A 112,901-nucleotide genomic window follows, 5' to 3' on the forward strand; every position below is an offset into this window, starting at 1 on the left:
GGGAAGAACTGCTGCTGGACGTGGCCGAAGGCGACGATCGATGCCGCGAACACGCCGACCGTCGCGGCGACGGTGGTGATGCGGTGATCGACGCACCAGCGCACGATGGCGCGCAGGCCGCGATACATGCGCGTGTCGTAGACCGCGTGCTCGTCATGGCCGTGATGGGCCTTCATGTCCGGCAGCAGCTTGACGCCGATATAGGGCGTGAAGATCACCGCGACGAACCACGACGCGACCAGCGCGATGGCGACGATCCAGAAGATGCTGCCGGCATATTCGCCGACCGCGGAATTGGCGAAGCCGATCGGCAGGAAGCCGGCGGCCGTGACCAGGGTGCCGGTCAGCATCGGGAACGCGGTGGACTCCCACGCGAACGACGCCGCGCGCATCCGGTCCCAGCCCTGCTCCATCTTCACCACCATCATCTCGACCGCGATGATGGCATCGTCGACCAGAAGGCCGAGCGCAATGATGAGGGCACCAAGCGAAATGCGGTGCAGGTTCAGCCCCATGATGTTCATGACGATGAAGACGAGCCCCAGCACCAGCGGCACCGACAGCGCCACGACGATGCCGGTGCGCCACCCCAGCGCCAGGAACGACACGAACAGCACGATCACCAGCGCCTCGACGAACGAATGCACGAACTCGCTGACGGCGTGCTCGACCACCTTGGGCTGGTCGGCAATCTGCTCGATCTCGATGCCCTGCGGCACGGCCTTCATGAAGTCGTCGGCCGCGGCGTGGACCTCCTTGCCGAGCTCCAGGATGTTGGCCTCCTTGGCCGTGACGACGCCGATGCCGAGCGCAGGCTTGCCCTCCTGCCGGACCTTGAAGCTCGGCGGATCGACGTAGCCGTGAGTGACGGTGGCGATATCGCCGAGCCGGAACACCCGGCCGTTGCTTTCGACCGGCGTCTCCGCCACCGCCTTGGCGCCATCGAGCGCGCCGGTGACGCGCAGTGGCACGCGCTGCGACGAGGTCTCGACCGTGCCGGCCGGTGTCACATTGTTCTGCTTGGCAAGCGAATCGAACAGCGCCTGCGGCGTGATGCCGAGCGTGGCGAGCTTGGCATGGCTGAACTCGACATAGATGCGCTCGTCCTGGGTGCCGTAGAGATTGACCTTGGTGACGCCGGCGACCTTCAGCAGGCGCTGGCGCAGACCTTCGGCGGTCTTCTTCAATTGCGCATAGTCGGCGCCGTCGCCGGTCATCATGAACAGGATCGAATCGACGTCGGAGAACTCGTCATTGACGAACGGACCGACGATGCCCGACGGCAGCGAGGACTGCACGTCGTCGAGCTTCTTGCGGATCAGGTAGAACAGATGCGGCACCTCCTTCGGCGGCGTCGAATCGCGGAAGGTCACCTGCATCGCGGTGAAGGCCGGCTTCGAATAGGTCTGCACCTTCTCGAAATAAGGCAGCTCCTGCAGCTTCTTCTCGATGGGGTCGGCGACCTGGCTCTGCATCTCCACGGCCGTCGCGCCCGGCCACATCACCGAGACGTTGACGACCTTGACGGTGAAGAACGGATCTTCGGCGCGGCCGAGCTTCTGATAGGAGAAGAAGCCGGCGACGCCGAGCGCAATGATCAGGAACAGCACCAGCGGCGGATGATTGACCGCCCAGGCCGACAGGTTGAACCGCTTCATGGGTGCTCTCCGATGATCCGATGCCGTATGCGAGATCGATTTGCTAGAGATCGTCATTCCGGGGCGATGCGCAGCATCGAACCCGGAATCTCGAGGTTCCGGGTTCGCACTGCGTGCGCCCCGGAACGACAGCAGAGCTAGAACGTCAGCGCCGAGACCACCCGCACCTTCTGCGCGGGATCGATCTTCTGCACGCCGAGCGCCACGACCTTCTCGCCTTCGTCGACGCCTGACGTGACCAGCACGTCCTTGCTGTCGTAGGATTTCACCTTCACCGGCTTGAGCGACACCTCGCCTTTGTCGTTCACCACGTAGAGCGAGGGCTCGCGGCCCTCGCTGAACAGCGCCGACAGCGGCAGCCGCGCGACGCGCGTGGTGGCGGGATCGGCGAGCGTCAAGGTCGCGGTCATGCCGAGCGAGACGGCTTCGCCGGCGTCCGGCAGCGAGAACTTGGCAAGATAGGTGCGCGTGGCGGGATCGGCGGCCGGCGCGATCTCGCGCAGCTTCGCCGCATATTTCTTGTCGGCGTCCGACCACAGCGTGACGTAGGCGCTGCCGGTCTTGGCGCGTTCGAGCAGCGTCTCCGGGATCGCGACCACCGCCTCCTTCTCGGCGAAGCGCGCGACACGGATCGCGGCCTGGCCGGCGGCAACCACCACGCCCGGCTCGATCATGCTCGCGGTGACCACGCCGCGCGCATCCGCAACCAGCGTCGCGTAGGACAGCGAGTTGCGGGTCAGTTCGACCGAGCGTTCGGCACGGTTGAGCCGTGCCCTCGCCTCGTCGGCGGACGCCCTGGCCTGATCCATCTGGGCATCCGTGGTCCAGCCCTTGGCCCGCAGCTCCTTGGCGCGGGTCTCGGCGGCGGACGCCTGCGCCAGCACGCCGGTGGCAGCGCGGAATTCGGCTTCAGCCTGCTCGGCCTGGAGCTTCAGGTCGACCTCGTCGAGCGTGGCCAGCGGCTGGCCGACATCGACAGTCTGGCCGACCTCGACCAGGCGCTTGGCGACCTTGCCGGCGACGCGGAAGCCGATATCGGCCTCGATGCGCGGCCGGATGGTGCCGACGAAGCTGCGCTCCGGCGTCTCGGCCTCGTAATGCACGGGCGCGACCAGCACCGGCCTGACAGGCTCGGCCTTCTGGGCGGCGGTTTCATTGCACCCGGCCAGGGCGACGGCCATGGTGGCCAGCGCAAGACCGGTCAACAGCTTGGAATAGCTCGCGAAAATCAGGCGGATCAACATGGGGCACCCTCGCTGCAGTTGCGAGCAAGTGTCGAATGTCGAGTGACGATTGTCAATATTCGTCAGTGATCATGACTTCGTGAACATCTGGACACGTTGCCGCGGGTGCTCAGGCGGTCGGCAGGCAGCCTGTCGGGGACTCCCGTCATTCCGGGGCGACCGCGCGAGCGGTCGAACCCGGAATCCGAGGTGGTTGGCACGATCCTCATCATCTCGAGATTCCGAGTTCGGTCGCTGCGCAACCGCCTCGGAATGACGTGGCTGATGCAGCACCTCAACGAACGTCTGCACGGCCGCCGCGGATCGCACCCGCCTCACCCCGCGGAGCGCGCGTGCCCTTGCTGGGGCAACGACAACAAAGAGCCCGGTCGAGACCGGGACCTTCGTCGCACTCAGCCGATGGGCGGTTTCAGGTCTGCAATCGTCAGCCGATTGTGCGGTCGCTATTCCGCCGGCGCCTGGCCTGCGAATTCGACCTTGCTCTCATGGCCGCCGAAGAACACCAGCAGCCCGGCGATCAGCGGCAGCACCGACAATGCGAGCAGGCCGTGGGTGGTGGAGCCGGTGGTGTCCTTGATCCAGCCGACCAGATAGGGGCCGCCGAAGCCCGCGAGATTGCCGATCGAGTTGATCAGCGCGATGGCGCCGGCCGCGGCCGTGCCCGACAGCCACGCCGTCGGCAAGGTCCAGAACACGCCAAACACGCAGAACACGCCGATCGCCGCAACCGTCAGCGCGACCATGGTGAGCGTGGGATCGCCGATCACGCTCGAGGCGGCCAGCGCCACCGCGATCAGGATCAGTGGCGCGCCGACATGCACGACGCGCTCGCGCGTCGCATCAGAATGCCGCGCCCACAGAATCATCGCCACGGTGCCGAACGCATAGGGGATCGCGGTGACGAAGCCGGTCTGGACATTGGTCAATCCGAATGCCTTGACGATCTGCGGCAGCCAGAACTGCATGCCATAGAGCGCGCCGACGAAACCGAAATAGATCAGGCTGAGCACGATCACCTTGGGCGACGACAGCGCCTCACCGAGCGTCATGTGTCCGGCGGCCTGCTTCGCCGCGGTCTCGGCCTCGAGCTTTGCCGCGAGCCAGGCCTTCTGCTCCGCCGACAGCCAGGTCGCGTGCTCCGGCCGGTCGGTCAGGTAGAACCAGGTGACCACGCCGAGGATGACCGAGGGGATGCCCTCGATGATGAACAGCCACTGCCAGCCCTGCAGTCCCATCAGGCCGTGCAGGCCGAGCAATAGGCCCGACACGGGCGCGCCGATCACGGTCGAGATCGGCACGGCGACCGCAAAGGCGGCGAGGAAACGCGCGCGATACTGCGCGGGGTACCAGTAAGTGAGATAGAGGATGATGCCGGGGAAGAAGCCGGCCTCGGCGACGCCGAGCAGGAAGCGCAGCGTGTAGAAGCTCCAGGGGCCCGAGACCAGCGCCATCAGCGCCGAGATGATACCCCAGGTCACCATGATGCGGGCGATCCAGCGGCTCGCGCCGAACTTCTCCAACGCCAGATTGCTCGGCACCTCGAAGATGAAATAGCCGATGAAGAAGATGCCGGCGCCCCAGGCGAACACCAGCGGCGAGAACTTCAGCTCCGCATTCATGGTCAGCGCGGCGAAGCCGAGATTGACCCGGTCGAGATAGGAGAAGAAATAGGCCAGCACCAGGAACGGAATCAGCCGCCAGGAGATCGCGCGGATGGTCGCGGCCTCGATATCGGAGCGGCCACGCGCGGCCGGGGTGGTGGCGGACGGACTCATCGATCTCCTCCCGGGAGTTCTGGACATTGATAGTTGAAGGCGGTGTTGAGCATCGGTCGTGGCAAGTCAATCGGAAAGCCTGACATCCCACAGCCCGTCGGCGCATCGCGGGGGCGCGGCACGCGCATGACGCCCTCCTCCCCCGAGGTGCTCACCCGCACTGACAGGCGCCGCCGCGCAGCACGAGCGCTCGCGATGGCGCTGATCGTGATCGTGGTCGGGCTCGAGCTCCGCTTCCACGGTCTCGGTCTCGGCCTTCCCGCCTTCATCGTCAAGTATGGCGGCTCCGTGCTCTGGGCGACGATGCTCTATATGCTGCTCGTCGCGCTGCTGCCGCGGATGTCGCCGTGGCAGATCGGCGGGCTCGCGCTCGCCGTCACCGTGATCGTCGAGGGCAGCCGTCTGGTCCACACGCCGTGGCTCGACAGCTTCCGCCTGACGCTGACGGGCGCGCTGCTGCTCGGCCGCATCTTCTCGCTGTGGAACATTGCGGCCTATGTGGTCGGCATCCTCATCGGCGTCTGGATCGACCGGATGGCGATGCGGCCGGCTTCGACATAGGCTTGCCCCGGGCAAGCTACGACATCGCGCGAGAGCTCAGCCCGACGCGGTACCGACGCGGCTGAAAAAGGCGTTCAGCTCCTCGGCCAGAACGGCAGGCTGCTCTTCCGGGATGTAGTGGCCGCACGAAGATATGGTGATGCCCTCGACGTGATCAGCGACCTCCCTGAGCGGCGCGGCCATGTCCACGATCGATCCCTGGTCGGCGTCGACGGCCAGCACCGGCGGCTTCAGCTTGCCCCGGGCTTTCAGCTCGCGATTCTGGAGCGCGGACAGTGCGGCGGCACGATAATAGGCGAGCCCGGCGCGCAAGCCGCCGGCCTTGGTCAGCACCCGGGCGTATTCGTCGAGATCGCTTTCGGAGAAGGCTTGGGGATTGGCACCTTTCCGCCGCAGGAACCAGGCGAGATAGTCGCGTTCGCGACCGTGGATCAGCATCTCCGGGAGATCCGCGACGGCGTGGAACGCGAAGTGCCAGGTGCGCCACGCGCGGTCGGGCGTGAACGGCAGCGCCTCCGGCAAGGTGACGCCGGGAATTCCCGCGTCGAGCAGGGCCAGGCTGCGCACCTCGGCTTCGAACAAGGCCGCATAGGGATAGGCCACCCACGCGCCGATATCGTGCCCCACCAGATGATAACTGGTGAGGCCGAGTTGCTGCAGCAGGCGATGCACCGCCGTCGCCAGGGCCTGCGTGTCGTAGCCGTCGGCCGGCCGGTCCGAGTCACCCTGCCCTGGGACATCGACGGCAATGACCCGATACCGCGACCCGAGCAGCGGCATGACCTTGCGCCAGGCAAACCAGCTTTCGGGAAAGCCGGCGAGCAGCACCACGACATCGCCAGCCGGCGGGCCACCGCTGACATAGTGCAGCCGGACGCCGTCGACGGTTTCGAAGCGATGGGTGAATCCCGGCAGCGACGGCTCGGCGCGACTGAACGGCTCCGCCGCGACCAGCCGCGGTGGAGTTTTGGCAGGGATGGCGTTCATCAACTCGGGCATTGATCACTCTCCTATTTTAGAACAAACGTTTCCTATTTCGGCACGACATCATGCGAGCAACGCCGCGGCCTGATTTGCGACGCTCATCATCTCGCTCCTTGCACGCCCCGTCTTGCCAACCACCCGCAGCCCTTGGATCACGCAGAAGAGCGCGCCCGCGACGGCTTCCGGGTCGAGCGCCGGCCGGATCGATCCGTCGGCCTGTCCCAACTTGATCAGGTCGCGCAACAAGGTCTCAACCCGGCGCAACGCCCCCCGGACCTTGGCGGCAGCCTCCGCATCCAAGGTAGCGAGTTCGGTCGCGCTGGTGACGACGAGGCAGCCGCGCCGGCCTTCGCTGTCGCTGGCGGATTCCGCGTAGAACTGCAGCAAGGCCTTGAGCTTGTCGCATCCGCTGTGGTGTGGATCGAGGCAGTCGCGAACCTGCCGGTCGCGGCGCGCGATGTAGTGATCGAGCGTCGCCAGAAAGATCGCGTGCTTGTCCACGAAGGCCTTGTAGAGGCTTCCGGTGGTGAGCTTCATGGCAGCGCGCAATTCGGCCAGCGACGCGCCGTGGTAGCCGCGCTCGCTGAAGACCACCAGGGCCCTGTTCAGGGCAGTGTCCATATCGAACTCGCGCGGCCGACCGGGCCCGCGGCGCTCGGATGAATTCGTTTGTGACCGCGTCATTCCTCCTTTTAGGAAACATTCGTTTCCAAATCAAGAGCACGAAGGAACTCGCCGGCGGAAAGGTCAGTCTCCAAGTTGAAAGCGCTGGAACCGGTGCAATTCGTCCTCGATCTGCCGCTTCAGCGCCTTGCGCAGCTCGCCACGCGCGGCCTTGCCCGGGCCGACCCAGCTCCATTTCTGCATCAGGAGCTTGCCGTTCTGGCGGTCGGTCTTGAGGTCGAGCGCGGCGACGATCTCGTCGCCGACCAGGACGGGCAGCGCGAAATAGCCGAACAGGCGCTTGTCCTTCGGGACATAGGCCTCGAAGCGATGATCGTAGTCGAAGATCGCCTGCGTCCGCTTGCGCTGGATGATCAGCGGATCGAACGGCGACAGGATGTGCACGCGCGCCGGATCGATTTCAACCGGCTCGTCCAACGCTGCTGGCGTCGCCCAGTGCTCCTGCTTGCCGGCGCCCTCCACCGTCACCGGCAGCAGTTCGCCGCGCTGGACCCTGGCATCGATGACCCGGCGCACCGCGGCCTTGCTTGGCGCATTGAGATGGCAGAGCGAATCGAGGCTGACGACGCCTTGCGCGCGCAAGCCGCGGTCGAGCAGATAGGCTGCGATCTCGCGATCGTTGGCGCCCTTCGGCAGCCGTTCCCAGCCGAAATGCCGGGTGGTGAGGTCGTAGGTCTTGAGCATGCCGTCGCGGCCCGACACCGTCAGCACGCCCTCGTAGAAGCCGAGCTGCAGCGCGCGCTTCGACGGCTTGCGGCTGGCCCAGGCGTGGTCCTTCTCGCGCAGCACGTCGTCGTCGATGTCGCGGATCGTCAGCGCGCCACCTTGGCGGATCAGCCGCATGACCTTGCGCGTATCCTCCGGCTTCACGGTCGTGAGCCAGCGATGGCCCTCGCGGCGGTGGCGGCGCATCGCCGGCACGAAGTAGCGGAAATCCTGCACCGGAATATAGGACAGCGCGTGGGTCCAATATTCGAACACGGTCTTGTCCGCGCTCTGCGCCTGCCTGAGATCGGCGCGGCGATAGGCGGGAATGCGGCTGAACAGGATGTGGTGGTGGCAGCGCTCGATGACGTTGATGGTGTCGATCTGCACATAGCCGAGATGGGCGATGGCGGCGGCAACGGCCTCGGGGCCCGCGCCGAAAGGCGCCTCGGCATCGAGCCGCTGCGCGCGCAGCCAGATGCGGCGCGCCTGCGGCTTGGAGAGCGGGATGGGCGTGGAAACGGCGGGCATGCCGCGCAATGGTGCGAGATTCGCCCCCGCTCCCGCAACGGCGAATCAGGCCGACGGGAACCCCTTGCGGAACCTCAAGGCTTGGACTTGTCCGGAATGCTGCCGGTGGCGATCTCGGCCTTGCAGCTGGCGCGGCCGGGATCGGGCGCACGGCATTTGTAGATGCGGCCGGTCAGGCGGTCGACCAGCCAGGCCGTATCCTCGGAGGGACTTTCCAGGCCGACATAGCGGTTGCCGACGGCCGTGAACAGCGTCGACAGCAGGATCGATGCGGCAATGATCCCTGCTCCAATCAGCGTCGACATGGAACCGGATGATCCCGCCTGATCCTGGCTGCTCGCCCGATGGGACTGATAGTCGCGCCTGTGCGATGGGTTGAACACGGCTCTGCTTTTCTGTTCGCGTTTCTTGACTACGAATCCACTCGCCGTTCGCGTCCCTTAGGTTTGCGATTTTTTCCTGGCGAGCGCTATCCGGTAGAACCGCATCTGGCCGATTTGTTGTTCGCGGACCGGCCAGCTGCCGATCGCTTTGCGGCAGCGCGCGGCGCGTCCCGCAGACCACTCGCTTCGCCCCTCGAGGGCCGCCCGGCCCGACAACGTGACGTCGATCACATTGGACGCTTTGAACCCGTTCTATCGTTCACGCATCCAATGGCCATAGGGCATGACGACCCGAGGATAACGACGATGACCCCATATTTTGGACGTTTTGCAGTTCAGGCGGCGGCGTTCTCCGCGATGCTGGCGATCGGCGCAGGCACCGCTCTCGCCGGCGAGGCCGTGTCGGCCGACAAGATCCTCAACGCGCTGAAGCCGAAGGCCGTGACGCGCGGCATCTCGATCGGACCGCAGGTGAACCCGCAGGCCGACACGGCGACGCAGGCGGCCTTCATCGACAGCATGCGCAACCGCAAGACCCGCTCGCTGTCGCTCGGCGAGCGCGAGCAGATCGCCGAGATCGCGGCGACCAAGCCCAAGATCGATCTCGAGATCCAGTTCGACTACAATTCGGCCGACATCAGCAAGGCCTCGATGCCGGCCGTGCAGGAGCTCGGCAAGGCGCTGTCCGATCCGAACCTGAAGGGCTCGACCTTCGTGGTCGCCGGCCATACCGACGGCATCGGTAGCGACGGCTTCAACCAGGATCTCTCCGAGCGCCGCGCCGACACCATCAAGCGCTATCTGGTCGAGAAGTTCGCCCTCCCCGGCCAGGACCTCGTCACGGTCGGCTACGGCAAGACCAAGCTCAAGGACGCGGCCAACCCGGCCGATCCGCTCAACCGGCGGGTCCAGGTCGTCAACATGGACACCAAAACCGCGGCGAAGTGAGCGCTCCGCCGCGCATCGCCCCGCCTGCTTACGGTCCCTGGCGGGCGGGGCGCTTTTTGTCCGCGTTCAGATCCAGCTCTGGAACAGCATCAGCCGGGTGAAGGTCTGCATCGTCGTGCCGATGAAGGCGGCGCTGATCGGCAGCATCGCGACGAAGCCCAGGATCGAGACGGCGACATAGCTCACCAGCACCCAGCGCGGCCAGCGTCGCAGCGCATGGACGAGCGCGAGGCTCGCCAGCGTCGCCGACGGCAGGTAGTAGTAGATGAAGCTTAGCGCGCGCGGCAGCAGCGCCCAGGGCAGATAGCAGCCGAGATAGAACGCCAGGATCAGGAACGCCGTCGCGCTGCGCGTCGCGATGAAATCCCGGGCGCAGATCGCGAGCGCGGCCAGCGCCGGCCACAGCACCAGCGGATTGCCGAGCAGCACCACCGCGGCGATGTCGGTGTCACCATTCTTGTCGAACAGGAACCAGACCGGACGGACCAGCAGCGGCCAGGTCGGCCACGCGCTCATATAGGTGTGGCCGGCGATCGCCGTGGTGACGCTGTCGGCGAAGATGCGCCGCTGCGCCTCGAAGATGCCCATGACGGACAGGCCGTGCAGCGGGACGAAGGTCGCGAGATAGCAGACAGTAGGCATCGCGACGAGGCACAGCACGATCTGCAGCCAGCTCAGTTGCGGCCATTGCTCGGGCCGATACCAGTCGGTCGGCTCGCCATCGCCGAACGAGGTCTGCCAATGCTGCAACAGCTTGATGAGACCGACGATGAGAAGCGCCGTCAAGAGCGGAAACAGCCCGCTCCATTTGCAGGCGATCGCAAGGCCGAACAGCGCCCCCGCCAGCGCGAACACGACCTGCGGCCGGCGCTGCCTGAACGAAAACAGGAACGCCGCGATCCCGAGCAGGCTGAAGGCGAGCGCGCCGATGTCGAGCATCGCGATGCGCGCCTGGACGAACAGCATCTGGTTGAAGGCCGCGAGCAGCGCCGCCGCGATGGCGGGCCATTGCGCCGCGAACAGCGCCAGGCCGCACAGATAGATCGCGGCGACGGCGAGCCCGCCGAGCACGGTACCGGGATAGCGCCATGCGAAGGCATTGTCGCCGAACGTCCTGATCGACAGCGCGATCAGCTCCTTGGCGAGCGGCGGATGCATCGGGTTGAGCTGCGGCGTCGCCGGCCCCAGTCCCAGCATCTGCCGCGCCGCCGGCACGTAATGCACCTCGTCGAAGACGAATTTCGGCGGCGAGGCGAGCCCGATCATCAGCACGACGTGCGCGATCGCGAAGATCAGCAACGCCGTCATCACGCCGCGGCGGACCGACGGAGCGCCATCCTGCGCAACCTCGCCGTCATCTTCGTCGTCATCCCGGCGAGCAGCAGATACCTTCATGGGCCTCCGCGTTGAACTGATCCCACGGTGACGGCAACTAACCACCGAACGGTCATCGAGGCAAACTTGTGCCCATTTTACAACAACCCCGCGCGCCGTCTTCGGCTAGATTGAGCAGGGAACGACCTTCGGTGTGGATATGAGCCTGCGTCGCCGAACCTGTGTTGCTGCGATCTCGGCCGCCGCCCTGCTGGGCGTCGCGGGCGGCGCGAGCGCCGACGGCCGCATCGGCGAAGCCGTGCTGGTGCAGAAGGACGTGCTGCGCGTTGCAGGCGCGTCGAGCAGCCCGATCAATGTCGGCGACGGCGTCGTACGCAACGAGACCGTGCGCACCGGCAATGACAGCGCCGCGCGGCTCGTCATGATCGACAGCACCAATCTCTCGCTCGGCGCCAACGCCACCCTGACGCTCGACCGCACCGTGTTCAACGACGAGACCAGCTATCGCGACATCGCGATCCGGCTCGGCACCGGCGCGTTCCGCTTCGTCACCGGCCATTCCGAGAAGACCGCCTACAAGATCAACACGCCGCTCGCGACCATCGGCGTGCGCGGCACCATCCTCGACATCCGCTCGCAGCGCGGCCAGACCATGGTCGTGCTGCAGGAAGGCGCGTCGCGGGTCTGCACCCTCACCTTCCAATGCCTCGAGCTGACCCAGCCCGGCGACACGGCCATCATCACCGCAACCGGCAACGGCAGGAGCACGATCAAGAAGACCAGCAATCCGTCCTGGAGCTTTGCGGCGAGCTGCGCGTCGACATCGGGCCTCTGCACGGTCACCGATCTCGCCAGCAATGCGCCGCCGCAGGACTTCACCGGCATCCTGTGCGGGCGATGACGATGAGGACGCGACGCGGTCAGCTTGCTCTCCTGATGACGGCCATCGCCGGCGGGCTGCTCGCGCTCGCCCTGCAAGCCGCGCCGGCCGCCGCGCAGAGCAATTGCGGGGTGGACAACTTCGCGGCGGCGCCGTGCCCGACCCCGTCGCCGTCTCCGACCTCCTCGCCCACCGCGACGCCGACGCCGTCGGCCACGCCGACATCGACCGCCAGTCCGACGCCGACGCCGACGCCCTCGCCCTCGAGCACGCCGACCCCGTCGCCGTCGCCCACCGGCGCGGGAAACAGCGCCAACGCGATCAACAGCCTCGCCGACCAGCGCTTCAACCAGATGATCACCAACCGCGTGCTCGGGCTGGTGCTGCTCGGCGTCAATGAGCAGGTCAACTGCAGCGACTGCGTCAGCGCGTTCGGCTCGGCCGGCTCGTTCTCGGCGGGCATCCATGGCCGCAAGCAGCTCACCAGCAATCTGGCGCTGCTCGCCGGCCTCGCCTACACGCACTACGACGAGAACGGCTATCACGTGACGTCTGCGCCGATCGGCGCCTTTGCGCTGCGCTACGACTTCGCCGACTGGGGCTCGTCGCGGCCGTTCTTCGACGTCGGCACGATCCTGACGCCCTATGAGCGCGTGCGCTACGGCCGGAGCTATGCGACGAGCCTCGGCAACGTCACCGTGGACGGCACCACCACGGCATCGAACTACGCGGTCTATGGCCGCGCCGGCTGGATCAGCCGGTTCTCGCCGCGCGACGAGCTCGCGGCCTCGGTCGAGCTGTGGCAATTGTGGCAGCACGTCGCCGGCTATCGCGATCCCACGGTAGCCTTCAACCCGTTCGACGCGACGATCGCCGGCGGCACCGACCGCACCAGCCTGGTCAAGGTCGGCGGCCAGTGGACCCACCTGTTCGGCACGAGCATCGAGGCCAACATCAATGGCGGCTACGTCCAGTCGTTCGCGACCAGCTCCGGCATCGTCGCCACCGTCACCGGCAACGGCACGGTGACGCCGACCATGGGCAACCAGGGCTGGTTCGAATATGGCGGCCGGCTCGGCTTCCGCCTGCCGCAGGGCTGGATCGCCGACCTGTTCGTCAACGGCACGCTCGGCCCGCAGCCGGTCGGCAACACCATCCACGGCGGCATCGGCCTGCGCGTCCATTACTAGCGGGCCGCCCCGGCGCAGCGGATCACCCTGCTCCGCCAAATTTTCATGATCGGCCTGCGCCCGCGTCGCCTTGACCCGCGCCCGGCGGCGGACCTATTGAATGATGATCGTCATTTCAATGCAACGGCTCGCCAGGCGCGCGGAGATCCGATGGACGTTTCCACCCAGGCGACCAGCGAGGCCCGGCGTAGCGGCACGGCAGCTCCGGAGGCGCCAACGCCGCTTGCCACGCCGGCCCCGGCTCCGTCGCGCGCCAAGGCCGAATCGGTCCGCACGGCATTGCTCTCCGGCCCGGTGCTGCCGACGCTGTTCCGGCTGGCGCTGCCGACCATGACGGTGCTGGTGGCGCAGACCGCGGTCAACGTCGCCGAGGCCTACTACGTCGGCTTCCTCGGCACCGATGCGCTGGCCGGCGTCGCGCTGGTGTTCCCGATCTTCATGCTGATGACGATGATGTCCAATGGCGGCATCGGCAGCGGCGTCTCCTCGGCGGTGGCGCGCGCCGTCGGCGCCGGGCACAACGCCGATGCCGATGCCATCGCGTTCCATGCGATCGTGCTGGCGGTGATCGCCGGCGGCCTGTTCACGCTCGCGACCGCCCTGCTCGGCCCGGCCCTGTACCATGCGCTCGGCGGACGCGCAGGCGCGCTGGAGGCGGCGCTGCGCTACTCCAACTATCTGTTCGCCGGCGCCATCCCGGTGTGGATCGTCAACCTGCAGGCGGCGGCGCTGCGCGGCGCCGGCAATGTACGCGTGCCGGCGCTGGTCACCCTGGTCGGCGCGCTGGTCATGATCCCCGCCTCGCCGCTGCTGATCTTCGGCCTCGGTCCGCTGCCGGGGCTCGGCATCGCCGGCGCCGGCATCGCCTTCGGCCTGTATTACTGCGGCGCCATGCTGGTGCTGGTGCGCTATATGGCCTCCGGCCGCTCGAGCCTGCATGTGCGCGTGGCGCGGCTGCAGGCCCGGCTGTTCGCCGACATCCTGAGGGTCGGGCTGCCGACCGCGCTGAACGCGGTCATGGTCAATCTCACCGTCATCCTGGTGACCGCGCTCGCCGGCCGCTTCGGCACCTCCGAGCTCGCCGCCTATGGCATCGCCTCGCGGCTCGACTACATCATGATCCCGATCCTGTTCGGACTGTGCACGGCCACCCTGACCATGGTCGGCATCAACGTCGGCGCCGGCCAGCGCGGCCGCGCGCGCCGCATCGCCTGGATCAGCGCCCTGGCGGGCGCGGCGCTGGTCGGGACCATTGGCGTGATCGTGGCGCTGCATCCGCCGCTCTGGCTCGGCCTGTTCAGCCGCGACGCCGAGGTTGTGCGCGAGGGCGCGACCTATCTGCGCACCGTAGCGCCGGCCTACGCCGCGCTCGGCTTCGGCTTCGTGCTGGCTTTTGCCGGCCAAGGCGCGGGGCACGTGCTGTGGCCGTTCGTCGGCTCCGCCCTGCGCGTGCTGATCGCGGCGGGCGGCGGCTATGTCGCCATCGTCATGCTCGGCGGCGGCATGGCCTCGCTCGCCGCGATGGTCACGCTGTCGCTCGTCGCCTACGCACTCGTTTGCTGCCTCGTTCTCTCGCGCCGGATCTGGCGCTCGCGCGCTTAGCGGACACTAACCGGCAAGAGCAATTCAAACGACCTGCAACTCACAAGCGGCCACCGCCGAATACAAGCAATTCGCGCGGCTACTACCAGTGAGTGGTGCGAACGAGCACCTCTCGATGATCCGGCAAATACACTGATAACCTTCGGCTTCCGCAACGACGTCGCAGGGTTCCTTTACGGAACCGGATTCAGCATGCGGTAATGTCTGGCCGCCACTTCCTTGCAGCACGGGCTCGCATCCGCCGGCGTCGAGCCTCGGACAGCCATCAGCAGGAAGCGTTGCACATGACCGTATCGATTTCGTCGAAGACACTTCGCGATCTGGCATGGAGATTTGGCCGCGCGAAGGACGGCCAGATCAGCATGATCTTCGCCATCACCATCATCCCCATCCTGGTGTCGGTCGGCGCCGCCGTCGATTTCGCCAAGTCCAGCGACACCAAGGCGCAGCTCCAGAAGTCGGTCGATGCCGCGGTCCTCGCCGGCGTGACCCAGGCCAGCGCGCAGCAGGTCTCGACCGCGAGCGCGGTGTTCTCGGGCAGCTTCAAGGGCCGGTTCGGCACCGGCACGTCGGCGACCTTCACACCCAACGGCGACGGCTCGCTGTCGGGCACCGCGACGACCACGGTGAAGACCTCGTTCCTCAATGTCATGGGCACGACGTCGCTCGGCGTGACGGCGTCCGCTACGGCGAAAGCCGGTGCGCAGGCCAGGTCGCCGGTCTGCATCCTGCTGGTCAGCACCATCAACGCGCAATCGTTGCTGGTGAATTCCGGCGCCCAGCTCAATGCGCCGAGCTGCGAGGTTCACGTGCTGTCGACGCAGAGCCCGGCGGCGATGTTCAACGCCACGCTCAACGTCAAGCGCATCTGCATCAAGGGCACCAACATCACCAAGAACGGCGGCGTCACCCCGCCGGCCGAGACCGGCTGCGCCGCGATCGCCGATCCCTTCGCCGGCAAGCTGCCCGTCGTCACGGTGGGCGCGTGCACCACCAACAACAAGGTCTACGATCCCGGCTCGGTCACGCTCAGCCCCGGCGTGTATTGCGGCGCGACCAATTTCAACGGCTCCGGCACGCTGACGCTCAATCCCGGCCTCTACATCATCAAGGGCGGCGCGATGACCTTCAACTCGGGGTGGACGGTGACGGGCAGCGGCGTCACCTTCTACCTCGTCGACCAGAACGCGACGCTCACCTTCAACGGCAACGTCAATGCGACGCTGTCGGCGCCGACCAGCGGCACCTACGCCAACATCCTGATGTACGAGCCGTCAGGCCTGTCGACGACGAACCTGCCGATCAACGGCACCAGCAGCTCGTCCTACACCGGCCTGATGTACCTGCCGAGCCGCAACGTCACCATCAACTCGGTCTCGACCATGAGCAGCAACAGCGTCACGATGGTGTTCAACACGCTGATCCTCAACCAGACCAACTGGGCGATCGCGCCCGGCGCGCTGTCGATGTCGGCGACCAGCGGCCCGGCCGGCACGGCGTTTTTGTCGAAGTAGCTTGCTGCATATGAGGCACGCTCCAGCCGCAATGACGGTGCGCCCCCTCTCCCCGTTCTTCACGGGGAGAGGGGTGGGGTGAGTGGCAGCCGCACGAGCGGTTTGAGTCGATAGCCTCCACCCGTCTCACCTGAATCACAGAGGTTCGGATCACATCACGAACGTCCTCACGCCAAGAAAGAACGGACCTAACAACTAAGACTTCTTGTGTGGCTGCCCCTCACCCCGACCCTCTCCCCGTAAGAACGGGGAGAGGGAGCGCACCAGTCGTTGTTCTTGCAGCGTTGTTCTTGCAGCGTCGCTCCTGCAACATCGCTCAAGCGGATCGGTGTCCCGACGGTTCTAAAGCACACCGCTGAACCTGCTCTGCTCCTTGAGGCCGACGCCTGCCCCGCGCGTCCACAGCCCGCGGCAAGACCCCACGTCATCACGCCTCTCACACCTTTGTCACACACTCTCCCTTGACACCCAGCGCGACTTGAGATGATGTTATGTTATAACATAACGATTGAGGCCGCATGCCCGTTCGCCGGCACCGACCCCTTCCCCTGAAGAGGCTGTTCGATCTCGATGCGCAAACTCCCCGTCACGGTCTTGTCCGGCTTCCTCGGGGCTGGGAAGACCACTTTGCTGAACCACGTCCTGAACAACCGCCAGGGTCTGAAGGTGGCGGTGATCGTCAACGACATGAGCGAGGTGAACATCGATGCGGACCTCGTTCGCGATGGCGGTGCCAATCTGTCACGGACGGATGAGCAACTGGTCGAGATGACCAATGGCTGCATCTGCTGCACCCTGCGCGACGACCTGCTGAAGGAAGTCCGCACGCTGGCCGAGAGCGGTCGTTTCGACTATCTCGTGATCGAGGCCACCGGCATTTCAGAGCCGCTGCCGGTGGCGGCGACCTTCGACTTCCACGACGAGCATGGCATGAGCCTGTCGGATGTCGCGCGCCTCGACACGATGGTGACGGTGGTCGACGCGGTCAACCTGCTCAAGGACTATTCGTCGTCCGACTTCCTGACTGACCGCGGCGACCAGTTCGACGGCGACCGGCGCGCGCTGGTCGATCTGCTGGTCGAGCAGATCGAGTTCGCCGACGTGATCGTGCTCAACAAGGTCGACGATGCCAGCGGCGATCAGCGCGACGCCGCGCGCAAGATCATTCGCGCGCTCAATCCGGACGCCGACATCATCGAGACCAGCCAGGGCCGTGTGCCACTGGAGCGCGTGCTTGCGACCGGGCGCTTCGACTTCGACCGCGCCCAGCAGCACCCGCTCTGGTACAGCGAGCTCTACGGCTTCGCCGACCATGCGCCGGAGACCGAGGCCTATGGCGTAACGAGCTTCGTCTACCGCGCCCGGCGGCCGTTCATTCCGGCCCGCTTCGACCGGTTCCTGCGCGAATCCTGGCCGGGCGTGATCCGCGCCAAGGGCCATTTCTGGCTGGCGACCCGGCCGCAATGGCTCGGAGAGATCAGCCAAGCCGGCGCCATCGTCCGCACCAGCGCGCTCGGCTTCTGGTGGGCTGCGGTGCCGCAGAAATTGTGGCCCGAGGACCTCGACTGGCGCACGCGCATGCTCGGGCGCTGGGACGAGGTCTATGGCGACCGCCGCCAGGAGATCGTGTTCATCGGCAGCAACATGGATGAGGCGGGCCTGAGCGCGCGGCTCGACGCCTGCCTGCTGCCGGGGAAGCCTGCGATGGATGTCGCCGCATGGGCGCGGCTGTCGGATCCGTTTCCGGTCTGGCGCCGCGCCGACGAGGCGGCCTGATCGGCATTCATCCGAACTGCGGCTCGAGACAACGAACCGCGAGACACACGCGCGACAGTCGCCCCTGCTTCGCGTGTGAGAGGGAGGGCGGTATAGCCACTCCCTGCCCGGCGGAGCCGTCGCGAGACGGCTCCGCCATTTCCTTGATGGCTACGGCTTCGACTCGGCGGGATCGCGGTGCACCGGATCGATCCACAGCACCGTCTCCGGCTTCTCGACCGGCTCGATGTCGATGTTGATCGCGACCGCCTCGCCGTCGCTGCGCACCAGCACGCATTCCAGCACTTCGTCCGGGCTGGCGTTGATCTCCTGGTGCGGCACATAGGGCGGCACGAAGATGAAGTCGCCGGGGCCGGCCTCCGCGGTGAATTGCAGCCGATCGCCCCAGCGCATCCGCGCCTTGCCCTTGACGACGTAGATCACGCTTTCGAGATGGCCGTGATGATGCGCGCCGGTCTTGGCGTCCGGCCGGATCGTGACGGTGCCGGCCCACAATTTCTGCGCGCCGACGCGCGCGAAGTTGATCGCGGCCTTGCGGTCCATGCCCGGTGTCGACGGCACGTTGCCATCGAGCTGATGACCCGGAATGACGCGGACGCCGTCGTGCTTCCAGCGCTCGTCGCCGTGATCGTGGGAATGGCCGTGCGCGTGATCGTGAGAGCCTGACATGATTTTCTTCTCGGGATTTCGTCGGTTCGAGGGAACCGACAGTTCTTAGCCGAAATACCGCAACGAAGCTATTCGCAGTTCCGCGCGAACCTTTCTGCATTGGGTGCGTTGGGTCGGTGGAGTTCACACGAACAACGGAGGACGAAATCATGGGTGCCACCACCGACAAGATCAAGGGCGTCGCCAACGAGGCGATCGGCAAGGCCAAGCAGGGCATCGGCGAAGCCACCGGCAACGACCGTCTGCAGGGCGAAGGCGCGATCCAGGAAGTGAAGGGCAAGGGCCAGCAGGCGCTGGGCGATGCCAAGCAGGCGACCAAGGACGCGGTGAACACCGCCGCCGGCGCTGCGAACAAGAACCTCTGAGCAGGATCGGCGCGGTCGCTGAGGTCGCGCGATGACGATCTCCAGAAACTAACAAGACCGGCCCCTCGCGGGCCGGTCTTCGCGCCGTTGTTAGTTGACGACGAATAGCAACTATCGGCGTCTCAACCGGCGCCTATAAATGCGCCCTCTCCCCTTGTGGGAGAGGGCATGCAGGACAGTCCCCACAAGCTTCGTCGGGTGAGGGGTATCTCTCCCCGAGCGTCGCTCGCCGAAGGATACCCCTCACCCTATAGCGTTCGCGGATGGGCCGGTGATGTCCTCTCCCACCCTGGCGAAGCTCAGCTTCGCCTTGGGGGAGAGGACGCTGTATCGCACAGCACGCTTGCTGACCGAACCGCCGTCACTCGCCCAGACCTACTTCACGCCCAGCAGTTCGACGTCGAACATCAAGGTCGCGTTCGGCGGAATCACGCCGCCGGCACCGCGTGCGCCATAGCCGAGCTCGGGCGGAATGATCAGCGTGCGCTTGCCGCCGACCTTCATGGTGGCGACGCCCTCGTCCCAGCCGGCGATCACGCGCTTCATGCCGATCGGGAATTCGAACGGCTCGTTGCGATCCACAGACGAGTCGAATTTCTTGCCCTTCTGACCGTTCTCATAGAGCCAGCCCGTATAATGCATCACGCAGGTCTGACCGCGCGTCGGCGTCGCGCCGGTGCCTTCCTTGGTGTCGATGATCTGCAGTCCGGAGGGAGTGGTCATGGTCTTTCCTGTCGGTTGGGCGGAACTGGTCTGGGCCGAGACCGCGCGGGAGCCCAGCACGCCACCGGCCGCGGCCGATGCCGCCATCATCAGCGCAACTCTTCTGTTCATCGGACGCCGCATGCTCCAGACCGCCTCTGCTCGTTCACGGGAGCCGCGGTTTAGCCCAAGCGGGAGCGGCTGACCAGCCCGGCATCTGCTTCCGAAAAAAATAATCCTATTGCCAATAATCGGAAATCATGATTATCTCCGCGCATCCCGCCTCACCGCAGAGGGGCGTAGCGCGCGATCGTCACGACACGCGAGGCGGGGTGCGATGGCCGCGAGAGATCGCAGCATTCTCTTCGACGAGGATGCGGACGAACGATATCTTGCGGACGTGAAGTCGCAGCGTCCTGACACCCCGACGCTGGTGTCACCCGCGCGATGCGCAAGCATCGTCGCGGCATGGTGGCCAACAAGCCCGGCGCACCAGGGAGACTGCGTATAAGCGTGAAGACCGTCGCGCAGGGAATGCCGGAGTGTTCGGCTTTGCCTGTGGTACCTGCCGCCTGCATTTTTTTCGCAGGCGGGCCATGGGTGAGGCCTTCACCCGGCATTCCCTGCGCCCTCTGCATGATTGCGAGGGACGACCAAGTGCAGACCTCGGGCGAGTCTCGCCGCGAGATCACGTCCTCATGTCTTCAACTCGATGGCTGTTTGAATTGTAAATCCGCCAAACCCACCGCTGTCGTCCCGGACAAGCCGTGACGCGCGCCAGCGCGTCGCGGCTCCGATCCGGGACCCATACGCCGCAGCAGACGTGATGGGCAAAAAGCCAATTGCCAGCCTGCCTCAAACCGCTCCCTGGGGGTATGGGTCCCGGCTCAAGGCCGGGACGACAGCGGAATGTGTGGACACGACTGGGCCCAAGCGCAGTGATGGTGAGATAGTCCGCGAGAACGCGCCCGCCTCAATATCCCAGCGCGCAGCCGTCCTTGCGCGGGTCGGAGCCGCCGGTGAGCGTGCCCTTGTCCCAGTCGATCCAGATCGCCTGGCCGCCGCCGAGCGGCGACACCACCTTGGTGGTCTTGTGGCCGATCTTCTGCAAGCCTTCGACGACATCGGCCGGCACGCCGTCCTCGAGCTGATAGACGCCCTCGTAATGCAGGCCGCGCGCCATATCGATCGCTTCCTGCACGTCGCAGCCATAATCGAGGATGTTGGTCAGCACGTGGGTCTGGCCGACCGGCTGATACTGGCCGCCCATCACGCCGAAAGACATCTGGGCGCGGCCGGCCTTGGTGGCGAGCGCCGGGATGATGGTGTGCAGCGGACGCTTGCCCGGACCGATGCAGTTCGGATGACCGGGCTGGATGCGGAAGCCGCCGGCGCGGTTCTGCAGCAGCACGCCGGTCTCGTTGGAGACGATGGCCGAGCCGAACGAATGCGCGATCGAGTTGATGAAGGAGCAGACGTTGCGGTCGCGGTCGACGACGGTGATGTAGACCGTCTCCGGATTCATCGGCGGCGCGACGTTCGGCAGATCGAGCAGCTTGTCGAGGCTGATCTGCGAGATGTACTCGTCGGCGAACTCCTTGGCGAGGATGCTCGCGACCTCGGTGGTCATGTGCGCGGGATCGCCGATATGCTGCTCGCGCATCATGTAGGCAATGCGCGCGGCCTCGGCCTCGAGGTGGAAGCGCTCGACGCTGAGCGGATCGATCCGCGTGAGGTCGAAGCGGGAAAGAATGTTGAGCATCACCAGCATGGTGATGCCCGGGCCGTTCGGCGGGCACTGCCAGACGTCATGATCCTTGTAGGTGGTGCCGATCGGCGAGGTCACCTCGGTCTGGTGATTGGCGAAGTCCTCCAGGGTGTGCAGGCCGCCGATGCCGCGCAGCGTCTGCACCATGTCCTCGGCGACCGCGCCGGTGTAGAAGCCCTTCGCCCCCTCCTTGGCGATCACGCGCAGCGTCTGCGCCAGCTCCGGCTGGCGAATCACGTCGCCGACCGCCGCCGCCTTGCCGCGCGGCAGGAAGTAGCGCGCGGTGTTGGTGCCGTTCTTGAGCTTCTCGAACTGGTTGTTCCAGTCGAAGGCCACCCGCGGCGCCACCACATAGCCGTCCTCGGCGGCGCGGATCGCCGGCTGCAGCAGCCGGTCGAGGCCGAGCCGGCCATGGTCGTGCAGGATGCGCGCCCAGGCATCGATGGCACCGGGCACGGAGACGGCGTGGGCGGAGGTCAGCGGCACCGAATGGATCTTGCGCTCGAGGTACCAGTCCACGGTCGCGGCGGCAGGCGCCCGGCCCGAGCCGTTATAGGCCATGATCCGGCCCTCGCCCCTGGGCTGGACCAGGGCGAAGCAGTCGCCGCCGATACCGGTCGATTGCGGCTCGATCACTCCGAGCAGGGCGCAGGCTGCCACCGCCGCATCGGCCGCGGTGCCGCCGGCCCGCAGCACCTCGATCCCGGCCAGCGCCGCCTGCGGGTGCGATGTCGCGATCATTCCGTTCTGGGCGTGGACCGTCGACCTGCCGGGGAAATGGAAGCTTCTCATCGTTGCTCGCTGCGTGATCGTGTGGTGGTTGGAATACCAGTGCTGGCCGGCTACATCGCACATTCCTTCCGGGCTCGGCAATGCCCGGGGATACCAGCTTTTCTATGGTCAGCTCTGCTGGTAAACGGCCGCATGCCCCTCGCCGTCGCCGCCTTCTATCAGTTCGTCGCCCTGCCGGATTTTCGCGACCTGCGTGCGCCGCTCCACGCCTTTTGCGCCGAACGCGGCATCAAGGGCAGCGTCCTGCTGGCCGAGGAGGGCATCAACGGCACCGTGGCCGGGACCGAGCCGGCAATTGCCGCCCTCGTCGGCGAGTTTCGCGACGGAATGCTGTTCGCCGGCCAGCTGGACAATCTGGAGCTGAAATACTCGCGCGCCACCGCCATGCCGTTCCGGCGCCTCAAGGTGCGGCTGAAGCGGGAGATCGTGACGCTCGGCGATCCCGCCGCCGATCCGACCCGCCAGGTCGGGACCTATGTCAGTCCCGCCGATTGGAACGCGCTGATCGCAGCGCCCGATACCGTCGTGCTCGACACCCGCAATGCGTTCGAGGTGGCGATGGGCACGTTCGAGGGCGCAATCGATCCGGGCCTGCAGAGCTTCGGGCAGTTCAAGGATTTTGCCGCACGCGCGCTCGATCCTGCCAGGCACAAGCGGATCGCGATGTTCTGCACCGGCGGCATCCGCTGCGAGAAGGCGAGCGCGCTGCTGCTGGCGCGCGGCTTTTCCGAGGTCTACCACCTCAAGGGGGGCATCCTGAAATATCTCGAGGAGACCCCGGAATCCGAGAGCCGCTGGCGGGGCGGCTGTTTCGTGTTCGACGAACGGGTGGCGCTCGGTCACGGGCTGCGGGAGCACAGCGAGGCCACGATCAAGGCCGTTCCGGAGGGCGCACGCGATGAACAGCTCTGAGCAATCCAACGCGCAGCTCGGCGAGCGGATCGACACGCTGGAGATGCGCCTGACGTTTCAGGACGACACGATCGAGACGCTGAACCAGACCATCACCGCGCAGTGGCGCGAGATCGATGCGCTGAAGCGACAGGTCGCCCTGCTGGTGGAGCGGCTCGAGGAGGCGCAAGGCAATACCGAGGGGCCGCGCAATGAGCCGCCGCCGCACTACTGAGCAGGCGGCGATCTCACGCCGGGACGGTCGCCGGCGCCTTGCCGGCGGGCAGGTCGACCACCTCGCCGGCCATGATCAGGCGGTCGCGGCCGGCGTCCTTCGCGGCATAGAGCGCGCGGTCGGCCGCCTCGATCAGCGAGGCCGGGCCGGCGGAGCGTTCGAAGCCCGGCCGGCACACCGCACCGCCGATGCTCGCGGTGACGATTCCCGCCGGGTTGTGATCGTGGACGATGCGGGCCTCGTGCAGTGCCCGCCTGATCCGCTCGCCGAGCCTGGCGCAGCCCCCGGCATCGGTGTTCGGCAGCAGGATGGCGAACTCCTCGCCGCCGTAGCGGGCGGCCAGATCCGAGCTGCGCTGCGCCTCGTCGGCGAGAATGCCGGCCACGGTGTGCAAGCACTCGTCGCCGGCCGGATGGCCATAGGCGTCGTTGAAGGCCTTGAAGTGGTCGATGTCGATCATCAGCAGCGCCAGCGAGGTCTTGTCGCGGTAGGCCCTGCCCCACTCCTCCAGCAGCCGCTCGTCGAACCGGCGGCGGTTGGCGAGCCCGGTGAGGCCGTCCTCGATGGCCAGTGTCTCGAGCCGGCCCTGCAGCGTCTTCTGCTGGGTCACGTCGCGGGTGACCGCGACGAAGCCGTCGAGCGCACCATCCGGCTGACGGGTGGCGCGGATCGTGGCCTCGACCCAGATCTCCGACTTGTCGCGGCGGCGCATGCGATAGGTGGCACGGGCTTCGTCGACGGCCCCTCGCCTGAGCTGATCGAGGATCTCCTGCAACTGCGGGCGATCGAGCGGATGCACGCCGGAGAGCGCGCGCTTGCCCAAGAGCTGCGACGGATGCCAGCCCAGCACGCGCATGGTCGAGGGCGAAACGTAGCCGATGCATTCGTCCAGCTCGATCCGCGTCACGATGTCGCTGGAGCCTTCGGCGAGCAGCCGGAAGTTTTCTTCCTTGGCGGCCAGCGCCGCGGCGAGCTGCTGGCGCTGCAGCAACTGCTTCGCGAGGAAGATGCCGATCGCAATGACGAGCGCGACCAGACAGACCAGCACCGTGAGCCGAATGAGCGCATCACGCTTCCATTCGGCCAGGACCTCCGCCTCCGTGCGCGTCACCAGAATGAGGAACGGATAGCGCTGCGCGTGCTGATAGAACCCGATGCGGTCGGACGTTTCGCCGAGCCGCCGGAAATGCAGCGTCCCCGACGCAGGATGATAGGGAATCGCTTCGAGGATGGGGCGCCCAACCGTCTGAGCGTCGGGCTCCGCATTGTCGGCGAGGACGGCCCCATCGCGGCTCATCAGGCTGATCGTGCCCTGACGACCGACCGCAAACTGACGGTAGAACTGAGCAAAATAGGCAACGTCGATGGTTGCCAGCACGACGCCGCCGAACCGGCCATCCGCGTGATTCCAGCGCCGCGACAGGGTAATGACCCACTGGCCGCCAGCCCTGCTCTGCACCGGGCGACCGATCAGCAGCGAACGATCGGCGGAAACCCTGTGGTGCGCGAAGTAGTCGCGATCGGCATTGTTGTAGTTGGTGAGCGTGACGTCCTCGGTGGTCGCGAGCCAGTCGCCGTTTTCGCCATACGCGAAGATGCCGCGGATGCGCCCGAGATTGGGCTTCCTCGCCTTCAGGATCGTCTGCAGTCGGGTGATCGCGCCGGGCTTGCCGTCATCGGTTTCGAGGGCGGCGACGACGCCGCGCAACAGCGAATCCGCAAGCTCGAATGTGTCCTCGACGTGCTGGGTGAGCGAATGAGCGAGATTGCTGAGATCGGTTTCGGCATTTCGCACCTCCGCCTGGCGGGAGGTCCATTCGCCCCAGATGCTGAAAGCGAGAATGGCGACCGACACGAGCGCAAGCACGCCAGCCGCCCACATGGGCAGGCGGCCTCGATCAACTCTGGTCGCACCAACGTCCATTCCGCGGGACTCTCCGGACGCGCCGAGGTTCCCATGGACATCTTATTTAACTCTGAAATGCGGCTGCTCCGAAGGTGTCCTCAGCGGCCCGTAAGACTACGGCTGCTCCCGTACAAATACGGAGCCACACCGAGAAATCCGCGGTCGCAAGCGGCGTCCCGCTTGTTAGTTCAACGGGCGAACACCGATCGCACCTTGTCCCACAACGATGACGCATGCGCCGGATCGTGGTCGACGTCGTCGTCCTTCGCTCGGGTCGTCGAGGGCTGTTGCAGGCTCACCGGATCCGATGCCGGGAACGTATCCATCAGTCCCTTGTCGAGTTGCGTGGCCGTCTCACGATCGAGACGCGCGGCCTCGCGCGGATCGACCGCGTGCTTGTCGTGGGGCGCAGGATTGAATTTCTCAGCCATGGTCAATCTCCCTGTGGAACGACAACGCAGTGGCGAAAGACGTGTTCCGCGAGATGTGGCGGCCGGCGACCGCAATGGCGCTCGTATCTCCCGCCGCTTCCGCGTCGATATCACCTTGGCCGGAACCGCGTGGGCATGTATCACGGACGGTAAACTGTTCCCGAAAGTTGCGGAGCCCCAGCGTGAGTGAGACTGCCGTGAACAAGCCCTTCATCGACGTGCTGGCCGGACGGCGGCAGAGCGTGCCCCCGATCTGGATGATGCGGCAGGCCGGCCGCTATTTGCCGGAGTACCGCGAGGTCCGCGCCAAGGCCGGCGGCTTTCTCGACCTCTGCTTCAATCCCGAGCTCGCGGCCGAAGTCACGCTGCAGCCGATCCGGCGCTTCGGCTTCGATGCGGCGATCATCTTTTCCGACATTCTGGTGATCCCGCACGCGCTCGGCCGCAGCGTCCGCTTCGAAATCGGCGAAGGCCCGCGGCTGGACCCGCTCGATACGCCGGACAAGATCGCGACGCTGTCGGCGAAGGCCGATTTGTCGAAGCTGGAAGCGGTGTTCGAGGCGCTGCGCCGGGTGCGGGCCGAGCTGCCGCGGAGCACCGCGCTGATCGGCTTCTGCGGCGCCCCATGGACGGTCGCGACCTACATGGTCGCAGGCCAAGGCACGCCTGATCAGGCGCCAGCGCGGCTGCTCGCCTATCGGCATCCCGATGCGTTCGGCAGAATCATCGATGCGCTGGTCGACAGCTCGATCGCCTATCTCCTGAAGCAGCTGGAGGCCGGCGCCGACGCGCTGCAGATCTTCGACACCTGGGCCGGCGTGCTGTCGCCGCGCGAGTTCGCGCGCTGGTCCGTCGCGCCGACACGGCGCATCGTCGAGGGCGTGCGCAAGGCGCGGCCGGATGCGAAGATCATCGGCTTTCCACGTGGCGCCGGCGCGCTGTTGCCGGGCTACGTCGCCGAAACCGGCATCGATGCCGTCAGCATCGACTGGACCGCGGAGCCGGGCCTCGTGCGCGAGAAGGTGCAGAGCAAGGTCGCGGTGCAGGGCAATCTCGATCCGCTGGCACTGATCACCGGCGGCGCGGCGCTCGACCAGGCGGTCGACGACGTGCTGGCGAGCTATTCCGGCGGCCGCCACATCTTCAACCTCGGCCACGGCATTCTGCCGGAAACCCCGATCGCCCATGTGGAGCAGATGCTGGCACGGGTCCGCGCCTACAAGGGATGACTTGCTAGCGCGGCCGGCTGCGCTCGATCAGCTCCGCCGCGCCGTTGGCAAGCAGATCGAGCCCGACCGCCCGGCCGAGCTCGCGCGGACGATCCGCCGGCGCCGAGCGCTGCGCCTCGATGAAGTGGCCGCCATCCTCGTCGAGCACCGAGGCGGTCAGCGTCAGCTGACCGCTGTCGATGGTCGAAAAGCCAGCGATCGGCGAGTTGCAGTGACCGTTGAGCACCCACAGCACCTCGCGCTCGGCGTCGGCGCAGGTCCGCGCCGCCGCATCGTCGATGGTCGCCAGGATGCGCCGCGTGTCCCAGTCGGAGGCCGGGCATTCGACGGCGACGATGCCCTGCCCGACCGCCGGCAGCATGTCGGCGACCGGGAAGTCATAGGAGGCGCGGTCGGACAGGCCGACCCGCTCCAGCCCGGAGCGCGCCATGATCAGCGCATCAGCCGGCCCCACGGCGCCGCCGTCCGGCAGCTTCTGCAGCTCGCCATTGTCGAGCTTGCGGATGCGGGTATCGGCCGCGCCGCGAAAATGGATCAGCTCGGCCTGCGGAAACAGTCGTCGCGCATAGGCGGCCCGGCGCACGGCATTGGTGCCGATCTTGAAGCCCCGGCCGCCATCGTTGCGGAATTCGTCCAGCGACAGCCCCCGCCGCAGCACCAGCACGTCGCCCGGCGGATCGCGCGACAGCAGCGCCGCAACCACCAGCCCCGGCGTTTCCTCGTTGCCCGGCATGTCCTTCAGCGAGTGCATTGCTGCATGCAGCCTGCCATCCAGCATGGCGCGGCGGATCTCGGCCACGAACGCCCCGCCCTTGCCGCCATGGGTGAGCAGCTTGCTGGTCTGGTCGGAATCGCCCGTCGTCTCGAACTTGACGATCTCGATGTCGAGCGACGGAATCGCGGCCTGCAGCCGGCGGGCGATCTCCTCCGTCTGCGCCAAGGCCATCGTGCTCTTGCGGGTGCCGATCCGGAAACGTGTCACGAACTCATTCCTGCGTCAGCGCGCGTCCTGCAAGATCATGTCGGAGGCCTTCTCCGCGATCATGATGACCGGCGCGTTGGTGTTGCCCGAAACCAGGTCCGGCATGATCGAGGCATCGACCACGCGCAGGCCGTCGATGCCGCGCACGCGCAGGCGCTGATCGACCACGGCGACAGCATCGGTCCCCATCCGGCAGGTCGAGGTCGGATGGTAGATCGTGCTGCCGGTCTGCCGGCAATAGGCCAGGATGTCGTCATCGCTCACGATCTTGGACCCCGGATAGGCTTCACCCGAGACATACGGCTTCAGCGCCGGTGCCGCCAGGATTTTCCGCAGGATCCGGAGGCCATCGACGTTGGCCCGCCGGTCGGTTTCACTGGCGAGATAATTGATGCGGATTTCCGGCGGCACCGTCGGATCCGCGCTCCTGATCCGCAGCGAACCGCGGCTTTCGGGCCTAAGCTGGCAGACCGAGGCGGTGAAGCCGGAGAAGGTGTGCAGCTTCTCGCCCATCTTGTCGGTCGAGAACGGGATGAAGTGGATCTGGATGTCCGGGCTCGCAAGCCGCGGATCGGTCTTGAAGAATGCGCCGGCCGTCCCCGCCGCGATCGTCAGCGGACCGTTGCGGAAGGCCGCATAGCGTGCGCCAGCCAGCACCTTGCGCACCGGATTGTTGACGATGTCGTTGAGCGTGATGCGCTGGCTGCAGCGCATCACGATACGCACCTGCAGATGGTCCTGCAGGTCACTCCCGACACCGGGCGCATCGAGGACCACGTCGAGACCATGCTGCTTCAACAGCTCGGCCGGACCGACCCCGGACAGCTGCAGCAGTTGCGGCGAGTTGTAGGCGCCGCTCGACACCAGGATCTCCCTGCGGGCGCGGGCCGTCCGCATCCGGCCGCGCTGGCTGAACGTGACGCCGCCGGCCCGGCGTCCCTCGAACACGATCCGCTGGGCCAGCGCGTCGGTCTCGACGTGCAGGTTGCTGCGACCGAGCGCCGGCCGCAGGTAGGAGGCCGCGGTGCTGGCGCGACGGCCGCGCCGGGTCGTCGTCTGGAAGAACCCCGCGCCCTCCTGGCTCGCACCATTGAAGTCGCCATTGAAGGGCAACCCGGCCTCGACCGCCGCCTTCACGAAGGCTTCAGACAAGGGGTCCTCGTGCCGCCAGTCGGACACCGGCAGCGGGCCGTCGATGCCATGATAGTCGTCGGCGCCGCGGGACTGATTTTCCGCCCGCTTGAAATAGGGCAGCACGTCGTCATAGCCCCAGCCGACATTGCCGCGCTGCCGCCAGCGGTCGTAGTCCTCGTGCTGACCGCGCACATAGAGCAGGCCGTTGATCGAGCTGGAGCCGCCGAGCACCTTGCCGCGCGGCTGAAACACCGAGCGGCCGTCGAGCCCCGGCTCCGGCTCGGTCTGGTACATCCAGTTGACGGTCTTTTCCTTGAACAGCTTGCCGTAGCCGAGCGGAACGTGGATCCAGATGTTGGTGTCCTTCGGACCGGCCTCGAGCAGCAGCACCGTGTGCTTGCCGTCACTGCTGAGCCTGTTGGCGAGAACGCACCCGGCCGAGCCGGCACCGACCACGATATAGTCGAACTCCAGGTCCGTCTCACGCAACGCTGCGCTGCCTTCCATCGCTTCCCCACCGGCCTTGTTGTTGTTTCATCCTCGATGATACCAAAAGCCGGCGCATGCAAGCGGCAAATCAGCAGGTCTGGTCGGCCATCTCAGTCATGACTGCTTCAGCAGCCGCGCGGCGTGCCGTGCGATCATCATCTCTTCATCGGTATTGACCACCCGCACACGCACCCGCGACTGGTCCGAAGAGATCAAGGAATGGCTCGCGCGGTTGCGGCTTTCGTCCAACGCGATCCCGAGCCACTCGAATCCCTGGCAGACGCGCTCGCGAATGCGCCATGCATGCTCGCCGATCCCGCCGCAGAACACCACCGCGTCGATGCCAGAGAGGATCGCGGCCATGGCGCCGAGCTCGCGCCTGATGCGGTCGACGAAGTAGTCGATCGCCTGCCGCGCCTCCGTCGTGCCGGCGGCCTCCAGTTCGCGCATGTCCTGCGACAACCCCGACAATCCCTTGAGGCCCGAGTGATTGTAGAGGAGATCGGTGACCGCCTCGGCCGTCATGCGCTTCTCCTCAAGCAGATAGAGAACGACGCCAGGGTCGAGCTGACCGCAGCGCGTGCCCATCGGCAGACCGTCGAGTGCCGTGAAGCCCATCGACGAACCGATGCTCTGCCCATCCCGGATCGCACACATCGAGGCGCCGTTGCCGAGATGCATCACGACCACCCGGCCCTTCTCGTCGAGCGGAGCGATCTCCTTCAATCGCGACACGACGTATTCATAGGACAGGCCGTGAAAGCCGTAGCGGCGGACGCCCTGATCGTAGAACTCGCGCGGCAAGGCGTAGGTGTCGTTAACCCAGGGGTGCGAGCGATGGAACGCGGTATCGAAACATGCGACCTGCATGGCGCCAGGAAAGGCGCGATGTGCGGCGCGGACACCAGAGAGATTGTGAGGCTGGTGCAGCGGCGCCAGCGGAATGAGCTTTTGCAGATCATTCAGAACATCGTCATTGACGACGATCGGCCGCGTGAATGCGAGCCCGCCATGAACGACGCGGTGACCGACGGCGTCGACTTCGGTGCGGCCGATGGCGCGCTGCAGGACCTCGAGCACGACGCCGAGAGCCGCTTCGTGATCGGCGGCGCTCGCTGCATCCAGGCGTTCATCGGCCAGCGGAGCGCCCCTCAGCTTTGCTTCGAGATGCGGCGCGTTACGGCCAAGCCCCTCGATCTGGCCATGCACGGTCTCGACAAGGACGGCATCTTCCTCGAACAAGGCGAATTTGATCGAGGATGAGCCGGAGTTGAGGGTCAGGATGTGTTGCATCGGTGATGCCGCCTCGTGACGAATGTTGAACTGATAAACTGCAGAAAATACGAATTATTTCCATGACGATCCGAAGACGAACAAAACGCTAGGTTGCATTCTGACACCGAATTATCGTCTGCCATCGTACCCAAGGTTGAGTCGGACCCGCGGGAGGGCCATTGCGTGAATATGCCTCGACATCTCCTCCCGACCACCGTGGTCGGAAGCTACCCGCAGCCGGATTGGCTGGTCGATCGCGCAATGCTCTCGAAATCCGTTCCCCGCATTCGCATGCAGGGCATGTGGCGCATTCCCCGGCCGCTGCTCGACGACGCCCAGGACGACGCGACCATCGTCGCGATCCACGACATGGAACAGGCGGGGATCGACATCGTGTCGGATGGCGAGATCCGGCGCGAAAGCTACTCCAACCGGTTCGCGACCGCGCTCGACGGCGTCGATGCCGACAATCCCGCCATCATCATCTCGCCGTCCGGGATCAAGACGCCAGTGCCGCGCGTCGTCGGTCCGATCCGGCGGACGCAGCCGGTCGAGCTGCGCGACATGGAGTTCCTCCGCCGTAACACCCGGCGTGCCGCCAAGATCACCCTGCCCGGGCCGTTCACATTGAGCCAGCAGGCCCAGGACGACTTCTACGGCGACGACGAGGCGCTCGCGATGGCTTTCGCCGAGGTCGTCAATGCCGAGGCCCGCGACCTGCAACGCGCCGGCGCCGACGTCATCCAGCTCGACGAGCCCTGGGTCCGCAACAATCCGCAGGCGGCGCGGCGCTATGCCGTCAAGGCGATCAACCGGGCTCTGGATCATATTACGGTGCCCACCATCGTTCACGTCTGCTTCGGTTATGCCGCCATCGTGCCGGGCTCCAGCAAGCCGAGCGGATATGCGTTCCTGGCCGAGCTTGCCGATTGCCACGCTGCGCAGATCGCGATCGAGGCGGCGCAGCCGCGGCTCGACCTCGGCGTTCTCAGAGATCTCTCGACCAAGACCATCGTGCTCGGCGTCCTCGATCTCGGCGATCCCGAGATCGAGCCGATCGCTGTCGTGGCCGAGCGCATCCGCAACGGCCTGAAAGTGGTGGCGCCGGAGCGGCTGGTCGTGGCGCCCGACTGTGGCATGAAATATCTGCCGCGCGCGACCGCCTTCGGGAAATTGAAGGCGATGTGCGCGGCGGCGGCGCGGGTGCGCGAGGAACTCGCCTGACAGCCCAATGTGGCAGATGCGGCGCATGTCGGGCGCGGCGCTCCACGATGGCGCCACCCTGCAAACCCATTTCCGGAATAAGGCAGGCGGTGAGCGCCGGGGGTCGGCTGGCCCGATTTCGTCGCGAGGGAGGCTCCGATGGCCGTCTGCATCACGACGAGGAACGTCGCCGCCGCGATCGGCATGCTTGCCGGCGCAGCGGTGAGCGGGACCGCGATGGCCGACCCGCTCGACGATATCATGGGCGGCCTGATGCGCGACGCGCGCAGCTCGTTTGCGCGGATGGTGCCGATCGGGCTCGTGCCGACCATGCCATCGCTCCAGCCGCCTCCCATCCAGCAGCCAACGGCACTGCCACCACCCTCTCGGCCCGCGTTCCCGCCGCAGGCCCAGGCCGTCAAGCCGCAGGCGGCAGCGAAACCATTGCGCCCCCGGCCGCCGCTCAGTCCGGCCGCGGCGACGCTGGCGGCTGCCGATGCGGCCGAGACGGTCGCCGACGCCAATCTCGATGCCGCGCTGGCGGCCAACGAGAAGGCCATTTCCGACCGCGACGCGGCGGAGGCGGTGGCAAAGGCCAATCCCACCGCAGCCAACATCGCGGCGGCCAAGGCCGCGGCCGAGGCGGCGTACACCGCCGAAGCGAACCTCACCGACGCGCTATTGGCCGACAAGGAGACCGATGCACGCCTGAAGGCCGCACGCGCCGCCGTCGCAGCCGAGCAGAGCGGCCGGAAGTCCTCAGGCAAGCCGCCGTCGGCGATGCCGGTCAACCTGCTCGCCGACAAATAGCCGGCAGTGCGCTCACAGCGCGTCGGTCCGCTCCAGCGTATCGATCGTGACCACGCCGTGGGCGCGGGAAACGCAGGCGCAGAGCTTGCGGCTCTCGTGCTTCTGCTCGGCGCTGAAGAACACGTCGCGATGATCGATCTCGCCCTCGACTTCGACGACGTCAACCGCGCAGACGCCGCACTCGCCGCGCCGGCAATCCGCCATGACCTCGTGGCCGGCGGCACTGAGCACGTCGAGCATCGAGCGGTCGCGCGGCACCACGATCTCCTCGCCGCTGTCGCGCAGCCGGACCTTGAATGGCTCGGTCGACAGCCGGCCGCTCGATCCGAACGTCTCATAGCTGAGATCGGCCGGCGCGCGGCCGCACGCCGCCCACGCGCTGCGCGCGGCATCCAGCATCCGCATCGGTCCGCAGAACAGCACGGCTGCTCCGGACGGCAGACTCGAAAAAAGATCGGTCAGGTCGAGCCGCTGCGACTGGTCCGCGGCATACACCGCGAGACGGTCGCCGAGCAGCGCCGAGAGCTCATCGAGGTAGGCCGCATCACCGCGGGATCGCACCGCGTAATGCAGCGAGACGCTCGGCGTCTTGCGCAGCAGCGCATGCGCCGCCCCGACCAGCGGCGTGATGCCGATGCCGCCGGCGACCAGACAATAATGCTGATACTGCCAATCGACCTGCAGCAGCGAGGTCGGGCTCGCCACGTCCAACCGCGCGCCGGGCTGCAGCGACCACAGATAGCGCGATCCGCCGCGGGAATCCTCGGCGAAGCGCACGGCGATCCGGTAGCCCCGCGGGTCCGCCTCGCCGACCAGCGAATAGGAGCGGACATCGGGCTGGCCGCCGGCGAGGACGCCGACCTTGATGTGGCTGCCGACCGCATAGGGCGCGCAGACATAGCCGTCGGGCCGCAGGATGAATTCGCGGATGCCCGGCGCAAGGTCGCGTGTCGAGACCAGGGTCGCAGGCGACCAATTGTCCTGGAAACGCATGATCGCCTCCTCAGCCGTTGATCTGCGTCTTGATCAGCACCGCCGCCGGCACCAGGTCCATCGGACCACGCGCCTTCACGGCCAGCCGCAGGTTGCGGGCGGCCAGCCGGGCATGCTCACGCATGATGCTCTCGGCGCGGGCGCCCTCGCGGTTCTCGATCGCATCGATGACGATGCGGTGATGCTCCTGCGCGACCACCAGGATGTGGCGCGCCTCCGGCAGCGCCGATTGCGCCATCACGAATCCGCTCGGCGAGGCGAACGGCAGCGCGCTGGCGCGGTCGACCTGGCGGATCACCGGCGGACTGCGCGACAACTCGGCCAGCAAGGCATGAAAGCGCGCATTCAGCGCCACATAGGCCGAGAAGCCGTCGAAGGAGAGCTCGGCGGGCGCGATCAGTTCGTCGATCTGGGCGAGGCATTCGCGCATCGGCTCGGTGTCGCGCACGGACACGCCGCGCTCGGCGGCGAGCCGCGCCGCCAGTCCTTCCATCGTGCCGCGCACCTCGATGGAGTCGAGCACGTCGCGCTCGGAGAACGATTTCACCATGAAGCCGCCGGACGGAATCGCCTCCAGCAGCCCCTCCTCCTCGAGCCGGACCAGCGCCATGCGCACCGGCGTGCGGGAGACGCCGGCGGCCTCGACCGCCTGCAGCTCGGATATGCGCTCACCGGGGCGCAAGCCGCCGGTGAGGATCAGGTCGCGCAAGGTGAGCTGCGCTCGGACGGTCTGCGAGATCGAACGCTCGCTGTCACGCTCGGCCATTCCATTCTACTCCGCGGCTTCACGCAGCGGCGTTTCGCGCGCGATCATCCGATCGATGATCCGCCGTGCCCACATTGCGCCTGCATCGATGTTGAGATTGTAGAACACGCGCCCCGGATTCTCGTCCATCGCGCGCTGCTGCGCTTCCAGGATCAGTTCGTCCTCGCGGAAGATGCCCGACACACCCTCGCGGATCTCGGTCGTCAGCCGCTGCTCGGTGAGCTGGTAGTTGCGGGCGAACGCCCAGAAATAATGGCAGGTCGTGTCGGTCTCCGGCGTGATGGTGTTGAGCACCATGCCGTTGACGCCCTGCGAGCGGTCACCCTCCGGCGCGCCCGTCCCGGTCGGCGCGACGCCGACGTCGATCGTCACCGTGCACGGCGCCTCGAAGCGGATGATCTGCCAGCGGTCCACCAGGCCCGGCTTGCCGAGCTGCTTCGCCCAGAATGGGGGCGGCTCGATACCGCGCATCCAGCGCGTCACGGTGGCGGTGCGCTCGCCATGGGTGACGTCGAACGGCGCTTCGGCCACCGCGTCGTTGCCGATCGACGAGCCGTGCACGAAGGTCTCGTGCGTGAGATCCATCAGATTGTCGACCACCAGCCGGTAGTCGCATTTGACGTGGATGGTCTTGCCGTCGCCGGCCCAGGCCGGATCGTGATTCCAGTGCATGTCGGGAATAATAGCGGGATCGGCCAGCGCCGGATCGCCCATCCACAGCCAGATGAACCGATGCCGTTCGACCGCCGGATAGGCACGTACGCAGGCCGAGGGATTGATGGTCTCCTGCGACGGCATGAAGGTGCAGCGGCCCTGCGGGCTGAATTTCAGGCCATGATAGCCGCAAACGACGGTGTCGCCTTCCAGCCGGCCCTTGGACAGCGGCACCAGCCGGTGCCAGCAGGCATCTTCGAGCGCGGCGATGGTGCCATCGGCCTTGCGGTACATCACGACGTGCTTGCCGCAGATCGTCCGCGGCAGCAGGGCCTGCTTGACCTCGGCGTCCCAGGCCGCGGCGTACCATGCATTCATTGGAAAAGAAGCGGCCATGGCGTGTCCTCGTGTCGGTATACTTCCAACTGAGCATTGTATACAGCAAGCAAAGGATGAGACGCAAGTTCCGCCTTCTTTCGGCAAAAACTGCCGATCCTGTATACAGCACCCGCGCGACGGTTCCGCTCCAAGGAACAAGGCTGACGGACAATCCTTTCTGATTCAGGTACTTGCGCTGATTCCTCGCTACGCACTCCGAGCCACAGTCACCCGCTCTGTAACGGCACCAGAGATCCGCCGGATCAGCCCCTCACGGCGAGAGCTGGTCCCGTTCGGAGCGCGGCTCCGGCGAGGCAGGGGTCGACGATCACAGCCCCTCGCCCCGAAGCCACGCGGCGCCGCGCGCATAGAGCGCTTCGACCTCCGGCCCCTTCAGCCCGGGCATGTCGCGCTTCACCGTGTAGCCGATGCGCGTCTGCAGATAAGCGAGATGCCGATACCCCACGGGAAACTGCTCCAGCAGCGCACGGTCCAGCGCCGGCACCGCGCCGGGCGTCACCGGGTCCATGCGGTCCTTCTCGTAGATCGGCTGGCGCAGCACGATGCCCCATTTGCCCGCGCGCTTCTCGAGGAAGTCGTAGAAGCGGCCGGTGCACAGCACGTCGCAGACGACGCCCTCGACCTCGGCCCGCTGCGAGATCGTCATCTTGGTCTGGGAGATCGCGCGATGACCGGCGAGATCGACCGAGATGCCGCCGAGGAAGTGCAGGATGTTGACACCCTTGGCCCAGGCCGCCTTGCTGATCTCGATGAACTCGTCGCCGGTGCCCTGCGTCCACGTCGCCATCATCCGCCCATCCGGATGCCACACCGTGCGGAAGCGCTCCCAGTCGCCGGCGTCGCGCCAGATCGCCCAGTTCTGCAGCAGTTCGCGGATCTGGCGGTCGTCTTCGATCTCAGCGGCGGTCTTGGTCATGGTGGTTTCCTCCTTGTGTTGTCGCTGCTGGATACGGGATCGCGGACGTACTGCAAAGTCACGGCTGCTCATGGCTGCCCGGACCGCGCGACAAATTCGGTGTCGTCCCGGCCTCGAGCCGAGCCCCATAACCACCGGCCCTCGGGGTGAGGCGAGATCGGTCGGCCATCGTGCCTCGAACTTCTCGCTGTGGTTATGGGGTCCTGGATCGGCGCGCGCGTGGCGCGCTTGTCCGGGACGACACCGAATGTGAGGCGAGCGCGTGCTCCCCGCGGCGCGCAGCGCCCGAGTGATGCATTCGTCATGCCCCTCTGAACAACGAGAGGGCGCGAGGAAGGCCGGACCTCGGCTGAGGCCCGTGGCCCGCCTGCTCAAAAGAATGCAGGCGGCAGGTACCACAGGTACAGCCGGACAGACCCGGCCTTCCCCGCGCGATAGTTTTACGGTGTCCTTCGTGCTCTCCCTGGGGATCGGCTTTCTTGCCCCCATCGCCCGCGCGTGCCCATAAGCAACGACCGCGAACTTGACCTCAGCGTCGAGAGGCCAGGACCACACGACTTCGCCGTCCGTCACGGCTGCGCTCGTCTGGCACAGCCGTCACGTCCATCGCAGCCCGCCTCCACGTTCGTGACGACGCGTACGTCCCTCTGCTCGAGGCGGGTTGCAGAGATATAAGCATGTTTTCTGAAAACCAGCAATCATTATTTTCGCTGATGGTCGCGGCCGGTGGGTAACCTTGCATCCTCGTTCTGACGAAAGGTCCGGCCGGCCATGACGGAGCGCAAGCCACTGACGACGAGTTGGGAGTCCTGGATCGAAGTCCGCTGGCAACGATCCCGCGGCGCGTGACGCCCAGCGGGATCGCAGCCGATGATCTATTCCGGAATCCGCGCGATCAGCTGGTGATGGGCATTGACGCCGATGTCGCCGCGCTTCGCGCCATGCGTCATGCCGTCGCTGTGATAGACCAGCAGCACGGCGTTGTCGTGGGTCAGCGGCTGCGGCGCGATGATCATCAGCTTCGCCCTGCCGTCCGGCCCGGCCACGAAATCATTGGCCGTCGCAGTGCCATCGAGCGGCGTGAAGCCGACCGGCTTTTGATCGAAGTGATTCTCGAACAGGCTGTAGTGACCGCCCGGCTTCAGATGGTCGAAGCTCATGGCGATCTCGACCTTGCCGCCGGCCGAAGGAGTGAGCGTCACGCTGCCGCTCGCCGCGAGCCAGTCGCCGAGCGTGAAGCCGATCGGCTCGCCATTCGCATTGGCGACCGCGGCGGTCTTCGCATCCTGCTCGATGAAGGCCGGACGGAAACCCGCGACGTGGGAGATGTTCTGCGGCCCGACGGCGGCCAACGCCGCGGCGTCCGCGACGAAGGCATGGGGATCGAGCGGCTTCGGCTGCTTCGTCTCCGCCGAGAAGAATGCCGCGTGGGTGACGAACGACAGATGGGTCGCATCGGCAGCCCGGCTGGCGCCGGACGGCACGAGCGCCGCCAGCATCAGCGCCGCACTGGCCAACCCGGCAAGGCTTTTCGATCGTTGCATTGTCTCAATCTCCTCGCGCCTGTGAACATCGACGCGCGATGCGCGTCCCGAGGGGCTGTCTGCGCCTGAGCCCGGAGACTGTTCGCTCCAAGCACGACGAAGGTTACGGTCCCCGTCAGTCCACCGACCGCGAGCTCAGTCCTGCGCAAAGACGCGCGGCGCGACCCAGCCGAACATCCGACGTCCGAACAGGCCACCCGCGCCGATCAGCAGGACAGCCGTTCCGACGTTCCACATCAGGATCATCACCGAGGCGTCGATCGTATGAAACAGCGCGAGCGCCGTCGACGTGATCGCGGACACGGCGAGGCCGCCGGTCAAGGCGACGATGGTCGGCCGCAGACGCGCCGCGTAGCGCAGCATCACCAGCAGGGCCAGCGACAACGGCAGGCTCGTCACAGCAAGCGTCGTGAAGCAGCGGGCCGCCTCGCCAGGGCTCATGCCGTCGGGACCAACCGCAACCCAGTCGGTGAGGCACTGATAGCCGATGTTGGACAGCCATAGCGCCAGCGCCGGCATCGGCAGCAGCATCCACCACCGCGAGCGGTCGGGAAGACTGACCAGGAATGCCGCGATCGCGGCCAGCACGCCGGTCAGGATCGAGCCGACGAGACTGGTCACGAATGGCGCATCGTGCAGACGCTGCGCCAGATCCGGACGGATCCCCTGGTTGACGGCGAGCAGCGCCACTACGGCGCCTGCCCCGATCAGCCAGCCGCAGGCACGCAGCAGCGGCGGCCGCAGCCGCTTGACCGGCCGCATGTCGTTCGCAAGAGAGTCGATCAGATCGCCGGTCTGGATCATGGCTCGTTCCGCGGAATGAGCAGCTTCTGAAGACTCTTCAGAGCGCGATGCATGTTCACCTTCAATGAGGTCGTGGACATTCCGGTTGCCGCCGAGGCCTCCTTGAGCGACAGCTCCCTGAGCTTCAACAGGCGCACGGCTTGTTGCTGTGCGGGCGGGAGGTTGTCGATCGCCAGCTCCAATTCGCGGCGGTCGGGCGCCGCCTCCACGCCGGTCTCGGGCCCGGCTGCGATCTCGTGCTCGGGAGACAACACAGTCTCACGCCGCCATTGGCGCGACTGCCGCCGTACTCGGTCGATCAGGCGACGGTTGGTGATGGTCACCAGCCACGGCGCGAACGGGCGCGTCGGATCGTAGGTGTGGCGGACCGAGTGAATGGTCAACAGCACGTCCTGCACCGCGTCCTCGATGTCGCTGCGCTGCTTGCAGCGCCGTGCCGCGAGAGAGCGAAGGTAGGGCGTGATCTCCTGCAGCAGCCGCTGATAGGCGACACGATCACCCTCCTGGGCATGCGCCATCAGAATCGCCCAATCGAGCGCGCGCCGTCCCGGCTTGAGGTCCGCCCCGCTCGGCGCGTCCACCGGGACGAGCCTCAGCCGCGGTGCAGGACCGCTCTGGTCACTGCCCATCGGCGCCCTCCAGCTTTCGACCGAGCGACAGGACGAGATGATCGAGGCTGATGAGCCCGGGCCCGAGCGCGATGATCGCAACCGCCATCGCAGCCCAGGGCAGATGAAAATTGGCCCAGCCATCCGGGACGACGAGCTGGATGAAGGCGGTCATGACCAACAGCCCGAGCGCGCTGATCCGGGTCGCCAGCCCGGCCACCAGGAGAACCGGCAGCAGCATCTCGGCCACGCCATCGAGATGAGCGAACACCGCAGGCCAGGGAAAATCATAGGCCTGACCGAACAGATGCAGCTTGAACTCGTCCTCGAACAGATACGCCGCGGCCGGTGACAGCGACAGGAAGCCATCCCATTTGGTGAGCCCGGATCTGAAGAACGGCGCCGCAAGCGCGATGCGCAGCATCGGCGGCGCGACGATCAGAGCCAGCCGCACGAGCCGATCGATCGCATCCGACATGGGCAACGCGAGAGCCCGGCTGTCCGCGCTCATGACGCCTCCGCCATCGTCACGTGGTCGGAGCCGATCACGGCTCCGCCATGGATCAGATCGTGCAGGGTGCCGGCAAGGTCGAAGCCGGCATCCTCGCGCAGCGCGTCTTCGACCGCCATCAGTATCGACCGACCGGCCAACAAGGCCTGAACGAACGCAAGGCTGCCCGACGGGATCGCGCGAACCACGACATCGGCTTCGGGACGGACGATCAGAACCGCCTCACCACCGCCCGCGTCGAGATCGACCGGGCCAGCAATTCCCTCCGCGACATTCATCTGCCAGACCGTAAGCACGGGAAACGCCGAGCACACCAGCCGCAGGGATGGATGCAAGTGCAGGCGGAGGGCCGGCAGATCGGCCGGCGCTACGGCGGCGAAAGCCGCAGGCGTGACCGGCTCGGCTTCCGCCGCATGATACGACTCGGTCCAGGCGCGCTCCATCGCTGCGACGTCGGCGAGATACGGCAGCACTGACGCCGGCGCGAAGCCGCGAATGAACGCCGCGAAGCCGCTGCCATAGTCGAGCAGGATCGGCGAGCTCGGTAGCTCGGACGACAGATAGCAGCGCGCCATGGCATGGAAGAACTCCGCTCCGACGATGCGATACACCGCCGGGTAGGCGTCCTTCAGTGTTGCGGTCAAGCCGGCGACGACATTGTTGCGATAAACTCCGAACCGGCGGTCGCTCGGCCTCCCGTCCGGCCCGACTAGACCTGGAGGCACCGGCTGCGCGGGATCGAGCAGTGCGCGCGCAAAGCCGCCGAGACGTTCAGCAAGCGGCGGCATTACAGACCACCTCCAGCGACGGCGAGAGCATGACGGCCTCTGCGTGGCGGGCCTCCGCCGCAAGCACCTGCCATGGCGGCACCTCAGCGTCCCACTCGATCAATGTCGGCACCGGGCCGGTCGCGCGGATCGCATGCGCATACAGCGACCAGACGACGTCGTCGACCGGTCGGTCGTGGGTGTCGATCAGCAGCGGCCTGCCATGTTCGTCGACTTCGCGGGCGTGGCCGGCAAGATGGACCTGCAACACCTGCGCGAGCGGCAAGGCGGCGAGATAGCCATGCGGGTCCCACTGCTGATTGGTCGCGGCGACATGGACGTTGTTGACGTCGAGCAGCAGCCCGCAGCCCGTGCGGCGGGCGACCTCGGCGATGAAGTCGGGCTCGGACCAGTTGCTCTCGGTGAACGCGACGTAGGTCGATGGATTTTCCAGCAGCATCCGCCGGCCGAGCACGCTCTGCACCTCGTCGACGTGATCGCAGACGCGGATAAGGGTCTCGCTCGTATAGGGAACCGGAAGCAGATCGTTGAGAAAGCCGCTACCGTGCGACGACCAGGCGAGGTGCTCGGAAAACAACCCTGGTTCGTAGCGGTCGACCAGATGCTTGAGACGGCCGAGATGGGCCTGGTCGAGCGGCCGATCGGCCCCGATCGACAATCCGACTCCATGCAGCGACAGCGGATAGCGCTCGCGAACGGCCGTGAGATAGCGATGCGGCGGCCCGCCCGCGCCCATGTAGTTCTCGGCATGGACTTCGAAGAAGCCGATATCGGGCCACGTTTCGACGATACCGCGATAGTGCTCGGCCTTGAGGCCGACGCCGCCCCGCGCGGGGATCCGGTCGGCCGTCGAGAATTGCGCGCGTGCCACGTGCAGACTCCGATCGAGAGAAATGGCGGGCCGCAAGCAGCCCGCCGACGATGTCTCAGGCCTTCGGCGTTAGGCTACCCGGACCCTTGGGGGTCTGCATTGTCGTGCAAGTCCCCTTCGGCTCCAGCTTGAACGAATTGCCCTGATAATCGATCGTGCTGGTACCCGCGCAGGTCGTGCCGGCGCCAGCAAAACAGTCGTTCTGGCCCTTCAGCGCGACGCCAAAACACTTCTCCATCTTGCCGTCCTTCATGGCCTTCATGGTCTCGGCCTGCTTGGCCTTCATCATCTTTTCCATGTCGCCCTTGGCCATCGTCTCCGCCGAGGCGGACGTGACGGCGAGCGCGCCGGCAGCGACCGCAAATGCGCCGACGATCATTGCGGACAGCGTGCGATTGGACATGCGAATTCCTCCATTCTCCGGGTTTCAGCCTGCGGACATTGCAGGTGTCTGGCGGCCATCGGCGCGCCTGTCCATCGGTTCGCTCCAATGCATCGGAAGGTTACGCTGACTGCTTCGCGATTCATCGCTCAGTTGCGCCCGAGATATTCGAGCAGATCTGCCGCCGCCGACGACGACCAGTCGGCCGCACCCGGGAGGTATCCGACGATCAGACCTGAAGCCGAGATCAGATAGGTGATCGGCATGCCATACAGCGTAAACGGCGCAGGCCTGCCACCGTCGTCTCCGGATTGCGCCACGTATCCGTTCGGATCGAGGCAGATGGACAGCGACGTCAGCCTCAGCGCGCGCACGAAGCGACCGACACTGTCGCGATCGCTGCGGTCTTCGGATACCGCGAGGACGTGCAGGCGCTGGCGCGCGACACTGCGTGCAAGCCGATCGAGCTCCGGCAGCTCGATGCGGCAGGCCGCGCACCACGAGGCCCAGAAATTCAGCACGATTGGCGCGCCGCGTAGCGCGGCGAGATCGAGCGTACCGCCGTCGAGGCGAAACAGCCGTATCGCCGGCAGGCTCTGCTGCGGCCGCAACAGCGTGAGTTGGTGACGGCCGGTTGTGAAGGCAGGCACGTCGTCGTCGGCGGATGCAGCCGAAGCGGATCCCGCGCGCGCCATGAGCGCCGTCAGCAGCCCGCCGATCACCTCGCGCCGGCTCGCAACGCTCACCGCGCCAGTTCCTCGATGGCAAACGCTGGCGAAAACTGCGGAACGGCGGGCCGGAACGCGATGAAGGCGAACAGCGGATTGGGCAGCCAGTACAGCCATCCGATCGACGGCTCGCGCCGGCCGTCCGAGAGCTCCAGGTCGAGCCACACATACAGGAATTTGTAGATGCACAGTCCGGGAATCCAGTTCGGACGCAGATGGCGTGTTCTCAGGCAGCGCCACCGAATGTAGAAGTTTCCCTCGAACGGCGTGATGTCCCAGAGTCCGACAGGCCCCTCGGCGATTACCTCGCCGCTGGGACGGTGCGTGATGCGCACGATGCGCGACTGCCTCTTGTGCAATTGAATACCTCCCACCCGCGTGTCCGGATGCTGCCATTCGACGATACGATCTCAGACCGGGAAAGGTTACCAGGCGACTCGTCACGGCCGCGCAAATCACAGTCGTGCGACGGGTAGTTCCGGTCCGACGACCCGAAAGGAGCCGCGCTCCGACGCGCGGTCTTGCGAGCGGACGAAGATCGCCGGGATGTCGTGGACCGTGACGCCCTCATTACCACGACGGCCAAGTGCCAGGCCACGCGCAGCCGTCGAAGTCATGCGCACCGGCGCGGATCGCGGTCGGCGCAGCACGTGCGTTCGACTTGCCCGCTCACATCCAATTGACCGGTCGTGATCGATCCAGGGCGGCTGCCCCCGCTTGATTCATCTGCTCGCGTTCGATTAGTTAGCCGCAACCAACAGAACGGCGGGAAACAAACGCTTCACGACCTCCCAAGGTGTTGCACAAGGCTTCGTCGCACGATGTGCTCTTCCGGATGATGACTCCCCCCATCGCATAGGCCGGGCCGCTCTGAACCGCTGCGCTCGGCGCGCCGATCTCTCAGCTTCCATGCCGACGACCACCGGTTCGGTCGGCCCGATCCTCTCAGCTGCATCCGACGCGCGTGCCGCCGGTGATCGATCCTGCATGTCGATCAGGATCCGGCGCCGCGACGGCCAACTCAGGAGCGACACGTCACATGATCTCCGCCGAACACCTGACCCGCCAATACGGGTCATTCACCGCCGTCGACGACGTCTCCTTTGAGGTCGGCGACGGCGAGATCGTCGGCCTGCTCGGGCACAATGGCGCCGGCAAGACCACCATCATGAAAATGCTGACGGGCTATCTCGAGCCGACCGCCGGCACGGCGACCATTCATGGCCACGACATCGGCAGGCAGCGCCGGCAGGCGCAGGCACTGATCGGCTACCTGCCCGAGAATTGTCCGCTGTATCCCGAGATGACAGTGGTCGAATTCCTCGACTACGCGGCGGAGCTGAGAGGAATCCCGCCGGGCGCCCGGGCGCAGGCGCTGCGCGATGCCATCGCCGCGACCGGCCTTGCGGAAAAGGCCACCGCGCCGATCGCGAGCCTGTCGCGCGGCTACCGGCAGCGCACCGGCGTCGCACAGGCGATCCTGCACAAGCCGAAGATCGTGATCCTCGACGAGCCGACCAACGGCCTCGATCCGTCGCAGATCGCCCAGATGCGCGGACTGATCAGGGATCTCGCGAAGACCGCGACGGTGATCCTGTCGACCCACATCCTCCAGGAGGTGCGCGCCGTGTGCGAGCGCGTGCTGGTGATCAACCGCGGCCGGCTGGCGCTCGACACAAGGATGAGCGATCTCGGCGGGCCTGGCCGGCTGCGTCTCGTCACCAGCGGGCCGCCCGACCTGGTCGAGCGGCTGGTCACAGGGCTTGGCCTCGTCAAGAGCGTCGAGCGGCTGACGGCGGCCGAGCCCGGCCATGCCTATGCCCTCAACCTCAATGGCCACGCGGCCAGCGCCGTGGCGCCGGCCGTCGCCCGCGTCATCACCGACAACAAGCTCGATCTGTTCGCCCTGCATCCCGAACAGCGCGATCTCGAAACCCTGTTTGCCGACATCACCGGCGCCGGCGCGCCGACCCCGGAGGCCCTGCATGCATAACGTTCTTCGTATCGCTCGCAAGGAGCTGGCCGTCTTCTTCGCCTCGCCCGCGGCCTTCATCTTCATGGCCGCGTTCCTCGCCGTCACCCTGTTCCTGTTCTTCTGGGTCGACCGCTTCTTCGCCCGCAACATCGCCGACGTCCGGCCGCTGTTCGAATGGATGCCGGTGCTGATGATCTTCATCGTGTCGGCCATCACGATGCGGATGTGGAGCGAGGAGCGGCGCGCCGGCACGCTGGAGTTCCTGCTGACATCGCCGGTCGCGCCGCTGCAGCTGGTCCTTGGCAAGTTCCTCGCCTGCCTGGCCCTGGTCGCGATCGCGCTGGCGCTGACGCTGCCGCTCCCGATCACGGTCTCCATGATCGGCCGGCTCGACTGGGGACCGGTGGCCGGCGGCTATCTCGCCGCGCTGGCCCTCGCCTCCGCCTACATCTCGATTGGCCTGTTCGTCAGCGCCCGCTCAGACAACCAGGTCATCAGCCTGATCGTCTCCACCCTGATCTGCGGCGCGTTCTATCTGCTCGGCTCCAACACGCTGACCTCGCTGACCGGCAACGAAGGCGGCGAGCTGCTGCGCCAGCTCGGGGCCGGGTCGCGCTTCGAGTCGATCGCCCGCGGCGTCATCGACCTGCGCGACCTCTATTACTATCTCAGCATCTTCGGCGTCTTCCTGGTGCTCAATCTCTATGTGCTGGAGAGCCTACGCTGGTCGTCGCAGGGCCGCGCGCCGCAGCACCGGCGCTGGCGCATGGTGGCCGCGCTCACGGTGGCCAATCTCGTCGCGGTCAACCTGTGGCTCGGCCAGCTCCCGGCCGCACGGGCCGATCTCACCGCGGGACACATCTACTCGATCTCGGACGAGACAAGGAGCTATCTCGGCCAGCTGCAGGAGCCGCTGCTGATCCGGGGCTATTTCAGCGCCCAGACCCACCCGCTGCTGGCGCCGCTGGTGCCGCGGCTGCGCGATCTCCTGAAGGAGTACGAGATCGCAGGACAAGGCAAGGTCCGGGTCGAGTTCGTCGACCCGATGCAGAACGCCGCGCTCGAGGCGGAAGCCAACAAGCAGTACGGCATCCAGCCGGTGCCGTTCCAGACCTCGAGCAAGTATCAGGCGTCGGTGACCAACTCCTACTTCAACATCCTCGTCAAATATGGCGATGAGTACACGACGCTCGGTTTCCGCGATCTCATCGAGGTCAAGGAGCGCGGTGACGGCGACAGCGAGCTCGACGTCAATCTGCGCAATCCCGAGTATACGATCACGCGCGCGATCAAGAAGGTGCTGAACGGCTATCGCGGCTCCGGCGACGTTCTGGCCGGCCTGCCGCAGCCGGTGACGCTCGAGGCCTATATCTCGGCCAAGAACCTGCCCGAGCCGCTCGCCAAGCTGAAGACCGCGCTGCAGGAGCTGATCAAGGACTACCAGAGCAAGACGCCGGGCAAGCTCGATGCGAAGATCGTCGATCCCGACGCCGATGGCGGACAGATCGCCAAGACCCTGCAGGACGAATACGGCCTCGAGCCGCTTTCGCTCGGCCTGCTCAACCCGAAACGCTTCTGGTTCCATTTGATCCTGAAGAGCGGCGACAAGACCGAGCAGATCCAGCTGCCGGAGCAGCTCGACAAGGACGGCTTGAAGCGCAACATCGACGCCGAGCTGAAGCGCTTCACGCCCGGCGCGCTGCGCACCGTCGCGCTGTACACCCCGCCGGCGCAGCAGCCGATGCCGCAGCTCGGCATCCCCGGCAGCAGTGGGCCGTCGTTCGATCTGCTGCAGCAGAAGCTGCAGGAGAACACGCTCGTCGACGCCACCCAGCTGAAGGATGGACGCGTTCCCGAACGCGCCGACATCCTGTTCGTCGCCTCGCCGCAGCAGCTCGATCAGAAGCAGCTGTTCGCCGTCGATCAGTTCCTGATGAAGGGGGGCACGGTGATCGTCGCCACCTCGCCCTATCAGCCCTCGCTGCGCGGCAATCTCGACGTGACCAAGACGCCGTCCGGCCTGGAGGACTGGCTGGCGTTCCAGGGCGTGAAGGTCGGCGACAGCATGGTGCTCGACCGCCAGAACGCCTCGTTCCCGATCCCGAGCGAACGCGACGTCGGCGGCGGCATCAAGGTGCGGCAGATCCGGCTGATGGACTACCCGTTCTTCGCCGACATCCGCAGCGACGGGCTGGCGCAGGGCGCGGCACCCTCGGCCGGCACCCAGCAGCTGACGCTGTCCTGGGCCTCGCCATTGACGATCGACGCCGACAAGGTCGGCAAGAAGCGAAAGATCGTCGATCTGATCCAGAGCTCGCCGCATTCATGGACCGCCAAGACGACCAACGTCGTGCCGGACTTCAAGGCGCATCCCGACACCGGCTTCCCTCCTGCCGACAAGCAGGGGCGCCAGCTGCTCGGGGCCATGATGGAGGGCGAGTTCACGTCGTTCTTCGCCGGCAAGCCATCGCCTCTCGCCAAGGACGCTGCCGAGCCCAAACCCGACGCAAAGGCTGATGCAAAGCCCGATGACGCGGCGAAGACGGCGGCTGCCGACGCCAAGCCCAGCATCACCGGCGTGATCTCCCGCTCGCCCGAAAGCGCGCGGCTGATCGTGATCGGCTCGGGCACTTTCCTGTCGGACGACGTGCTGCAACTCGCCTCCAGCGTCGACCGCACGCAATATCTGGCGCCGCTCGACTTCGCACAGAACCTGGTCGACTGGTCGCTGGAGGACCGCGGGCTGCTGGCGCTGCGCAGCCGCGGCGGCCAGTTCTCGCGCACGCTCGCCCCGATGCAGAGCGGCGGCCAGATGTTCTGGGAATACCTGAACTATGCGCTCGCGCTCGCAGGGCTCGCCCTCGTCTACATCGTGCGCCGCGCGCTGCGGCTCGGCGCCCAACGGAGATATCTCAACATGCTCGGCATCGCGGAGGCGCGGACATGAAAGGGCTTCCCATCCTGCTCACGGCGCTGCTGGGTGGCCAGCTCGCGCTGGCTCTCACCTTCGCGGTCAACCGTTCCGATCATGCCGCGTTCGACGCCAAGGAGCCGCTGGTCGCGTTCGCGCCGGCCAAGGTCGATCAGGTCGCGATCGACGACGATGCCGGCCACACCGTCACCCTCGCGCGCAAGGACGGCAAATGGGTGATCCCCGCCTTGGCCGACTTTCCCGCCGACACGACGAAGGTCAATGGCCTGCTCGACCGCATCGCCGGCCTGAAGAAAGGCTGGCCGATCGCGAAGACCGAGGCCGCAGCCGAGCGCTTCAAGGTCACCGAAAAGGTTCATGAGCGCCGCGTGGTGCTGACGAGCGGCGGCAGCCGGGTCGGTGAGCTCCTGGTCGGGACCTCGCCGGCGTATCGCCAGGTGCATGTGCGGGCCGGCGATGCCTCTCCGGTCTTTGCCGTCGAGCTGGCGACCTACGACATCGGCGCGGAGCCCAGCGCCTGGATGCAGCACGACATGCTGGACACGCCGCGCGACAAGATCGCCAGCGTCAATGTCGGCGACGTCACCATCGATGGCAAGGACGGCAAGTTCACGCTGGCGGGGCTCGGCAAGGACGAGAAGCCGCGGCCCGACAAGATCGATTCCCTGGTCGGCGCGATGGCGCATCCCCCCTTCGATAACGTGCGCGGCAAGGGCAAGGCGGCGCTGGCGCAGACGGATGCGCCCGACGTCACCGTCATGCTGAAGCGGACCGATGGAAGCGAGCTGGCCTATCGCTACAAGAAGGACGCCGCCGGTGGGGGCTATCTGTTCACGCGGTCGGCGGAGGACTATCTCTTCCATGTCAACGCCGACGCCGCCGCGCCGGTCGTGCAGGCCACGCGCGCGGCATTGATCGAGCCGCCGAAACCGGACAAGGCGCCGGACGCCAAGAGCTCGAACGACAACAGCTCGAACAATAAGAGTTCGGACAACAAGGGCGCAGACGCCAAGAACCCTGATGACAACGTTAAGAAGGCCGAGACCTCAGGCGCCAAGACGGATCAGGCGCCGGCAGCGTCAGAGGCTGTTCCGCCGTCATCCCATGGCGCCGAGCAGGCCGCTCACGGCGGCGCGGAACCGCCAAAGTCGCCCGGCGGCTAGCGCACCGCGATGCGCAAATCCGGCTTCGCTGCGCAATCAGTGGAGCCGGATCACGACTTCCCAGCACGGATCGACATCACCCGTCCGCCCTTGAGCTCGAAGGAGAACGCATGCGGCGGATAGGTCCAGAGCTCGACGCCCTTCAATTCGCTCGGCTCGAAATGGTTGGGCTGGCCGAACACCTTCACCAGATCGTCGGTGGGGGCGCCGAGACCGACGCTGCTGAGCTCGTAGCCCGGAGCCGTCGTGGTGCCGTCGCCGGTGACCTGCAGCGCGACGATCTTATCGGCGGCCACGGTGACCACGAAATAAGGATAGTGCTCGCGCTGGCCGACGAAATAGATCCAGGCGACCTTGTCCTGCGCCTGCTTCAAGGTGCGGTGGGGCTGCCCGAGCGCAGCGGTCGCCGTGTCAGCACCGTCGCCGACCACCAGCGGGCCCAGCCGCATGCAGGCGCGCGCCATGACTGCGAGCAACAGCTCCTGTGACAGCTCGCGCGGCGGGGTCACGACGCAGCCGAAGCCGGCGCCGGCGCGTTTCCATTCGCCGCGCAGGTCCTTCAGATCGGCAGGAACGGCTGGCGCCGGTGGTGAGGGCGCCGGACGTGCCGGCGGCGGCGACGCCGGTCGCGGCGCCGATTGTGCATGCGCCGATGGCGAGAGCCACCCCGTCAGCATCGCCGCGGCGATCCCCACAAGCACCGCTTGAATGCGGCCCCCAGTCTTCACCATGTCGACGCCTACTTCCCACGCTTGCCCAGACCGCCAAAGGCGTCGGGATCGAACTTCCTCGGATCCACCGGCTCGTAGCGTGACCACTCCATGTCGGCAATCTCGTCGTATTGCTTAGTCCACCCGGAATCCACCGTCGCGTTGCCTTGCGCAACGGGCCGCAACTCGAAATGCATGATCTTGCCGGGGCCGGCCTCGGCGATCTTCTCGCCGCGCTTGAAGCGCGCGCCGACGGCCGGCATCTCGCCTTTGCCATCGACCAGACGACCGAGATGGGCATAACGGGTGAAGAGGACAGCGCCGTTCGGATAGCTGTGCTTGAGCACGACGTAGCGCCCGCAGCCGCCGACAAGCGGCAGGTCAGCGGGCGCCTGATCGGCCGCCTCCACCTTGACCACGACGCCATCCTCCATCACCCCGATCGGTGCCCCCTCCGTCCCGGCGTCGACATCGATACCGGGATGATCGCGCAGCGACCAGCAGCCGCACGAGGCCATTCCGGCTTCGGACGGCTGCTGCTGAGCCGGCGCGGCTGGCTGCACCGTCTGGAATTCGTTGACCAGCAGTCCGGGTCCCTCGGCGGAGGTGTAGATGTGGACGGCATAGAGCGTCAGCTTGCCGCCGACCTTCACCTCGCGCGGCAGGAAGCCATAAACGATGTCCTGCACGAAAACCTTGAGCTCCCGCCCCTTGGATGAACGCACCGTGATGCAATTCGAGACGCCGAGCTTCTCGACTTGGTCGAAGCCCGACATCGCCATCGACTTCTTCAAGAACCCCGTCTGACATGGACCCCCGGCACTCGCGAGGATGACCTCGAGCTTGAACGGCGCACCCGTCTTGATGTCGACACCCTTGGCCGGGCGCGGCAGCGCCAGAAGGTCGTCGAGACCGGCCTCCTTGTAGCGGGCGTAGTCGAACGCGGCTTCGGCGCGGTGGCCGCTGAGGACCACCAATGCCAGCAGGGTGAACACACCCCGGCGCGCGGCACGCGTGACGCTCATCTCACCACCCCCACTCACCGGTCGATCCCCCCGCGAGCCTACACGACAGGGCCGCACCCCGGCTACAACTGCTGCGTGATGAAGAATCCGCCGCGCAGGCCGGCCACAAAAAGTTCGTCCAAGGCAGATCATGATGTCGGATCGCGGCCGGCGGCTGCGTCCTTGGATCAAGCCGGATCGCGACGAGCCGGCGCGATCACAACCCCGAGCGCCGCGTCGTGAACCAGCGCGCGGCCTGCACTGAAATGGAAGGAAGCCCTGCCATGGCAAAGCCCAAGAACACGATCTGTCTGTGGTTCGACAAGGACGCAGAGGCCGCCGCGCGCTTCTATGCCGAGCTGTTTCCGGACAGCAAAGTGACGGCAGTCCATCGCGCGCCGGGTGACTACCCTTCCGGCAAGGCTGGCGACGTGCTCACGGTGGAATTCACCGTCTGCGGCATCCCCTGTCTCGGCCTCAATGGCGGACCTGCGTTCACCCACAACGAATCCTTCTCGTTCCAGATCGCCACCGACGATCAAGAGGAGACGGACCGCTATTGGACTGCCATCGTCGGCAATGGCGGCCAGGAAAGCCAGTGCGGCTGGTGCAAGGACAAATGGGGCATCTCCTGGCAGATCACGCCGCGCGCGCTCACCGATGCGATGACCGAAGGCGGCGCCGCCGCCAAGCGCGTCTTCGGCGCGATGATGACGATGAAGAAGATCGACGTTGCAGCAATCGAGGCGGCCCGGCGCGGGTGACGCCCGCGCGAAGCCGGAGCGCGTCGCGGCGTTCCGGCCCTACGGGCGCAGGCAGCGCAGCTGGAGGAACAGCGGCACGCGCAGCCAGCGCCGGCTGCTGTCGCGGGTGATCGCCGCTTCGGGGATCGACGGCTCGCGCAGCGCCTCGATCAGGAAGCCCGCCTCCTCCAACGCCGCAAAATAGCGCTGCAGAGGACGATGCGCGCTGTGAAAGATGATGCTGAAGCCGTCGCGCTCCATCGGATCGCTGTAGTTGAAGGAGTCCAGGTAGCTCCCCTGGATCACGAACGGCGCGTCCGGCGCCAGGCTGGCGAAGCGGCCGGCCGAATTGAGCGGATGGACGATCGCCATGCACAGCCGGCCGCCGGGCCTCAGCACTCGCGCCGCCTCGCGCACTGCGGCCGGCATCGCATCGACGTCCTGCAGCGACATGAAGGCGATCGCGAGATCGGCGCAGGCATCGGCCAGCGGCAGCGATGCCGCATCGGCGCGCACGACGGAGATGGCGGGATCGGCGGCGCGCGCCGCCGCGATCAGCGAGGGCGAAGCGTCGATGCCGATCACCCTGTGCCCCGAGGCGTTGAGATGACGCGACAACCGGCCCTCGCCGCAGCCGATGTCGAGCGTCAGCGCACCCGGCCCCGGCAGCAGGCTGGTGAACTGCTCGCGATGATGACGCCAGAAGCTGTCATGGCCCGGCGCCCTCGCCCAGGCTAGCCACTGGGCGGCCTGATCTTCCCATTGCTGGCGCAGATTCATGGCGGCTCTCGTAAGAGGTCAACTCAAGAGCCGCGCGTCTTAGACCTCTTTCCGGGGCCTGTCATGTGACGTTTTGGCAGCAGCCCGCTCAACCGCGCGCGGACGGGCTGCAGATCTCCTCGAGAAAATCGAGGAAGGCGCGGGCGCGCGAGGAGATCAGCTTGCGGCTCGGAAAGATCGCGGTGAGCTGCGCGGCGCGGGTGTCGAACACGACCCCCCTGCCGATCTCGACCAGCCGGCCCTCGCCGAGCAGCTCGACGCAATAGTGCTCCGGCAGAAAGGAAATGCCGGCGCCGTGGGCGACGGCGCGGCGCACCGCCAGCGGATTGTTGATGCGGGCGACATGCGCCCCGACGTCGAAGCGGACGAGATGACCATGCTGCTTGATCACCAGGGTGCGGTCGCCGTAGCGGCGCTCGCAGATCATGAGATGGCGCTCAAGCGCGCGGACGTCCTCGCCGATGTCGTGCGCGGCGAGATAAGCGGGGCTGGTCACCCAGATCAGGCGGCCGCCGATCAGCACCTTTTGCGCCAGCTCGGAATTCTCCTGCACGCCGACCACGACCGCGATGTCGAAGCGGTCGGCCAGCATGTCGATCGCGCGCGTCGTCGCCTCGACGTCGAGCTCGATCCGGGGATAGCGGCGGTGGAATTCGGCGAGTTGCGGCGCCAGGATCTCCTCGCAGAACGCCGGCGGCAGCGCCACCGAGAGCCGGCCGCTGGGGACGCCGGAGAGCCCGGTCATGACCGCGTCGGCCTCCGAGACCTGGTCCAGGATCTTCTGACATTGCTGGAAGAACAGCTCGCCCTCGCGGGTCACCCGGACGCGCCGCGAGTTGCGGTCGAACAGCCGGATGCCGAGATCCTGCTCGAGTCGGGCGACCGATTTGCTGACCGAGGATTTCGGCATGCCCAGCGACCGCGCGGCACCAGTCATGCCGCCGGTCGCCACCACCGCATGGAACACCGGAATGTCCTCGATCCGCCATTTCATCCTAGGGCTCTCGTTCATCGAGAGAAACAATCCGTGCACGTTAGCATGATTGTCTAGCATGGGAAACTTCGTAAGGTCGGCCCCGGCGCGGCCGCGGGTGACAGTCAGCCGCGGCCCATTTCGCGGAGGGACACATGGCCCGGATCATCGGCGGCATCGGCGCATCGCACTCGCCCACCATCGGCTTCGCACTCGACACCAACAAGCAGAGCGACCCTGCCTGGAAGCCGATCTTCGACGGCTTCGCGGCGGTGCGCGACTGGGTGAAGCGCAAGGACATCGACGTCCTGTTCATGATCTACAATGATCACATCACCTCGTTCTTCTTCGATCACTACTCGGCGTTCGCGCTCGGCATAGACGACCGCTATGTCGCGGCCGACGAGGGCGGCGGACCGCGCGACGTGCCGCCGGCGAAGGGGCATCTCGGCCTGTCGCAGCACATTGCGATGGCGATGGTCGCCGACGAGTTCGACATGTCGTTCTTCCAGGGCAAGCCGGTCGATCACGGCCTGCTGTCGCCGCTGTCGATGATGGGCGATGCCAGCGGCCCGTGGCCGGGCCGCGTGGTGCCGCTTCAGGTCGGCGTGCTGCAGCTGCCGATCCCCAATGCGAAGCGGATGTGGAAGCTGGGCAAGACGCTGCGCAAGGCGATCGAGAGCTATCCGGAGGATCTGAAAGTCGCCATCTTCGCCACCGGCGGGCTGTCGCACCAGGTGCATGGCGAGCGTGCCGGCTTTCTCAACGAGGACTGGGACAACGAATTCCTCGATCTGCTGGAAAAGGACCCGGAGCGGCTCACGGCGATGCGGATCGCCGATTATGCGGTCAAGGGGGGCATGGAAGGCGCCGAGGTGATCATGTGGCTGATCATGCGTGGTGCGCTGTCGGACGAGGTGAGGCTCGTGCACAGGCAGACCTACGCGCCGTCGGTGACCAACATCGCGACCCTGGTGTTCGAGGATCTCGGCGGCGCGCCGGATCCGCGGGAGGTCGCGACCTATCGCGCGCATATCGGACACGAGCTCGCGGGCGCCGAGACGCTGGCTGGCACCTATCCGTTCACGCATCGCCGCAGCCAGGCCAATTTCCGCATCAACGACTTCCTGCACCGGCTCGTGATCCCCGCGCATCGCAAGAGATTTGTTGAGGAATTCGACGCGCTCGCGGACGAGTACGAGCTCACGGGCGAGGAGCGCGAGCTCATCAAGAACCGCCGCTGGATCGAGATGATCAGGCGGGGCGTCAGCTTCTTCGTGCTGGAGAAGATGGCCGCGGTGATCGGCGTCTCCAACCCGGAGGTCTACGCAGCCTTCCGCGGCGAGACCCTGGAGGCGTTCCTCAAGACCCGCAAGGTGCCGATGCGCTATTCCGTCGCCGGCGGCGCCAAGGCGGATGAGATCGACGCGCATTGACTGGCGCGCACGACCTGCGCCGCCCGGAACGGGCGACGCAGATCATGTCTCCGGCAGGTCGATGCCGCGCGCCTTGGCCCAGCGCTCCAGCACCTTGCGCTCACCGGCGTGAGCCACGCGGTTGGCGAAGCCACGCACCTGCACCGCGCGACGCTGCCGATCGAGCTCGATCGTCAGCAGCCGCTGCGCCGCGCCGCCATGGCGATGCCGCAGCGACCAGATCGAGGAATGGCCGGCGATGCACCTCGTCGCGTAGCTCGACACGCAGTGACGCATGGCCCTGGACTCAGCGACGAGGTCCTCCGCGGTCCGCAGCTGCGTGATCACATATTCGTCACGCTTGGCGAAGGCCTTGGCCGACGGACTCCACGACCAGTCCGCGAGTTGCGCGCCCGGCCAATGCGCCGCAAGCTCCGCCGCCTGCGCTGCCGAACGGTGACGCGCCATCTCGGCACGCCGGCGCGCCGCCTCGATGCGGGCGATCACCGCGACATCGCGGTGCCATTCCCGCGCCAGCCGGCGCAGCGCCGCGAGCGAGCGGCCCTTGAGGCTGAACGCCCGCTCGCGCCGGCGACGATCGGCGATGTAGTCGCAGAGATCGTCGATCTCCTCGACGGTGGTCGGCTGCGCGCAGAAGAACTGCGCCGCCTCGCGCCAGAACGCGTGCTCGCCGCGCGGCGTCCGCGCGATCCGGGACCGGGTGATCCGCGACACGATCGCCGGATCGCCCGTGTAGGACCGCGCGATCGCCTGCCAGATCGCCTCGTCGAAGCCGACCTGCCCGAAAGGATGGAGGAAGCCGTGAACCTCCTTTCGCGACAGGAACGCCGACGCGCCAGCCTTGTACAGCGAGCCGCCACCGGCTGCCGCGATGTACCAGCGCTTGCGACGGACGATCTCGTCGTGGCCGAGCCCCGACGCCTCGATCCAGATCTGCTCCAGATGCGAAGGCACGGGATAGCGCGCGAACAGATGCCGCGCCGCCGCCAGCCGCAGGCGCGCGGCATCGCGCGTCTTGAGCTGCGGCTTCCAGCTCTCGGGATCCCGGATGATGTCGGCTTCGAAGCCACGCCCCGCCTCGCGGATCGCGTTGTGCAGATCCGGCGGCGGCCGCGTCGGCCGTGCCGCGCGGCGCAGCGTCAGCTCATAGGCTTCAACCCGCGCGCGCTCGGCCTCCTGCCGTCGTGCAATCGATGACTTTGCCATTGTCGTTCAACATGATCGAGAAACTATCAGCCGGACGCACTGCGGGCGTCGGCACGGATCGTGTCGCGCACAGTGGATTCGACATGGCTGATGGCCTCTCGCGTTGAACACCGTCGGGGTTGAAACGGGCGACGCTGATACATCCAATCTGCAGCGAGCACAAGCGGAAAAGCCGCCGCGCTCCGCGGCGAACGCGGTTTGGCCTCGCCCTTGCATCGGTTTCTCATGAGCCGGCTCGCAAGATGGAGTTGTCAGATGTCCGACAGCCTGCACACGGTCGTCGTGGCCAAGAAGGCCATCGAGGCGCACAACATGGCCTCGTTCGAGCTCGTTCCGGCGGACGATCAGCCGCTGCCGGGCTTCACCCCCGGCAGCCATATCGACGTCACATTGCCGAATGGACTGACGCGGCAATATTCACTGCTGAACAGCGCCTCAGAGCGCAACCGCTACTGCATCGGCGTGTGGAAGGACGGCAACAGCCGCGGCGGCTCCAAGGCGCTGCATCTCGACATCAACGAGGGCGACCGGCTGCAGGTCAGCCGCCCGCGCAACCGCTTCAAGATCCCCAAGGACACCAAGCGCGCCTTGCTCGTGGCGCGTGGCATCGGCGTGACGCCGATCCTGTCGATCGCCGACACGCTGAAGGCCAAGACCATCCCGTTCGAGCTGCACTACGTGTTCGCGCTGATGTCGCCGGACTCGTTCCGCGGCACCATCGAGGCGTCGCGTTTCGCCGAAGACACCAGATACTACAAGGAATCCAGCGAGGACAATCAGTTGCTGAAGGCCGCCGAGCTGCTGGCCGACCGGCCCGACGACACGCAACTGTTCATCTGCGGCGTCGACTGGTGGATGGATCCGATCATCGCGCTCGCCAGGCAGAAGGGCTTTGCCGAGGAGCGCATCCATGTCGAGCGGTTCACCGCCAAGGCGGCGGCCGCGCTGCTCGACAAGGTGTTCGACGTCACCATCAAGAGCACCGGCGCGACCTTCAAGATCCCCGGCGACAAGACCGTCACCGCCTTTCTCGAGGAGAACGGCGTCAAGATCGCGACCTCCTGCGAGCAAGGGATGTGCGGCACCTGCAAGACACGGGTGATCGACGGCGAGATCGATCATCGCGACAAGCGCCTCTCCGCGGCCCAGCGCGCCGAGGGCTATTTCCTGCCGTGCGTGTCGCGCGCTAAGGGCGACCGGCTGGTGCTCGATCTCTAGCAGGCATCCGCCGTGACCAGCGAGACCGATCTGTGGCAGACCGCGTGGATCATCGCCCAACAGCACGGGACCGAGGGGCCGGCGTTCGCGGCCCGCATGGCCGACAGCTTCAAGCTCGGCCACAAGCTCGCCGCGCATCGGGCGTGGCTGTCGATCGCGGCCAAGGTCACCGTGCTGATCGACGCCAGCGCATCGGCCGGCGCGCACCGGCATTGAAATGTCGAGAAGCCCACAGTTCCGGTCGCGCTGTTCGGAATCGGACACGCTCTCCCGTCGCGTCACTCCGAGACGATGCGCAGCGAGGCGCTTGGATTCCAGATCCACCGGCCGTGGCGATGAGCTCCGAGCCCGCGCCCGACCGGCGCATTCCAAAATGACGATGCGGAGGCAGTTGCGGCCGTTCGGAACGGTTCTTGCTCCGCCCGACGCCGTTACCGAGCGACCGTCCAACATGCGCGACCGCGCAGGTCGCGCCTTGTGAGGAAGCATGTCCGTGTCATCGTCCGGCACGGCGGACGTCCCAGCCGCCGCCGACATCGCGTTGGCCTATCACGCCCGCACCAAGCACAGTCTCAAGCGCTATGCGGCGGGACCCGAGACGCTGGACTGGGACGCGCAGCCGAATCCGTTCCGCGAGTTTGCCGGCAGCCCTCGGCTGCATCTGCCGCTGACCTCGGACCGTCTCGCCGTGAGCTTCGCCGAGGCCTGCGACGCCACGGCGCCGGTCCAGCCGTTGACGATCGACCGCGTCGCACTGCTGCTGGAGCTTTCGTTCGGACTGGCCGCATGGAAGGAGCTTGGCCCGGACCGCTGGGCGCTGCGCTGCAATCCCTCCAGCGGCAATCTGCATCCGACCGAGGCCTATGTCATCGCGGAGAACGTGCCGGGGCTCAGCGACGGTCTTCACCACTATGTCAGCCGCGATCACGCGCTCGAGCAACGTTGCCGTCGCGGCACGACATCGCCTGGCGAGCCGCGACTGTGGCTCGCGCTGTCCTCGATCCATTGGCGCGAGGCGTGGAAATATGGCGAGCGCGCGTTCCGCTACTGCCAGCTCGACCTCGGACATGCGATCGGCGCCGTCAGCTACGCCGCCGCTGCGCTGGGCTGGAGCGCGCACGTGATCGACGGCATCGACAGCGCGCAACTCGCAGCACTAATGGGACTCGATCGCGCGGATGATTTCGCCGGCGTCGAGACCGAGGACGCCGATGTGCTGCTCGCGATCGTGCCGCGCGATGCGCGCTCTCGGCCGCCGACAGCCCTGCCATCGCCGGCCAAGATCGACGACAGTTGGAAGGGCCAGGCGAACCGGCTCGATCGCCATCCGCTCTATCGCTGGCCCGTCATTCCCGAGGTGAGCACGGCCACGGCCGGTGCGGCGCAGGATGCGGTCTCCGTTCCGTCGCAGTGCCCGCCGCTGCCGCGGCGGTCAGGCGCGCGCGCGGCCCAGCTCATTCTCAGCCGGCGCAGCGCGCAGCGCTTCGACGCCAGATTCACGATGGATCTCGCAGCGTTCCTTCACCTTCTCGACGCGCTGCTGCCGCGCGCCGCGCCGCCATGGACCGCCTGGCCATTCGCGCCACGGCTGCATCCGCTGCTGTTCGTCCACCGCGTCGACGGCCTCACGCCCGGGCTCTATGCGCTACCGCGCAACGGCGAGGCGGAGAGCAGCCTGCGGCGCGCGCTGCGTCCCGACTTCGACTGGCAGCACGTCGAGCGCGCAGCCGACCATCTGCCGTTGTTCCGGCTGCTGCCGACCGACAGCCGCGGCGTGATCCGCACCGCGAGCTGTCACCAGGCGATCGCGGGCGATAGCTGCTTTGCGATGGCGATGCTCGCCGAGTTCACGCCTGCCGTGAGCGACCATCCGTGGCGCTATCGGCAACTGCATTGGGAGGCCGGCCTGATCGGCCACGTACTCTACCTTGAAGCCGAAGCGGCGGGCCTGCGCGGCACCGGCATCGGCTGCTTCTTCGACGACTCCGTGCACGAGATGCTCGGCGTCGTCGCAGCCGATTTCCAGACGCTCTACCACTTCACCGTCGGCCGTGCCCTGACCGATGACCGCATCACGACACTGGCCGCCTATCCGGGCCGCACACGCAACGAAGCGGGAGACCTGCGATGAGACCGCGCATTCCGTACCAGCGCATCGACGTCGACCACGCGGCCGAGCTGCTGCAGCGCGACGACGTGCTGCGCATCGACGTCCGCGACCCCGCCTCGTTCGACACTGCGCATTTGCCCGGCGCGCGGCATCTCACCCAGCGCAATCTCTCCGAAATCATCGCCGGCACGACCAAGCGCACGCCGATCCTGATCTACTGCTATCACGGCAATGCCAGCCAGGAGTATGCGCAGACCTTCTCCGATTTCGGCTTCGCGGAGGTCTATAGCCTCGACGGCGGCTATGAGGCGTGGCGCCAGCGTTATCCCGCGCGGAGCGGCGCGGCGAACGTCGGTCCGGCCCTGGCGGCGTGGCTCGCCGCCGAGGGCTTTCCCGCCGACGACGTCGACGCCATCATCGCCAATCGCACCACGCCGCTGATGAAGGCGGCACATCTCGGCAACGTCGCCGTCATCCGCGAGCTGCTCGCTGCCGGCGCCGACGTCACCGCCAGGAACGCCGACGGCAACAACGCAGTGTGGCTCGCCTGCGTCGGCCGGCATCTCGCCGCCATCGACGCGCTGGTCGAGGCCGGCATCGATCTCGACAACAGCAACGACAATGGTGCCACCGCGCTGATGTATGCGTCGTCCTCCGGCAAGGCCGAAATGGTCGCGCATCTGCTGGCCAAGGGCGCGGACATCAGCACCGAGACGCTGGACGGCTTTTCCGCGCTCGACATGGCCGCCTCGCTCGAATGCCTCACCTTGCTGCGCCGCGCCGCCAAAGCGGCGGCGTCGAAGGCGGCCGCGCCCGAGGCCCGGCCATGAGCGTCATCGAGCACGATTTCGGCATGCAGCAGCGCCAGGTCGAACGCCGGTTTCGCACGCTGCTCAGCCTCGATGCGCTGCACGAGGCCAATGTCCGCGCCAATCCCATTCCCTATCTGGAGCGCGCCAGCGAGCGCATCTATCAGCTCGAGAAGGCCCTGTTCGAGGCGATGCAGGCGGTGACGGCCGCGATCGATGACGGCGGCGGCGAGATGGTCAGCATCGGCAAGGCCGAGCATCAGCGCCTGCGGCAATGCCGGGAGATCGTCGCGCGCGCTTATGCGCAACTGGTCGCCGATCAGCCCGAAACCTGAGGCAACGACGAAATGGAGATCGAAATGTCGAGTGACGGCTTCTTCGTGGACTGGGACGGCAATCTGCGCAGTGCCGCCGATCCCGGCGGCGGCTATCTGTGCGACATCGACACGGTCGCGCGCTATGTCGCGGTGACGACGAAGAACGGCACGCTGGTGCACGAGGCGACGTTCTTCAAGACCAAGGCCGATGTCGAGAAAGCCGGCATCAAGGCGCCGCTGGTGCCCGGAAGTCATCCGTGGGGCGCGAAGGCGGATGGGTTCTGAGCCCCCATCACCGTGACGACGTCGTTGCGAGCGCAGCGAAGCAATCCACGACCACGCGCGCGGCCCTGGATTGCTTCGTCACCCCCGCTCCACGCAATGACGGGCGGATGGAAGAATGCCTCACTCGGGATGGATCATGATCTCCATGGTCTCGTCGAGATCATCGAACGGATCGGGAAAGCTCGTATCCTCCACCAGCGCGACGCCGCACAGGCAGACCTCGCCGTCGATGACCGCGAGCGCGATCGGCTCCAGGCTCTGGCCCTCGCAATCACCGCTGGTACACAATCCGGTGTCGATCTCGAAGATCGCGCCATGGCGGCCACAGCGCAGCATCGTGCGCTCCGCGTTGAAGAATTGGCCGCTGCCGATGTTCAGCCATTTGCCTTCGTGCGGGCAGCTGTTGACATAGCCGACGAAGCCGCCGGACACGGTATGGATGATCACGATCGGAAACGGCCGCGCCTCGCCATTGTCGCCGATCCGCGACAGGCTGAACGCCCTGGCTTCACCCGGCGCGATGCTCGTCGTCGGACAGATGACGAAGACTTCCGGCTCACGTTCCGTCATGCGCGACGCTCCCTCAACGAGGCGACGGAGCTGCGGGACCGTGAAGAGTCTCCTGTCGCAAACCTGACGGCAGCGGCCCGAACTGGCGGGCCTCGGCGCGTCACTCTCGATCTGTCCCGATCCTTGCATGAAGCATGCCGCCTGCGCGCGCGATGTCGGCTTGGAGACAATGATGGCCACGATGAAGTTGTATATGACGCCGGGATCGTGCTCGACCGGCATCCACATCATCCTCGAAGAGCTCGAGGAGGTGTTCGAGGCCCATATCGTCAATCTCCCGGCCGGAGACAATTTCAAACCCGATTATGTGGCCATCAACCCGAAATCGACGATTCCGGCGCTGGTGCGCAGCGACGGCAGTGTGCTGACGGAAGTGCCGGCGATCGCCTATTGGCTCGGCCGCTCGCGGCCACGCGCCGGATTATGGCCTTCGGATATCGAGACCGAAACGCGGCTGCTCGAAGCCATGAGCTACATTGCCGGTACCGTGCATGGCCACGGCTTCGCGCGCATTTTTGCGACGCCGACCTTCACCCGCAACGAGGCCGACCAGGAGTCCGTGCGCGCGCTCGGCCGCAACATCGTCGTGAAAGGCTTCGCAGTGCTCGACAAGATGCTCGGCACGCGGCCCTATCTCGGCGGCGAATTCTCCGTGGCGGATCCGATCCTGTTCTACGTCGCGTTCTGGGCCGACAAGACCGGCATTGCGCTGCCGGCCAACCTGCTCGCGCACTACCGGCGGATGCTGGCGCGGCCGGTCGTGCAGCGGGTGCTGCGCGAGGAAGGCTACAATCCGGCGACGCTGGGGCAGACGACGACGCCGTGACTACTCCGCGGCTTCCGGCAGCAGCGCGTGGTCTCCGAGATCGATGCCGCGGAAGATGGCGCAGCGGCGGAAGACCTCGATGGTCGGACCGACGCCCTTGTGGTGGCAGTATTTGGCGACCAGCTTGGCCAGCCCCTTGATGTCGCGGCCCGAGGCACCCGGGAACGTCTCCACCAGCAGCTCCACCAGGCCGGCATCGATCTTCAAGCCGAACTGCTCGCACATCACCCGCCAGATCCGGCCGCGCGCTGCGGCGTCCGGCGCCTGGAACTTGATCAACGCAATGCAGCGCGACACGATGGCTTCGTCGATGTCGTCGATGCGGTTCGTCGTGAGGAACAACAGCCCATTGAAATATTCCAGCACGCGCAGGAACACGCCGACGACGGCATTCATCGTCATGTCGTCCTCGCGCCGCTTGATGTAGACGTCGGCCTCGTCGATCAGCATGACCGCGCCCCAGCGCTGCGCCCGGGTCAGCGCATCCTTCAGCGCGCCCTCCATTGCCGCGACGTTCAGCCCGAGCTGGCCGGAATGCACGCGATAGAGCGGCCGCCCGATGATCTCGGCGTAGACCTCCGCCGTCAGCGTCTTGCCGACCCCGGGCGGGCCTGCGCACAGCACCGTAGTGCCGCCCGACTTGCCGGCGACGATGTCGTCCATCAGCAGGTCCATCTCGGCCGTGAGAATGTCGATCAGGTCGGTCTGCTCCTCCGGCAGCACCAGCTTCTGCTTGAGCTCGGGCTGATAGGCGTAAGGCACCATGTCGTCGGCGTGCACCCAGAGATAATGGTGCAGGTCGAGATGGAACATCAGCATGTAGGGATGGACGGGGATCTTGCAGAAGAGGCCCTTCGGGATCGCCGCCCTGGAGTCCGCGACCTCCTGCTCGGCATCATAGAGATTGCTCTTGGCGGCCTTGCGCAGGTACTGCCCGAGAATGTCGCCGGTGACCTCGAGCGTCAGCGCCCGCTCGGTGAGAACGCCCTCGTCGTTGACGAGGCGCGCGCTGCCGCCGCCCGACGACAGCACGATCACGTCCTTGCGCGACCAGTCCATGTCGCGATGCGAGGAGTTCGGATCATCGGCGAAGAAGCCGATGCCGCGGCCGGAGAACTGCGCGCCATAGCGGCCGCGCCAGGCGAAGTACCGCTCGGCCGTCTCATCGTAGGCGGATATCAGCTCGGGCGTCTCCTTGAGGAAGCCCTTGGCGGCGAAGATCTCGGCGACCGTCCTGCCGACGATGTCGCCGGCGGAGATGCGCAAGGTGGACGTGGTGATCGCGCCCTTGGCATTGGCCTTGAGCTCGATGAAGACGCGGCCGGCCTCGTCGTTCGACGGCGCCGTGTAGTCGAGCCGCGTCACGACATAGGGCAACGGACGGCTGGCGACGTTGGCGGTGAACATCCAGCCGCGGATGGCGCCCGAGATCAGGTAGCGCGCAATCGCCGGCAGCACCGATTCCAGCTCGTGCTCGGCGAAGCGGGCGCCGGAATCGGCAAAGGCGCGCTGCAGGGTCGCGATCTGCGCCGCACGGGCGTGCCATTCGGGACCGGCCTTCTGGTAGCTGTCGCGCAGGAAGTCGAGCTCGGCGGTCGCGAGCTGCGCCACGTCGACCTCGACCCTGTCGCCGAAGCGCAACTGCTCCTTCAGCGAGGCGAGGTGCGGAAAGGCCGCCGCCATCGCCTCGATGGTGGGACGTTCGATCTGCAGCTTCATGTTGCGCACCTCGATGCCGTCCCACTCACGACGGCACTCTCGTCGGCGGGCGCAGCGCCGCGTCCGCCTTCGCCAGCAGCAGGCGGTTCGCGGCGAGCGAGAATTCCTGCCAGGCGGCGGCGATGTCGCGCAGGATCGTCTGCACATAATCCTTCGACGGCTTGTGCTCGAACGGAAAGTTCGACAGCGCGCAGGACGTGCGGTTGAAGGCTATGGCATCGTCGAGCAGCGACTGCATGACATCGCGAAACGGCTTCTGGATCTCCGGCATCAGGGCGGAGCGGCCGCGCTCGACGGCAACGTCGCGCATGTCGAAGGTCAGTGCGTCCAGCACCTGCAGCGCCGCAGCGAACACCTGCTCGGTGGCTCCGAGAAGAGCGAGCTGGGTCAGTTGCTCGCGCTGCTGCGCGGCGAGGCCGCGATTGAGCCGCTGCCGATAGTCGTCGAACGCGGCGTCACGCTGCGCGGCGACCCAGGCGCCGAACCAGGCGAGGCTCGCGGCGTTGCCCGACAGCCCGTCGCCGGTCGCGGCGACCGCGCGCGGCGCGGCGGTCTCGCCGATGCCCCGGGCGATCGCGCGCTCGATGCGCCTGGCGGCGTTCAGCGCTCCTTCGAGATAGCCGGCCGCGTGGCTTGCGGTTTCGGCGCCACCGAGATGCAGCCGCCCGTCCCACAGCGCCCGCCGCAGCATCGGGTTGGCGATCTCGCGGTGCTCGCCGCGTGGCGTGGTGCGATCCAGTGCGCTGCAAGTGAAGCGCTCGGCCGCCCAGTCCTGGTAGTGCTGCTCGCCGCCTTCCAGCGCGGAGCCGAACAACTGCACCATCTGGCTGTCCATCAGCAACGGCAGCCCGACGCTGAAGGCCGCGCGCAGATCGGGCGAGAACGCGAGAAAGCCGCCGAGCGCAGCGCGGTCGCCGCCCGCATCGCAGGCATCGAAGATCTCGCCGATCACGGCCTGCTCGTGGCTGACGAACGCATTGCCGGATCGGCCCTGGTCGCGCCAATGCGCCTGGTCGTAGGCGATCACGACCTTGGCCTGCGCCGCCATCCAGGTCTCGGCGCCACGCATCGCCTCGAAGGTCGCGTCGTCCAGCTCGGGAAAGAAGCCGACGTGGTCGATCAGCAGCCGCGGCGGCAGCGCGAGCACGGCGCGCCTCGCCTCGATCGCGACCGATTCCGTTGCTGTGGCGAAGATCAGCCGCACATGCGTGCCGCAGTCGACGATGCGCATCAGCTCATGGCCGAGATGGATAAAGGGCTGCGGCAGATCGCGTGCCAGCGCCTCGATCAATTTCGCCATGCCGCCGGAGAGCCGGCGCGCGCCCTGGTGGACCGGCGGCCCGCCGATCTGCTCGGCCGGCTTGTCCGCCTCTCTCAGATGAAGATGCGTGCCATCATCGTGCTGGGCAAAGTCGGACAGGCCGAGCTCCGCGACCAGGCCGGCGAGCAGCGGCTGGGTGTCCGGCCAGAACCAGGTCGGGCCGAGGTCCAGCGCAAGCCCGCCCTTGCTCCTGGCCGACAGCACCCGCCCGCCCAGGCGATGTCGGGCTTCGAACAAAGCGAACGTGCTGCCGCGCTGCTGCAGGCTGCGCGCGAGTGCCATTCCGCACAATCCACCTCCGACAATGGCCGTTTCGAGCATGGCAGGACCTCGGCTGATGCGTTGCGATCGCGTCTCGACCGGGTCCTGCAAAAAGCTTGCAAGTTTTTGCAGGCGCGCGCGTGTGCGTTTCCAAACATTGCTTGATTTTCGCAACGGCTTGGCTCACCTCATCACAATGAGCGACGAGCGCGAGATCCTGGCCGCCAATGCGGCCTTCTATGCTGCCTTCACGGACGGTGATTTCGCGGCGCTCGTCGCCCTCTGGGCCGATCGCGACGGTATCTCCTGCATTCATCCCGGCTGGCCGGCGATCGTCGGCCGCGCCGCCGTGATCGGCAGCTGGCGCGATATCCTCGCCAACCCGGGCCGGCCGAACATCGTCTGTGCGGATCCGCACGCGATCGTCAGCGGCGATCATGGTCACGTGCTCTGCATCGAGCTGGTGGATGGCGCGGCGCTCGCCGCGGCCAATCACTTTGCGCGCATCGACGGCGCCTGGCGGATGATCCACCACCAATCCAGCCCGATCGCGCAGCTCGCGACACCGGAAGACGACGCCGACGGCCATCGCCTCCACTGATCGTCGCATCTGGCACGAAACTTGATGTGTCCTCCCTGACCGGCAGCAATGTCGGAGATTGTTGATTTTCGTCGCGTCGGATTCGGACCGGATGTCCGTCTCCACGCAAGGCGATCTGCGAAGGCTGCGACCAGCAGTGTGCAGATGCCGACGGGAGACACGTGATGGCACGCGTTCTGACCGCCTATCTGAAGCGCAGCGATGTGCCGACGCGCACAGCGTTGCAGCACGCCATCGACCTCACGTTCGGCCAGGCGCGGGGAGCACTGGGATGAACATCACGGCTCCGCTACAGCCGACCGCGATCCACGCCGTTCCCGCCGAGCTCTGCGACTGCGGCTTCCGCTTGCTGATGATCAGGCAGTTCAACGTCGGCGCCGTGCCGCCGGCGTTCGCCATCATCGATCAGCGCGTCATGCGGATGCCGCAACGGCTCGGACGCCACGGCGTGTCGTTTGCCGCGACGTTCCTGCCCGAGGTGATGGCGTGGCTGATCGATCACCTCGGCCGTCCCTCGCTGCATGATGAGACCGGCCGCTCCTATCGCAATCCGCGCTGGCCGGTGGTGTGCTGGCATGACCAGGAACGCTACTGGCCGAGCGGCGCAGTCACGGTCGAGTGGTTCGCCGAGGTCGCGTTCCAGGATCACGCCTCTTGGATGGCGTTCCGTACCCATTGGCATGACGACCTGATGGGACGGAATGGCGACGTTCACGCCTCCGGTGGAGAAGCAGAGCTGTGCGACGAACGCGCAGCGGGAAAGGAATTTGCCGGCGAGGCGTTACAGCGAGCATGATTTGTCAAAGTCGGGGCGACGGCTTCAACGGCCCTTGTCCAGGCAGTCCTGCCGCGTGATAGTCGAGTGGCCACAGCAGTTGCGGAGGATCTCGTGCGCTACGTCTCGTGGTTTGAAGGCTGGCTCGGCACCTTCCGTTCCGAGCGCATGTCGGAGCAGAGAACGACCGAACGAAACGCCGCCGTTCTTCCGCGGCGGTCCGCCGGGCTCTCGAGCGAGGACCTGTTCTACATCGCCATGCTGGGACCGCACGTCTGACCGGCGCTGCTGCCGAGCGCAATCAGGGGCGGCGGGCTGGACAAACGGCCGCCATGCCGCCACACAGGTGCGACATCCCATGCGCCCCGGCCCGGGCTGCGCACCGTGATTGCCGCTCCATGCCGCAGGTTTGCTCCACGGACGCATGAACGGTTCCGGAGACCGCGGCGGAGCCCACCTGCGGACTCCCGAATGACATCCCCGACAATTCCTGACCTGCCCCGCAATGCACCTGATCAACTGCGCCTGATGGCTCCGACCGAGTTGCGGCGGCGCTGGCGCGCCGGCGAGGAGGTGGCGCTGCTCGACGTCCGCGAGGAAGGCCCCTATTCGCTGTCGCACCCGTTCTTCGCGGTGTCGCTGCCGCTGTCGCAGATCGAGCTGCGCATCCTCGATCTCGTGCCGCGGCTAAACGTGCCTGTCGTCGTCTATGACGATGACGAAGGCTATGCCGCGCGCGCGGTGCCGCGCATCCGGGCGCTGGGCTACACCGACGTGTCGGTCCTCGATGGCGGACTGTCCGGCTATGCGCGCCATGGCGAGGTGTTCCGCGACGTCAACGTGCCGAGCAAAGCGTTCGGCGAATTGGTCGAGGCGATCAGGCACACGCCGTCGCTGTCGGCCGACGAAGCCAAGGGGCTGATCGAGCGCGAGTCGAATCTGGTCGTGCTCGACGCCCGCCGCTTCGAGGAATACCGCACCATGAGCATTCCGCGCGGGGTCAGTGTCCCCGGCGGCGAGCTGGCGTTCCGGGCGCGCGAGCTGGCGCCCTCGCCCGATACCACGATCATCGTCAACTGCGCCGGACGCACGCGCTCGATCATCGGCACGCAGTCGCTGATCAATGCCGGGCTGCCGAACAAGATCTACGCGCTGCGCAACGGCACAATCGGCTGGACCCTGGCCGGCCATCAGGTCGAGCGCGGCAGGACCGCGCGCATGCTGGAGCGGCCAGCGGCGAGCTACGCGACCGCGCTGGCTGATGCCAAGGCCTGGGCCGAGCGCGTCGGCGTCGGCGTGCTGGATGCCGCGACTTTCGCGCGCCATCAGGCCGAGGCCGGAACGCGCACGCTGTATTGCCTCGACGTTCGCACGCCCGAGGAATATGCCACCTCGCATCCGGCTGGCTTCGCGTCGGCGCCGGGCGGCCAGCTGGTGCAAGCGACCGACGAATGGGTCGGCGTGCGCGGCGCCCGCCTGGTGCTGTTCGATGATGACGGCGTGCGCGCGCGCATGACGGCGTCGTGGCTCAAGCAGATGGGCTGGGACGTGTCGGTCGTGGGACCGGATGTCGTTGCAGCCACCGAAACCGAAATCCGCGCCGCACGCCGGCCGCCGCTGCCGCAACTTGGCGAAGCGACCATCAGCGCCGAGCAACTCGCGGCCGATGCGGCGGCGTGGACCGTCGTCGATCTCACACGCAGTCCGAGCTACAAGGCCGGGCACATTCCCGGCGCACATTTCGTGCTGGCGTCGCGCTTTGCCAACGATCTGGCCAAGCTGCCCGGCAGTAGCGCAGTCGTGCTGACCAGCGATGACGGCGCCGAGGCGGCTTTCGCGCTGGCCGACGCACGGGCTGCGACGCCGCGCGAGGTCCGCGTGCTTTCAGGTGGCACGCGCGCATGGACGGCCGCGGGTCACGCATTGGAGACGGAGCGGCAGTCCCGGATCTCGCTTGCCGACGACGTCTACAAGCGGCCCTATGAGGGCACCGACAACGCGGCCGAAGCGATGCAGGCCTATATCGACTGGGAGCTGCAGCTCGTCGCCCAGCTCGCCAACGATAGCGTGTCGAATTTCCACGTGGTGTAGGTCTGATGAATGCGTAGGGTGGGCAAAGCCGCATTCGCAGCGCGAATGCGGCATGCCCACCGTGTCGCTACGCGGATAGAGAAAGGCGGTGGGCACGCGCCGCCTTGCGGCGGCGCTTTGCCCACCCTACCGCGCAGCGTCGCCGGACGCTGCGCGCCGAACTCAGCGGCGCTGGTTGTAGACGTCGATGCAGACGGCGCCGAGCAGCACCAGGCCCTTGATGACCTGCTGATAGTCGATGCCGATGCCGAGGATGGACATGCCGTTGTTCATCACGCCCATGATCATGGCGCCGATGACAGCGCCGCCGACCCGCCCCACGCCGCCATAGGCCGAGGCGCCACCGATGAAGCACGCCGCGATGACGTCGAGCTCAAAGCCGAGACCGGCCTTCGGCGTCGCCGTGTTGAGACGCGCGGCAAAGATCAGGCCGGCCAGTGCCGCCAGCACACCCATGTTGACGAAGGTCATGAACACCAGCCGCTCGGTCTTGATGCCGGACAGCTTGGCGGCCTTGGCGTTGCCGCCGACCGCATAGATCTGCCGGCCGACCACGGTGCGGCGGGTCATGAAGCCGTAGAGCGCGATCAGCGCGGTCATGATGACCAGCACGTTGGGCAGGCCGCGATGCGAGGCGATCAGGTAGGTGAAATACATCAGGGCGCCGGCCAGCACGACGTTCTTGGCAGCGAAGAATCCGAACGGCTCGACCTCGATGCCGTGCTCCACCTCGCGCGCGCGGCCCTTGACGCTGGCATAGACCAGGATGAGCGTCAGCACCGCCCCGATCGCGAGCGAGGTGGGATAAAGGTGCGCCGCGCTCGGCATGAACTCAGGGATGAAGCCGGACGACAGCTTCTGGAACGTGCCCGGGAACGGCCCGACCGACTGCCCCTGCAGCAGAGCCAGCGCCAGCCCCTTGAACACCAGCATGCCCGCCAGGGTCACGATGAAGGAGGGAATGCCGAAATAGGCCACCCAATAGCCCTGCGCGGCGCCGATCGCGGCGCCGACGATCAGGCAGGCGATGATCGCGAGCGGGAAGTCGACGTGATAGCGCACCATCAGCACGGCGGCGACCGCGCCGACGAAGCCCGCGACCGAGCCGACCGACAGGTCGATGTGCCCGGTGACGATCACCAGCAGCATGCCCAGCGCCATGATGACGATGTAGCTGTTCTGCAGCACCAGGTTGGTGAGGTTGAGCGGCTGCAGCAGGGTGCCGTCCGTCATGAACTGGAAGAACAGCATGATCACGAACAGCGACAGCAGCATGCCGTAGCTGCGCAGATTATTCTTCAGGAAGCCGCTGTGCGACTTCTCCTCCGGGAGCGAAACCGTCTTGTCGGTCATTGCTGGCGTCCTCCCGGCCGCTTACGCGGCCGTCTCCTGGTTCTTGATGGTTTCGTTGCGCATGATGGCGCGCATGATCTTTTCCTGCGTCGCCTCCGGCCCGGCGAACTCGCCGACGAAGGCGCCGTCATTCATCACGCAGATGCGGTCGCAGATCCCGAGCAGCTCCGGCATCTCCGAGGAGATCACCACCACACCTCGGCCGGCATCGGCGAGCTCCTGGATGATACAGTAAATCTCGTACTTTGCGCCAACGTCGATGCCGCGCGTCGGCTCGTCCAGGATCAAGACCTTGGGATCGGTCATCAGCCATTTCGACAGCACGACCTTCTGCTGGTTGCCGCCGGAGAGCTGGCCGGCCTCCTGGTAGACGTCCGAGCAGCGGATCCGCATCCGGCCGCGGTAACCGGACGCTGCCTTGAGCTCGGCGATGTCGTCGATCACGCCCTTCGGCGCGACCTGGGAGAGAGACGCCAGGGTGATGTTCTTGCGGACGTCGTCGGCCAGGATCAGGCCGAGCTGCTTGCGGTCCTCGGTGACATAGGCGAGGCCGGCATCGATCGCCGCCGGCACGCTGTTGAGAGTGACGTCGTGGCCTTCGAGGCGGGCGCGGCCGGTGATGTTGATGCCCCAGGAGCGGCCGAACAGGCTCATGGCGAATTCGGTGCGCCCCGCCCCCATCAGGCCGGCGATGCCGACGATCTCGCCGCGGCGGACCTGGAAGTCGACGTTCTTGATCACCTGGCGATCGGTATGCTGCGGGTGGTAGACCGACCAGTTCTCGACCGTGAACACGGGCTCGCCGATCTTGGGTTGCCGCTCCGGGAAGCGGTGCGCCATGTCGCGATTGACCATGCTCTTGATGATGCGGTCCTCCAGGACCGGCTCGGCGCGGCAGTCGATGCTGTCGACGCTGCGCCCGTCGCGCAGCACCGTGATGCGGTCGGCGACGCGGGCGACCTCGTTGAGCTTGTGCGTGATCAGGATCGAGGAGATGCCCTGCTCGCGGAAGGCGACGAGGCGGTCGAGCAGCGCCTGGCTGTCGGCCTCGTTCAGGCTCGCCGTCGGCTCGTCCAGGATCAAGAGCTTGACGCGCTTGGACAGCGCCTTGGCGATCTCCACGAGCTGCTGCTTGCCGACACCGAGATCAGTGATCAGTGTATCCGGCGATTCCTTCAGGCCGACCTGGGCCAGCAATTGCTGGGTGCGCCGGTAGACCTCGTCGCGATCGATGACGCCAAAGCGCTGCGGCGCATGCGACAGGAAGATGTTCTCGGCGATCGACATCAGCGGGATCAGCGCGAGCTCCTGGTGGATGATGATGATGCCGAGCGCCTCGGAATCGTTGATGTCGCGGAAGCGCCGCTCCTCGCCCTCGAAGATGATCTGGCCCTCGTAACGGCCATAGGGATAGACGCCGCTGAGCACCTTCATCAAGGTCGACTTGCCGGCGCCGTTCTCGCCGACCAAAGCGTGGATCTCACCCGCCTCGACCGTGAAGCTGACGTCGCGGAGCGCCTGCACGCCCACGAAGCTCTTGCTGACGCCGCGCATTTCGAGGATTGCCGTCATCGCTCTGTATCCCGCAACTTGAGCCGTCTTGGAGTGGCCGGCGAGCGCATGACCGCGCTCGCCGGCCACCGGTGATCACTCGACCTGCGACTTCTTGTAGTAGCCGCCCTCGATCAGGACCTTCTCCCAATTGCTCTTGTCGACCACGACCGGCTTGAGCAGATAAGCGGGAACGACCTTGACGCCGTTGTTGTAGGTCTTGGTGTCGTTGACCTGCACCTGCTTGCCGTTGAGCACGGCATCGACCATATCGGCGGTCACCTTGGCGAGGTCGCGGGTGTCCTTGAAGATCGTCGAGTACTGGTCGCCGCGCAGGATCGCCTTGACCGACGGCACCTCGGCGTCCTGGCCTGAGATGACCGGCATCGGCTGGTTGCCGCTGCCATAGCCGACGCCCTTCAGCGACGAGATGATGCCGATCGAGAGGCCGTCATAGGGCGACAGCACCGCGTCGACACGCTTGTTGCCGTAATAGGCACTGAGCAGGTTGTCCATGCGGGCCTGGGCGGTGGCGCCGTCCCAGCGCAGGGTCGCGACCTTGTCCATGCCCATCTGGCCGGACGCAACCTTGAGCTTGCCGGAGTCGATGTACGGCTGCAGCACCGACATCGAGCCGTTGTAGAAGAAGTAGGCGTTGTTGTCGTCCGGCGAGCCGCCGAACAGCTCGATGTTGAACGGGCCCTTGCCGTCCTTCAGGCCGAGCTTGTCGACGATCGACTGCGCCTGCAGCACGCCGACCTGGAAATTGTCGAAGGTCGCGTAGTAGTCGACATTCGGCGTGTCGCGGATCAGGCGGTCATAGGCGATGACGGTGACGCCCTTCTCCTTGGCCTGCTTCAGCGCGTCGGACAGCGTGGTGCCGTCGATCGCGGCGATGACCAGCACCTTGGCGCCCTTGGTGACCATGTTCTCGACCTGCGAGAGCTGGTTCGGGATGTCGTCCTCGGCATATTGCAGGTCGGTGTTGTAGCCACGCTCCTTCAGCACCTTCACGATGTTGTTGCCGTCGTCGATCCAGCGCGCCGAGGACTTGGTCGGCATCGCGATGCCGACGGTTGCCTTGCCCTGCGCCATTGCGGCGCTGGACAGCGCCACGGCGCCGAGGCCGGCCAGCGCGGCGGCCATGATGGTCTTGAAATTCAGCATGCTTCACTCCCTCTAAGATTTTCAGATTTGAACTAGGAATACGCGATTGCGTATCTTGATACCAGATAGCTGTTAGGCTGAACGACGCTCGACTCGATTGTTCCTCCTCTCAGATCGAAAGCTTCACGTCAGGCTCGGCGCGACCGTGAGCGCCGACCTCAAGCAGGAAAGTCTGGCCGTGGCCGGGGTCGGCCGCCTTGGCCGCCGCGTCCATGTCCTGCCAGGCCGACGTGACCAGCAGGCGCGACAGACCGGGACCGACGAAGGCCGGGCAGCTCGCCTGGCTGGCCGGAACCGCGATGCAGCGCAGATGCTCGCCCTGCGGGCTGTAGACATCGACACAACCGCCGCCCCAGCGCGCGTTCCAGATCCGCCCCTCGGCGTCGACGACGGCACCGTCGAGCCCGCCGACGCCGGCATGGCGCAGCAGCACCTCCGGCTCGCCGCGCGGCAGGCCGGTCGTCGGGTCGAGCGCGACGCGGTAGAGCACGTTCTCGTCCGTATCGGCGAAATAGCCGATCGCGCCATCCGGCGAGAAGCAGATTGCGTTGGGAATGGTGACGTTGGGGAACAGGCGGATGATCTCACCGCGATGCAGCGCATAGATCGAGCCCAGGCCGCACTCGGCGTTGCGCCCCATGGTGCCGATCCAGAACGTCCCGGAGGGATGGACCCGCGAGTCGTTCGACCGCGTCGCAGGATTGTCGGCCTCGAGCGGCAGGAACAGCGACAGCGCGCCGTCGGCGACGGAGCGGACATAGAGTCCGTCCTCGGCGACGATCAACTGCCTCACGGCATCGATGCGGCCGAGCGCGCTCGCCATCCTGCCGAGCCCGTGGCGTCGGACGTCGCCGCTACCGATATTGGCCTCGAACAGCAGGCCTTCGCGGATGTCGAACCACCAGGCGGTGTCGGTGTGAGGATCGTAGGTCGGCCCCTCGCCGAGATGGCAGCGCTCGTCGCAAAGGATCGTGGTCGGCACCTGCTCCATCATGCGGACGCTCCCGCGATCGAGAAGCGATACACCGTCTCGTGCTTGTAGACGTCGTCGGGCGCGAGACGCGCGCTCGGAAAATCCGGACGGTTCGGACTGTCCGGCCAGACCTGCGGCTCCAGGCAGAGCGCGTCGGATTGGCGATAGACGCGGCCCTTGCCGCTCACGGTCGCGTCAATATAGTTGCCGGAATAGACCTGCAGGCCCGGCTGATCGGTGAGCAACTCCATGATCCGTCCCGACCGCCGCGACTCGATCCGTGCCGCGAAGCGCACGCCGTCGCCGGCGCGCAGACAGAAATTGTGGTCATAGCCGCGGCCGCATCTGATCTGCGCATCGTCGGCACGAATGCGCGCGCCGATCGCATGCGCGTCGCGGAAATCGAACGGCGTACCAACAACGCTGTGCGGCGGCCCCTCCAGCGGGATCGCCGTTTCGTCGATCGCCAGGTAGTGGTCCGCAGCGAGCGTCAGACGGTGATCGAGAATATCGGTGCCGGCGGCCAGGCCGTCGAGATTGAAGAAGCTGTGATTGGTCAGGTTGACCACCGTCGTCCGGGTGGTCCGGGCGCTGAAGCTGACAGCCAGCTCCATCGGCCCGGTCAACTGATAGGTGACACGGACGTCGAGCCGCCCCGGATAGTTGGCCTCGCCGTCGGGGCTGACATAGAGCATCGTGACCGACGGCCGGGCACCGTCCTCGGTGGCGACGATCTGCCAGAGCTTGCGGTCGAAGCCGTCGGGGCCGCCATGCAAGGCATGCGCGCCATTATTCGCTTCCAGACGGATGTCCTGACCATCGAGCACGAAACGTGCCTTGGCGATGCGGTTGGCGTAGCGTCCGACCGTCGCGCCGAAAAATTTCCGGAGCAGCAGGTAGCTCAGCAGGTCGTCGTGACCGAGCACCACGTCATCAACGCGGCCTTGCGCATCCGGTACCAGCAGCGCCTGCAGCGCCGCGCCGTAGGTGATGATCCGCGCCTCGAAGCCGTCGGCGCCGCGCAAGGTGACGCGTTCGACCTCGCGGCCGTCCGGCAGGCTGCCAAACACATCCCTGGTGATATCAGCCTCTGCCATCGCTCTAGTCCTCGAACGGCTCGACGAAGTGGCGGCGGCCGAGCAGGAACGCGTCGGCCACCAGCCGCAGCGGCGCGAGATCGACGTCACCAGCACCGGTCTTCGTCAGCTCGACGAAGCGGCGATAGAGGCCGGGATATTCGCGCTCCTTCTCGTCGATCATCACTTGGTCATCCGCGGTCATCCGCGCGCCGCCGAGCGACAGCTTGAGTTGCCCGGCGTCGGTCTCGATCCGGATGTCCCAGCTCTGCGGCCCGGTCTGGCGGAAGTCGAACTCGGCCGCGATCGGCAGCTCGCTGGCTGTCGACAACGACAGGTTGGCCGCGATCGGCGCCTGACGGTTGGACGGAAACGACAGCTCGGCCTCGGTCAGGAACACCGGCTCGGGCAGGATGCGGGTCAGGATCGACAGCGCGTTGATGCCGGGATCGAACACGCCGAGACCGCCCGGCTCCCAGATCCAGGCCTGGCCGGGATGCCAGACGCGCACGTCCTCCTTCCAGTCGATCCGCACGCTGCGGATCCGACGCTGTGACAGCCATTCCCGCGCCGGCTCGACGGCCGGCGCGTAGCGCGAATGCCAGGTCGCGAACAGCGTGCGCCCCTTTGCGGCGGCGAGTGCAATCAGCGGATCGAGCTCGCTGACGGCAGCACCGGGCGGCTTTTCCAGCATCACATGCTTGCCGGCCTCGAGCGCCGCCAGCGCCTGCGCACGGCGCACCTGCGGCGGCGTGCACAACGCAACCGCGTCGATCTCGGGACCATCGCGCAGCAGTTCCTCGATGGTGCCGAAATGCGGCAGGCCGGGCAGCGAGGCGTTACGGCTTGCGACGGCCGTCAAGGTCACGCCCTCGGTGGCGGCGATGGCCGGCACGTGCTGATCCCTGGCGATCTTGCCGAAGCCGACGATGGCGACACGAAGCTCGCTCATCTCTAGCGTCCCCAGCGCAGCACGACCGGGTCGAGCCGGCGCGCGATCTCGATCAGACCCTTCTGTGTCGCCGGATGGATCGGCGGCTGCGGCGCGCGCAGCGTGTCGTGCTTGATCACGCCGCCAGCCTTCATCAGGATCTTGCAGGTCGCAAGGCCGCACTGCCGGTTCTCGTAGTTGATCAGCGGCAGCCAGCGCTCATAGGCCGCGGCCGTGGCCTCGCGGTCGCCCGCGAAATACGGATCGATGATCTTGCGGATGCCGTCGGGATAGCCGCCGCCGGTCATCGCGCCGGTGGCGCCGGCATCGAGGTCGGCCATCAGGGTGATCGCCTCCTCGCCGTCCCACGGGCCTTCGATATCAGCGCCGCCGGCCTCGATCAGCGCGCGCAGCTTGTCGGCGGCGCGCGGCACTTCGATCTTGAAGTAGGCGAGGTTCTCGATCTCCTTGGCCATGCGCGCCAAGAACGGCACCGACAGCGGCGTGCCGGCGACCGGAGCGTCCTGCACCATGATCGGGATCGAGATCGCGTCGGAGACGCCGCGATAGAACTCGTAGATCGAGGCGTCCGGCACGCGGAAGGTCGCGCCGTGATAGGGCGGCATCACCATGACCATGGCGGCGCCCCTCTCCTGCGCCCGGCGCGAGCGCTCGGCGCAGACAAAGGTCGAGAAATGCGTCGTCGTGACGATGATCGGCACGCGGCCGGCGACATGCTCCAGCACGGTCGTCATCACCAGATCGCGCTCGTCGTCGGTCAGCACGAACTGCTCGGAGAAGTTGGCGAGGATGCAGATGCCGTGCGAGCCGGCATCGATCATGAAGTCGATCGCGCGCTTCTGGCCCTCGAGGTCGAGACGGCCGTCGGCGTCGAACACGGTCGGCGCCACCGGGAAGACGCCCTTATAGAGCTTTTTGGCGGAAGCGGTCATGGGCACCTCTTTAGTGATTGTCGCGCGGCACGGGCGAGCCGGTGCGGCCGACCAGGAAGTCGAAATCGACGCCGCGATCGGCCTGCAGCACGTGATCGATGTAGAGCTTCTGATAGCCGCGGGCCGCATGCGGCTTCGGCGGCGTCCAGGCGGCGCGGCGCGCGGCGAGCTCCTCGTCGCTGACATGCAGATGCAGCCGGCGGCCAGCGACGTCCAGCGTGATCATGTCGCCATTCTTGACCAGCGCCAGCGGCCCGCCGACGGTGGCTTCCGGGGCGACATGCAGCACCACGGTGCCGTACGCCGTGCCGGACATGCGTGCGTCCGAGATTCGGATCATGTCGCGCACGCCCTGGCGCAGCACTTTCGCGGGCAGCGGCATGTTGCCGACCTCGGCCATGCCCGGATAGCCCTTCGGCCCGCAATTCTTCAGCACCATGATGCAGGACGCATCGATGTCGAGATTGTCGTCGTCGACGGCGTCGTGCATCTCCTCGACGCTCTCGAACACGACCGCCCGTCCGGTGTGGTTCATCAGCTCCGGCGAGGCCGCCGACGGCTTGATGACGGCGCCGTTGGGCGCGAGGTTGCCGGTGAGGATCGCGATGCCGGCTTCGGTCTTGAACGGGGTCTCGAACGGCGTGATGACCTCGGCATTGTAGTTCGGCGCCTCGGCGACATTGTCCCACAGCGTCCTGCCGTTGACGGTGCGGGCGTCCTTGTGCAGCAGGCCGCGCTCGCCGAGCGCGCGCAGAACCGCCGGCAGACCGCCGGCGTAGTAGAAGTCCTCCATCAGGAAACGGCCCGACGGCATCAGGTCGACCAGGCAGTGCACGTCGCGACACAGACGGTCGAAGTCGTCGAGCGTGAGCTCAACGCCGACACGTCCGGCGATCGCAAGCAGATGCACCACAGCGTTGGTCGAGCCGCCGATCGCCGCGAGCGTGCGGATCGCATTCTCGAACGCCTGACGGGTCAGAATGTCCGATGGCTTGAGGTCTTCGCCGACCATCTCGACGATCCGCCGTCCCGCCATGCGCGCGAGCAGGTTGCGGCGCGCATCGGCGGCGGGAATCGCCGCATTCTCCGGCAGGCCGATGCCGAGTGCCTCGACCATCGAGGCCATCGTCGAGGCCGTGCCCATGGTCATGCAGCTGCCGGCGGAGCGGTTCATGCCGGCCTCGGCCTCGTGGAATTCCTTCAAGGTGATCTCGCCGGCACGCAGCTGCTCGCTCATCGAGATGATGTTGGTGCCGGAGCCGATGATCTGGCCACGATACACGCCGCGCAGTTGCGGGCCGCCTGAAACACCGATCGCAGGCAGGTCGGCGGAGGCCGCGCCCATCAAGAGCGCCGGCGTGGTCTTGTCGCAGCCCATCAAGAGCACGACACCGTCGAGCGGATGCGCACGGATCGCCTCCTCCACATCCATCGAGGCGAGATTGCGGAACAGCATCGCAGTGGGACGCATCGTCACCTCGCCGAGCGAGGAGACCGGAAACTCCAGCGGATAGCCGCCGGCATCGAGCACGCCCTGGCGGACATGCTCGGCGATGACGCGGAAATGCGCATTGCAGGGCGTCAGCTCCGACCAGGTGTTGCAGATGCCGATGACCGGACGGCCCTCGAAGCGATCCTGCGGCGTGCCGCTGTTCTTCAAGAACGAGCGATAATAGAAGCCCATCTTGTCCTGGCGGCCGAACCACGCCTGGCTCCGCAGCTGCTTGTCTGACTTGTCGTTGCTCATTCCTGGTCCGTTCGTGCAGCCGATTGCGCATGACGCCGCCGGCCGTTGTAGATGACTTCGATCATGGCCTCCGAGGCGCCCTCGGGATTGCCATCTGCGATCGCATCGATGATGCGCTGGTGCCAGACCAGCACGGTGTCCCGGTCGGCGGTTTCGATCGGCGCGCTCAGGACGAACGACGCGCGCAATGCCGCCTCGATGACCGCGCCGATCGATCGCATGAAGGGATTGCCCGAGGCATTGGCGATCGCGATGTGCAGAGCGAGGTCGGCTTCGGCAAAGGCGATCGAGGTCGACGGCTCGCGCTCCATCTGCGCCATCGCCTGGTTCATCGCGGCGAGATCGTCGTCGCTGCGGCGCTCTGCCGCGAGCGCCGCGGCGCGCGGCTCGATCGCCAACCGGATCTCGGCGAGGTCGGCAAGAAAGCGCTTGTCGATCCCCGCGTCGAGGTGCCAGGCGAGCACGTCGGGATCGAACATGTTCCAGTCCGAGCGTCCGCGCACCACGGTGCCGACGCGGGCCTTGGTCGACAGCAGACCTTTTGCAACGAGGGTCTTCACGCTCTCGCGCAGCACCGGCCGTGAGACGCCGAAAGTCGCGGTCAGCTCGGCGTCACCCGGCAACCGCGCGCCCTCGGCCAGACGGCCCGAGATGATGTCGATGCCGATGCTGCGGGCGACCTCGGCATGGTTGGAATGCGCGCGCCGGGTCGGAATCGAGACGATGTGCGACGTCGTCATGTCGGCGCCCCCACCGGCTTGGCCGCGGCGGGCTTGACGGATGAGCGGCGCGCGAGCGCCATCAGACCTTGCTGCAGCGCAATGAAAACGAACAACAGAACCCCCGTGGCGATCTTGGTCCACCAGCTCGACAGCGTGCCGTCGAAATTGATGTAGGTCTGGATCATGCCCTGTATCAGGACGCCAAGGAAGGTGCCGATGACCGAGCCCTGTCCGCCGGTCAACAAGGTTCCGCCGATCACCACGGCAGCGATGGTATCGAGTTCGACACCGACGGCCGAAAGCGAATAGCCGGCCGCGGTGTAGAACGAGAAGACGATGCCGGCGAGGCCCGCAAGCACGCTCGACAGCATATAGATGCGGATGGTCATCGGCCCGACCGGAATGCCCATCAGAGCTGTCGCCACACGGCTGCCACCGAGCGCGTAGACGTTGACGCCGAACCGGGTCAAATGCAGCAGCAACGCGCAGAGCACCAGGATCACCAGCATCGCAATCGCGATCGCGGTGAGCCGTCCGCCGCCTGGCAGGCGGATCGCGAAGTCGGAGACGGCACTGTAGATCGGGGCGGTGATCGGAATCGATTCGGTCGACAGCAGGAAGCTGACGCCGCGCGCCAGGAACATGCCGGCGAGGGTCACGATGAAGGGCGGCAGCTCGAACACGTGGATCACCGCGCCCATCGCGGCACCGAACAGCGCGCACAGCACCAGCACCAATGCGAAGGCGGCGAAGGGCGGGATGCCCCAGCGCTCGACCGCGAGCGCCACGAATACCGTGGTGAAGCCGATCACCGAGCCGACCGAGAGATCGATGCCGCCGGAGATGATGACGAAGGTCATGCCCGCGGCGACGATGCCGAGGAAGGCGTTGTCGGTGAGCAGATTGGCGACGACGCGGGTCGAGGCGATGTTCGGGAATTGCAGCGCACACAATGCGAAGCCGGCGACCAGCACAAACGCCGTGATCGCAACCGAGGTCGATGCTCTCATGGCTTGATCCTCCGCCAGCGCGCGGTGAAGCGCGAGAGATCGCCGAGCCGCGGCGACTGCGCCAGCAGGACGGCGAGAACGACCACGGCCTTGACCAGCAGATTGAGCTCCGGCGGATAGCCCGACAACAGAATGCCGGTGTTCATCGCCTGGATGATCAGCGCGCCGGCCACCGCCAGCACCAGGCTGAAGCGGCCGCCGAACAGCGAGGTGCCGCCGATCACGACCGCGAGGATCGCATCGAGCTCGAGCCACAGGCCGGCATTGTTGGCATCCGCCCCCATGATGTCGGCTGCAGCGATGACACCGGCAAGCGCGGCGCAGATGCCGCACCAGACATAGACCGACAGGATCATGGCGCGGGTGCCGACGCCCGAAAGCTCGCTGGCGCGCGCGTTGCCGCCGGTCGCCTCGATCAAGAGCCCGAGCGCGGTGCCGCGCACGACCGCCCCCGTCAGCAGCAGCATGCCGATCGCGATCACGACCGGGGTCGGCAGGCCCAACACGGCGCCGTTGCCCATCCACACCAGATCGGGCGAGGTGAAGGTGACGATGCGCCCTTCGGTGATCAACTGCGCGATGCCGCGGCCCGCCACCATCAGGATCAACGTGGCGACGATCGGCTGGATGCGCAGGACAGCGACGAGAACGCCGTTCCACAGCCCGCACACCAAACCGACAGCGAGCGCGGAGCCGATGACCACCGGCAGCGAATGCGTATCGGCGAGGCTCGCCGCGGTGGCGCCCGCGATCGCCATCACGGCACCGACCGAAAGGTCGATGCCGCCGGTGGCGATGACGAGCACCATGCCGAGCGACAGCAGCGCCACCGGCGTGCCGCGGTTGAGCACGTCGATGACGCTGCCGAACAGCCGGCCGTCCTGCAGATGGAGGTTGAAGAACTGCGGCGAGACTGCGCGATCGATGATCAGGATCACGATCAGCGCGAATGCCTGCGCAAGACCGCGGCGCGGAATGCGGAGCGTCATGATGCGGCCTCATGCACGGGCTCGCCATCCGCGGCGATCGCCGCGAGGATGCTGGAGACTTCGACCGCCTCGCCCTTCAGCTCCTCGACATGGGCGCGGTCGCGCAGCACGACGACGCGGTTGGAATAGGTCACGATCTCGTCGAGCTCCGAGGAGATCACGAGCAGCGCCAGCCCCTGCTCGCACAACTCACGCACCAGACGGATGATCTCGGCATGGGCGCCGACGTCGATGCCGCGCGTCGGCTCGTCGAGGACGAGGAGCTTCGGCGACGTCGCGAGCCAGCGCGCCAGTAGCGCCTTCTGCTGGTTGCCGCCCGACAGCAGCCCAATGGGACGTTCCGGATCCGGCGGCCGGATGTCGAGCATGCGGATGTAACGCATCGCGATCTCGTCCTGCTCGCGCCGCGACAGCGGCCGATGCAGCCCGCGCCGCGCCTGCAGCGCCAGCACGATGTTCTCGCGCACGGTGAGATCGGCGACGATGCCCTCGGTCTTGCGCTCCTCGGGGCAGTAGCCGAAGCCGAGCCCGGCGGCATTGCGCGGCGAATTCAGCCGGACGGTCTCGCCGTTGACGGTGGCCTCGCCGGTGTCGGCGCGTTCGGCCCCGAACACCAGCCGCGCCGTCTCGGTGCGGCCGGAGCCGAGCAGGCCCGCGAGCCCGACGACCTCGCCGCGGCGCAGCTCGAGATCGAACGGCGCAAGGTAGCCCTGCTTGCCATAGCCCTTGAAACTGATGCAGACCTCGCGCGCCGTGTCCGGCTGGCTCGCCGCGCGTTCATGCGTGGTCTCGGCCAGCTCGCGCCCCAGCATCATTCTGATAAGGTCGAGCCGCGGCAGGTCGGCGACGTCGCGCGAACCGATCAGCCGGCCGTTGCGCAGCACGGTGACGCGATCGCAGATCTCGTAGACCTGATCGAGGAAGTGGCTGACGAACACGATGCCGATGCCATCAGCCGCGAGCTTTCGCATTACCTTGAACAGGATCTCGACCTCGTGGCGGTCGAGGCTCGCCGTGGGCTCGTCGAGAATGAGGACGCGCGCCGACAGATCGACCGCGCGCGCGATCGCCGTGATATGCTGGACCGCGACCGAGTAGCTCGAAAGCGGCGCACCGACGTCGATGTCCAGCCCATAATCCAGCAGCAGCGCGTGCGCGCGCCGCCGCATCTCGGCCTCGCGCACGACGCCGAACCGCGTCGGCTGCCGGCCGAGATAGAGATTTTGCGCCACCGAGAGGTTCGGCAGCAGATTGACTTCCTGATAGACGGTGGCGATGCCGGCATCGACAGCGTCCTTGGCCGAGCGCGGCGCGATCTCGCGGTCGGCCAGCCGCACGGTGCCGGCGTCCCGCGCGAAAACGCCGGTGACCACCTTGATCAGGGTCGACTTGCCGGCGCCGTTCTCGCCGAGCAGCGCATGGATCTCGCCCTCACCCAGAGTGAAGTCGACGTCATCAAGCGCCTTCAGCGCCCCGAAGCTCTTGGTCAGGCCGCGGATCTCCAGCAGGGCTGGACGCGTCGCCGGCGGAGCTGAAGGATCAGACATGACGAACTACTTGGCGCGACGATTGGACATCAGCCAGGAAGCTGACGCCCGCCGAATGAGCGGACGCCAGCACCTGATTTCGTCGTCCCGGCGAACGCCGGGACCCATACCGCGGAATAGTCGATTGAGGCACTGGGCCAATACCGCAGACCTCACAAAGATCGGTGGCTATGGGTCCTGGCGTTCGCCAGGACGACGGCAACAACATAGGCTTCAGCTCAGTAGCCCAAGCCCTTCTTGCTGTCGTAGACCTTCTGCGGATCGTCAGTCGCGGTGTAGAGCTTCGATTCCGTCTGGATCCACTTCGGCGGAACGGTGCCCTTCTCCTTGAAGGCCACGATCGCGTCGAACGCCGGCCCCGCCATGTTCGGCGTCAGCTCGACGGTGGCGTTGGCCTCGCCGGCGGCGATTGCCTTGAAGATGTCCGGCACGGCGTCGATCGAGACGGTCAGGATGTCCTTGCCCGGCTTCAGGCCGGCCTCCTTCATTGCCTGGATCGCGCCGACCATCATGTCGTCGTTGTGGGCGTAGACCGCGCAGATCGACTTGCCGCCGTTCTCGGCCTTGATGAAGCTTTCCATCACCTCCTTGCCCTTGGCACGGGTGAAGTCGCCGGTCTGGCTGCGCACGACCTTCAGGTTGGCGTTCTTGGCGACGACGGCGTCAAAGCCCTTCTTGCGGTTGGTGGCGACGCTGGCGCCGACCGTGCCCTGCAGCTCGACGACGTTGCAGGCCTTGCCGCCGACCGTCTTGGCGAGCCACTCGCCGGCGACCTCGCCCTCATGCACGCTGTCCGAGGTGACGGCGGTCAGATAGAGGTCCTTGCCGGAGGGATCGATGTCGCGGTCGAGCAGCACGACCGGGATCTTGGCTTCCTTGGCTTCCTTCAGCACGGCATCCCAGCCGGAGGCCACGACCGGTGCGAGGAAGATCGCGTCCACGCCCTGGGCGATGAAGGAGCGGATCGCCTTGATCTGGTTCTCCTGCTTCTGCTGGGCGTCGGCGATCTTCAGGTTGATCTTGCGCTTGGCGGCTTCCGACTTCGAGACCGAGGTCTCGGCGGCGCGCCAGCCGGACTCCGATCCGATCTGCGAGAAGCCGACGGTCAGCTCCGCGGCGCCAGCGGACGTGGCAAGCAACAAGGCGGCCGTGGCCGAGGCCGCAAAGAGGGCTTTCAGGGTCATCAGACGTTCTCTCCCACAAAGGTACTGTTTTTTGATGCGCCGCCGCGACAGCGGTGTTGACGCACCTATTCACCCGCCTCGACGGCCGGTGACGTCCGTTATTTCACGGAACCCAGGGGATGACTAGTCATATTATTTGACTGTAATACTTTTTGAGAATGACAGGCGCCGGCGCAGCCCCACTGCCGCCGAAGATAAGCGTCGGACACAAACAAAATTTTAAGTTGTGGATAGGCTGGATCAGCGCAGCTTCGTCGCTTCGCGGGCGCGCTGCTCGATCGCGGCCCACGCACCGGCCTTGATGTCGGCCGCGGGTGCGACCCACGAGCCGCCGATCGCAACGACCTTCTTGTGCGCCAGCCATTGCGCGGCGTTGCCGGCATTGATGCCGCCGGTCGGACAGAAGCGCACGTTCGGGAAGGGACCCGCTAGCGCGTCGAGCGCCGCGAGCCCGCCGGCCGGCACCGCGGGAAAGAACTTCACCAGCTCATAGCCCCGCGTCACGCAGGCGATGAGATCAGAGGCGGTCTGAATGCCCGGCGCGAACGGCATCTCGCCGGCATTCGCGGCGTCGAGCAGGCCGAGCGAGAGGCCCGGACTGATCGCGAAGGCGGCGCCGAGCCTGGCGGCGCGCTCGTAGTCCGCCGGCGTCAGCACCGTGCCGATGCCGACGACGGCGTCCGGCACCTCATCGATGATCGCGCGCGCGGCATCGAGCCCCGCCTGCGTCCGCAAAGTGATTTCGATGACGCGGAGGCCGCCGGCGACGAGCGCACGCGCAAGCGGCACGGCATGCGCCGCGTCCTCGATCGTGATCACCGGGATCACCGGCGCCAGCGCGAAGACCGCATCGAGCTTCGCGCGCTTGTCCAAATTGTTCATCACGCCTCGCTCATCGTCAGAATGTCCCGCGGCATCGCGGTGGCCGGGATCACCGCCCCCGGCGCCATGATCACGGCACCGGCGAGCCGGTGGCCGGCCAAAGCCGCCTTGCGGGGCGGCGCGCCCTTGATGCGCGCGGCGAGATACCCCGCATTGAAGGAATCGCCGGCCGCCGTGGTGTCGATTGGCTTGAGCACCGCAGGTGGCGCGATGTCGACCAGCACGCCATCGGCATGGATCAGGCAGCCGCGCGCACCGCGCTTGACCACGACCTCGTTGACCCCGGCGTCCTTGAAGCGGCGCAGGCTGACGGAGGCGTCGGCATCGCCGAACAGCATCTGCTCGTCCTCCAAGGTCGGCAGCGCAACGTCGACCAGCGGCAGGATCGCACGGAACGCGCGCTGGGCGACCTCGCGGCTGGCCCAGCCGCGCGGCCGGTAGTTGCCGTCGAACACGACCCGCGCGCCGCGCTTGCGCGCCACCGTCAGGAGCTCGCGCAGCTTGGCCTTGCCGGTCTCGCCATAGAGCGAGAGGCTGATGCCGGAGAGATAGATCCAGTCGAAGCGCGAGAGCCTGTCGAGCATATCGCGATCGGCGCGATCGAACAGCTCGCGCGCCGGCGCGCGGTCGCGCCAATACAGGAAGCTGCGCTCGCCCTTGGCATCGCGCTCGATCATGTACAGACCGGGCACGCGGCCCTCGACCTGCAGCACCTCCGAGGTGTCGATGCCTTCGGCCTGCCACGCCGCCAGCATCATGGCACTCAGGGGATCATCGCCGAGCGCCGTGACGTAGGAGGTGGGCACGCCGAGCCGGGCCAGATAGAGCGCCGTGTTGAGCGTGTCGCCGCCGAAGCCGCGCCGGAACAGCGAGCCGTCCTCCTGCGCAAACTCCACCATGCACTCTCCGATGCAGGCGACTTTCATCGGCGTCAATCCATCCATCAAAACGTCAAATGAACCTTCATCGACCGGCTTCGATCGCTGGCGAGCTCGAAGGCGGCGACCGCCTGCTCGAATGGCAGCGCAGCCGAGATCAGCGGCTTGACGTCGAGCAGCCCCTCGCCCATCAGCCGCAGCGCCAGCTCGAATTCGCGGTCGAACCGGAACGTGCCGCGCAATTGCAGCTCCTTCGTGACCAGCGTGTTGAGCGGCAAGGTCATCTCGCCGCCGAGCCCGAGCTGGACGATGACGCCGCCGGGCCTCATGACGTCGAGCGCGGCCCGCAAGGCGGCCTGGTTGCCGGAGGCCTCGAACAGCACGTCGAACGTGCCCTTCCCGCTCCGCCACGGATCGAGCGCCGACGGCTCCGCCCCGACATTGAACGCATGGCTGGCGCCGAGCGTGCGCGCCACCGCCAGCGGCGCATCGGCAATGTCGGTGACCACGATCTCGGCCGCACCGCCGTAGCGCGCCACCAGGATCGACAGCGCGCCGATCGGGCCGCAGCCGGTCACCAGCACGCGCTTGCCGAGCAGCGAGCCGGCCTGATGCGCCGCATGCAGGCAGACCGACAGCGGCTCGGCCATCGCGGCCTCACCGAGCGACAGCGACGGCGCGATCGGCACTGCCTGCGAGGCATCGACAGTGACGAACTCGCGGAAGCCGCCCTGCACGTGGGGATCACGCATCGCGCTGCCCATGAAGCGCATGTCGAGGCATTGGTTGCGCAGCCCCTCGCGGCAATAGCTGCAGCGGCCGCAGGGCAGGCTCGGATTGACGGCGACGCGGGTGCCCTCGGCGAGGCCGGTCACGCTCGCGCCGACCGCGGCGACGACGCCTGCGATCTCGTGGCCCAGCGCCATCGGCTGCCTGATGCGCACGGTGCCGAAGCCGCCGTGATGATAGTAATGCAGGTCCGAGCCGCAGATCCCGCCGGCCTCGATCTTGACCCGCACCTCGCCGGGTCCCGGCGCCGGATCGGGAAAGCTGTCGATGCGCAGATCTTTCGGCGCGTGAATGACGACCGCACGCATGGCCGGCCTCCCTGTCTCTTGTCTTCCGCGATCCTACATCGCCGCCAGCATGCCGCCGTCGACATAGATGGTCTGGCCGTTGACATAGGTCGACGCCTCCGAGGCCAGGAAGATCGCGGTGCCGACCAGCTCGTCCGGCCGGCCCCAGCGCTTCGACGGGACGCGCGACATCAGCCAGTTGTTGAAGTCGGGATTGCTCATCAGCGCCTGGTTCATGTCGGTCAGCATGTAGCCGGGCCCGATCGCATTGGCCTGGATGCCGTGCGCCGCCCATTCGACCGCCATCGCGCGGGTCAGGTTGCGGATGCCGCCCTTCGCCGTGGTGTAGGGCCCGATGGTCGGCCGTGCCAGCTCGCTGCCGAGCGAGCCGATATTGATGATCTTGCCGCTCTTGCGCGGGATCATGCGTTTGGCCGCCTCGCGCCCGATCACGAAGGCGCTGGTGAGGTTGGTCTCGATGACGCGGCGCCACTCATCCGTGGTGAACTCGACCAGCGGCTTGCGGTGCTGGATGCCGGCATTGTTGACGAGGACGTCGATCGCGATCCCCTCGGCGTCGAAGCGCGTGAAGGCGCCGACGACGGCGTCCTCATCGGTCACGTCGAACGGACAGGCCTCGGCCTGATGGCCCGCGGCGCGGAATTCCTCGACCGCCGCCAGCGTGCGCGCCGGATCGGTTCCGTTGATGACGAGCCGCGCGCCCGCCTCGGCAAAACCCTCCGCGATGGCGCGGCCAAGGCCGCGCGAGGAGCCGGTCACCAGCGCGGTCTTGCCGGAGAGATCGAAGAGCGAGGTCGACATTTGTTCAACTCGAATGGGCAAATGCGGGCCGGCATCCTCGGCCACGGGACGCGCGCTGACAAGCGGGTTGTCCGGCACCGGCGGGATCAGACCGGCAAGCGGTTAATGGCCGCCACCGCGGTCATGATCCCGCGAATCTCGGCGAGGCCCTTGAGGCGGCCGACCAGCGGATAGCCCGGATGGGTGCCGCGGCCGATGTCGTCGGCGAGCTCATGGCCGTGGTCGGGCCGGAACGGGATCCGCCAATCCGGCTCGCCTTCCGCCTTGCGCCGGGCCTGCTCCTTCAGCAAAGTCGTCACGACCGCGACCATGTCGACGTCGCCGCGCAGATGCTCCGCCTCCATGAACGAGCCGTCGAGCATCTTGGTGACGTTGCGCAGGTGCACGAAGCGGATGTGCGGCGCGAACCGCTCGGCGAGCGCCGGGACGTTGTTGTGGCCGCCGGCGCCGAGCGCGCCGGTGCAGAAGGTGAGGCCGTTGGCCTTCGACGGGGCGGCATCGACGATGAACTGCAGATCCTCGGCTGAGGACACCACGCGCGGCAGACCGAACAGGTCACGCGGCGGATCATCGGGATGGACACAGAGGCTGACGCCGCATTCCTCGGCCGTAGGCACCACCGCGCGCAGGAAGCGCGCGTAGTTGGCGCGCAGCTCGGCATGGCCGATGCCGCGATATTTCTCCAGCATGCGGCGCAGACCGGGCACGTCATAGCGGTCATAGGCGCCGGGCAGCCCAGCCATGATGGTCGCGAGCAGCCGGTCCTTGTCGGATTCGGACGCCTGTGCCACCCAGGCCTTGGCGCGGTCGAGCACGTCGGCGGAGAACTCCGCCTCGGCACCGGGCCGCTGCAGGATGTAGCAGTCGAACGCAGCAAGGCGATCCATATCGAAGCGCAGCGCCGTGGCGCCGCCCGGCAGACGGAAGGCGAGCTCGGTGCGGGTCCAGTCCAGCACCGCCATGAAATTGTAGCAGACGGTGGTGACGCCGCAGGCGGCGAGGTTGCGCAGCGACTGGCGGTAGTTGTCGAACAAGGACGTCAGATCGCCCTCGCCCAGCTTGATGGCCTCGGAGACCGGCAGGCTCTCGACCACGCTCCAGCGCAGCCGCAGCGATGAATCGCCTTCAATCACGCCGATGCGCTTGATGATCTCATCGGTGCTCCACACCACGCCGTAGGGGATGTGATGCAGCGCCGTCACGATGCCGGTCGCGCCGGTCTGGCGAACCTGCGGCAAAGTGATGGGATCATCGGGTCCGAACCAGCGCCACGTCTGTTCCATGTCGTCACCTTCCAAAATGAATCACGCGCGCGATCAGCGCCGCCGCCGTGCCCGCGTGCGCGACTCGGCCTGCGCCATCTCCTCCTGCCGGGCAAAGATGCCGTCGGCGCGGCGAAACACCTCGCGCAGATGCCGGCGCATCGCCGCGACCGCCTGGGCCTCGTTGCAGGCGGCCAGCCCGTCCAGGATCTCCTGATGCTGCGCGATCAGGAGCGGAATATGGCCGGCGTCCTCGATCAGGGTGAGATGGCGGACGCGGTCGAAATGGATCTTGGTCTGGCGGATCACCTGCCAGACATGCGGATGCCGGCTGGTGCGGGCGATGGTCTGATGAAACGCCTCGTCATGGCCGTAGAACTCCGCCGGCGTCGCCGCCGCCTTCTGCTTGTCGATCAGCTCGGTCAGCTCGCGCAGCGCCGTCGCATCGATGTAGCGGACGGCCTCGGCAACCAGCGCGCATTCGAGATGCTCGCGGATGAACTGCGCCTCGCCGAACGCCTCGCGCGACACCGGCGCCACCACGCTGCCGCTCTGCGGATAGATGCGCACGAGGTCGACATCGGCGAGCTTGATCAGCGCCTCGCGCACCGGCGTGCGGCTGACGCCGAGCCGCTCGCACAGGTCGAGCTCGGCCATCGGCGTGCCCGGTGGCAGCGCGCCGGACACGATGTCCTCGAGCAGCCGCTCATAGACCTGGTCGGCGAGCCGCCGGCCGGCCTTGCCGTCCAGTCGCGTCAATGGTGTCAGATCGTCATCCATGACGGCAGTCTACCCGATTCACAGGAAGCCGATCGAGATCCACGGCAGGAACACGATTAAGAGCAGCGCAACGACGAGTGCGGCGAGATGCGGCCAGACGTGGCGGATGACCTCATCCGGCGAGGCGCGGCCGATGGCGCAGGCGAGATAGAAGCCGACACCGAAGGGCGGCGTGAACAGGCCGAGGCCCATCGCGAACACTGCGATGATGGCATAGTGCACCTCGTGCACGCCCATCATGCGCGCGATCGGGAACAGCAGCGGCCCGAACAGCACCACCGCCGGCACGCCTTCGAGCACGCTGCCGAGCACGACGAAGGCGAGCGCCGAGATCAGCAGAAAACCCCAGCGGCCGCCCGGCACGGCGACCATGAGGTCGACGAGCTGCTGCGAGAAGCCGGACTGCGTCAGCGCCCAGGCCATGCCGGTCGCAGCCCCCACCACCAGCAGAATCGCGCCGGACAGCGAGGCCGTATCGACCAGGATGGGATACACCCGCTTCCAGTCGAACTGGCGATAGACGAAGATGCCGACCAGCACCGTGTAGATGACGCCGATCGCCGCGACCTCGGTCGCGGTGGCGACGCCCTCGACCACAGCCGAGCGGATCACGATCGGCAGACCGAGACCGGGAATGGAGATCGCAAACAGCCGCAGCCGCGTCTTGGCATCGAAACGCTGCGCGCCGCTCATGTCCTCCTTGCGCGTCTGCAGGAAGACGACGACGGAGAGTGCGATCAGGCCGACCACCGCCGGCAGCAGCCCGCCGGTGAACAGCGCCGCGATCGACACGCCCGTCACCGAGCCCACCGTGATCAGCACGATCGAGGGCGGGATCGTCTCCGACATCACAGCGGAGGCGGACAGCAGCGACACCAGGTCGCCTTCCGAGCTGCCACGCTGCTTCATCTCCGGAAACAGCGCCGGCGCCACCGCCGCCATGTCGGCCGCCTTCGCACCGGAGATACCCGAGACGAGGTACATCGCGCCGAGCAGCACATATTGCAGGCCGCCGCGCAGATGGCCGATGAGCGAAACCAGGAACAGGATCATCGCCCGCGCCAGTCCGGCGATCTCGATCAGCGCGCCGAGCAGCACGAACATCGGCACCGCCAGCAGCACCATATGCGACATGCCCTCGCTGACCCGGCCGGGAACGATCAGGACCGGCACGGTGGTGCTGAAATGCAGATAGGCCACGGTGGCGAGCAGGAAGGTGAAGGCGATCGGCGTGCCGATCACCATGGCGCTGGCGACGAGCACAAAGAAGAAGATGAACAGATTGTAGTTGCCGAGCTCCTCCAGCACAGGCGCGGCGGCATAGAGCGCCCCTGCACCGGCGAGCACGAGCGCCAGAGCGCCGACGATCTGCATGAGGCTCGCCTGCTGGATCAGCCGGTCGACCGCGGTCAGCAGCATCAGCAGCACGCCGACCAGCATCGCGGCCTCGCGATAGCCTTCGCTGATCTCGAGCACGGGCATCTGGCTGATCAGGTGGCTTTCGAGGTGGTGCCAGGACGGCATCACCAGCGCCACCAGGACGGTGCAGACCAGCATCAGGCCGAGCGCATCGGTGCGCGCCCGCCACGCCGGCGACAGATTGCGGACGAAGGCGGTGAGCCGCATGTGCTCGGCGCGTCGCAATGCGACGACGGCGCCGAGCATCGCCAGCCACACGAACAGCACGGTGGCGAGCTCGTCCGACCAGATCAGCGGCGCATTGAAGACGTAGCGCGCGGCGGTCGCCGCGCCGAGCAGAACGAGTTCGGCGATGACGATCGCCGCAGCCAGCGCCTCGACGGCGCGGCCAAGCAGATGATCGAAGCGCGCGAACGCGCCATGCGACGGCACCGAGGTCGTCGCTGTCATGTCAACGGCCATTGCATCCTCCCCGGCTCACACAGGCCGGCCGTATTTTCCACCGATCGCAGCTGAAGTCGAAACTACTCTGGCCTCATGGTTCTCAAGGCGATGCAATTGCATCGCCTGAACGCGTCGCAAGGCCGGCGCTCCTCACCATGAGGGGCAGGATCTCACCGCAAAATCAGCCCTCGTCCTGAGGAGCCTGCCGGAGGCAGGCGTCTCGAAGGACGGCGGCAGACACGCTGTCGACTACGCGGTCTCTCACGCAAGTCTCACAGCTGACCGACGGATTTCTCCAGCAGCCCCCACGCCTCGGTGCCGAACTTGGTCTTCCATTCGGTGTAGAAGCCGGCGGTGCGCAGCGCATCGCGGAACGGCTTGGTGTCGACCTTGTTGAAGGTCACGCCAGCGGCCTGCATTTCCGCCTGCGCCTTGTCGTTGAAGCTCTGGATGTCCTGGCGCTCCTTGACGGCGGCCTCCGACAGCGCCGCGGTGACGGCGTCACGGACGTCGGCAGGCATGACATTCCAGCGCGCTGCATTGGCGAAGATGTAGTGGCCGTCCCAGATATGGCCTGATAGCGCGATGTACTTCTGCACCTCGTAGAGCTTGGCGCTCTGGATCAGCGCCAGCGGATTCTCCTGGCCGTCGACGATGCGGGTCTGCAGGGCCGCATAGAGCTCGCCGAAATTGATCGGCGTCGGCGCCGCGCCGAGCGTCTTGAACAGCGTCACCCACAACGGATTGCCGGGCACGCGGATCTTGAAGCCCTTGAGGTCGTCGGGCGAGGCGATCGGCTTCGCACCGGACGTGATGTTGCGATAGCCGTTGTCGAGGCATTTCGGCAGCACGTGCAGGCCGACCTTGGCGAACTCGCCGCGCACATGGTTGCCGAGATCGCCGTCCATCGCCGACCACACCTGGTCATAGCTCTCGAACGCGAAGGCCACCGCATTGATGCCGCCGATCGGCACCACCGTCTGGTTCACGCCTGACGTCGACATGAAGTCGAGCGCGCCGCTGCGCACCTGCGAGAACATGTCGGGCTCGCTGCCGAGCTGGCTGTTCGGATAGACCTGCAGGTCGACCAGACCATTGCTCTGCTTCTTGATGACCTCCGACGCCTCGATGATGCGGACGACGCCGGGATGGGTGGCGGGGAACGCCGTGCCGTAACGCAGGCGATACTTCGCCGATTGCGCCCGGGCGGGTGCGAACGCCAAGGCCGAGGCTCCCGCGAGCGCGGTGCCGACGAAGCTGCGACGAGACATGGATGTGGGCAAAGACACTGGCAAACCTCCCCTGCCGGCCCGCTGCGGGGCCTTTGTATGTCATTCCTGTATCTCAAGCCTATAAGGGATACCAAATAGGCTTTCAATAGGAAACTTGTATCCAAGTTTTTGGGTTGCTATACGATGGCAGCCTGCGGTCGAGATGGGCGAGAAGGATGGAGGAACGCGTGAAGAGCCTCGTGGTGGAGCGGCCCGGCCGCCTGTCGATCGAAACGCGCCCCGTTCCCGAGCCTTCGACGGGCGAGGTCCGCATCAAGGTCGAGCGCGCCGGCATCTGCGGCTCCGACATCCACATCCTCCACGGCAGCAACCCGTTCGCGCGCTATCCGCGCGTGATCGGCCATGAATTCTTCGGCAGCATCGACAAGCTCGGCGACGGTGTCAGCGCACGGCTCGGCGCCCGCGTGGTGGTCGATCCCGTCGTTGCCTGCGGCCACTGCTACCCCTGCTCGGTCGGCCGCCCCAATGTCTGCGCCCATCTCGCCGTGCTCGGCGTCCACCGCGACGGCGGCTTTTCCGAATATGCCTGCGTGCCGGCGGCCAACGCGCATCTGCTGCCGGACAGCGTCGACGACGACAAGGCGCCGCTGGTCGAGCCGTTCTCGATCGCCGCCAACATTACCGACCACACCCGCGTGTTCGCCTCAGACGTCGCGCTGGTCTACGGCGCCGGGCCGATCGGGCTGACCGTGATCCAGGTGCTCAAGCACGTCTACGGCGTGAAGCAGCTGATCGTCACCGACCGCATCGATGCCCGGCTCGAAGCGGCGCGGCACAACGGCGCCGACCGCGTCATCAACACCGCCAGGACCGCCCTGCCCGAGGCCCTCGCCGCGGCCGATGTGACGCCGACCTTGATTATCGATGCCGCCTGCCATCCCGCCATTCTCGCCGAGGCCATCGAGATCGCCTCGCCTGCCGCACGCATCGGCCTGCTCGGCTTCTCGGCCGAGCCGTCGACGATCGTGCAGCAGAAGGTCACCGCGAAGGAGCTCGCGATCCACGCTTCCAGGCTCAACAGCGGCAAGTTCGCCAAGGTCATCGACTGGTTCGCCAGTGGCGCGCTGCAGCCGGAGCGGCTGATCACCCACCGCTTCGGGCTCGACGCCTACGCGACCGCGTTCGACACCTTCGAGCACAACCAGACCGAATGCTGCAAAGTGCAGCTGATCTTCTGAAGTCCCGGCATGGATCGTCTCAGCCCCGCAACGCTTCCCCGCCTGCCCGCCGGCATCATCAAGCCGGATTACGACCGCGCAGCAATCACAACCGGCATCGTCCATCTCGGCCTCGGCGCGTTCCATCGCGGGCATCAGGCGGTCTACACCGATGCGCTGCTCAAGCACGATCCGCGCTGGGGCATCCTCGGCGTCTCCCTGCGCTCGCCGGACACCCGCGATGCGCTGGCGCCGCAAGACGGGCTCTACAGCGTGACGGCGAGCGACGGCGCCGGCCGGCAGCGCCGCATCATTGGCGCACTCACCGGCCTTGCGGTGGCGCCCGAGGATCCGGCGGCCCTTCTGGCACGCCTCGCCGATCCCGCCATACGCATCCTCTCGACCACCGTCACCGAGAAGGGCTACAGCCACGATCCGTCGACCGGCGCGTTGCGCGTCGACGATCCCGACATCTTGCACGACAGTCTCAACCTCGGCCATCCCCGCAGCACGCTCGCCTTCATCGTCGGCGGCCTGCAACTGCGGCGACAGCGCGGCCTGCCGCCCTACACGGTGCTCGCCTGCGACAACCTTCCGGCCAATGGCCACACCTTGCGCGGTCTGGTGATCGCCTTCGCCGGGCTGGTCGATCGCGATCTCGCCGCATGGATCACGGACAACGTCCGCTTTCCCTCGACGATGGTCGATCGCATCGTGCCTGCCACCACCGATGCCGACCGCGCCGACGTCGGCGCCGCGCTCGGCCTCGATGATGCATGGCCCATCGTCACCGAGCCGTTCAGCCAATGGGTGATCGAGGATGATTTCGCCGGCGCGCGCCCCGCCTGGGACGTCAGCGGCGCACAGTTCGTACGCGACGTCGCCCCATTCGAGCTGATGAAGCTGCGGCTGCTCAACGGCGCGCACTCGACAATCGCCTATCTCGGCTATCTCATGGGCTGCGAGACCGTCGCCGCGGCCATGGCCGAGCCCGAGCTGGCCGGCCTCGTCGAGGACATGATGCGCGAGGAGGTGACGCCGACGCTGCCCGCGCTCGGCGGCTTCGACGTCGCAGCCTATCGCGCCGCGCTGCTGCAGCGCTTCCGCAATCCCGCGCTCAAGCACAAGACCGCGCAGATCGCGATGGACGGCTCGCAGAAGCTGCCGCAGCGTCTGCTCGGCACCATCGGCGACCGCCTCGCCCGCGGCCTTCCCATCACCCGGCTTGCGCTCGCCGTCGCCGGGTGGATCCGCTACGTCAGCGGCACGGACGAGCGCGGCCAGCCGATCGCGCTGCGCGATCCGCTAGCGGCGCAGTTGCGCGCGCTCGCCGACGAGGCCGGCCCGGTCGCCAGCCGGCTCACGCGGGCGCTGCTGTCGCTCACCTCGGTGTTCGGCAGCGAGCTGCCACGAGATCCGCGCTTCGAGCTCGCAATCGAAACGGCCCTGGACGATCTGTTCCAGAAGGGTACCCGTGCCACGGTGGCGGAGACGCGACGGGCCGCCCGCTGAACATCGGCTTGGACGCAGCTCCGGCTCCGGCGGCCGCCGACGTCAGCCGCCTGGCAGCAGCTTGCCGGGATTCATCAGGCCGTGCGGATCGAGCGTACGCTTCAGTTGCCGCATCAGCTCCAGCTCGAGCGGCGGCTTGCACAGCGGCATCTCTGCCGTGCGGAGCTGGCCGATGCCGTGCTCGGCGCTGATCGAGCCGCGGCGGCGGGTGATTTCGTCATGGACCAGGCGGGTGATGCGCGGACCGTACCGATAGAACTCGTCTTCGCTCATGTCGAGCGGGCGCATCAGATTGTAGTGCAGGTTGCCGTCGCCGAGATGGCCGAACACCATCGGACGGATGCCGGTCAGCGCCGCGCCGACCGCAGCGTCCATGACCGTGACGAAATCGGCGATCTCGGCGACGGGCACCGAGATGTCGTGCTTGAGCGCCCTGCCCTCCCGGACCAGAGCCTCGGAGACGCTCTCGCGCACCCGCCAGAACGCCTTGGCCTGGGTGCAGTCCTGGGCGACGACGGCGTCGGAGGCGAGCCCTTCCGTCATCGCGGCGGCCAGCGTGGTTTCGAGCCGTGCGGTCAGCGCGGCTTCCTCGCCGATATCGCTCAGCTCGATCAGGACAGCAGCCTCAGGAAGTGCAGCGAACGGCAGCCGTATATCCGGCATCTGGCGCAGGATCATCTCGAGCGTTGCCGAGGTCAGGAACTCGAATGCGGTGAGGCGATCGCCACAACGCGCGCGCGATAGCCGCAGCAGGTTCAGCGCGGCGGCCGCATCGGCGACCGCGACGAACGCGGTGGCCCGTGCGGTCGGCTGCGGAAACAGCTTCAACACGGCGCCGGTGATGACCCCCAGCGTGCCTTCAGAGCCGATGAAGAGATCGCGCAGCGCATAACCGGTGTTGTCCTTGCGCAAGGCGCGCAGGCCGTCCCAGATGCGGCCATCCGGCAGCACCACTTCGAGCCCCAGCGTCAGCTCGCGCATCACGCCATAGCGCAGCACGGCGACGCCGCCGGCATTCGCGGCGAGATTGCCGCCGACGGTGCAACTGCCCTCCGAGCCGAGGCTGAGCGGAAAGAACAGGCCGGCCTCGCGCGCCGCGTCCTGCACCCTCGCCAGCACGATGCCGGCGTCGACGACGATGGTCTGGCCGACGGGATCCACCGCTCGGATGCGGTTCATCCGCGACAGGGACAGCACGATCGCCCGGCCGCTCGCATCCGGAGTCGCGCCGCCCGACAGGCTGGTGTGTCCGCCCTGCGGCACGACGGCCACGCGGGCGGCGGCACAGGCCTCCATCACGGCCGCGACCCCGTCCGTCGATCCCGGCCGAACCACCGCCAGCGTGGCCCCGTGATATTTGCCGAGCCAGTCGTGCAGATAAGGCGCCTGATCCTCGGCCGCGACGAGAACATGCGCGACACCGACGAGGCGTTGCAGGCGTTCGATCAGCTCGGTCATGACGCGCGCTTCGATGGCTCCAGAGGCTGCACTTGCGATGCGCACAAACTAACAGGACAGTGCCTCGCGTCCCCAATACCGAGTTGTCCGCCACCCATAATCGAATGTTATGGGCTGCTCAGACGGACGCGAAAGCCGCCGGCGGGGCGATATGCGGGACGGCGTCGACCAGCTCGCGCGTGTAGTCGGTCTGCGGATTGGCGAACAGCGCCCGGCTCTCGCCCTGCTCGATGATGAGACCTGTGCGCAGCACGATGGTGCGGTCGCACATCATGCGCACGACGTTGAGATCGTGGCTCACGAACAGGAAGGCGAGATTGTCCTCGCGCCTGAGCTTGTTGAGAAGCTGCAGCACCACGGCCTGCACGGAGACGTCCAGCGCCGCGGTCGGCTCGTCCAGCACCAGCAGCCGCGGCTTGCAGGCAATGGCGCGGGCGATGCCGACGCGCGCCTTCTGCCCGCCGGAGAGCTGATGCGGAAAGCGCGACAACAGCTCGCGCGGCAGGCCGACGCGATCGGCGCATTCCTCGACGCGCTGACGCAGTCTGTCGCCCGAGCGCATGTTCATCAGCCGCAGCAGCGGATGGGCGATGCAGTCGAACGCCGTGTAGCGCGGATTGAGGCTGTCGTTCGGATCCTGGAAGACGATCTGGATGTCCTTGCGCAGCTCGCTCGCGTGAAAGTCGCGAGCCGGAATCTGGCCGATCGCTTGGCCGTCGAACAGGATCTCGCCGGCGCTGGCGTCGATCAGACGGCAGATCATCCGCGAGGTCGTGCTCTTGCCGGAGCCGCTCTCGCCGACGAGACCGACGCTCTCGCCGCCGCGCATCGTCATCGAGAAGTCGGCGACGCCGACCGTACCGTCGTCGAAGCGCTTGCTGACGCCCTTGACGTCGAGCAGCAGCGGCGTGCCGTGCGGCAGCGGCGGCAGCTCCGTCACCGTGACCAGGGGAATTTTTTCGCCGTCCGGCACCAGATCCTCGACACGCGAGGTTGCCGTCGGCGAGGCCGCAACGAGGCGCTTGGTGTAGGGATGCTGCGGCCGGTGGAACAGCGTCAGCGGCGCGGCCTCCTCGACCAGCCTGCCCTGCTCCATCACGACCACGCGCGCGCAATAGCGCGCGGTAAGCCCGAGATCATGCGTGATCAGGATCGTCGCCATGCCGCGCTCGGCGGCGATGTTCGCAAGAAGATCCATGACCACCTTCTGCGTGGTGACGTCGAGGCCGGTGGTCGGCTCGTCCGCGATCAGCAGCGACGGGCTGCAGGAGATCGCGATTGCGATCATCACCCGCTGGCACATGCCGCCGGAGAGTTCGTGCGGATAGGCGCCCATGCGGCGCTCGGGATCGCGGATCTGCACGGCCTTCAGCAGCGACAAGGCCTCCGCATGCGCCTCCTGCCGCGACAGCCGGCGATGGGCGAGGATCGCATCCGCGATCTGCTGGCCGACGGTGCGGATCGGGTTGAGCGCGGCACGCGGATTCTGGAAGATCATCGCCATGGCCGCGCCGTGCAGGCTGCGCAGATCGGCACCGCCGGCCCGGGTGACGTCCTGGCCCTTGAAGCGGATGCAGCCATCGGTGATGCGGCCGGCCTTGTCGAGCAGATGGGTGATGGCAAAGCCGGTCACCGATTTGCCGGAGCCGCTCTCGCCGACGAGACCCAGCATCTCGCCCGGCTGGAGCGACAGCGACACGCCGCGCACCGCCTCGACGAGCCCACGACGGGTCGAGAAGGTCACTTTGAGATTCTCGACCTCGAGCAGCGGCTTGGAAATATCAGGCGCTGTCACGTCCGCATCCTCGGATGCGCCCCAGCTATTTGTGTTCTGACGAGACATCATGTGCGCATCCGGGGATCCAGGATGTCGCGCAGGCCGTCGCCGAGCAGATTGAAGCACAGCACCGCTGTCATCAGCGCGAAGCCGGGAAACGCCACCAGCCACCAGCGCCCGGTGGAGATGAAGCGCGCGCCCTCGGCGACCATGATGCCCCATTCCGGCGTCGGCGGCTTGACGCCGAGGCCGATGAAGGAGAGGCCCGCGGCATTGAGGATCGCCCAGCCGAGATTGAGCGACATCTGCACCGCCATCGCCGGCAGCACGTTCGGCAACAGGAAGCGCAGCACGACAGCAACATGGCTCTCGCCACAGGCACGCGCGGCCTCGACCCAGCCGAGATTGCGGCGGATGTTCACCTCGGCGCGGGCGAAGCGGATGTAGAACGGCAGGTTGATGATCGCGGTCGCGATCACGATGTTCTCGACGCGGTTGCCGAGCGCCGCGACCATCGCCATCGCCAGCACGAACAGCGGAAACGCCATCAGCACGTCGACGAAGCGGCCGACCGCCTTGTCGAGACGGCCGCCGGCATAGCCGCACAGCGCACCGATGACGGAGCCGAGCGCAAAGGACACCGCGACCGCCGTCACCGCGATCGTGAGGTCGAGCCGGCTGGCGACGATCAGGCGGCTGAGCACATCGCGGCCGAGCTGGTCGGTGCCGAACCAGTGCACGGAGCTCGGCGGCTGCAATGCGGCAGAGACCTCGGACGCAACGGGATCGTAAGGCGCCAGCCACGGCGCAAAGACTGCGATCAGCGCCAGCAGCAGCGCGCCGCCAGCCGCGACGGCGGTGACCGGGTTGCCGCGCAGCACGAAGGCCGTGTGGCGCAGGGTTGAGGCGGTCTCTATCGTGCTCATGCTCACGCCACCGTCGCCCTGGGATCGGCGATGCCATAGAGCACATCGACCAGGAGATTGACGATCACGAAGATCGTCGCCATCAGCAGCACGAAGCCCTGTACCGGCGCGTAGTCGGAGACCAGCAGCGCATCGAGCGCGTAGGAGGCGACGCCGGGCCAGGAGAACACCTTCTCCACCAGCACGTTCGCGCCCAGCATGGTCGAGAACACGATGCCGGCGATGGTGATGACGGGAAGGATCGCGTTCCTCAAGGCATAGGTGACGACGATGCGCCACCACGACAGCCCGACCGAGCGCGCGGTGCGGACGAAATCGCTGCCGAGCGAGACCAGCATCGAGGCCCGCGTGATGCGCGCCAGCGGCGCGATCACGAACAACGCCATGGTCAGCGCCGGCAGCATCAGCTGCCGCGCCGCCGCCCACCAGCCCTCGACATCGCCTGCGAGCAGGAAGTCGATGATCAGGAAGCCGGTGCGCGATGGCGGCATCGTGGTGAAGATATCGATCCGCCCTGTCGGATCCGGCGCGAAACCGAGCAGATAATAGAACACGTAGATCAGCAGGAGCCCGGAGACGAAGGTCGGCACGCAGACGCCGAACGAACAAAATAGCCGGACGCCGTGATCGACCAGCGAGCCCGGCCGCAGCGCAGCCAGCACGCCGAGCGGCACCGCCGAGACCAGCGCGATCAGCAGCGCCGTCAAGGTCAGCTCCAGCGAGGCCGGCAGTCGCTCCTTGAGATCCTTGGCGACCGGCTGCCCGGTCATCATCGAGCGGCCGAGATTGCCGCGACCGACATCATAGAGGTAGATCGCGAGCTGATTCGGCAGCGGCTTGTCGAGCCCGAGCTGCCGGCGGATGACCTCGATCTCCTCCTGGCCGGCATTGGGGCCGGAGGCAAAGAACACGGCCGGATCCCCCGGCAGCACGCGCATCAAGAGGAAGGTGAAGACCAGGACACCGAACAGTGCCGGCAGCGACGAGACGAAACGCCGTCCCGCCCGCAGCAATGTTGCGCCGATCGTGCCCATGGTCCTCAGCCGTCCCGGTTACTTGCGGCTCAGGTTACGATAATCGACCTGTCGCGTGAACTGGTAGACATAGCCGTCCACCGTCGGCTGCATCACCGCATCCTGCGCCGCCTGCCAGATCGGGATCTGGAACATCTGGTCGAAATGGATCGCGTTGAGCGCCTTGCCCTGCTCCTCGTATTTCGCCTTGTCGGCCTCGAAGCGCGCCTCCTGCGCGATCTTCTCCAATTCGGCATTATCGGTCGAGGAATAGTTCCAGCGCTGCTTGCCGGTGTAGAAGTTGCGGTAGAAATAGTCCGTCGAGGGCAGCCAGGCGACGATGCCCTCGGTGAAGAACGGCAGCTTCTTCTCGTTGATCGCGGTCGACATCTGCGCGTCCGGCAGCTTCTGGATGTCGACCTTGATGCCGATCTTGCCGAGCTGCTCCTTCACCAGCGCCGCCATCGGCTCGGCGGTCGCGGCCTGGCCGACATTGAAGCTGAAGGTGGTCGAGAAGCCGTCGGGCATGCCGGCGTCCTTCAGATAGGCCTTGGCCTTCTCCAGGTCGAGCTTGATCGGCTGCGGGATCGGATAGCCGCCGCTCGGCGGCTTGCCGTCGGCCCAGGTCGCGCCATAGAGCGGCGCGCCGCGGCTGAACAGCGCGGCCTTGAACATGTCGTCATAAGGCAGCGCATAGGCGATCGCGCGGCGCACATTGACGTTGTCGAACGGCGGAATGGTGTTGTTCATCGAGATGAAGGTCACCGCATTATACTGCGGCGTCGAGATCACCTTCAGCTTGCCCTTGCCCTCCAACGACTGCACGTCGCTGGCCTGCAGGTCGATCACGAGATCGGCGTCTCCGCGCTCGACGAGGTTGGCGCGCGTCGCCGGCTCCGGCACCGACTGGATGATCAGCCGCTTGAACGCCGCCGGCTTGTCCGGGGTTCCGCGGTTCCAGGCCTCGTTGCGCTTGGCGATCACCTGCTCGCCGGGCTTGAAGGTCTCGACGATGTAGGCGCCGCTGCCGGCCGCATTCTCCTTGGTCCAGTTCAACGCCCACGGATCTTCGGCCGTCGCATGCGCCTTGGCGAGCTTGGAGTTGATGATGATCGGATAGACGGTGGCGAGGTTCGGCAGCGCCAGCTTGTCCGGCTTCGGCAAGGTCACTTCGAACGTCAGGGGATCGATGACCTTGAACTGATCGGCCGACGTCAGCGACCCCGTCAGCAATTGCGCCTTGCCGAGGATCGGCGCGGTGACGCAGCGGTCGAGCGACCATTTGACGTCCTCGGCGGTGACCGGCGAGCCGTCCTGGAACTTCGCATCAGGGCGCAGCTTGAAGGTGATCTTCAGACCGTCGGCGCTGACAGAATAGGATTCGGCGAGCTCGCCGGTGATCGTGTCGAGATCGAACACCCACTTACCATTGAGCTGCTTGCGGCCGAACGACACCAGCCGGTCGTAGCTCGACATCGACAGCGCGAAGGCCTCGCGCGTCGAGCCCGGAATGTTCGGATCGAGCGTGTTGACGGTGGCGCCGGTGACGTAGCGCAGAGTCTCGGCGCGGCTCTGCGCATGCACCGACGGCGCAGCCAGCATCACCGCGAGCAACGCGGTCGCCGCGAACAACGAACGTTTGGACATCTCGAAACTCATCGCCCCTGTTCCCTCATTGGTCTCAAAATCCGGCACTGAAATCGCGCGTCGGCGGAGATCCGCGACGCGCTACCATGAGATCGACGCACAAGATCGACGCTCAGCATCGACGCTCAACAGCAAATCACGTGCCACGGCGCACCGTCGCCTGCTTCACATCATAGGCCCGGAAGTTCGCCCAATGCTTGTCGATATCAGCCGTGAACAGCCCACGCGTCAAACCATGCACGAGCTTCGGCACTGCGGTCGTCATTGCGTTGATCGACGATCCCGACGCGCCGAAGCTCATCGTCGAGGCGATGGCGAACACGTGAATGTTGCCGATCCACGGCGTCTCTCCCGCGTTGCGCTCGCACAGCGCATAGTCGTCTGCAAGATAAGGGAAGGCGCCGAGCCGATCGTTGCGTTCGCTCGCATCGGGCGTGTAGCGGTCAGACCAGCGCGCGATGTTGGCCGCGAAGCGCCGCAGCTCCGGCCGCTTTGCGAAGTCCATCGAGATGCCGGTTGCGCTGATCACGAAGTCCGCCGTGATCTCGCCCTTCGCTGTCTGCAGCACGACGCCGTCGGCCGTCTCGCGCGCGCCCGTGACCGGCGCGCCTTCTTGCAGGCGGAACGCCGCGTGGCGGGCGCAGCGATCATAAGTGTGCTGCGGAAAACCTTCGCGCAGTTCCAGGACTGCGCGCATGAAGCGCCAGCGCCAGGCATCGTCGAGCTCGGAGAAGTGCCTGAGAAAGCCGCGGAACGTCAGCCAGCGATAGGGCTGGATCAGCTGGATTTCCGCGCGGCGGCATAGCAGATCGACGCGCGCCGCACCGGCTTCGAGTGCAGCCGCCGCATTGTCGAACGCCGAGGCACCGGCGCCGATCACGGCGACGCGGCGGCCGCGCAGGCTGTCGAAATCGATCTCGGCGCCGGAATGGGCGCCGCGCGTGGCGGGCAGATGGCGCAGCGGCTCCGGAATGCTCCAGTCGCCCATCCCCTCCTGCCCGGTCGCCAGCACGATCTTGCGGGCATGGATCGTCGTCTCACCATCCTTGCTGCGCACGGTCGCCTGCAGCAGTCCGTCAGCGGCGGGTGCGATATCGACGACGTCGCAGCCGTTGCGCACGGGAAGGTCGAGCACCTCGCGATACCAGGCGAGATAGTCTGCCCAATATTCGCGCGGAATCAGATCAAGATTGCGCCAGCTCTCGCCGCCGAACTTCGCCTCGTGCCACGCCTGATAGGTCAGACAAGGTATGTCGAGATCGGGTCCGGTGAAGTCTTTCGGGCTGCGCAGGGTCGGCATGCGCGCATAGCTGAGCCACGGTCCTTCGCGGCCTGCCTCAGCCTTGTCGAGCACGAGAATGTTGCCGACGCGGGAGCGCAGCAGCGCGAAGGCGGTCGCGAGACCCGACTGCCCGCCCCCGACGATCAGCACATCGAACGCAGGTCCGCCATCGGGACCGGTGACAGGCGTCAGCCATGGCATGCTGGGATGCGCGATCCTGGCAAGATCGCTGCGAACCTGGGCCGTCAGCGCGGCAAGACCGCCGCTCATGCCGGCCACCGGATGAAACACGCGCAATCGCGATCGGAACGCTCGCTGTCGCTCACGCTCTCTCCATCAGTCATGTCACCCGGCACGCGAAGCTTAGCAAAGCAGGTCTGGGACCGACCATACCGATTTGTCCGCCGCCCATAACAGCTTGTTATGGGGCGGCAGCCGCGGCTAGAGTCGACAGCCATCCACAGCGAGACAAGAGGTCGCATGCCGCTCAATCTGCGCCAGATCGAGGTGTTCCGCGCGATCATGATGACAGGCTCGATCAGCGGCGCTGCGCGCCTGCTCTCGGTATCGCAGCCCGCGATCAGCCGGCTGCTGGCCTATACCGAGGATGGCCTCAAGCTCAAGCTGTTCGAGCGCATCAGCGGCCGGGTGCAGCCGACGCCGGAGGCCAAGCGGTTGTTCGCCGAGGTCGAGCACGTCCATCGCGGCGTCGCGCGCATCAACGACCTCGCCGACGAACTGCGCGCCGGCGGCACCGGCACCATCCGCGTGGTGGCGAGCCCGAGCGCGGGCCACGGCATGGTGCCGGAGGCACTGTCGCGGCTGCGCGGCCGCTTTCCAGATCTGCGCGTCGAGTTCGAATCGTTGACCCTGCTGGAGATCGTCGGCCGCGTCGGCACAGCCCGCGCCGATCTCGGCATCACTGTGCTGCCGGTCGACGAGCCGACAGTCGCGGTAGAGACGATCGCGGAGGGCGCGCTACACGTGATCATGCCGGCCGACCATGCCCTGACGAGGCTGCGCAGCATCAGGCCGAAGGACATGCTGCCCTATCCGCTGGTCGGCTTCGGCCCGCAGACGCCTTATGGTCACATCGTCACGTCGGCCCTGGCCGGCGGCCCGGAGCCAGCCACGATCGTGCGCTACACGCCCGACGCCTGCGCCATGGTGCGCGCCGGCGCCGGCCTCGCCGTCGTCGACGAGTTCGTGCTGCGCGGCCGCGCCTGGCCCGACCTGATCGCGCGGCCGCTGGCGCCCAAGACGCCGATGCGGGCCTATCTGCTGACGCCTCGGTTCGAGCCGCTGTCGCGCAACGCAGCCGCGCTCGCGGATATTTTGCGAGGGCGGGATCGCAAGCCTGTGGCTACGAAGCGTTGAGTTACGCCGCGAGCCAGCCGCCATCCACCGGCAGCACGATGCCTGTGGTGAACGACGCCTCGTCGCTCGCCAAGAATAACGCGGCGGCGGCGACCTCGTCGGCCGCGCCGAACCGCTTCATGGCATGGCGCTGGCGCGAGGCCTCGCGCACCGGCTCGGGATCGGCGTGGCGCGCGAAGCTCCGACGCAGCAGCGGCGTGTCGATCGCGCCGGGGGCCAGTGCGTTGACGCGGATGCCATCGGTGGCGAAGTCCACCGCCATGGTGCGGGTCAGGCTGATGATCGCGCCCTTGGCGGCGATATAGGCGCTATTGCCCTTGCCGCCGGCGACCGCGAGCTGCGATGCGACGGTGATGATCGAGCCGGCCTTCTGCTTCTGCATGATCGGCACCGCGACCTTGGCCCACAGCCAGGTGCCGCCGACGTTGGCTCGGAACACCGCATCCCAATCCGCCGGATCGGTCGTGACGACGGTGCCGCCACAGGAAAAACCGGCCGCGGTCATCAGCACGTCCAGCCGGCGGCGCGCGGCGGCCACGCTCTCGATGGTTGCCTTGGCAAAGTCGGCGTCGCCGACATCGCCGACATGGACGCTGCCGTCGCCGCCCGCATTGCGCACCAGCGCCAGTGTCTCCTCGGCGCCTGCAGCATCGCGATCGACCAACGCGAGGAACGCACCTTCGCGCGCGAACATCACGGCACTGGCGCGGCCGATGCCGGAGCCGCCGCCGGTGATGACGGCGACCTTGGCCTTGAGCCTCATCTCAGTCTCTCCCGTACTGATCGAACCAGCGGCCGAAATGCTCGGCGGAAGCCGCGCAGTCGAAGCGCGCGCGCCAGCCGAACTCCTCGGCCAGCCGCGTCGTCGACAGCCGGCCGCGATTGGGCGCGAACACCGGCACCGTCGGCGTTTCCCCCTGCTCCTTGAGCCGGCAGGTGAATCCAGCTCGACCGGTCGCGAAGGCGCGGCCCCAGGTTTCGGCTGTGAACGTCGCCGCGTTGGAGATGTTGTAGAGCGCGTGCTGCGGCTTCTCAGCCTCCAACAGCAGACAGACAGCATCCGCGACGTCGACCGCGTAAACCCAGTCCTTGTCGCCCGGCTCGCTCAGCAGCGCAGGCTCGTTGCGCGCGCAGCAGGCGGCGATGAGCGCCTGCGGCGAGGGCGTGTCGCGCACGCCGCCGCCGCGCTCGAACGGGCCGAACACGGCGGACAGGCGCACGCTGATGACATCCGTCTTCCACAGATCGCTCAGCCGCGCGGCGACGCGCTCGGAGGCGAACTTGCTGATCGCATAGAGCGACACCGGCTCGCACGGCGTCGTCTCCTCCAGCACGGCAAAGCGCTGACCGCTCGCGCCATAGGACGCCGCCGAGGACAGGTTGATGACCCGGCGGATGCCGCTGCCGCGCGCCGCCCGCAGGATCGGCACCTGCGCCAGCAGATTGACCGCGAGGATGCGCTCGGGGTCGGCTGCATCGCGCTCGGCGCCCGCGGTGATCGCGGCGCCCATCACGACGGCATCGCAGCCATTGCCGATCGCGGCCGCCACAGCGCTCGCATCGGTGACGTCGCCCTGCACCAGGTGCAGACGCTCGCGATAGGGTTCAAACGCACGCTGCGCCGCCGCGGGCAGACCTGTTGCGTCGAAGATCGTCACGGCATGGCCGCGCTCCAGCAGGCCTTGCGCGATGTTGAGGCCGACGAAGCCGGCCCCGCCGAAGATCAGGACATGCATGCGAAAGACGCCTCCCCGAGGGCCTCATGGTTCGAGACGGCTGCTGACGCAGCCTCCTCACCATGAGGGGACACGGCTCGCGCGCCGCGAACCTCGCCCTCGCTCCTCATGCTGAGGAGGGCGCGTAGAGCCCGTCTCGAAGCACGAGGCCACCGGCCGACGTGTGCTCGCGCCCTCACAGCAGCGTCGCCCCGAAATTCTGCTCCGGGTCCATGTCCGCCACCAGTCGTCCCGTCGGCTTCGCCGCCTCGCCGCCGCTGCGAGCGAGGAACTGGCCCGAGCCGGGCTGCACCGACAGCTTGCCGTCATCGACGATGACGCGGCCGCGCGACAGCACGGTCACCGGCCAGCCCTGCACGCTGCGGCCGGCGAACGGCGTGTAGCCGGCAAGGTCGTGCATCGCGGCATCGGTGATCGTCACGCGCTTGTCGGGATCCCACAGCGCGATATCGGCATCGGCCCCGATCGCGATCGCCCCCTTGCGCGGATGCAGATTGTAAATCTTCGCCGGCGCCGTCGCCGTCAGCTCGACGAACTTGTTGAGGCCGAGCCGGCCCTTCGACACCATCGCGTCGAACAGCAGCGGCAGCCGCAGCTCGAGGCCCGGCAGGCCGTTGGCGATCTGCTTGAAGTTGGGGTTGGGACCGGCGCGCAGCTTGCCGGTCTCGTCAAACCGATACGGCGCGTGATCGGAGGAGACGGTCTGCAAATCGCCGAGCGCCAGCGCCTGCCACAGCGCCTCCTGGTCGGGCGCGCGGCGCGGCGGCGGGCTGCACATCCACTTGGCGCCATCGATGCCGGGCTTGTCGAGATCATCAGCCGTCATGAACAGATATTGCGGACAGGTTTCCGCGAACACCTTCAGCCCCTGCCCGCGCGCGTCGCGGATCACCTTGGCGCCTTCCGCGGTCGAGACGTGGAAGATCATGATCGGCTGATCGACCAGCGCCGCCATGCCGATCAGGCGGTTGAACGCCTCGGCCTCGGAAAAGCGCGCATGGCTGATGGCGTGATATTTCGGCGCGGTGTAGCCGCGTGCCAGCAGCCGCTTCACCATCCACGAAATGATGCCGTGATTCTCGGCGTGCGCGCACAGCATCGCGCCGCCCTCGCGCGCGGCGACGAGAATGTCGAGCAGCGGCTCGTCGTCGATCTTGAGCCGGTCATAGGTCATGAAGATCTTGATCGAACCGTGCCCTTGCCGGATCAGCGCCGGCAGGTCGCGCTCCAAGGTCTCCTTGGTCGGATCGGCAATGATCATGTGGAACGCGTAGTCGATCACCGCACCCTTGCGCGCCAGCGCGTGGTAGTCCTCGAGCACCTGCGGCAGCTGCATACCGACATGCTGCGCGGCGAACGAGATCACGCTGGTGGTGCCGCCGAACGCCGCCGATGTGGTCGCGCTTTCGAAAGTGTCGGCGTTGACGATGCCGGCGGCCGAGAGCTGCTCGATATGGCAATGGCTGTCGACACCGCCGGGCAGCACGTATTTGCCGCGCGCGTCGATCTCGCGCCTGGCCAGCCCGAGGCCGCGACCGATCGCCGCGATGGTCTCGCCGGAGATGGCGACATCGGCCTCGAACGTATCGGTGGTGGTGGCGACGCGCCCGCCCCGGATGATCAGGTCATAGGCCGGCTCGGTCATCGCGATCTCCTAGTTCTGCCAGATGGAACGCCGTGGACGCGAGATGGCCGCATCGGCCCCATTGCGTCAGCCGTGGCATAGTGATTGCCTGTCACGCGCCGTCAACACTGAAGAAGCAGGTAGCTCCCATGTCCCGCCCGCGCATCACCGTGATCAACCCGAACTCCAACCAGGTGGTGACCGACGGCCTGGCGGCGGCGCTCAAGCCGCTGATGTTCACTGACGGACCGGAGATCGTCTGCGAGACGCTGAAGGAAGGCCCCTACGGCGTGGAGAGCCAGAAGGATGCCGACAGCGTCGCCCTGCCGCTGCGGCGTTTCGTCGAGGGCGACAACGCCTCCAGCGCCTTCGTGATCGCCTGCTACAGCGACCCTGGGCTGCATGTCTGCCGCGAGGCCACGGCACGGCCGGTGCTCGGCATCGCCGAATGCGGCGTCCTCACCGCGCTGACCCGCGCCGATACGTTCGGCGTGCTCGCCATCGCGCAGCGCTCGATCCGCCGCCACATCCGCTATCTCCGCCAGATGGGGCTGATGGACCGCCTCGCCGCCGAGCGTCCGCTCGACATGACGGTTGCCGAGACGGCATCTGGTGAAGGCACCTTGGCGAAGATGATCGCGGTCGGCCGCGCGCTGAAGGAGGAGGACGGCGCCGGCGCCATCGTGATGGGCTGCGCCGGCATGGCGCGACATCGCAAGAACCTGGAGGACGCGCTGGGCATCCCGGTGATCGATCCGACCCAGGCTGCGGTGACCATGGCTCTGGGCGCGGTGGCGTTTGCCAGCTGAGCGCATTGTTTGGTGGCAACACTCGCGCGGCGACCTCGGTGCACCTCGCCCGGCTTGCGGGGAGAGGTCGGATTGCATCGTCAGATGCAATCCGGGTGAGGGGGACTCTCCGCACGGTCGGTGCGCGTGGCTGCCCCTCACCCCAACCCTCTCCCCGTAAGAACGGGGAGAGGGAGCGCACCGAGATCCGCGCCAGGATTTCGCCTACAAACTACAACATTGGGTCACTCCGGCGGCACTGCGCCGGTGCGGCTGGTGATGAGCCCGTAATGCTCGACCCGGCGATGCCGCCCGAAGTCGAAGATCGTCTCCTTGCCGAACCGTGTCGCATCGAGATCGCAAGGTACGACCAGCACCTCGTCGCCCTCCGTCAGCGCTTCCGCGACGATCTCGCCGTCGGGATTGACGATCAGGCTGCCGCCGATCAGGTGATGACCGTCCTCGACGCCAGCCTTCGCGACCGCCACGACCCAGCACGAGTTCTGATAGGCGCCGGCCTGCGCGGACAGCCGGTTGTGGAACAGGCGCTGCTTCAGTCCCTCCGCTGACTTCAGCGAATTCACCGACGGCGTGTTGTAGCCGATCAGCACCAGTTCGACGTCCTGCAGGCCCATGACCCGATAAGTCTCCGGCCAGCGGCGGTCGTTGCAGATCGCCATACCGATGATGCCGCCGAGATTGCGCCAGACGGGAAAGCCGAGATCGCCCGGCTCGAAATAGCGCTTCTCCAGATGCTGGTGGCTGCGCTCCGGTTCGAACTCCTCGTGGCCTGGCAGATGTACCTTGCGATACTTGCCGACGATGTTGCCGGCGCGGTCGGTGAGAACTGCCGTGTTGTAGTGATGCCCATCCGGCGTCAGCTCGGCATAGCCGAGATACATCGCGATGCCGTGCTGCGCTGCGCGGTCGAACAGCGGCTGCACCGCGGCGTTGGGCATCTCGCGCTCGAACCAGGCATCGACATCGGCCTGATCCTCCATGTACCAGCGCGGAAAGAACGTGGTGAGCGCCAGCTCCGGATAGACGATGAGATCAGCGCCCCTGCGCTTGGCCTCGTCCAGCAGCGCGATCATGCGCGTGACGACGGCCTCGCGGCTGTCAGCGCGCTGGATCGGCCCCATCTGGGCCGCGGCAACGTTGATGATGCGCATGATGGAACTCCACAATCAGTTCGTATATGCGCCCTCTCCCCTTGTGGGAGAGGGCATGTATGACGTCTCGGCAAGCTCGGTTGGGTGAGGGGTCTTTCTCCACGAGCGGCACTCGTCGAACGAGACCCCTCACCCGACCGCGTACGCGGATGGCCGTACATGCCCTCTCCCACAAGGGGAGAGGGCGCTGCATCGGACAGCGCTGAGATGACCGGCGGCACCGAACCGATATCGAGAGAGCGGCGTGTGCCACTATGCCGAAAGTACCTGGTGCCGCCATCATCCCGGCCGATGCAGCACCGGACGCGTGCGCGAGAACGACGGCCGCCCCCACTTCAGGCCCCACAGCGGTTGCGCCAGCGTTGCGACCGCCTCGGTCGGATCGGCGGCATCGATGCAGACGAGATCGGCCGGCGCGCCGACTGTGATGCCGTAGTTGCCGAGCCGCATCAGCTTCGCCGCATCATGGGTCACCATGTCGAGGCAGCCGGCGAGATGGTCAGGGCGCGAGACGTGGCAGACATTGGCGTAGAGGTTGGCCATCCGGATCAGCGAGCCGTCGCCATAGGGCGTGAACGGGTTGAGCACGTTGTTGGTCGAGAGCGAGCAGGTCACGCCCCTCTCGCGCAACGGCTCCAGCGGGACCACGCCGCGCGGGATCGCATGATCCTGCCGCCGTCCCATCAGATGCAAGTCGGTCGAAGGCAGCACGGTCACGGCGACACCGGCATTGGCGAGCTGCGCGGCGATCGCGTTGAAGCGTTCCGGCGGCAGCAGCGACAGCTGCGTGACATGGCCGACAGCGACGCGCCCGCCCCACTTGTACTCCTCGGTCTTGCGGCAGACATATTCGATCTGCATGTGGTCGAGCGTCTCGGCGAGATCGAGATGCATGTCGATGTCGACGTCGTGTTCGCGCGCGATCGCGAAGATGCGGTCGATCTGCGCCGGCGGGTTGGTGTCGAAATACGGGGCGGCGCCGATGGTGCGCGCGCCACGACGCAGTCCTTCGATCAGCAGCTCCTCGGTGCCCGGATAGTTCGTCAGGCCTTCCTGCGGGAACACGCAGATCTCGAGATCGAGCGCCCAGGCGTAGTCGCGCGCGAGCTGTTGGATGGCTTCGAACGCGATGAAGCCGATGCCGGGATCGAGCTCGACATGGGTGCGCATCCGCATCGTGCCATGGCTGACGCAGCGCTCAACGGTCTGCTTCGCCCTGGCATAGACATCCTCCGGCGTGAAGTTGCGCTTGGCCGCCGCGGTCTCCCGCACCGCCTCGGCGACTGTCCCCTCCCGGATGCTGCAGCGGTCGAGGATGCAGGTCTTGTCGAGGTGGATATGGGTCTCGATGAAGCCGGGCACGACGAGACAATGTTCGGCGTCGCGCTCCTCCACCTCGGCCGGCAGCGCGGACTCGATGGCGGCGATGCGGCCTTTGGAAATTCCGATATCGGCGCGGCGCAGCTCGCCCTGCTGCGCCAGCACCGCGTTGCGAATGATCAGGTCCATGCCGCCTTTGCCGCCGAAGACTCCCTACGCGCGCCAAGCTGGCGGCGTCGCGTCCAAAAGGCAAGCGCCATGCCAGCGGGCGAGGCCGCGCTGCATTGCAAGCCGGCCGTCGTCACCATTCGTTTACAAATAGATGCCGCCCGGGATACCCTTGTTTGCTGCAGAAAAACTGCTATATTGATGCATGGAAAACGTGAACGCGTTCTGCTCAGGCCCGTCGTCAAGGCGGGCCGTTGCCGTTTTGGGGGTGGCTGTCCGATGACTCGCTCCAACCGTACGGATCACATTCGCCTGACCTCGCACCCGGTGCCAGGCGCCAAGCACAACTTCCCGCTCCACTGGGGCGCCGAGAACGCGCGCGAGCGCGGACCCGTGATCGGCACGGTGTCGCGTCCGCAGGACCGCAACGTGATCGGCAGCCATGGTGGCTCCTACACAGTCTACCGCGCGCTCGCGGTATCATCCGGTGCGCTCGATCCGATCCGCCGCCCCGATCTCACCAACACCCATCCCGCCGCCACGATCGGCCCGTTCGCGCAGTGGCGCGATCCGGCGAAGATCGTCGCGCTCGATCCCTGGGGCCATCTGGTGGCCGAGAATTTCGGCGGCGAGATCGCGGAAGGAATCGATATCCGGCCGACCATCGCCGTGACCAAGGCGCGCATCGAGCTCCCCGAGCTGCATGCAGCGCTCGCGGCCAAGCGCCTCGTCCATGACGGCGACGTCGTGCATGCCAATGGCAGCGTCTCGGTGGTGAAGGTCGCGATCGACCCGGTGTGGTACCTGCCCGGCGTCGCCGCGCGCTTCGGCACCAGCGAGACCAGTCTGCGCCGCGGCCTGTTCGAGCAGACCGGCGGCATGTATCCGGAGCTGGTGACCCGGCCCGATCTGCAGGTGTTCCTGCCGCCGATCGGCGGCACCACGGTCTATCTGTTCGGCGACGTCACCAAGCTGAACGACGGCCGAACGAAGATCACGTGCCGCGTACACGACGAGTGCAACGGCTCCGACGTGTTCGGCTCCGACATCTGCACCTGCCGCCCCTATCTGATCCACGGTATCGAGGAATGCGTTGCGGCCGGGCAGAACGGCGGGCTCGGCATCATCGTCTACAACCGCAAGGAAGGCCGCGCGCTCGGCGAGGTGACGAAATTCCTGGTCTACAATGCGCGCAAGCGCCAGGAGGACGGCGACGCCGCAGCGGCCTATTTCGAGCGCACCGAATGCGTCGCCGGCGTGCAGGACGCCCGGTTCCAGCAGTTGATGCCCGACGTCATCCACTGGCTCGGCATCAAACGCATCGACCGCTTCATCTCGATGAGCGACATGAAGCACGACGCGCTGGTGGGCCAAGGCGTCGACATCGTCGAGCGCGTGCCGATCCCGGACGAGCTGATTCCCGCCGACGCCCATGTCGAGATCGCG

Annotated in this window: 104 protein-coding genes (2 of these 104 cut by a window edge); 34 read left to right on the forward strand and 70 right to left on the reverse strand. The window is 66.7% G+C overall.

What is annotated here, in order from left to right; translation table 11 throughout:
- From ACQR1H_RS17560 to ACQR1H_RS17570, 3 genes are all read right to left on the reverse strand, one after another.
- A protein-coding gene (locus ACQR1H_RS17560; protein WP_315802725.1) for an efflux RND transporter permease subunit crosses the window boundary here: on the reverse strand, nt 1–1,658 show its 5' portion. The gene continues 1,483 nt to the left of window position 1, outside the view; the window shows 1,658 of its 3,141 coding nt (coding positions 1–1,658); its start codon is at nt 1,656–1,658; the stop codon falls past the left edge of the window.
- Between the two features lie 137 nt (nt 1,659–1,795).
- Nucleotides 1,796–2,902: an efflux RND transporter periplasmic adaptor subunit gene (locus ACQR1H_RS17565; RefSeq protein WP_434907917.1), complete on the reverse strand. Its 1,107-nt coding sequence runs from the start codon at nt 2,900–2,902 to the stop codon at nt 1,796–1,798.
- 443 nt (nt 2,903–3,345) lie between these two features.
- Nucleotides 3,346–4,677: an MFS transporter gene (locus tag ACQR1H_RS17570; protein WP_434907918.1), complete on the reverse strand. Its 1,332-nt coding sequence runs from the start codon at nt 4,675–4,677 to the stop codon at nt 3,346–3,348.
- 126 nt (nt 4,678–4,803) lie between these two features.
- Between ACQR1H_RS17570 and ACQR1H_RS17575 the strand changes: the two genes are divergently transcribed.
- Complete coding sequence (locus ACQR1H_RS17575) at nt 4,804–5,238, forward strand: DUF2809 domain-containing protein (RefSeq protein WP_434907919.1); 435 nt, start codon at nt 4,804–4,806, stop codon at nt 5,236–5,238.
- Nucleotides 5,239–5,274: 36 nt separating this feature from the next.
- Here ACQR1H_RS17575 and ACQR1H_RS17580 read toward each other — a convergent pair whose 3' ends face one another.
- The 5 genes from ACQR1H_RS17580 to ACQR1H_RS17600 all read right to left on the reverse strand — a co-directional run bounded on the left by ACQR1H_RS17580 (nt 5,275) and on the right by ACQR1H_RS17600 (nt 8,756).
- Nucleotides 5,275–6,237: an alpha/beta fold hydrolase gene (locus tag ACQR1H_RS17580; RefSeq protein WP_316178048.1), complete on the reverse strand. Its 963-nt coding sequence runs from the start codon at nt 6,235–6,237 to the stop codon at nt 5,275–5,277.
- Nucleotides 6,238–6,285: 48 nt separating this feature from the next.
- Nucleotides 6,286–6,843 carry a TetR/AcrR family transcriptional regulator gene (locus tag ACQR1H_RS17585; protein ID WP_434887406.1) on the reverse strand — a complete coding sequence of 186 codons (558 nt, stop codon included), beginning with the start codon at nt 6,841–6,843 and terminating at the stop codon, nt 6,286–6,288.
- Nucleotides 6,844–6,969: 126 nt separating this feature from the next.
- A complete protein-coding gene (locus tag ACQR1H_RS17590; RefSeq protein ID WP_434907920.1) occupies nt 6,970–8,142 on the reverse strand; it encodes a winged helix-turn-helix domain-containing protein in 1,173 nt (390 codons plus the stop codon).
- Nucleotides 8,143–8,216: 74 nt separating this feature from the next.
- Complete coding sequence (locus tag ACQR1H_RS17595; RefSeq protein ID WP_315802718.1) at nt 8,217–8,447, reverse strand: hypothetical protein; 231 nt, start codon at nt 8,445–8,447, stop codon at nt 8,217–8,219.
- Between the two features lie 135 nt (nt 8,448–8,582).
- Nucleotides 8,583–8,756: a hypothetical protein gene (locus tag ACQR1H_RS17600; protein WP_434907921.1), complete on the reverse strand. Its 174-nt coding sequence runs from the start codon at nt 8,754–8,756 to the stop codon at nt 8,583–8,585.
- 75 nt (nt 8,757–8,831) lie between these two features.
- On the opposite strand from ACQR1H_RS17600, the gene ACQR1H_RS17605 reads away from it, so the two are divergent.
- On the forward strand, nt 8,832–9,473 hold the full coding sequence (locus tag ACQR1H_RS17605) for an OmpA family protein (protein WP_434907922.1): 642 nt from the start codon (nt 8,832–8,834) through the stop codon (nt 9,471–9,473).
- A 66-nt stretch (nt 9,474–9,539) separates the two neighbouring features.
- Here ACQR1H_RS17605 and ACQR1H_RS17610 read toward each other — a convergent pair whose 3' ends face one another.
- Nucleotides 9,540–10,868, reverse strand: coding sequence for a phospholipid carrier-dependent glycosyltransferase (locus ACQR1H_RS17610; RefSeq protein WP_434907923.1), 1,329 nt, complete (start codon nt 10,866–10,868; stop codon nt 9,540–9,542).
- A gap of 139 nt (nt 10,869–11,007) precedes the next feature.
- On the opposite strand from ACQR1H_RS17610, the gene ACQR1H_RS17615 reads away from it, so the two are divergent.
- The 5 genes from ACQR1H_RS17615 to zigA all read left to right on the forward strand — a co-directional run bounded on the left by ACQR1H_RS17615 (nt 11,008) and on the right by zigA (nt 17,770).
- Nucleotides 11,008–11,709 carry a FecR family protein gene (locus ACQR1H_RS17615; protein ID WP_315802715.1) on the forward strand — a complete coding sequence of 234 codons (702 nt, stop codon included), beginning with the start codon at nt 11,008–11,010 and terminating at the stop codon, nt 11,707–11,709.
- Complete coding sequence (locus ACQR1H_RS17620; RefSeq protein WP_434907924.1) at nt 11,706–12,878, forward strand: hypothetical protein; 1,173 nt, start codon at nt 11,706–11,708, stop codon at nt 12,876–12,878. Before ACQR1H_RS17615 ends, ACQR1H_RS17620 begins: the two co-directional genes overlap by 4 nt.
- 150 nt (nt 12,879–13,028) lie before the next feature.
- On the forward strand, nt 13,029–14,480 hold the full coding sequence (locus tag ACQR1H_RS17625; RefSeq protein WP_434907925.1) for an MATE family efflux transporter: 1,452 nt from the start codon (nt 13,029–13,031) through the stop codon (nt 14,478–14,480).
- Between the two features lie 284 nt (nt 14,481–14,764).
- On the forward strand, nt 14,765–15,994 hold the full coding sequence (locus ACQR1H_RS17630; RefSeq protein WP_434887400.1) for a TadE/TadG family type IV pilus assembly protein: 1,230 nt from the start codon (nt 14,765–14,767) through the stop codon (nt 15,992–15,994).
- A gap of 570 nt (nt 15,995–16,564) precedes the next feature.
- Nucleotides 16,565–17,770 (forward strand): zinc metallochaperone GTPase ZigA, encoded by a 1,206-nt coding sequence (zigA, locus tag ACQR1H_RS17635; RefSeq protein WP_434907926.1) that lies wholly within the window; start codon nt 16,565–16,567, stop codon nt 17,768–17,770.
- Nucleotides 17,771–17,920: 150 nt separating this feature from the next.
- Here the strand turns inward: zigA and ACQR1H_RS17640 are convergent, their stop codons facing one another.
- On the reverse strand, nt 17,921–18,439 hold the full coding sequence (locus tag ACQR1H_RS17640) for a cupin domain-containing protein (protein WP_315802710.1): 519 nt from the start codon (nt 18,437–18,439) through the stop codon (nt 17,921–17,923).
- A 149-nt stretch (nt 18,440–18,588) separates the two neighbouring features.
- On the opposite strand from ACQR1H_RS17640, the gene ACQR1H_RS17645 reads away from it, so the two are divergent.
- Complete coding sequence (locus tag ACQR1H_RS17645; RefSeq protein ID WP_316178028.1) at nt 18,589–18,804, forward strand: CsbD family protein; 216 nt, start codon at nt 18,589–18,591, stop codon at nt 18,802–18,804.
- 375 nt (nt 18,805–19,179) lie between these two features.
- Here the strand turns inward: ACQR1H_RS17645 and ACQR1H_RS17650 are convergent, their stop codons facing one another.
- Both ACQR1H_RS17650 and ggt read right to left on the reverse strand, forming a co-directional pair.
- Nucleotides 19,180–19,638, reverse strand: coding sequence for an FKBP-type peptidyl-prolyl cis-trans isomerase (locus tag ACQR1H_RS17650; protein ID WP_316178026.1), 459 nt, complete (start codon nt 19,636–19,638; stop codon nt 19,180–19,182).
- An 841-nt stretch (nt 19,639–20,479) separates the two neighbouring features.
- On the reverse strand, nt 20,480–22,066 hold the full coding sequence (gene ggt / locus ACQR1H_RS17655) for a gamma-glutamyltransferase (protein WP_315805858.1): 1,587 nt from the start codon (nt 22,064–22,066) through the stop codon (nt 20,480–20,482).
- Between the two features lie 132 nt (nt 22,067–22,198).
- Between ggt and ACQR1H_RS17660 the strand changes: the two genes are divergently transcribed.
- Together ACQR1H_RS17660 and ACQR1H_RS17665 are read left to right on the forward strand one after the other, a co-directional pair.
- Nucleotides 22,199–22,978: a rhodanese-related sulfurtransferase gene (locus ACQR1H_RS17660; protein WP_434907927.1), complete on the forward strand. Its 780-nt coding sequence runs from the start codon at nt 22,199–22,201 to the stop codon at nt 22,976–22,978.
- A complete protein-coding gene (locus ACQR1H_RS17665; protein WP_315805856.1) occupies nt 22,965–23,192 on the forward strand; it encodes a SlyX family protein in 228 nt (75 codons plus the stop codon). The genes ACQR1H_RS17660 and ACQR1H_RS17665 overlap by 14 nt, the downstream gene beginning before the upstream one ends.
- A 13-nt stretch (nt 23,193–23,205) precedes the next feature.
- Here ACQR1H_RS17665 and ACQR1H_RS17670 read toward each other — a convergent pair whose 3' ends face one another.
- Nucleotides 23,206–25,116 (reverse strand): diguanylate cyclase, encoded by a 1,911-nt coding sequence (locus ACQR1H_RS17670; protein WP_434883863.1) that lies wholly within the window; start codon nt 25,114–25,116, stop codon nt 23,206–23,208.
- A gap of 170 nt (nt 25,117–25,286) precedes the next feature.
- The gene (locus ACQR1H_RS17675) at nt 25,287–25,529 is read right to left on the reverse strand and encodes a hypothetical protein (protein ID WP_315805854.1); all 243 of its coding nucleotides are present in this window, start codon (nt 25,527–25,529) and stop codon (nt 25,287–25,289) included.
- Nucleotides 25,530–25,726: 197 nt separating this feature from the next.
- Here ACQR1H_RS17675 and hemE point away from each other — a divergent pair, with 197 nt between their 5' ends.
- Entirely contained in the window at nt 25,727–26,758 is a 1,032-nt protein-coding gene (gene hemE / locus ACQR1H_RS17680) for a uroporphyrinogen decarboxylase (protein ID WP_409998003.1), read from the forward strand.
- Nucleotides 26,759–26,762: 4 nt separating this feature from the next.
- Here hemE and hemC read toward each other — a convergent pair whose 3' ends face one another.
- The 3 genes from hemC to ACQR1H_RS17695 form a co-directional block, all read right to left on the reverse strand.
- A complete protein-coding gene (hemC, locus tag ACQR1H_RS17685; RefSeq protein ID WP_434874170.1) occupies nt 26,763–27,740 on the reverse strand; it encodes a hydroxymethylbilane synthase in 978 nt (325 codons plus the stop codon).
- A 15-nt stretch (nt 27,741–27,755) separates the two neighbouring features.
- Nucleotides 27,756–29,381, reverse strand: coding sequence for a GMC family oxidoreductase (locus ACQR1H_RS17690; protein WP_434892969.1), 1,626 nt, complete (start codon nt 29,379–29,381; stop codon nt 27,756–27,758).
- A 96-nt stretch (nt 29,382–29,477) separates the two neighbouring features.
- On the reverse strand, nt 29,478–30,656 hold the full coding sequence (locus ACQR1H_RS17695) for an acetate/propionate family kinase (protein WP_434894827.1): 1,179 nt from the start codon (nt 30,654–30,656) through the stop codon (nt 29,478–29,480).
- 171 nt (nt 30,657–30,827) lie between these two features.
- Between ACQR1H_RS17695 and ACQR1H_RS17700 the strand changes: the two genes are divergently transcribed.
- Complete coding sequence (locus ACQR1H_RS17700) at nt 30,828–31,862, forward strand: uroporphyrinogen decarboxylase family protein (protein ID WP_434845635.1); 1,035 nt, start codon at nt 30,828–30,830, stop codon at nt 31,860–31,862.
- Between the two features lie 138 nt (nt 31,863–32,000).
- A complete protein-coding gene (locus ACQR1H_RS17705) occupies nt 32,001–32,651 on the forward strand; it encodes a hypothetical protein (protein WP_316178014.1) in 651 nt (216 codons plus the stop codon).
- A gap of 12 nt (nt 32,652–32,663) precedes the next feature.
- On the opposite strand, the gene ACQR1H_RS17710 is transcribed toward ACQR1H_RS17705, so the two are convergent.
- From ACQR1H_RS17710 to ACQR1H_RS17770, 13 genes are all read right to left on the reverse strand, one after another.
- Nucleotides 32,664–33,644 (reverse strand): PDR/VanB family oxidoreductase, encoded by a 981-nt coding sequence (locus ACQR1H_RS17710; RefSeq protein WP_434907928.1) that lies wholly within the window; start codon nt 33,642–33,644, stop codon nt 32,664–32,666.
- A 10-nt stretch (nt 33,645–33,654) separates the two neighbouring features.
- Nucleotides 33,655–34,410 (reverse strand): GntR family transcriptional regulator, encoded by a 756-nt coding sequence (locus ACQR1H_RS17715; protein ID WP_315805847.1) that lies wholly within the window; start codon nt 34,408–34,410, stop codon nt 33,655–33,657.
- A 6-nt stretch (nt 34,411–34,416) separates the two neighbouring features.
- Nucleotides 34,417–35,460, reverse strand: coding sequence for an aromatic ring-hydroxylating dioxygenase subunit alpha (locus tag ACQR1H_RS17720; RefSeq protein WP_315805846.1), 1,044 nt, complete (start codon nt 35,458–35,460; stop codon nt 34,417–34,419).
- Between the two features lie 310 nt (nt 35,461–35,770).
- Nucleotides 35,771–36,379, reverse strand: a complete 609-nt coding sequence (locus ACQR1H_RS17725; protein ID WP_315805845.1) for a nuclear transport factor 2 family protein — start codon at nt 36,377–36,379, stop codon at nt 35,771–35,773.
- A gap of 875 nt (nt 36,380–37,254) precedes the next feature.
- Entirely contained in the window at nt 37,255–37,923 is a 669-nt protein-coding gene (locus tag ACQR1H_RS17730) for a hypothetical protein (RefSeq protein ID WP_434839128.1), read from the reverse strand.
- Nucleotides 37,924–38,058: 135 nt separating this feature from the next.
- A complete protein-coding gene (locus ACQR1H_RS17735; protein ID WP_434894084.1) occupies nt 38,059–38,727 on the reverse strand; it encodes an NrsF family protein in 669 nt (222 codons plus the stop codon).
- Nucleotides 38,724–39,356, reverse strand: a complete 633-nt coding sequence (locus ACQR1H_RS17740; RefSeq protein WP_316238452.1) for a sigma-70 family RNA polymerase sigma factor — start codon at nt 39,354–39,356, stop codon at nt 38,724–38,726. Before ACQR1H_RS17740 ends, ACQR1H_RS17735 begins: the two co-directional genes overlap by 4 nt.
- On the reverse strand, nt 39,346–39,813 hold the full coding sequence (locus ACQR1H_RS17745) for a DoxX family protein (protein ID WP_316238499.1): 468 nt from the start codon (nt 39,811–39,813) through the stop codon (nt 39,346–39,348). Before ACQR1H_RS17745 ends, ACQR1H_RS17740 begins: the two co-directional genes overlap by 11 nt.
- Before the next feature lie 29 nt (nt 39,814–39,842).
- On the reverse strand, nt 39,843–40,634 hold the full coding sequence (locus tag ACQR1H_RS17750) for an HvfC/BufC N-terminal domain-containing protein (protein WP_316238451.1): 792 nt from the start codon (nt 40,632–40,634) through the stop codon (nt 39,843–39,845).
- Entirely contained in the window at nt 40,618–41,505 is an 888-nt protein-coding gene (bufB, locus tag ACQR1H_RS17755; RefSeq protein WP_434907929.1) for an MNIO family bufferin maturase, read from the reverse strand. Before bufB ends, ACQR1H_RS17750 begins: the two co-directional genes overlap by 17 nt.
- A 55-nt stretch (nt 41,506–41,560) precedes the next feature.
- A complete protein-coding gene (locus ACQR1H_RS17760; protein WP_315804499.1) occupies nt 41,561–41,908 on the reverse strand; it encodes a BufA1 family periplasmic bufferin-type metallophore in 348 nt (115 codons plus the stop codon).
- Nucleotides 41,909–42,036: 128 nt separating this feature from the next.
- Nucleotides 42,037–42,609 carry a TlpA disulfide reductase family protein gene (locus ACQR1H_RS17765; RefSeq protein ID WP_316238449.1) on the reverse strand — a complete coding sequence of 191 codons (573 nt, stop codon included), beginning with the start codon at nt 42,607–42,609 and terminating at the stop codon, nt 42,037–42,039.
- Nucleotides 42,610–42,629: 20 nt separating this feature from the next.
- Nucleotides 42,630–42,974, reverse strand: coding sequence for a hypothetical protein (locus ACQR1H_RS17770; protein WP_434907930.1), 345 nt, complete (start codon nt 42,972–42,974; stop codon nt 42,630–42,632).
- A 680-nt stretch (nt 42,975–43,654) separates the two neighbouring features.
- Here ACQR1H_RS17770 and ACQR1H_RS17775 point away from each other — a divergent pair.
- From ACQR1H_RS17775 to ACQR1H_RS17785, 3 genes are read left to right on the forward strand one after another with little or no spacing between them, the layout of a single operon-like run.
- Complete coding sequence (locus ACQR1H_RS17775) at nt 43,655–44,608, forward strand: ABC transporter ATP-binding protein (protein ID WP_434845412.1); 954 nt, start codon at nt 43,655–43,657, stop codon at nt 44,606–44,608.
- Nucleotides 44,601–47,537 (forward strand): Gldg family protein, encoded by a 2,937-nt coding sequence (locus tag ACQR1H_RS17780; RefSeq protein ID WP_434907931.1) that lies wholly within the window; start codon nt 44,601–44,603, stop codon nt 47,535–47,537. The genes ACQR1H_RS17775 and ACQR1H_RS17780 overlap by 8 nt, the downstream gene beginning before the upstream one ends.
- Nucleotides 47,534–48,685, forward strand: coding sequence for a DUF4340 domain-containing protein (locus ACQR1H_RS17785; protein ID WP_434907932.1), 1,152 nt, complete (start codon nt 47,534–47,536; stop codon nt 48,683–48,685). The genes ACQR1H_RS17780 and ACQR1H_RS17785 overlap by 4 nt, the downstream gene beginning before the upstream one ends.
- Before the next feature lie 50 nt (nt 48,686–48,735).
- Here the strand turns inward: ACQR1H_RS17785 and ACQR1H_RS17790 are convergent, their stop codons facing one another.
- Together ACQR1H_RS17790 and ACQR1H_RS17795 are read right to left on the reverse strand one after the other, a co-directional pair.
- On the reverse strand, nt 48,736–49,416 hold the full coding sequence (locus ACQR1H_RS17790) for a hypothetical protein (RefSeq protein ID WP_434907933.1): 681 nt from the start codon (nt 49,414–49,416) through the stop codon (nt 48,736–48,738).
- Nucleotides 49,417–49,424: 8 nt separating this feature from the next.
- Entirely contained in the window at nt 49,425–50,420 is a 996-nt protein-coding gene (locus ACQR1H_RS17795) for a M23 family metallopeptidase (protein WP_434907934.1), read from the reverse strand.
- A 263-nt stretch (nt 50,421–50,683) separates the two neighbouring features.
- Here ACQR1H_RS17795 and ACQR1H_RS17800 point away from each other — a divergent pair, with 263 nt between their 5' ends.
- A complete protein-coding gene (locus ACQR1H_RS17800) occupies nt 50,684–51,163 on the forward strand; it encodes a VOC family protein (protein ID WP_434907935.1) in 480 nt (159 codons plus the stop codon).
- Nucleotides 51,164–51,202: 39 nt separating this feature from the next.
- Here the strand turns inward: ACQR1H_RS17800 and ACQR1H_RS17805 are convergent, their stop codons facing one another.
- The gene (locus tag ACQR1H_RS17805; RefSeq protein ID WP_434907936.1) at nt 51,203–51,922 is read right to left on the reverse strand and encodes a class I SAM-dependent methyltransferase; all 720 of its coding nucleotides are present in this window, start codon (nt 51,920–51,922) and stop codon (nt 51,203–51,205) included.
- An 88-nt stretch (nt 51,923–52,010) separates the two neighbouring features.
- A complete protein-coding gene (locus tag ACQR1H_RS17810; protein ID WP_315804489.1) occupies nt 52,011–52,916 on the reverse strand; it encodes a LysR family transcriptional regulator in 906 nt (301 codons plus the stop codon).
- 134 nt (nt 52,917–53,050) lie between these two features.
- Between ACQR1H_RS17810 and ACQR1H_RS17815 the strand changes: the two genes are divergently transcribed.
- Nucleotides 53,051–54,331 (forward strand): gallate dioxygenase, encoded by a 1,281-nt coding sequence (locus ACQR1H_RS17815; protein WP_434874160.1) that lies wholly within the window; start codon nt 53,051–53,053, stop codon nt 54,329–54,331.
- Nucleotides 54,332–54,373: 42 nt separating this feature from the next.
- Here ACQR1H_RS17815 and ACQR1H_RS17820 read toward each other — a convergent pair whose 3' ends face one another.
- Entirely contained in the window at nt 54,374–55,537 is a 1,164-nt protein-coding gene (locus tag ACQR1H_RS17820; protein WP_434907937.1) for a PcfJ domain-containing protein, read from the reverse strand.
- Between the two features lie 255 nt (nt 55,538–55,792).
- Between ACQR1H_RS17820 and ACQR1H_RS17825 the strand changes: the two genes are divergently transcribed.
- The 6 genes from ACQR1H_RS17825 (at nt 55,793) to ACQR1H_RS17850 (ending at nt 60,276) form a co-directional block, all read left to right on the forward strand.
- Complete coding sequence (locus ACQR1H_RS17825; protein ID WP_316177996.1) at nt 55,793–56,755, forward strand: PDR/VanB family oxidoreductase; 963 nt, start codon at nt 55,793–55,795, stop codon at nt 56,753–56,755.
- 12 nt (nt 56,756–56,767) lie between these two features.
- Nucleotides 56,768–56,971, forward strand: a complete 204-nt coding sequence (locus tag ACQR1H_RS17830; protein WP_315804485.1) for a hypothetical protein — start codon at nt 56,768–56,770, stop codon at nt 56,969–56,971.
- A 271-nt stretch (nt 56,972–57,242) separates the two neighbouring features.
- A complete protein-coding gene (locus tag ACQR1H_RS17835; protein ID WP_315804484.1) occupies nt 57,243–58,886 on the forward strand; it encodes a nitroreductase family protein in 1,644 nt (547 codons plus the stop codon).
- 65 nt (nt 58,887–58,951) lie between these two features.
- The gene (locus tag ACQR1H_RS17840; RefSeq protein WP_315804533.1) at nt 58,952–59,695 is read left to right on the forward strand and encodes an ankyrin repeat domain-containing protein; all 744 of its coding nucleotides are present in this window, start codon (nt 58,952–58,954) and stop codon (nt 59,693–59,695) included.
- On the forward strand, nt 59,692–60,009 hold the full coding sequence (locus ACQR1H_RS17845) for a hypothetical protein (RefSeq protein WP_315804483.1): 318 nt from the start codon (nt 59,692–59,694) through the stop codon (nt 60,007–60,009). Before ACQR1H_RS17840 ends, ACQR1H_RS17845 begins: the two co-directional genes overlap by 4 nt.
- A 24-nt stretch (nt 60,010–60,033) precedes the next feature.
- Entirely contained in the window at nt 60,034–60,276 is a 243-nt protein-coding gene (locus tag ACQR1H_RS17850) for a hypothetical protein (protein WP_315804482.1), read from the forward strand.
- A 120-nt stretch (nt 60,277–60,396) separates the two neighbouring features.
- Here ACQR1H_RS17850 and ACQR1H_RS17855 read toward each other — a convergent pair whose 3' ends face one another.
- Complete coding sequence (locus ACQR1H_RS17855; RefSeq protein WP_315804481.1) at nt 60,397–60,846, reverse strand: Rieske (2Fe-2S) protein; 450 nt, start codon at nt 60,844–60,846, stop codon at nt 60,397–60,399.
- Between the two features lie 181 nt (nt 60,847–61,027).
- Between ACQR1H_RS17855 and ACQR1H_RS17860 the strand changes: the two genes are divergently transcribed.
- Nucleotides 61,028–61,672: a glutathione S-transferase family protein gene (locus tag ACQR1H_RS17860; protein ID WP_315804480.1), complete on the forward strand. Its 645-nt coding sequence runs from the start codon at nt 61,028–61,030 to the stop codon at nt 61,670–61,672.
- On the opposite strand, the gene ACQR1H_RS17865 is transcribed toward ACQR1H_RS17860, so the two are convergent.
- A complete protein-coding gene (locus ACQR1H_RS17865) occupies nt 61,673–63,391 on the reverse strand; it encodes an ATP-binding protein (RefSeq protein WP_434864268.1) in 1,719 nt (572 codons plus the stop codon).
- 25 nt (nt 63,392–63,416) lie between these two features.
- A complete protein-coding gene (locus ACQR1H_RS17870) occupies nt 63,417–64,994 on the reverse strand; it encodes a flavin monoamine oxidase family protein (protein ID WP_434907938.1) in 1,578 nt (525 codons plus the stop codon).
- A gap of 175 nt (nt 64,995–65,169) precedes the next feature.
- Between ACQR1H_RS17870 and ACQR1H_RS17875 the strand changes: the two genes are divergently transcribed.
- From ACQR1H_RS17875 to ACQR1H_RS17890, 4 genes are all read left to right on the forward strand, one after another.
- The gene (locus ACQR1H_RS17875; protein WP_315804532.1) at nt 65,170–65,574 is read left to right on the forward strand and encodes a nuclear transport factor 2 family protein; all 405 of its coding nucleotides are present in this window, start codon (nt 65,170–65,172) and stop codon (nt 65,572–65,574) included.
- Between the two features lie 277 nt (nt 65,575–65,851).
- Nucleotides 65,852–66,370, forward strand: coding sequence for a hypothetical protein (locus ACQR1H_RS17880; RefSeq protein ID WP_315804531.1), 519 nt, complete (start codon nt 65,852–65,854; stop codon nt 66,368–66,370).
- Between the two features lie 66 nt (nt 66,371–66,436).
- Nucleotides 66,437–66,628 (forward strand): hypothetical protein, encoded by a 192-nt coding sequence (locus ACQR1H_RS17885; protein WP_315804477.1) that lies wholly within the window; start codon nt 66,437–66,439, stop codon nt 66,626–66,628.
- 192 nt (nt 66,629–66,820) lie between these two features.
- A complete protein-coding gene (locus ACQR1H_RS17890; RefSeq protein WP_409997968.1) occupies nt 66,821–68,440 on the forward strand; it encodes a rhodanese-like domain-containing protein in 1,620 nt (539 codons plus the stop codon).
- A 162-nt stretch (nt 68,441–68,602) separates the two neighbouring features.
- Here the strand turns inward: ACQR1H_RS17890 and mmsB are convergent, their stop codons facing one another.
- The 21 genes from mmsB to ACQR1H_RS17995 all read right to left on the reverse strand — a co-directional run bounded on the left by mmsB (nt 68,603) and on the right by ACQR1H_RS17995 (nt 92,495).
- A complete protein-coding gene (gene mmsB / locus ACQR1H_RS17895; protein ID WP_315755454.1) occupies nt 68,603–69,793 on the reverse strand; it encodes a multiple monosaccharide ABC transporter permease in 1,191 nt (396 codons plus the stop codon).
- A 21-nt stretch (nt 69,794–69,814) separates the two neighbouring features.
- Nucleotides 69,815–71,365, reverse strand: coding sequence for a multiple monosaccharide ABC transporter ATP-binding protein (mmsA, locus tag ACQR1H_RS17900; RefSeq protein ID WP_434907939.1), 1,551 nt, complete (start codon nt 71,363–71,365; stop codon nt 69,815–69,817).
- A 75-nt stretch (nt 71,366–71,440) separates the two neighbouring features.
- On the reverse strand, nt 71,441–72,511 hold the full coding sequence (gene chvE, locus ACQR1H_RS17905) for a multiple monosaccharide ABC transporter substrate-binding protein (protein WP_315804475.1): 1,071 nt from the start codon (nt 72,509–72,511) through the stop codon (nt 71,441–71,443).
- Nucleotides 72,512–72,620: 109 nt separating this feature from the next.
- On the reverse strand, nt 72,621–73,502 hold the full coding sequence (locus tag ACQR1H_RS17910; RefSeq protein ID WP_434907998.1) for an SMP-30/gluconolactonase/LRE family protein: 882 nt from the start codon (nt 73,500–73,502) through the stop codon (nt 72,621–72,623).
- Nucleotides 73,502–74,581 carry an aldose epimerase family protein gene (locus tag ACQR1H_RS17915; protein ID WP_434907940.1) on the reverse strand — a complete coding sequence of 360 codons (1,080 nt, stop codon included), beginning with the start codon at nt 74,579–74,581 and terminating at the stop codon, nt 73,502–73,504. The genes ACQR1H_RS17910 and ACQR1H_RS17915 overlap by 1 nt, the downstream gene beginning before the upstream one ends.
- 4 nt (nt 74,582–74,585) lie before the next feature.
- Nucleotides 74,586–75,512 (reverse strand): Gfo/Idh/MocA family protein, encoded by a 927-nt coding sequence (locus ACQR1H_RS17920; protein WP_316238433.1) that lies wholly within the window; start codon nt 75,510–75,512, stop codon nt 74,586–74,588.
- A gap of 2 nt (nt 75,513–75,514) precedes the next feature.
- Entirely contained in the window at nt 75,515–76,444 is a 930-nt protein-coding gene (locus ACQR1H_RS17925; protein ID WP_434907941.1) for a dihydrodipicolinate synthase family protein, read from the reverse strand.
- Between the two features lie 10 nt (nt 76,445–76,454).
- The gene (locus tag ACQR1H_RS17930; protein WP_434839142.1) at nt 76,455–78,191 is read right to left on the reverse strand and encodes an IlvD/Edd family dehydratase; all 1,737 of its coding nucleotides are present in this window, start codon (nt 78,189–78,191) and stop codon (nt 76,455–76,457) included.
- Entirely contained in the window at nt 78,188–78,931 is a 744-nt protein-coding gene (locus ACQR1H_RS17935) for a FadR/GntR family transcriptional regulator (protein WP_316177969.1), read from the reverse strand. Before ACQR1H_RS17935 ends, ACQR1H_RS17930 begins: the two co-directional genes overlap by 4 nt.
- Complete coding sequence (gene yjfF / locus ACQR1H_RS17940; RefSeq protein WP_434907942.1) at nt 78,928–79,923, reverse strand: galactofuranose ABC transporter, permease protein YjfF; 996 nt, start codon at nt 79,921–79,923, stop codon at nt 78,928–78,930. Before yjfF ends, ACQR1H_RS17935 begins: the two co-directional genes overlap by 4 nt.
- On the reverse strand, nt 79,920–80,912 hold the full coding sequence (locus ACQR1H_RS17945) for an ABC transporter permease (protein ID WP_434907943.1): 993 nt from the start codon (nt 80,910–80,912) through the stop codon (nt 79,920–79,922). The genes yjfF and ACQR1H_RS17945 overlap by 4 nt, the downstream gene beginning before the upstream one ends.
- Nucleotides 80,909–82,459, reverse strand: coding sequence for a sugar ABC transporter ATP-binding protein (locus ACQR1H_RS17950; protein ID WP_434907944.1), 1,551 nt, complete (start codon nt 82,457–82,459; stop codon nt 80,909–80,911). The genes ACQR1H_RS17945 and ACQR1H_RS17950 overlap by 4 nt, the downstream gene beginning before the upstream one ends.
- Nucleotides 82,460–82,677: 218 nt before the next feature.
- A complete protein-coding gene (ytfQ, locus tag ACQR1H_RS17955; RefSeq protein WP_315718196.1) occupies nt 82,678–83,643 on the reverse strand; it encodes a galactofuranose ABC transporter, galactofuranose-binding protein YtfQ in 966 nt (321 codons plus the stop codon).
- A gap of 240 nt (nt 83,644–83,883) precedes the next feature.
- Entirely contained in the window at nt 83,884–84,528 is a 645-nt protein-coding gene (eda, locus tag ACQR1H_RS17960; RefSeq protein ID WP_316177963.1) for a bifunctional 4-hydroxy-2-oxoglutarate aldolase/2-dehydro-3-deoxy-phosphogluconate aldolase, read from the reverse strand.
- Entirely contained in the window at nt 84,525–85,421 is an 897-nt protein-coding gene (locus ACQR1H_RS17965; RefSeq protein ID WP_409997971.1) for a sugar kinase, read from the reverse strand. The genes eda and ACQR1H_RS17965 overlap by 4 nt, the downstream gene beginning before the upstream one ends.
- Before the next feature lie 47 nt (nt 85,422–85,468).
- Nucleotides 85,469–86,500, reverse strand: a complete 1,032-nt coding sequence (locus tag ACQR1H_RS17970; protein ID WP_316177961.1) for an L-idonate 5-dehydrogenase — start codon at nt 86,498–86,500, stop codon at nt 85,469–85,471.
- 33 nt (nt 86,501–86,533) lie between these two features.
- Nucleotides 86,534–87,301, reverse strand: a complete 768-nt coding sequence (locus ACQR1H_RS17975; protein WP_434874148.1) for an SDR family oxidoreductase — start codon at nt 87,299–87,301, stop codon at nt 86,534–86,536.
- 86 nt (nt 87,302–87,387) lie between these two features.
- Complete coding sequence (gene uxuA / locus ACQR1H_RS17980; RefSeq protein WP_315804461.1) at nt 87,388–88,584, reverse strand: mannonate dehydratase; 1,197 nt, start codon at nt 88,582–88,584, stop codon at nt 87,388–87,390.
- A 33-nt stretch (nt 88,585–88,617) separates the two neighbouring features.
- Nucleotides 88,618–89,343, reverse strand: coding sequence for a GntR family transcriptional regulator (locus tag ACQR1H_RS17985; protein ID WP_434874147.1), 726 nt, complete (start codon nt 89,341–89,343; stop codon nt 88,618–88,620).
- 18 nt (nt 89,344–89,361) lie between these two features.
- The gene (locus ACQR1H_RS17990) at nt 89,362–91,224 is read right to left on the reverse strand and encodes a TRAP transporter large permease (RefSeq protein WP_315804459.1); all 1,863 of its coding nucleotides are present in this window, start codon (nt 91,222–91,224) and stop codon (nt 89,362–89,364) included.
- Between the two features lie 254 nt (nt 91,225–91,478).
- Nucleotides 91,479–92,495 carry a TRAP transporter substrate-binding protein gene (locus ACQR1H_RS17995; RefSeq protein ID WP_434874146.1) on the reverse strand — a complete coding sequence of 339 codons (1,017 nt, stop codon included), beginning with the start codon at nt 92,493–92,495 and terminating at the stop codon, nt 91,479–91,481.
- 170 nt (nt 92,496–92,665) lie between these two features.
- Here ACQR1H_RS17995 and ACQR1H_RS18000 point away from each other — a divergent pair, with 170 nt between their 5' ends.
- Entirely contained in the window at nt 92,666–93,676 is a 1,011-nt protein-coding gene (locus ACQR1H_RS18000) for a Zn-dependent oxidoreductase (RefSeq protein ID WP_315804457.1), read from the forward strand.
- 9 nt (nt 93,677–93,685) lie between these two features.
- Entirely contained in the window at nt 93,686–95,167 is a 1,482-nt protein-coding gene (locus tag ACQR1H_RS18005) for a mannitol dehydrogenase family protein (protein WP_434907945.1), read from the forward strand.
- Nucleotides 95,168–95,209: 42 nt separating this feature from the next.
- Here ACQR1H_RS18005 and ACQR1H_RS18010 read toward each other — a convergent pair whose 3' ends face one another.
- The 6 genes from ACQR1H_RS18010 to ACQR1H_RS18035 all read right to left on the reverse strand — a co-directional run bounded on the left by ACQR1H_RS18010 (nt 95,210) and on the right by ACQR1H_RS18035 (nt 103,540).
- Entirely contained in the window at nt 95,210–96,625 is a 1,416-nt protein-coding gene (locus ACQR1H_RS18010; protein WP_434907946.1) for an FAD-binding oxidoreductase, read from the reverse strand.
- Between the two features lie 118 nt (nt 96,626–96,743).
- Nucleotides 96,744–98,393, reverse strand: a complete 1,650-nt coding sequence (locus ACQR1H_RS18015; protein WP_434907999.1) for an ATP-binding cassette domain-containing protein — start codon at nt 98,391–98,393, stop codon at nt 96,744–96,746.
- A 74-nt stretch (nt 98,394–98,467) separates the two neighbouring features.
- Nucleotides 98,468–99,328 (reverse strand): ABC transporter permease, encoded by an 861-nt coding sequence (locus ACQR1H_RS18020; protein ID WP_434907947.1) that lies wholly within the window; start codon nt 99,326–99,328, stop codon nt 98,468–98,470.
- Nucleotides 99,329–99,330: 2 nt separating this feature from the next.
- Nucleotides 99,331–100,362 carry an ABC transporter permease gene (locus ACQR1H_RS18025; protein ID WP_316177948.1) on the reverse strand — a complete coding sequence of 344 codons (1,032 nt, stop codon included), beginning with the start codon at nt 100,360–100,362 and terminating at the stop codon, nt 99,331–99,333.
- An 18-nt stretch (nt 100,363–100,380) separates the two neighbouring features.
- Nucleotides 100,381–102,000 (reverse strand): ABC transporter substrate-binding protein, encoded by a 1,620-nt coding sequence (locus ACQR1H_RS18030; RefSeq protein WP_434907948.1) that lies wholly within the window; start codon nt 101,998–102,000, stop codon nt 100,381–100,383.
- A gap of 124 nt (nt 102,001–102,124) precedes the next feature.
- Entirely contained in the window at nt 102,125–103,540 is a 1,416-nt protein-coding gene (locus tag ACQR1H_RS18035; RefSeq protein WP_434907949.1) for an NAD(P)-binding domain-containing protein, read from the reverse strand.
- Between the two features lie 210 nt (nt 103,541–103,750).
- Here ACQR1H_RS18035 and ACQR1H_RS18040 point away from each other — a divergent pair, with 210 nt between their 5' ends.
- Nucleotides 103,751–104,647: a LysR family transcriptional regulator gene (locus ACQR1H_RS18040; protein WP_434907950.1), complete on the forward strand. Its 897-nt coding sequence runs from the start codon at nt 103,751–103,753 to the stop codon at nt 104,645–104,647.
- Nucleotide 104,648: 1 nt separating this feature from the next.
- On the opposite strand, the gene ACQR1H_RS18045 is transcribed toward ACQR1H_RS18040, so the two are convergent.
- From ACQR1H_RS18045 to hydA, 3 genes are all read right to left on the reverse strand, one after another.
- Nucleotides 104,649–105,410 carry an SDR family oxidoreductase gene (locus tag ACQR1H_RS18045; protein ID WP_316177944.1) on the reverse strand — a complete coding sequence of 254 codons (762 nt, stop codon included), beginning with the start codon at nt 105,408–105,410 and terminating at the stop codon, nt 104,649–104,651.
- A gap of 1 nt (nt 105,411) precedes the next feature.
- The gene (locus ACQR1H_RS18050) at nt 105,412–106,383 is read right to left on the reverse strand and encodes an NAD-dependent epimerase/dehydratase family protein (RefSeq protein ID WP_315804448.1); all 972 of its coding nucleotides are present in this window, start codon (nt 106,381–106,383) and stop codon (nt 105,412–105,414) included.
- A gap of 175 nt (nt 106,384–106,558) precedes the next feature.
- Nucleotides 106,559–108,028 carry a dihydropyrimidinase gene (gene hydA / locus ACQR1H_RS18055; protein ID WP_434907951.1) on the reverse strand — a complete coding sequence of 490 codons (1,470 nt, stop codon included), beginning with the start codon at nt 108,026–108,028 and terminating at the stop codon, nt 106,559–106,561.
- A gap of 128 nt (nt 108,029–108,156) precedes the next feature.
- Here hydA and ACQR1H_RS18060 point away from each other — a divergent pair, with 128 nt between their 5' ends.
- Entirely contained in the window at nt 108,157–108,816 is a 660-nt protein-coding gene (locus tag ACQR1H_RS18060) for an aspartate/glutamate racemase family protein (protein WP_434907952.1), read from the forward strand.
- A gap of 224 nt (nt 108,817–109,040) precedes the next feature.
- Here the strand turns inward: ACQR1H_RS18060 and ACQR1H_RS18065 are convergent, their stop codons facing one another.
- Nucleotides 109,041–109,967 carry an N-carbamoyl-D-amino-acid hydrolase gene (locus ACQR1H_RS18065; RefSeq protein WP_434907953.1) on the reverse strand — a complete coding sequence of 309 codons (927 nt, stop codon included), beginning with the start codon at nt 109,965–109,967 and terminating at the stop codon, nt 109,041–109,043.
- A 279-nt stretch (nt 109,968–110,246) separates the two neighbouring features.
- Nucleotides 110,247–111,476 carry an amidohydrolase family protein gene (locus tag ACQR1H_RS18070; RefSeq protein ID WP_434907954.1) on the reverse strand — a complete coding sequence of 410 codons (1,230 nt, stop codon included), beginning with the start codon at nt 111,474–111,476 and terminating at the stop codon, nt 110,247–110,249.
- A 258-nt stretch (nt 111,477–111,734) separates the two neighbouring features.
- On the opposite strand from ACQR1H_RS18070, the gene ACQR1H_RS18075 reads away from it, so the two are divergent.
- Nucleotides 111,735–112,901 carry the 5' portion of a GTP cyclohydrolase II gene (locus ACQR1H_RS18075; protein ID WP_316238413.1) on the forward strand. 90 nt of this gene lie beyond the right edge of the window, so only the first 1,167 of its 1,257 coding nucleotides appear in the window; it begins with the start codon at nt 111,735–111,737; its stop codon lies beyond the right edge, outside the window.

This window comes from Bradyrhizobium sp. HKCCYLRH2015, assembly GCF_051168215.1.
In the GTDB taxonomy this organism is placed as follows: domain Bacteria; phylum Pseudomonadota; class Alphaproteobacteria; order Rhizobiales; family Xanthobacteraceae; genus Bradyrhizobium.

What these genes read in the sequence shown, in the direction of transcription:
- ACQR1H_RS17590 (WP_434907920.1), bottom strand. Translation starts at nt 8,142, where the DNA reads ATGCCCGCCGTTTCCACGCCCATCCCGCTCTCCAAGCCGCAGGCGCGC.
- ACQR1H_RS17815 (WP_434874160.1), top strand. Translation starts at nt 53,051, where the DNA reads ATGGCCCGGATCATCGGCGGCATCGGCGCATCGCACTCGCCCACCATC.
- ACQR1H_RS18045 (WP_316177944.1), bottom strand. Translation starts at nt 105,410, where the DNA reads ATGAGGCTCAAGGCCAAGGTCGCCGTCATCACCGGCGGCGGCTCCGGC.
- ACQR1H_RS17785 (WP_434907932.1), top strand. Translation starts at nt 47,534, where the DNA reads ATGAAAGGGCTTCCCATCCTGCTCACGGCGCTGCTGGGTGGCCAGCTC.
- yjfF (WP_434907942.1), bottom strand. Translation starts at nt 79,923, where the DNA reads ATGAGAGCATCGACCTCGGTTGCGATCACGGCGTTTGTGCTGGTCGCC.
- ACQR1H_RS17805 (WP_434907936.1), bottom strand. Translation starts at nt 51,922, where the DNA reads ATGAATCTGCGCCAGCAATGGGAAGATCAGGCCGCCCAGTGGCTAGCC.
- ACQR1H_RS17630 (WP_434887400.1), top strand. Translation starts at nt 14,765, where the DNA reads ATGACCGTATCGATTTCGTCGAAGACACTTCGCGATCTGGCATGGAGA.
- ACQR1H_RS17760 (WP_315804499.1), bottom strand. Translation starts at nt 41,908, where the DNA reads ATGTCCAATCGCACGCTGTCCGCAATGATCGTCGGCGCATTTGCGGTC.
- ACQR1H_RS17780 (WP_434907931.1), top strand. Translation starts at nt 44,601, where the DNA reads ATGCATAACGTTCTTCGTATCGCTCGCAAGGAGCTGGCCGTCTTCTTC.
- ACQR1H_RS17715 (WP_315805847.1), bottom strand. Translation starts at nt 34,410, where the DNA reads ATGGCCGAGCGTGACAGCGAGCGTTCGATCTCGCAGACCGTCCGAGCG.
- ACQR1H_RS17750 (WP_316238451.1), bottom strand. Translation starts at nt 40,634, where the DNA reads ATGCCGCCGCTTGCTGAACGTCTCGGCGGCTTTGCGCGCGCACTGCTC.
- uxuA (WP_315804461.1), bottom strand. Translation starts at nt 88,584, where the DNA reads ATGGAACAGACGTGGCGCTGGTTCGGACCCGATGATCCCATCACTTTG.
- mmsB (WP_315755454.1), bottom strand. Translation starts at nt 69,793, where the DNA reads ATGACCGACAAGACGGTTTCGCTCCCGGAGGAGAAGTCGCACAGCGGC.
- ACQR1H_RS17825 (WP_316177996.1), top strand. Translation starts at nt 55,793, where the DNA reads ATGTCCGACAGCCTGCACACGGTCGTCGTGGCCAAGAAGGCCATCGAG.
- ACQR1H_RS17610 (WP_434907923.1), bottom strand. Translation starts at nt 10,868, where the DNA reads ATGAAGGTATCTGCTGCTCGCCGGGATGACGACGAAGATGACGGCGAG.
- ACQR1H_RS17700 (WP_434845635.1), top strand. Translation starts at nt 30,828, where the DNA reads ATGCCTCGACATCTCCTCCCGACCACCGTGGTCGGAAGCTACCCGCAG.
- hydA (WP_434907951.1), bottom strand. Translation starts at nt 108,028, where the DNA reads ATGACCGAGCCGGCCTATGACCTGATCATCCGGGGCGGGCGCGTCGCC.
- ACQR1H_RS17945 (WP_434907943.1), bottom strand. Translation starts at nt 80,912, where the DNA reads ATGACGCTCCGCATTCCGCGCCGCGGTCTTGCGCAGGCATTCGCGCTG.
- ACQR1H_RS17730 (WP_434839128.1), bottom strand. Translation starts at nt 37,923, where the DNA reads ATGCAACGATCGAAAAGCCTTGCCGGGTTGGCCAGTGCGGCGCTGATG.
- ACQR1H_RS17865 (WP_434864268.1), bottom strand. Translation starts at nt 63,391, where the DNA reads ATGAAGCTGCAGATCGAACGTCCCACCATCGAGGCGATGGCGGCGGCC.
- ACQR1H_RS17875 (WP_315804532.1), top strand. Translation starts at nt 65,170, where the DNA reads ATGAGCGACGAGCGCGAGATCCTGGCCGCCAATGCGGCCTTCTATGCT.
- ACQR1H_RS17640 (WP_315802710.1), bottom strand. Translation starts at nt 18,439, where the DNA reads ATGTCAGGCTCTCACGATCACGCGCACGGCCATTCCCACGATCACGGC.
- chvE (WP_315804475.1), bottom strand. Translation starts at nt 72,511, where the DNA reads ATGCTGAATTTCAAGACCATCATGGCCGCCGCGCTGGCCGGCCTCGGC.
- ACQR1H_RS17675 (WP_315805854.1), bottom strand. Translation starts at nt 25,529, where the DNA reads ATGGCTGAGAAATTCAATCCTGCGCCCCACGACAAGCACGCGGTCGAT.
- ACQR1H_RS17890 (WP_409997968.1), top strand. Translation starts at nt 66,821, where the DNA reads ATGACATCCCCGACAATTCCTGACCTGCCCCGCAATGCACCTGATCAA.
- ACQR1H_RS17835 (WP_315804484.1), top strand. Translation starts at nt 57,243, where the DNA reads ATGTCCGTGTCATCGTCCGGCACGGCGGACGTCCCAGCCGCCGCCGAC.
- ACQR1H_RS17855 (WP_315804481.1), bottom strand. Translation starts at nt 60,846, where the DNA reads ATGACGGAACGTGAGCCGGAAGTCTTCGTCATCTGTCCGACGACGAGC.
- ACQR1H_RS17970 (WP_316177961.1), bottom strand. Translation starts at nt 86,500, where the DNA reads ATGCGTGCGGTCGTCATTCACGCGCCGAAAGATCTGCGCATCGACAGC.
- ACQR1H_RS17860 (WP_315804480.1), top strand. Translation starts at nt 61,028, where the DNA reads ATGAAGTTGTATATGACGCCGGGATCGTGCTCGACCGGCATCCACATC.
- ACQR1H_RS17985 (WP_434874147.1), bottom strand. Translation starts at nt 89,343, where the DNA reads ATGGATGACGATCTGACACCATTGACGCGACTGGACGGCAAGGCCGGC.
- ACQR1H_RS17710 (WP_434907928.1), bottom strand. Translation starts at nt 33,644, where the DNA reads ATGCGTTTCCAGGACAATTGGTCGCCTGCGACCCTGGTCTCGACACGC.
- ACQR1H_RS18070 (WP_434907954.1), bottom strand. Translation starts at nt 111,476, where the DNA reads ATGGACCTGATCATTCGCAACGCGGTGCTGGCGCAGCAGGGCGAGCTG.
- ACQR1H_RS17795 (WP_434907934.1), bottom strand. Translation starts at nt 50,420, where the DNA reads ATGAGCGTCACGCGTGCCGCGCGCCGGGGTGTGTTCACCCTGCTGGCA.
- ACQR1H_RS17910 (WP_434907998.1), bottom strand. Translation starts at nt 73,502, where the DNA reads ATGGAGCAGGTGCCGACCACGATCCTTTGCGACGAGCGCTGCCATCTC.
- ACQR1H_RS17975 (WP_434874148.1), bottom strand. Translation starts at nt 87,301, where the DNA reads ATGTCGACCTCGCTCTTCGATCTCTCCGGCAAGACCGCGCTGGTGACC.
- ACQR1H_RS17800 (WP_434907935.1), top strand. Translation starts at nt 50,684, where the DNA reads ATGGCAAAGCCCAAGAACACGATCTGTCTGTGGTTCGACAAGGACGCA.
- ACQR1H_RS18020 (WP_434907947.1), bottom strand. Translation starts at nt 99,328, where the DNA reads ATGAGCACGATAGAGACCGCCTCAACCCTGCGCCACACGGCCTTCGTG.
- ACQR1H_RS17580 (WP_316178048.1), bottom strand. Translation starts at nt 6,237, where the DNA reads ATGCCCGAGTTGATGAACGCCATCCCTGCCAAAACTCCACCGCGGCTG.
- ACQR1H_RS17705 (WP_316178014.1), top strand. Translation starts at nt 32,001, where the DNA reads ATGGCCGTCTGCATCACGACGAGGAACGTCGCCGCCGCGATCGGCATG.
- ACQR1H_RS17625 (WP_434907925.1), top strand. Translation starts at nt 13,029, where the DNA reads ATGGACGTTTCCACCCAGGCGACCAGCGAGGCCCGGCGTAGCGGCACG.
- ACQR1H_RS17595 (WP_315802718.1), bottom strand. Translation starts at nt 8,447, where the DNA reads ATGTCGACGCTGATTGGAGCAGGGATCATTGCCGCATCGATCCTGCTG.
- ACQR1H_RS17605 (WP_434907922.1), top strand. Translation starts at nt 8,832, where the DNA reads ATGACCCCATATTTTGGACGTTTTGCAGTTCAGGCGGCGGCGTTCTCC.
- ACQR1H_RS17930 (WP_434839142.1), bottom strand. Translation starts at nt 78,191, where the DNA reads ATGAGCAACGACAAGTCAGACAAGCAGCTGCGGAGCCAGGCGTGGTTC.
- ACQR1H_RS17925 (WP_434907941.1), bottom strand. Translation starts at nt 76,444, where the DNA reads ATGACCGCTTCCGCCAAAAAGCTCTATAAGGGCGTCTTCCCGGTGGCG.
- ACQR1H_RS18010 (WP_434907946.1), bottom strand. Translation starts at nt 96,625, where the DNA reads ATGACCGAGCTGATCGAACGCCTGCAACGCCTCGTCGGTGTCGCGCAT.
- ACQR1H_RS17670 (WP_434883863.1), bottom strand. Translation starts at nt 25,116, where the DNA reads ATGGACGTTGGTGCGACCAGAGTTGATCGAGGCCGCCTGCCCATGTGG.
- ACQR1H_RS17850 (WP_315804482.1), top strand. Translation starts at nt 60,034, where the DNA reads ATGTCGAGTGACGGCTTCTTCGTGGACTGGGACGGCAATCTGCGCAGT.
- ACQR1H_RS17745 (WP_316238499.1), bottom strand. Translation starts at nt 39,813, where the DNA reads ATGTCGGATGCGATCGATCGGCTCGTGCGGCTGGCTCTGATCGTCGCG.
- ACQR1H_RS17615 (WP_315802715.1), top strand. Translation starts at nt 11,008, where the DNA reads ATGAGCCTGCGTCGCCGAACCTGTGTTGCTGCGATCTCGGCCGCCGCC.
- ACQR1H_RS17740 (WP_316238452.1), bottom strand. Translation starts at nt 39,356, where the DNA reads ATGGGCAGTGACCAGAGCGGTCCTGCACCGCGGCTGAGGCTCGTCCCG.
- ACQR1H_RS17690 (WP_434892969.1), bottom strand. Translation starts at nt 29,381, where the DNA reads ATGGAAGGCAGCGCAGCGTTGCGTGAGACGGACCTGGAGTTCGACTAT.
- ACQR1H_RS17585 (WP_434887406.1), bottom strand. Translation starts at nt 6,843, where the DNA reads ATGGACACTGCCCTGAACAGGGCCCTGGTGGTCTTCAGCGAGCGCGGC.
- ACQR1H_RS17570 (WP_434907918.1), bottom strand. Translation starts at nt 4,677, where the DNA reads ATGAGTCCGTCCGCCACCACCCCGGCCGCGCGTGGCCGCTCCGATATC.
- ACQR1H_RS17720 (WP_315805846.1), bottom strand. Translation starts at nt 35,460, where the DNA reads ATGGCCGCTTCTTTTCCAATGAATGCATGGTACGCCGCGGCCTGGGAC.
- ACQR1H_RS17935 (WP_316177969.1), bottom strand. Translation starts at nt 78,931, where the DNA reads ATGACGACGTCGCACATCGTCTCGATTCCGACCCGGCGCGCGCATTCC.
- ACQR1H_RS18040 (WP_434907950.1), top strand. Translation starts at nt 103,751, where the DNA reads ATGCCGCTCAATCTGCGCCAGATCGAGGTGTTCCGCGCGATCATGATG.
- ggt (WP_315805858.1), bottom strand. Translation starts at nt 22,066, where the DNA reads ATGAGAAGCTTCCATTTCCCCGGCAGGTCGACGGTCCACGCCCAGAAC.
- ACQR1H_RS18065 (WP_434907953.1), bottom strand. Translation starts at nt 109,967, where the DNA reads ATGCGCATCATCAACGTTGCCGCGGCCCAGATGGGGCCGATCCAGCGC.
- ACQR1H_RS18035 (WP_434907949.1), bottom strand. Translation starts at nt 103,540, where the DNA reads ATGAGCGGCGGTCTTGCCGCGCTGACGGCCCAGGTTCGCAGCGATCTT.
- ACQR1H_RS17620 (WP_434907924.1), top strand. Translation starts at nt 11,706, where the DNA reads ATGACGATGAGGACGCGACGCGGTCAGCTTGCTCTCCTGATGACGGCC.
- ACQR1H_RS17915 (WP_434907940.1), bottom strand. Translation starts at nt 74,581, where the DNA reads ATGGCAGAGGCTGATATCACCAGGGATGTGTTTGGCAGCCTGCCGGAC.
- ACQR1H_RS17775 (WP_434845412.1), top strand. Translation starts at nt 43,655, where the DNA reads ATGATCTCCGCCGAACACCTGACCCGCCAATACGGGTCATTCACCGCC.
- ACQR1H_RS17845 (WP_315804483.1), top strand. Translation starts at nt 59,692, where the DNA reads ATGAGCGTCATCGAGCACGATTTCGGCATGCAGCAGCGCCAGGTCGAA.
- ACQR1H_RS17565 (WP_434907917.1), bottom strand. Translation starts at nt 2,902, where the DNA reads ATGTTGATCCGCCTGATTTTCGCGAGCTATTCCAAGCTGTTGACCGGT.
- ACQR1H_RS17810 (WP_315804489.1), bottom strand. Translation starts at nt 52,916, where the DNA reads ATGAAATGGCGGATCGAGGACATTCCGGTGTTCCATGCGGTGGTGGCG.
- ACQR1H_RS17665 (WP_315805856.1), top strand. Translation starts at nt 22,965, where the DNA reads ATGAACAGCTCTGAGCAATCCAACGCGCAGCTCGGCGAGCGGATCGAC.
- ACQR1H_RS17990 (WP_315804459.1), bottom strand. Translation starts at nt 91,224, where the DNA reads ATGGCCGTTGACATGACAGCGACGACCTCGGTGCCGTCGCATGGCGCG.
- ACQR1H_RS17950 (WP_434907944.1), bottom strand. Translation starts at nt 82,459, where the DNA reads ATGTCTGATCCTTCAGCTCCGCCGGCGACGCGTCCAGCCCTGCTGGAG.
- ACQR1H_RS17645 (WP_316178028.1), top strand. Translation starts at nt 18,589, where the DNA reads ATGGGTGCCACCACCGACAAGATCAAGGGCGTCGCCAACGAGGCGATC.
- ACQR1H_RS18005 (WP_434907945.1), top strand. Translation starts at nt 93,686, where the DNA reads ATGGATCGTCTCAGCCCCGCAACGCTTCCCCGCCTGCCCGCCGGCATC.
- zigA (WP_434907926.1), top strand. Translation starts at nt 16,565, where the DNA reads ATGCGCAAACTCCCCGTCACGGTCTTGTCCGGCTTCCTCGGGGCTGGG.
- ACQR1H_RS17660 (WP_434907927.1), top strand. Translation starts at nt 22,199, where the DNA reads ATGCCCCTCGCCGTCGCCGCCTTCTATCAGTTCGTCGCCCTGCCGGAT.
- ytfQ (WP_315718196.1), bottom strand. Translation starts at nt 83,643, where the DNA reads ATGACCCTGAAAGCCCTCTTTGCGGCCTCGGCCACGGCCGCCTTGTTG.
- ACQR1H_RS17575 (WP_434907919.1), top strand. Translation starts at nt 4,804, where the DNA reads ATGACGCCCTCCTCCCCCGAGGTGCTCACCCGCACTGACAGGCGCCGC.
- ACQR1H_RS17735 (WP_434894084.1), bottom strand. Translation starts at nt 38,727, where the DNA reads ATGATCCAGACCGGCGATCTGATCGACTCTCTTGCGAACGACATGCGG.
- ACQR1H_RS17920 (WP_316238433.1), bottom strand. Translation starts at nt 75,512, where the DNA reads ATGAGCGAGCTTCGTGTCGCCATCGTCGGCTTCGGCAAGATCGCCAGG.
- ACQR1H_RS18025 (WP_316177948.1), bottom strand. Translation starts at nt 100,362, where the DNA reads ATGGGCACGATCGGCGCAACATTGCTGCGGGCGGGACGGCGTTTCGTC.
- ACQR1H_RS18030 (WP_434907948.1), bottom strand. Translation starts at nt 102,000, where the DNA reads ATGAGTTTCGAGATGTCCAAACGTTCGTTGTTCGCGGCGACCGCGTTG.
- ACQR1H_RS17820 (WP_434907937.1), bottom strand. Translation starts at nt 55,537, where the DNA reads ATGGCAAAGTCATCGATTGCACGACGGCAGGAGGCCGAGCGCGCGCGG.
- ACQR1H_RS17695 (WP_434894827.1), bottom strand. Translation starts at nt 30,656, where the DNA reads ATGCAACACATCCTGACCCTCAACTCCGGCTCATCCTCGATCAAATTC.
- ACQR1H_RS17870 (WP_434907938.1), bottom strand. Translation starts at nt 64,994, where the DNA reads ATGGCACTCGCGCGCAGCCTGCAGCAGCGCGGCAGCACGTTCGCTTTG.
- ACQR1H_RS17725 (WP_315805845.1), bottom strand. Translation starts at nt 36,379, where the DNA reads ATGACCAAGACCGCCGCTGAGATCGAAGACGACCGCCAGATCCGCGAA.
- ACQR1H_RS17650 (WP_316178026.1), bottom strand. Translation starts at nt 19,638, where the DNA reads ATGAACAGAAGAGTTGCGCTGATGATGGCGGCATCGGCCGCGGCCGGT.
- ACQR1H_RS18050 (WP_315804448.1), bottom strand. Translation starts at nt 106,383, where the DNA reads ATGCATGTCCTGATCTTCGGCGGGGCCGGCTTCGTCGGCCTCAACATC.
- ACQR1H_RS17790 (WP_434907933.1), bottom strand. Translation starts at nt 49,416, where the DNA reads ATGGTGAAGACTGGGGGCCGCATTCAAGCGGTGCTTGTGGGGATCGCC.
- ACQR1H_RS18060 (WP_434907952.1), top strand. Translation starts at nt 108,157, where the DNA reads ATGTCCCGCCCGCGCATCACCGTGATCAACCCGAACTCCAACCAGGTG.
- mmsA (WP_434907939.1), bottom strand. Translation starts at nt 71,365, where the DNA reads ATGACGGCAATCCTCGAAATGCGCGGCGTCAGCAAGAGCTTCGTGGGC.